At 70.1% G+C, this 112769-nt stretch carries 107 protein-coding genes, 1 tRNA gene and 2 pseudogenes (2 of these 110 cut by a window edge); 66 read left to right on the plus strand and 44 right to left on the minus strand.

The window, feature by feature from the left end; all coding sequences use genetic code 11:
* Positions 1-796: the start of a potassium transporter TrkA gene (locus ACIOJD_RS23045; RefSeq protein WP_401916669.1), read on the minus strand. Its footprint begins 1076 nt before the window's first position; only the first 796 of its 1872 coding nucleotides appear in the window; it begins with the start codon at positions 794-796; its stop codon lies off the left edge, out of view.
* Positions 797-1060: 264 nt separating this feature from the next.
* Between ACIOJD_RS23045 and ACIOJD_RS23050 the strand changes: the two are divergent.
* The 9 genes and pseudogenes from ACIOJD_RS23050 to ACIOJD_RS23090 all read left to right on the plus strand — a co-directional run.
* Positions 1061-2785, plus strand: a pseudogene (locus ACIOJD_RS23050) (YwqJ-related putative deaminase); the annotation flags it as partial.
* Between the two features lie 149 nt (positions 2786-2934).
* Positions 2935-3408 (plus strand): SUKH-3 domain-containing protein, encoded by a 474-nt coding sequence (locus ACIOJD_RS23055; RefSeq protein ID WP_401916671.1) that lies wholly within the window; start codon positions 2935-2937, stop codon positions 3406-3408.
* The gene (locus tag ACIOJD_RS23060; RefSeq protein ID WP_401916674.1) at positions 3401-3790 is read left to right on the plus strand and encodes a YwqJ-related putative deaminase; all 390 of its coding nucleotides are present in this window, start codon (positions 3401-3403) and stop codon (positions 3788-3790) included. Before ACIOJD_RS23055 ends, ACIOJD_RS23060 begins: the two co-directional genes overlap by 8 nt.
* A complete protein-coding gene (locus tag ACIOJD_RS23065) occupies positions 3787-4764 on the plus strand; it encodes an SUKH-3 domain-containing protein (RefSeq protein WP_401916677.1) in 978 nt (325 codons plus the stop codon). Before ACIOJD_RS23060 ends, ACIOJD_RS23065 begins: the two co-directional genes overlap by 4 nt.
* A 120-nt stretch (positions 4765-4884) precedes the next feature.
* A complete protein-coding gene (locus ACIOJD_RS23070) occupies positions 4885-5622 on the plus strand; it encodes a response regulator transcription factor (RefSeq protein WP_401917139.1) in 738 nt (245 codons plus the stop codon).
* Complete coding sequence (locus ACIOJD_RS23075) at positions 5609-7747, plus strand: sensor histidine kinase (RefSeq protein ID WP_401916680.1); 2139 nt, start codon at positions 5609-5611, stop codon at positions 7745-7747. Before ACIOJD_RS23070 ends, ACIOJD_RS23075 begins: the two co-directional genes overlap by 14 nt.
* Positions 7748-7862: 115 nt before the next feature.
* The gene (locus ACIOJD_RS23080; RefSeq protein WP_401916683.1) at positions 7863-8297 is read left to right on the plus strand and encodes a hypothetical protein; all 435 of its coding nucleotides are present in this window, start codon (positions 7863-7865) and stop codon (positions 8295-8297) included.
* A gap of 159 nt (positions 8298-8456) precedes the next feature.
* Positions 8457-9104, plus strand: coding sequence for a class F sortase (locus ACIOJD_RS23085; protein ID WP_401916685.1), 648 nt, complete (start codon positions 8457-8459; stop codon positions 9102-9104).
* A 1237-nt stretch (positions 9105-10341) separates the two neighbouring features.
* Entirely contained in the window at positions 10342-11412 is a 1071-nt protein-coding gene (locus tag ACIOJD_RS23090; RefSeq protein WP_401916688.1) for a helix-turn-helix domain-containing protein, read from the plus strand.
* Positions 11413-11633: 221 nt separating this feature from the next.
* Here the strand turns inward: ACIOJD_RS23090 and ACIOJD_RS23095 are convergent, their stop codons facing one another.
* The gene (locus tag ACIOJD_RS23095; RefSeq protein WP_401916691.1) at positions 11634-12278 is read right to left on the minus strand and encodes an alpha/beta hydrolase; all 645 of its coding nucleotides are present in this window, start codon (positions 12276-12278) and stop codon (positions 11634-11636) included.
* Between the two features lie 30 nt (positions 12279-12308).
* The gene (locus tag ACIOJD_RS23100) at positions 12309-13001 is read right to left on the minus strand and encodes an alpha/beta fold hydrolase (protein ID WP_401916694.1); all 693 of its coding nucleotides are present in this window, start codon (positions 12999-13001) and stop codon (positions 12309-12311) included.
* A gap of 401 nt (positions 13002-13402) precedes the next feature.
* Here ACIOJD_RS23100 and ACIOJD_RS23105 point away from each other — a divergent pair, with 401 nt between their 5' ends.
* The 7 genes from ACIOJD_RS23105 (at position 13403) to ACIOJD_RS23135 (ending at position 20258) form a co-directional block, all read left to right on the plus strand.
* Positions 13403-13861, plus strand: coding sequence for a hypothetical protein (locus ACIOJD_RS23105; RefSeq protein WP_401916697.1), 459 nt, complete (start codon positions 13403-13405; stop codon positions 13859-13861).
* A 285-nt stretch (positions 13862-14146) separates the two neighbouring features.
* Entirely contained in the window at positions 14147-14770 is a 624-nt protein-coding gene (locus ACIOJD_RS23110) for an HAD-IA family hydrolase (protein ID WP_401916699.1), read from the plus strand.
* Positions 14763-15809: a LacI family DNA-binding transcriptional regulator gene (locus tag ACIOJD_RS23115; protein WP_401916701.1), complete on the plus strand. Its 1047-nt coding sequence runs from the start codon at positions 14763-14765 to the stop codon at positions 15807-15809. The genes ACIOJD_RS23110 and ACIOJD_RS23115 overlap by 8 nt, the downstream gene beginning before the upstream one ends.
* 372 nt (positions 15810-16181) lie before the next feature.
* A complete protein-coding gene (locus ACIOJD_RS23120; RefSeq protein WP_401916703.1) occupies positions 16182-17021 on the plus strand; it encodes a carbohydrate ABC transporter permease in 840 nt (279 codons plus the stop codon).
* 44 nt (positions 17022-17065) lie between these two features.
* A complete protein-coding gene (locus tag ACIOJD_RS23125; protein WP_401916705.1) occupies positions 17066-17887 on the plus strand; it encodes a carbohydrate ABC transporter permease in 822 nt (273 codons plus the stop codon).
* Between the two features lie 197 nt (positions 17888-18084).
* Positions 18085-19482: an extracellular solute-binding protein gene (locus ACIOJD_RS23130; RefSeq protein ID WP_401916708.1), complete on the plus strand. Its 1398-nt coding sequence runs from the start codon at positions 18085-18087 to the stop codon at positions 19480-19482.
* Complete coding sequence (locus tag ACIOJD_RS23135) at positions 19479-20258, plus strand: 2'-5' RNA ligase family protein (protein WP_401916710.1); 780 nt, start codon at positions 19479-19481, stop codon at positions 20256-20258. Before ACIOJD_RS23130 ends, ACIOJD_RS23135 begins: the two co-directional genes overlap by 4 nt.
* 162 nt (positions 20259-20420) lie before the next feature.
* Here ACIOJD_RS23135 and ACIOJD_RS23140 read toward each other — a convergent pair whose 3' ends face one another.
* The gene (locus tag ACIOJD_RS23140; protein ID WP_401916713.1) at positions 20421-21959 is read right to left on the minus strand and encodes a PstS family phosphate ABC transporter substrate-binding protein; all 1539 of its coding nucleotides are present in this window, start codon (positions 21957-21959) and stop codon (positions 20421-20423) included.
* A gap of 320 nt (positions 21960-22279) precedes the next feature.
* Between ACIOJD_RS23140 and ACIOJD_RS23145 the strand changes: the two genes are divergently transcribed.
* Positions 22280-24583 (plus strand): esterase-like activity of phytase family protein, encoded by a 2304-nt coding sequence (locus ACIOJD_RS23145; RefSeq protein ID WP_401916716.1) that lies wholly within the window; start codon positions 22280-22282, stop codon positions 24581-24583.
* Between the two features lie 239 nt (positions 24584-24822).
* Here the strand turns inward: ACIOJD_RS23145 and ACIOJD_RS23150 are convergent.
* The 3 genes and pseudogenes from ACIOJD_RS23150 to ACIOJD_RS23160 form a co-directional block, all read right to left on the minus strand.
* Positions 24823-25032, minus strand: a pseudogene (locus tag ACIOJD_RS23150) (hypothetical protein); the annotation flags it as partial.
* A 337-nt stretch (positions 25033-25369) separates the two neighbouring features.
* Positions 25370-26128 carry an SDR family NAD(P)-dependent oxidoreductase gene (locus ACIOJD_RS23155; protein WP_401916719.1) on the minus strand — a complete coding sequence of 253 codons (759 nt, stop codon included), beginning with the start codon at positions 26126-26128 and terminating at the stop codon, positions 25370-25372.
* 141 nt (positions 26129-26269) lie between these two features.
* Positions 26270-26854, minus strand: a complete 585-nt coding sequence (locus ACIOJD_RS23160; protein WP_401916722.1) for a TetR/AcrR family transcriptional regulator — start codon at positions 26852-26854, stop codon at positions 26270-26272.
* A 294-nt stretch (positions 26855-27148) separates the two neighbouring features.
* On the opposite strand from ACIOJD_RS23160, the gene ACIOJD_RS23165 reads away from it, so the two are divergent.
* The 6 genes from ACIOJD_RS23165 to ACIOJD_RS23190 all read left to right on the plus strand — a co-directional run bounded on the left by ACIOJD_RS23165 (position 27149) and on the right by ACIOJD_RS23190 (position 33169).
* Entirely contained in the window at positions 27149-27748 is a 600-nt protein-coding gene (locus tag ACIOJD_RS23165) for a hypothetical protein (RefSeq protein ID WP_401916725.1), read from the plus strand.
* A gap of 358 nt (positions 27749-28106) precedes the next feature.
* Entirely contained in the window at positions 28107-28883 is a 777-nt protein-coding gene (locus ACIOJD_RS23170) for a polysaccharide deacetylase family protein (protein ID WP_401916728.1), read from the plus strand.
* A gap of 364 nt (positions 28884-29247) precedes the next feature.
* The gene (locus ACIOJD_RS23175; protein WP_401916731.1) at positions 29248-30204 is read left to right on the plus strand and encodes a MerR family transcriptional regulator; all 957 of its coding nucleotides are present in this window, start codon (positions 29248-29250) and stop codon (positions 30202-30204) included.
* Between the two features lie 176 nt (positions 30205-30380).
* Positions 30381-31274, plus strand: a complete 894-nt coding sequence (locus ACIOJD_RS23180; RefSeq protein WP_401916734.1) for a dihydrodipicolinate synthase family protein — start codon at positions 30381-30383, stop codon at positions 31272-31274.
* A gap of 124 nt (positions 31275-31398) precedes the next feature.
* The gene (locus tag ACIOJD_RS23185; RefSeq protein ID WP_401916736.1) at positions 31399-32742 is read left to right on the plus strand and encodes an MFS transporter; all 1344 of its coding nucleotides are present in this window, start codon (positions 31399-31401) and stop codon (positions 32740-32742) included.
* 25 nt (positions 32743-32767) lie between these two features.
* On the plus strand, positions 32768-33169 hold the full coding sequence (locus ACIOJD_RS23190) for a hypothetical protein (RefSeq protein WP_401916738.1): 402 nt from the start codon (positions 32768-32770) through the stop codon (positions 33167-33169).
* A 15-nt stretch (positions 33170-33184) separates the two neighbouring features.
* Here the strand turns inward: ACIOJD_RS23190 and ACIOJD_RS23195 are convergent, their stop codons facing one another.
* From ACIOJD_RS23195 to ACIOJD_RS23210, 4 genes are all read right to left on the minus strand, one after another.
* Positions 33185-33868, minus strand: a complete 684-nt coding sequence (locus ACIOJD_RS23195; protein WP_401916741.1) for a hypothetical protein — start codon at positions 33866-33868, stop codon at positions 33185-33187.
* Positions 33855-34532 carry a TetR/AcrR family transcriptional regulator gene (locus tag ACIOJD_RS23200; RefSeq protein ID WP_401916744.1) on the minus strand — a complete coding sequence of 226 codons (678 nt, stop codon included), beginning with the start codon at positions 34530-34532 and terminating at the stop codon, positions 33855-33857. Before ACIOJD_RS23200 ends, ACIOJD_RS23195 begins: the two co-directional genes overlap by 14 nt.
* 382 nt (positions 34533-34914) lie before the next feature.
* On the minus strand, positions 34915-35748 hold the full coding sequence (locus ACIOJD_RS23205; protein ID WP_401916747.1) for a PIG-L family deacetylase: 834 nt from the start codon (positions 35746-35748) through the stop codon (positions 34915-34917).
* Between the two features lie 598 nt (positions 35749-36346).
* A complete protein-coding gene (locus ACIOJD_RS23210) occupies positions 36347-36562 on the minus strand; it encodes a DUF6243 family protein (protein ID WP_401916750.1) in 216 nt (71 codons plus the stop codon).
* A gap of 377 nt (positions 36563-36939) precedes the next feature.
* Here ACIOJD_RS23210 and ACIOJD_RS23215 point away from each other — a divergent pair, with 377 nt between their 5' ends.
* Together ACIOJD_RS23215 and ACIOJD_RS23220 are read left to right on the plus strand one after the other, a co-directional pair.
* Positions 36940-38358 carry a DEAD/DEAH box helicase gene (locus ACIOJD_RS23215; protein WP_401916753.1) on the plus strand — a complete coding sequence of 473 codons (1419 nt, stop codon included), beginning with the start codon at positions 36940-36942 and terminating at the stop codon, positions 38356-38358.
* 80 nt (positions 38359-38438) lie between these two features.
* Positions 38439-38777 carry a thioredoxin family protein gene (locus ACIOJD_RS23220; protein ID WP_401916756.1) on the plus strand — a complete coding sequence of 113 codons (339 nt, stop codon included), beginning with the start codon at positions 38439-38441 and terminating at the stop codon, positions 38775-38777.
* 335 nt (positions 38778-39112) lie between these two features.
* Here the strand turns inward: ACIOJD_RS23220 and ACIOJD_RS23225 are convergent, their stop codons facing one another.
* The 3 genes from ACIOJD_RS23225 to ACIOJD_RS23235 are packed head-to-tail and all read right to left on the minus strand — an operon-like array spanning position 39113 to position 40516.
* Positions 39113-39490, minus strand: a complete 378-nt coding sequence (locus ACIOJD_RS23225) for a VOC family protein (protein WP_401890638.1) — start codon at positions 39488-39490, stop codon at positions 39113-39115.
* The gene (locus ACIOJD_RS23230) at positions 39487-39879 is read right to left on the minus strand and encodes an SgcJ/EcaC family oxidoreductase (protein ID WP_401916759.1); all 393 of its coding nucleotides are present in this window, start codon (positions 39877-39879) and stop codon (positions 39487-39489) included. Before ACIOJD_RS23230 ends, ACIOJD_RS23225 begins: the two co-directional genes overlap by 4 nt.
* Positions 39872-40516, minus strand: a complete 645-nt coding sequence (locus ACIOJD_RS23235) for a hypothetical protein (protein WP_401916762.1) — start codon at positions 40514-40516, stop codon at positions 39872-39874. The genes ACIOJD_RS23230 and ACIOJD_RS23235 overlap by 8 nt, the downstream gene beginning before the upstream one ends.
* A gap of 202 nt (positions 40517-40718) precedes the next feature.
* Between ACIOJD_RS23235 and ACIOJD_RS23240 the strand changes: the two genes are divergently transcribed.
* Both ACIOJD_RS23240 and ACIOJD_RS23245 read left to right on the plus strand, forming a co-directional pair.
* On the plus strand, positions 40719-41681 hold the full coding sequence (locus ACIOJD_RS23240; RefSeq protein ID WP_401916765.1) for a LysR family transcriptional regulator: 963 nt from the start codon (positions 40719-40721) through the stop codon (positions 41679-41681).
* A 21-nt stretch (positions 41682-41702) separates the two neighbouring features.
* On the plus strand, positions 41703-42239 hold the full coding sequence (locus tag ACIOJD_RS23245; protein ID WP_401916767.1) for a VOC family protein: 537 nt from the start codon (positions 41703-41705) through the stop codon (positions 42237-42239).
* Positions 42240-42711: 472 nt separating this feature from the next.
* Here ACIOJD_RS23245 and ACIOJD_RS23250 read toward each other — a convergent pair.
* Positions 42712-42785: transfer RNA gene (locus tag ACIOJD_RS23250), tRNA-Gly, on the minus strand.
* 230 nt (positions 42786-43015) lie between these two features.
* On the opposite strand from ACIOJD_RS23250, the gene ACIOJD_RS23255 reads away from it, so the two are divergent.
* The 3 genes from ACIOJD_RS23255 (at position 43016) to ACIOJD_RS23265 (ending at position 44396) form a co-directional block, all read left to right on the plus strand.
* The gene (locus tag ACIOJD_RS23255) at positions 43016-43207 is read left to right on the plus strand and encodes a hypothetical protein (protein ID WP_401916770.1); all 192 of its coding nucleotides are present in this window, start codon (positions 43016-43018) and stop codon (positions 43205-43207) included.
* Positions 43208-43285: 78 nt separating this feature from the next.
* Positions 43286-43861, plus strand: coding sequence for a dCTP deaminase (gene dcd, locus ACIOJD_RS23260; protein ID WP_401916773.1), 576 nt, complete (start codon positions 43286-43288; stop codon positions 43859-43861).
* A gap of 25 nt (positions 43862-43886) precedes the next feature.
* Positions 43887-44396, plus strand: coding sequence for a phosphoribosyltransferase (locus ACIOJD_RS23265; protein WP_401916776.1), 510 nt, complete (start codon positions 43887-43889; stop codon positions 44394-44396).
* Between the two features lie 288 nt (positions 44397-44684).
* On the opposite strand, the gene ACIOJD_RS23270 is transcribed toward ACIOJD_RS23265, so the two are convergent.
* The 4 genes from ACIOJD_RS23270 to ACIOJD_RS23285 all read right to left on the minus strand — a co-directional run bounded on the left by ACIOJD_RS23270 (position 44685) and on the right by ACIOJD_RS23285 (position 50329).
* A complete protein-coding gene (locus ACIOJD_RS23270; protein ID WP_401916779.1) occupies positions 44685-45632 on the minus strand; it encodes a Yip1 family protein in 948 nt (315 codons plus the stop codon).
* Between the two features lie 182 nt (positions 45633-45814).
* Entirely contained in the window at positions 45815-46957 is a 1143-nt protein-coding gene (locus tag ACIOJD_RS23275) for a VCBS repeat-containing protein (RefSeq protein WP_401916781.1), read from the minus strand.
* A 192-nt stretch (positions 46958-47149) separates the two neighbouring features.
* Positions 47150-49480: a (Fe-S)-binding protein gene (locus ACIOJD_RS23280; RefSeq protein ID WP_401916784.1), complete on the minus strand. Its 2331-nt coding sequence runs from the start codon at positions 49478-49480 to the stop codon at positions 47150-47152.
* A gap of 120 nt (positions 49481-49600) precedes the next feature.
* A complete protein-coding gene (locus ACIOJD_RS23285) occupies positions 49601-50329 on the minus strand; it encodes a sugar transferase (protein WP_401916787.1) in 729 nt (242 codons plus the stop codon).
* Positions 50330-50617: 288 nt separating this feature from the next.
* On the opposite strand from ACIOJD_RS23285, the gene dnaK reads away from it, so the two are divergent.
* The 4 genes from dnaK to ACIOJD_RS23305 are packed head-to-tail and all read left to right on the plus strand — an operon-like array spanning position 50618 to position 54832.
* A complete protein-coding gene (gene dnaK / locus ACIOJD_RS23290; protein WP_401916790.1) occupies positions 50618-52471 on the plus strand; it encodes a molecular chaperone DnaK in 1854 nt (617 codons plus the stop codon).
* A complete protein-coding gene (gene grpE, locus ACIOJD_RS23295; RefSeq protein ID WP_401916793.1) occupies positions 52468-53121 on the plus strand; it encodes a nucleotide exchange factor GrpE in 654 nt (217 codons plus the stop codon). Before dnaK ends, grpE begins: the two co-directional genes overlap by 4 nt.
* Before the next feature lie 42 nt (positions 53122-53163).
* Complete coding sequence (gene dnaJ / locus ACIOJD_RS23300; protein ID WP_401916796.1) at positions 53164-54357, plus strand: molecular chaperone DnaJ; 1194 nt, start codon at positions 53164-53166, stop codon at positions 54355-54357.
* Positions 54358-54361: 4 nt separating this feature from the next.
* Positions 54362-54832 carry a heat shock protein transcriptional repressor HspR gene (locus ACIOJD_RS23305; RefSeq protein ID WP_401916798.1) on the plus strand — a complete coding sequence of 157 codons (471 nt, stop codon included), beginning with the start codon at positions 54362-54364 and terminating at the stop codon, positions 54830-54832.
* Positions 54833-54902: 70 nt separating this feature from the next.
* On the opposite strand, the gene ACIOJD_RS23310 is transcribed toward ACIOJD_RS23305, so the two are convergent.
* Positions 54903-55886, minus strand: a complete 984-nt coding sequence (locus tag ACIOJD_RS23310; protein ID WP_401916801.1) for a helix-turn-helix transcriptional regulator — start codon at positions 55884-55886, stop codon at positions 54903-54905.
* Between the two features lie 533 nt (positions 55887-56419).
* On the opposite strand from ACIOJD_RS23310, the gene ACIOJD_RS23315 reads away from it, so the two are divergent.
* Complete coding sequence (locus ACIOJD_RS23315; protein WP_401916804.1) at positions 56420-56740, plus strand: (2Fe-2S)-binding protein; 321 nt, start codon at positions 56420-56422, stop codon at positions 56738-56740.
* A 143-nt stretch (positions 56741-56883) separates the two neighbouring features.
* Here the strand turns inward: ACIOJD_RS23315 and ACIOJD_RS23320 are convergent, their stop codons facing one another.
* The gene (locus ACIOJD_RS23320; protein ID WP_401916807.1) at positions 56884-57327 is read right to left on the minus strand and encodes a pyridoxamine 5'-phosphate oxidase family protein; all 444 of its coding nucleotides are present in this window, start codon (positions 57325-57327) and stop codon (positions 56884-56886) included.
* A gap of 160 nt (positions 57328-57487) precedes the next feature.
* Here ACIOJD_RS23320 and clpB point away from each other — a divergent pair, with 160 nt between their 5' ends.
* Together clpB and ACIOJD_RS23330 are read left to right on the plus strand one after the other, a co-directional pair.
* Positions 57488-60100, plus strand: coding sequence for an ATP-dependent chaperone ClpB (gene clpB, locus ACIOJD_RS23325; RefSeq protein ID WP_401916810.1), 2613 nt, complete (start codon positions 57488-57490; stop codon positions 60098-60100).
* Positions 60101-60298: 198 nt separating this feature from the next.
* Positions 60299-60826, plus strand: a complete 528-nt coding sequence (locus tag ACIOJD_RS23330; protein WP_401916813.1) for a YbjN domain-containing protein — start codon at positions 60299-60301, stop codon at positions 60824-60826.
* A gap of 156 nt (positions 60827-60982) precedes the next feature.
* Here the strand turns inward: ACIOJD_RS23330 and ACIOJD_RS23335 are convergent, their stop codons facing one another.
* Both ACIOJD_RS23335 and ACIOJD_RS23340 read right to left on the minus strand, forming a co-directional pair.
* The gene (locus ACIOJD_RS23335; RefSeq protein ID WP_401916816.1) at positions 60983-61420 is read right to left on the minus strand and encodes a hypothetical protein; all 438 of its coding nucleotides are present in this window, start codon (positions 61418-61420) and stop codon (positions 60983-60985) included.
* Between the two features lie 232 nt (positions 61421-61652).
* Positions 61653-62306 (minus strand): hypothetical protein, encoded by a 654-nt coding sequence (locus ACIOJD_RS23340; protein ID WP_401916819.1) that lies wholly within the window; start codon positions 62304-62306, stop codon positions 61653-61655.
* Positions 62307-62670: 364 nt separating this feature from the next.
* On the opposite strand from ACIOJD_RS23340, the gene ACIOJD_RS23345 reads away from it, so the two are divergent.
* Together ACIOJD_RS23345 and ACIOJD_RS23350 are read left to right on the plus strand one after the other, a co-directional pair.
* Complete coding sequence (locus ACIOJD_RS23345) at positions 62671-63345, plus strand: hypothetical protein (RefSeq protein WP_401916822.1); 675 nt, start codon at positions 62671-62673, stop codon at positions 63343-63345.
* Positions 63342-64625: a hypothetical protein gene (locus ACIOJD_RS23350; RefSeq protein WP_401916825.1), complete on the plus strand. Its 1284-nt coding sequence runs from the start codon at positions 63342-63344 to the stop codon at positions 64623-64625. The genes ACIOJD_RS23345 and ACIOJD_RS23350 overlap by 4 nt, the downstream gene beginning before the upstream one ends.
* 76 nt (positions 64626-64701) lie before the next feature.
* Here the strand turns inward: ACIOJD_RS23350 and ACIOJD_RS23355 are convergent, their stop codons facing one another.
* The gene (locus ACIOJD_RS23355) at positions 64702-65889 is read right to left on the minus strand and encodes a pyridoxal phosphate-dependent aminotransferase (protein WP_401916828.1); all 1188 of its coding nucleotides are present in this window, start codon (positions 65887-65889) and stop codon (positions 64702-64704) included.
* A gap of 281 nt (positions 65890-66170) precedes the next feature.
* Here ACIOJD_RS23355 and ACIOJD_RS23360 point away from each other — a divergent pair, with 281 nt between their 5' ends.
* From ACIOJD_RS23360 to ACIOJD_RS23430, 15 genes are all read left to right on the plus strand, one after another.
* Positions 66171-66494, plus strand: coding sequence for a hypothetical protein (locus tag ACIOJD_RS23360; RefSeq protein ID WP_401916831.1), 324 nt, complete (start codon positions 66171-66173; stop codon positions 66492-66494).
* Positions 66495-66831: 337 nt separating this feature from the next.
* Positions 66832-67350 (plus strand): DUF2617 family protein, encoded by a 519-nt coding sequence (locus ACIOJD_RS23365; protein WP_401916833.1) that lies wholly within the window; start codon positions 66832-66834, stop codon positions 67348-67350.
* A gap of 82 nt (positions 67351-67432) precedes the next feature.
* The gene (locus tag ACIOJD_RS23370; RefSeq protein WP_401916836.1) at positions 67433-69040 is read left to right on the plus strand and encodes a polyamine aminopropyltransferase; all 1608 of its coding nucleotides are present in this window, start codon (positions 67433-67435) and stop codon (positions 69038-69040) included.
* Between the two features lie 82 nt (positions 69041-69122).
* Entirely contained in the window at positions 69123-69995 is an 873-nt protein-coding gene (locus tag ACIOJD_RS23375) for an SRPBCC domain-containing protein (protein ID WP_401916838.1), read from the plus strand.
* 9 nt (positions 69996-70004) lie between these two features.
* Positions 70005-70805, plus strand: coding sequence for an aldose 1-epimerase (locus ACIOJD_RS23380; protein ID WP_401916841.1), 801 nt, complete (start codon positions 70005-70007; stop codon positions 70803-70805).
* Between the two features lie 23 nt (positions 70806-70828).
* Positions 70829-71368, plus strand: coding sequence for an orotate phosphoribosyltransferase (pyrE, locus tag ACIOJD_RS23385; protein ID WP_401916842.1), 540 nt, complete (start codon positions 70829-70831; stop codon positions 71366-71368).
* A gap of 221 nt (positions 71369-71589) precedes the next feature.
* The gene (fbaA, locus tag ACIOJD_RS23390) at positions 71590-72621 is read left to right on the plus strand and encodes a class II fructose-bisphosphate aldolase (RefSeq protein ID WP_401916845.1); all 1032 of its coding nucleotides are present in this window, start codon (positions 71590-71592) and stop codon (positions 72619-72621) included.
* Positions 72622-72786: 165 nt separating this feature from the next.
* Complete coding sequence (locus tag ACIOJD_RS23395; protein ID WP_401916848.1) at positions 72787-74271, plus strand: MFS transporter; 1485 nt, start codon at positions 72787-72789, stop codon at positions 74269-74271.
* 315 nt (positions 74272-74586) lie between these two features.
* Positions 74587-75000, plus strand: coding sequence for a DUF3151 domain-containing protein (locus ACIOJD_RS23400; RefSeq protein ID WP_401916851.1), 414 nt, complete (start codon positions 74587-74589; stop codon positions 74998-75000).
* Positions 75001-75299: 299 nt separating this feature from the next.
* The gene (locus ACIOJD_RS23405) at positions 75300-76250 is read left to right on the plus strand and encodes a DUF3152 domain-containing protein (protein WP_401916854.1); all 951 of its coding nucleotides are present in this window, start codon (positions 75300-75302) and stop codon (positions 76248-76250) included.
* 370 nt (positions 76251-76620) lie between these two features.
* Positions 76621-77511, plus strand: a complete 891-nt coding sequence (locus ACIOJD_RS23410) for a tryptophan 2,3-dioxygenase (protein ID WP_401916857.1) — start codon at positions 76621-76623, stop codon at positions 77509-77511.
* Positions 77504-78808 carry a kynureninase gene (kynU, locus tag ACIOJD_RS23415; protein ID WP_401916859.1) on the plus strand — a complete coding sequence of 435 codons (1305 nt, stop codon included), beginning with the start codon at positions 77504-77506 and terminating at the stop codon, positions 78806-78808. Before ACIOJD_RS23410 ends, kynU begins: the two co-directional genes overlap by 8 nt.
* Before the next feature lie 157 nt (positions 78809-78965).
* Positions 78966-79880: an alpha/beta hydrolase family protein gene (locus ACIOJD_RS23420; RefSeq protein ID WP_401916861.1), complete on the plus strand. Its 915-nt coding sequence runs from the start codon at positions 78966-78968 to the stop codon at positions 79878-79880.
* Between the two features lie 226 nt (positions 79881-80106).
* Positions 80107-81405, plus strand: coding sequence for a sensor histidine kinase (locus ACIOJD_RS23425; protein WP_401916864.1), 1299 nt, complete (start codon positions 80107-80109; stop codon positions 81403-81405).
* Positions 81402-82061, plus strand: coding sequence for a response regulator (locus ACIOJD_RS23430; RefSeq protein WP_401916867.1), 660 nt, complete (start codon positions 81402-81404; stop codon positions 82059-82061). The genes ACIOJD_RS23425 and ACIOJD_RS23430 overlap by 4 nt, the downstream gene beginning before the upstream one ends.
* Positions 82062-82167: 106 nt before the next feature.
* Here the strand turns inward: ACIOJD_RS23430 and ACIOJD_RS23435 are convergent, their stop codons facing one another.
* Both ACIOJD_RS23435 and ACIOJD_RS23440 read right to left on the minus strand, forming a co-directional pair.
* Positions 82168-83796, minus strand: coding sequence for an ABC transporter permease (locus tag ACIOJD_RS23435; RefSeq protein ID WP_401916869.1), 1629 nt, complete (start codon positions 83794-83796; stop codon positions 82168-82170).
* A complete protein-coding gene (locus ACIOJD_RS23440) occupies positions 83793-84731 on the minus strand; it encodes an ATP-binding cassette domain-containing protein (protein ID WP_401916872.1) in 939 nt (312 codons plus the stop codon). Before ACIOJD_RS23440 ends, ACIOJD_RS23435 begins: the two co-directional genes overlap by 4 nt.
* Before the next feature lie 115 nt (positions 84732-84846).
* On the opposite strand from ACIOJD_RS23440, the gene ACIOJD_RS23445 reads away from it, so the two are divergent.
* Positions 84847-85416 carry a GbsR/MarR family transcriptional regulator gene (locus tag ACIOJD_RS23445; RefSeq protein ID WP_401916873.1) on the plus strand — a complete coding sequence of 190 codons (570 nt, stop codon included), beginning with the start codon at positions 84847-84849 and terminating at the stop codon, positions 85414-85416.
* Positions 85417-85435: 19 nt separating this feature from the next.
* Here ACIOJD_RS23445 and ACIOJD_RS23450 read toward each other — a convergent pair whose 3' ends face one another.
* The gene (locus ACIOJD_RS23450; protein ID WP_401916875.1) at positions 85436-86107 is read right to left on the minus strand and encodes a TetR-like C-terminal domain-containing protein; all 672 of its coding nucleotides are present in this window, start codon (positions 86105-86107) and stop codon (positions 85436-85438) included.
* Between the two features lie 331 nt (positions 86108-86438).
* Positions 86439-87413, minus strand: a complete 975-nt coding sequence (locus ACIOJD_RS23455; protein WP_401916878.1) for a diacylglycerol kinase — start codon at positions 87411-87413, stop codon at positions 86439-86441.
* Between the two features lie 218 nt (positions 87414-87631).
* On the opposite strand from ACIOJD_RS23455, the gene ACIOJD_RS23460 reads away from it, so the two are divergent.
* Positions 87632-88915 (plus strand): adenylosuccinate synthase, encoded by a 1284-nt coding sequence (locus tag ACIOJD_RS23460; protein WP_401916881.1) that lies wholly within the window; start codon positions 87632-87634, stop codon positions 88913-88915.
* Positions 88916-88923: 8 nt separating this feature from the next.
* Positions 88924-89310 (plus strand): hypothetical protein, encoded by a 387-nt coding sequence (locus ACIOJD_RS23465; protein WP_401916884.1) that lies wholly within the window; start codon positions 88924-88926, stop codon positions 89308-89310.
* Here the strand turns inward: ACIOJD_RS23465 and ACIOJD_RS23470 are convergent.
* The 3 genes from ACIOJD_RS23470 to mshA all read right to left on the minus strand — a co-directional run bounded on the left by ACIOJD_RS23470 (position 89264) and on the right by mshA (position 93118).
* Positions 89264-91075: an MFS transporter gene (locus tag ACIOJD_RS23470; protein WP_401916886.1), complete on the minus strand. Its 1812-nt coding sequence runs from the start codon at positions 91073-91075 to the stop codon at positions 89264-89266. The two genes, ACIOJD_RS23465 and ACIOJD_RS23470, sit on opposite strands and share 47 nt — an antisense overlap.
* 84 nt (positions 91076-91159) lie before the next feature.
* The gene (locus tag ACIOJD_RS23475) at positions 91160-91690 is read right to left on the minus strand and encodes a YbjN domain-containing protein (RefSeq protein ID WP_401916889.1); all 531 of its coding nucleotides are present in this window, start codon (positions 91688-91690) and stop codon (positions 91160-91162) included.
* A 66-nt stretch (positions 91691-91756) separates the two neighbouring features.
* Positions 91757-93118: a D-inositol-3-phosphate glycosyltransferase gene (gene mshA, locus ACIOJD_RS23480; protein ID WP_401916891.1), complete on the minus strand. Its 1362-nt coding sequence runs from the start codon at positions 93116-93118 to the stop codon at positions 91757-91759.
* 308 nt (positions 93119-93426) lie between these two features.
* On the opposite strand from mshA, the gene ACIOJD_RS23485 reads away from it, so the two are divergent.
* The 3 genes from ACIOJD_RS23485 to ACIOJD_RS23495 all read left to right on the plus strand — a co-directional run bounded on the left by ACIOJD_RS23485 (position 93427) and on the right by ACIOJD_RS23495 (position 97128).
* The gene (locus ACIOJD_RS23485) at positions 93427-94263 is read left to right on the plus strand and encodes a class I SAM-dependent methyltransferase (RefSeq protein WP_401916894.1); all 837 of its coding nucleotides are present in this window, start codon (positions 93427-93429) and stop codon (positions 94261-94263) included.
* 92 nt (positions 94264-94355) lie between these two features.
* Entirely contained in the window at positions 94356-95567 is a 1212-nt protein-coding gene (locus tag ACIOJD_RS23490) for an NlpC/P60 family protein (protein WP_401916897.1), read from the plus strand.
* 292 nt (positions 95568-95859) lie between these two features.
* Positions 95860-97128: a PP2C family protein-serine/threonine phosphatase gene (locus ACIOJD_RS23495; protein ID WP_401916900.1), complete on the plus strand. Its 1269-nt coding sequence runs from the start codon at positions 95860-95862 to the stop codon at positions 97126-97128.
* Between the two features lie 185 nt (positions 97129-97313).
* Here the strand turns inward: ACIOJD_RS23495 and ACIOJD_RS23500 are convergent, their stop codons facing one another.
* From ACIOJD_RS23500 to ACIOJD_RS23525, 6 genes are all read right to left on the minus strand, one after another.
* Positions 97314-97652 (minus strand): DUF2516 family protein, encoded by a 339-nt coding sequence (locus tag ACIOJD_RS23500; protein ID WP_401916903.1) that lies wholly within the window; start codon positions 97650-97652, stop codon positions 97314-97316.
* A gap of 122 nt (positions 97653-97774) precedes the next feature.
* Positions 97775-98377, minus strand: a complete 603-nt coding sequence (locus ACIOJD_RS23505; protein ID WP_401916906.1) for a hypothetical protein — start codon at positions 98375-98377, stop codon at positions 97775-97777.
* A gap of 55 nt (positions 98378-98432) precedes the next feature.
* The gene (locus ACIOJD_RS23510; RefSeq protein WP_401916909.1) at positions 98433-98978 is read right to left on the minus strand and encodes a helix-turn-helix domain-containing protein; all 546 of its coding nucleotides are present in this window, start codon (positions 98976-98978) and stop codon (positions 98433-98435) included.
* 99 nt (positions 98979-99077) lie between these two features.
* Positions 99078-99404 carry a DUF1048 domain-containing protein gene (locus tag ACIOJD_RS23515; protein WP_401916912.1) on the minus strand — a complete coding sequence of 109 codons (327 nt, stop codon included), beginning with the start codon at positions 99402-99404 and terminating at the stop codon, positions 99078-99080.
* 1 nt (position 99405) lies between these two features.
* The gene (locus tag ACIOJD_RS23520) at positions 99406-99762 is read right to left on the minus strand and encodes a DUF1048 domain-containing protein (RefSeq protein ID WP_401916915.1); all 357 of its coding nucleotides are present in this window, start codon (positions 99760-99762) and stop codon (positions 99406-99408) included.
* On the minus strand, positions 99759-100085 hold the full coding sequence (locus ACIOJD_RS23525) for a PadR family transcriptional regulator (protein WP_401916918.1): 327 nt from the start codon (positions 100083-100085) through the stop codon (positions 99759-99761). The genes ACIOJD_RS23520 and ACIOJD_RS23525 overlap by 4 nt, the downstream gene beginning before the upstream one ends.
* A gap of 168 nt (positions 100086-100253) precedes the next feature.
* On the opposite strand from ACIOJD_RS23525, the gene ACIOJD_RS23530 reads away from it, so the two are divergent.
* The gene (locus ACIOJD_RS23530; RefSeq protein ID WP_401916921.1) at positions 100254-100775 is read left to right on the plus strand and encodes an ATP-binding protein; all 522 of its coding nucleotides are present in this window, start codon (positions 100254-100256) and stop codon (positions 100773-100775) included.
* 49 nt (positions 100776-100824) lie between these two features.
* Here ACIOJD_RS23530 and ACIOJD_RS23535 read toward each other — a convergent pair whose 3' ends face one another.
* Entirely contained in the window at positions 100825-101091 is a 267-nt protein-coding gene (locus ACIOJD_RS23535; protein WP_401916924.1) for a helix-turn-helix domain-containing protein, read from the minus strand.
* Positions 101092-101192: 101 nt separating this feature from the next.
* On the opposite strand from ACIOJD_RS23535, the gene map reads away from it, so the two are divergent.
* From map to ACIOJD_RS23550, 3 genes are all read left to right on the plus strand, one after another.
* Entirely contained in the window at positions 101193-102011 is an 819-nt protein-coding gene (gene map / locus ACIOJD_RS23540; protein WP_401916927.1) for a type I methionyl aminopeptidase, read from the plus strand.
* Between the two features lie 107 nt (positions 102012-102118).
* Positions 102119-102973: a GNAT family N-acetyltransferase gene (locus tag ACIOJD_RS23545; protein WP_401916930.1), complete on the plus strand. Its 855-nt coding sequence runs from the start codon at positions 102119-102121 to the stop codon at positions 102971-102973.
* Between the two features lie 183 nt (positions 102974-103156).
* Positions 103157-104173 carry a GNAT family N-acetyltransferase gene (locus tag ACIOJD_RS23550; protein WP_401916932.1) on the plus strand — a complete coding sequence of 339 codons (1017 nt, stop codon included), beginning with the start codon at positions 103157-103159 and terminating at the stop codon, positions 104171-104173.
* A gap of 155 nt (positions 104174-104328) precedes the next feature.
* On the opposite strand, the gene ACIOJD_RS23555 is transcribed toward ACIOJD_RS23550, so the two are convergent.
* The gene (locus tag ACIOJD_RS23555) at positions 104329-105402 is read right to left on the minus strand and encodes an alkene reductase (RefSeq protein ID WP_401916935.1); all 1074 of its coding nucleotides are present in this window, start codon (positions 105400-105402) and stop codon (positions 104329-104331) included.
* Between the two features lie 117 nt (positions 105403-105519).
* On the opposite strand from ACIOJD_RS23555, the gene ACIOJD_RS23560 reads away from it, so the two are divergent.
* Together ACIOJD_RS23560 and ACIOJD_RS23565 are read left to right on the plus strand one after the other, a co-directional pair.
* Complete coding sequence (locus ACIOJD_RS23560) at positions 105520-105897, plus strand: MerR family transcriptional regulator (protein ID WP_401916938.1); 378 nt, start codon at positions 105520-105522, stop codon at positions 105895-105897.
* Between the two features lie 254 nt (positions 105898-106151).
* Positions 106152-106640 carry a MarR family winged helix-turn-helix transcriptional regulator gene (locus ACIOJD_RS23565; protein WP_401916941.1) on the plus strand — a complete coding sequence of 163 codons (489 nt, stop codon included), beginning with the start codon at positions 106152-106154 and terminating at the stop codon, positions 106638-106640.
* Positions 106641-106845: 205 nt separating this feature from the next.
* Here the strand turns inward: ACIOJD_RS23565 and ACIOJD_RS23570 are convergent, their stop codons facing one another.
* From ACIOJD_RS23570 to ACIOJD_RS23590, 5 genes are all read right to left on the minus strand, one after another.
* Positions 106846-108435: an alpha/beta fold hydrolase gene (locus ACIOJD_RS23570; protein ID WP_401916944.1), complete on the minus strand. Its 1590-nt coding sequence runs from the start codon at positions 108433-108435 to the stop codon at positions 106846-106848.
* A gap of 308 nt (positions 108436-108743) precedes the next feature.
* Positions 108744-109742, minus strand: coding sequence for a hypothetical protein (locus tag ACIOJD_RS23575; RefSeq protein WP_401916947.1), 999 nt, complete (start codon positions 109740-109742; stop codon positions 108744-108746).
* Positions 109739-110101: a PadR family transcriptional regulator gene (locus tag ACIOJD_RS23580; protein ID WP_401916949.1), complete on the minus strand. Its 363-nt coding sequence runs from the start codon at positions 110099-110101 to the stop codon at positions 109739-109741. The genes ACIOJD_RS23575 and ACIOJD_RS23580 overlap by 4 nt, the downstream gene beginning before the upstream one ends.
* A 755-nt stretch (positions 110102-110856) precedes the next feature.
* Positions 110857-112302, minus strand: a complete 1446-nt coding sequence (locus tag ACIOJD_RS23585) for a glyceraldehyde-3-phosphate dehydrogenase (protein WP_401916952.1) — start codon at positions 112300-112302, stop codon at positions 110857-110859.
* 142 nt (positions 112303-112444) lie between these two features.
* Positions 112445-112769, minus strand: partial view of an SAM-dependent methyltransferase gene (locus ACIOJD_RS23590; protein WP_401916955.1) — the 3' portion only. Its footprint extends 413 nt past the window's final position; the window shows 325 of its 738 coding nt (coding positions 414-738); its start codon lies beyond the right edge, outside the window; it ends in the stop codon at positions 112445-112447.

The following is a 112769-nucleotide window of genomic DNA, read 5'->3' on the forward strand; positions in this document are numbered from 1 at the left end:
CGATCACCAGGGTGTTCTCGCCCGCGGCCAGCCGGGCGGCCGCCAGGTTCGCGGAGCTCTGCACGGCGGCCACCACATTGGGCCGGGTCCCCCGCCACGTACGGCTGTTCAGCAGCAACAGCACCTTGATGACATCTATGTCGCTGTCGTCCCCGACGGGCGGCAGAACCATGATCGCCTTGGCCGTGTCCGGACTCACCAGCTCCAGGTCACCGCGTTGCAGCGGACTGCCGGAGCGGCATATCACCCGCGTCTTCCCCGGGTCCGGGATCCGCCGCCGGATCTCGTCGTCCATCCTGGCCTTGTCCCGGTCGGCGAGGATCACCACGCAGGAGCGCCGTTCGCTCTGATTGGCCTCCACCAGCTCCGCGATCACGGTGAAAATCTGATCCGACCAGCCCAGCACGATGGTGTGCCCGTGCTCGATCAGCCGCGACTTGCCCTTGCGCAGCTCCTGGATACGGATCTCCAGGCCGGTCGTCAGCACACCGATCAGCGCGCTGACGATGAAGATCCCGCCGATGGTCACCGTCAGCATGAGGATCAGGAACAGCGGCTGCCCGGTGTCCCCGCCCATCGTGCCCGGGTCGAGCGTGCGCAGCAGAGCCATCCAGATGACGCCGGACCAGCCGCCGTTCGCCACCGTGTCCTTGTCGGCGAAGACGACCACCGCGCAGGAGACCAGAGTGATCAACGCCAACGAGGCCAGCCCGAGCCAGCCGATCAGCGCGGGGGTGCCACGGTCCATCGTCCCGTCGAACCAGTACCGCACTCGCTCCCGCGGCGATTTACGCATGCCCACAACCTCCGTAGCTCCTTCCCTGCCGCCGGCCTCAACGGAACTGTCCCCACTGCCGGTCTCAACAGGACTGTGTGGGCGGCGTTTTACTCCTGGAGGGTGTCGTCCGGGCGCCCTGCGGCGCCAATCGGAGCGCCGCCCGGCCCGCCGACACGGGCTACCGGAAGGTGTCAGCCCCTCGGGGGTGTAAGTGCCTTTGTGCCAGACTCTGTTCGCGCAGGCAGTCGGCGAACGTGTGTGTTTTTACGGGGGGTTGGGGCTGTGGCTGTCACGGTGCCGGATTGGGCTGACACGCTGCTGGACGTGATCGGTGTGTCGTGGCCGAACGTGGATGAGGACGCGTATCGGGACATGGCGGATGCTCTGCGGGAGTTCGCGGAGGATCTGGAGGATGACGGTCAGCTGGCGAACAATCATGTGCAGCGCTTGTTGTCGTCGGGTCATGGTGAGGCACTCGATGCGCTGAACGGGCATTGGGGGAAGGTCAAGGACAAGCACATCAAGGACATCGCGTCGGCGGCGCGGACGATCGCGGGTGCGTTGGACACGGCGGCTGTGGCGATCGAGGCCATGAAGGGTGCGGCGCTGGTCCAGCTGGGGTATCTGGCGGGCGAGGTGGGGGTCTCGCTGGCGTTGATTCCGGTGACCGGTGGTCTGTCGGCGCTGCTGGGGGCGGGGGCGATCCGGGCGACGCAGGAGGTCGTCAAGCGGCTGATCAAGGAGGGGGCGGAGGAGGCGGTCGGCTATATCGTCTCGGCGATGACCGAGCCGGCGGTGGCGGCTCTGGAGAATCTCGCCGCTGATCTCGTGGTGCAACTCGGTGCTACGGCGATGGGGTTGCAGGGTGGTGTGGACCTGGATCAGGCGAAGAAGGCGGGCGCGGAGGGGTTCAAGGAGGGTGTGCAGGGGTCGAAGGACGCCATGAACCTCGCGTCGGCGGGCGGCGGTGGCGGAAACGGCGGTGGCGGTGGCGGGACGGGCGGGCCCGGCAAGGGTTTCCATATCGAGCATGCCGAGCACGATTTCGCGGGCACGATGCTCAATGGCGTCAGTGTGGGCATGCACGGCAAGACGACGGGCAAGTTGTCGAAGGCGAAGACGGCGCATGGTCGTACGCGTGGTCGTGACTCCATAGCCGAGGTCATCGATCCGGTGGCGGACAAGGCGATGGACGCGCTGGAGAAGGCCGTCAAGACGATGGGCGACCACGTCGGCACGACCCTGCCCAAGACCGTCAAGCAGATATCCAAGGACCACAAGAACAACGACGACGACATCCGCGCCCGCCTCGCCAAGGAACGCGGCAAGGACGGCGACGGCGGTGGGCGTGGTGGCAACGGAAGCGGTGGCAACGGAAGCGGTGGCAACGGAAGCGGTGGCAACGGAGGAGGCGGCCATAACGGTGACCCCGGCCGTCGCCCCATGGAACCGCAACCCTCCTGGCACGGTCGCAGCGCGGGAAGGATGCGCCACCACCGGCGCGACGCTCTCCACGTCGATCATTTGGATGACCAGGCGCGGCGGCGTCTTCTGGAGTCGGAGGCACGAGCCCTGGCCGACGACACTCAGAAGGCCAAGGGATCGGTGGTCGAGGGCAAGGACGGGATGAAATCGGGCTGCGCGGGAGCCCTCATCCACGACGGTGTTCTCACCACGCATACGAGTACCCAAGCGCGCCACGGACAGAAGAAGCCGGAGGCCCACCCGGTCGTCCAGGACGTCTATGACGACATCGCGGCACGCGGCGAGGCCGGCGAGATCCTGGTCGGACGCGGACACGGTAAATGTGCGGAAGTAGCATTGGTGTCCGACCGGTTGCATCAGCTGGAGGCCTCGGGCGTAAAAGTGTCGACACTCGAGGACGCCAAGAAGGCTCTGTCTGGAAGTGTTATCCACACGGTCGTGGTGGGCGATCAATTCGGCAGCGAGGGGGCGAAGATGGGTCATGGCGACTACTTCCCTCCATGCGACAGTTGCACTCACGCCCTCCCGGCGCTCGGTGTATCACCGCACCGGTGAAGTCCGACTTGCGAGTGCGTCCGCAAGCCGGTCCGCAGCCCGTTTACCGTCCGTTCGAAGACAGTTCGCAATGTCAGCAGTCCGTCCGTAGTTCACTCGGGAAAGAGATGAGGAACATGAGATCGCCCGCCCCCGCGGAAGACGTGGATCGCTGGCTCCGGGCCGGTGGATGGTTCCCCGGCCGTGAGGACGCCGCCGAGGCGGACCGGCTTGTCCAGTGGAGGGTGGACAACTCCGCACTTCAGGGCTTTCCGCTGGTGCCGTGGGACGCGGCAGTCCATTTCGTCCGCTCCTACGCCTCGCTGGATTTTCCCGTACCCAAATCCAGGGACAGGGTATTTCGGGCGGATCCGTCGTTCGGATACGAGGGTGATGCGGAAGATATCTCCGAGCTCGCCGACAATCTGGGCCGTCGGCTCTTTCCTGTGGGATATGAAGCCGGGGAGAACGGAATTGTACTGATGGACGATTCGGGTCGTTTCTTCTACCTCCATCACACCGGCCCGTACTTCCTCGGAGCGAACGAGTCGCAGGCACTGTCCAGTCTTATGACGGGCGACCAGGACGATGCGGAGGATTACTTTGTCTGAGCTCGTTCCAGGTGTCGCCGCCTCCCTTCTCGTCCAGGGAAAGGTGCTCAGCCACACCAACCTCGCCGGTGACGAACGCCCTCATCTCCACCCCGCCGTCGATGGATTCCTCGTCGGCCTCCCCGTCGAGCAGCGCGAGCCGTACATCGGTTACTGCGCCGAATCCGCACTGGTCTCCGACCAGATGTGGGCGCTGGACCAGCAGCGCACCGACGGCCGGCCGACGACGCTCGACGAGGCGGTGCCGCACTTCCTGGGTGCCGCACTGGTCGCCAAGAAGATCCGGTCGCACGGGGACCCCGAGCACGGCACGCCCGCGCCTGTGTGCCGTTCGTGCTCGGCCCTCCTCGACCGGCTCGGCATCGACATCCTCGGCGCATGACGGCCGGTCTCACGGTGCTCACCGATGCCGGCTGGCACGAGGGGCGTGACGCCGGGAACGCCGCCATGCTCAGGATCCTCGAGGCGGCGGCAGTGTCCGAGCCCCTGATCGAGGGCGCGCGGTGGGAGCTCTTTCCCGCCGCGGAACGGGCGGTGCGGGAGTTCCACGGCCTCAGTGTCCGCCCGCGCGGCCCGGGGCGCGACGTCGCCGGCACCGGATGTGTCGTGGACCCGGTGGAGGCACGCCACGCTCTGCGGACGTTCGCCAGGCTGGGCGAGACGATCGGATCGCGCCTCTTCCCTCTCGGGCGCACGGACGCGGACGGCCTGCTCGCCGTGGACGAGGAGGGCAGGCTGCTCGGGGTCGACCACGGTGGCGCCTGGCTGCTGGGCGATTCCGTGGCGGCCGGACTGGTCGCGCTCGCCGAGGGACGGCAGCCCCGCAGGATCGAACGCCGCACCTGGAGCTGGTCATTCGACGGGATGGGCCACGACCGGGCGGCGGCTGTGGGAGAAGCCGTCAAGGCAGTCATGGTCGCCATTTACGTACTGCACAACAATGGGGTGTTCAGCGCGCGCAAGGTGAGACTGCGGGTCACCACACTCCGCGGTGTCGGTGCGCTCGTGTTCGACCGTACGTACCGGCTGCGCGGGGACTCCCTGGAGAGCGGCGCCGGGCTCTTGACGGAGGAGATGGAGCGGGCCATGGCCGAACAGGGAGTGACCGCCCAGGGTGCTGAACTTCTGTTTTCCCTCCCCGTGCCGCGCGAGACACGGGGTCCCCTGACGACGGTCGACTGTTCCGTCACGCTGGGCAGTTCACCCACGGCCGACACGGCCGTACTGACCCTGGCCGCCGGGGCAGGCGCGTCCGTCGGCCGGCCGGCGCACGCCCTTGCCCTGTGCGCCGCGGAACTTGGCCGGTACGCCGACCGGTGGTCCGCCGGGCACGGGACGCCCCCGGCGACGCTCTGAAGGCTCGGCTCAGGCGGAAGTGGCGGAAGGCGGGTCCCTCCCAGCCCGACATGGTGGCGTCATCGCGACACCGCCGCCGCCTCCGCGCTCGCTACGATCGTCGGCGTGGGCGCGAACATTCTGGTTGCCGAAGACGATGTGAAGCAGGCCGAGTTGGTGCGCCGCTATCTGGAGCACGAGGGGCATACGGTCACGGTCGTCGAGGACGGCCGCGCGGCTCTTGAGGCGGTTCGGCACAAGGAACCCGACCTGCTCGTCCTCGATGTGATGATGCCCCGGACCGACGGGCTCGACGTCGTGCGGATTCTGCGCGGCGAGTGCCGGGAGGTGCCGGTGCTGATGCTGACGGCCCGCAGTACCGAGGACGATCTGCTGCTCGGACTGGATCTTGGCGCGGACGACTACATGACCAAGCCGTTCAGCCCTCGTGAGCTGATGGCCCGGGTACGTACGCTGCTGCGCCGCAACCGGCGTTCGGGCAGTCCGGCGCCGGGTCCCACGCCCGCCGCCGCCGTTGCTGTCGAGGACGACGTGTTGTCGGTGGGCACACTCAGGATCGATCCGGCCCGGTACGAGGTATCGGTGGACGGGACTCAAGTCGTGTGCACGCCCGGCGAGTTCCGTATCCTCGCCGCGATGGCGGCAGAGCCCGACCGGGTCTTCACCCGGCCGCGGCTCCTGGAGGAACTGCACGGCTTCGACAAGTACATCAGCAACCGCACCGTCGACGTGCACGTCATGCATCTGCGCAAGAAGATCGAGCGCGCCCCACGGCGGCCGGTCCGGCTGCTCACCGTGTTCGGTGTCGGCTACAAGCTGACGGACCCCGCTAAGGACATACGCCATGCGTCGTCCTGAAGAGCGAGAGCGAGAGCGCGGGCGGGGGCGCGGGCGCGGGCGCGGGCGCGGGCGGGCGAGGCTGCCGCTTCGCAAGAGCCTGCTCGGCCGGCTGCTGACCGTATCGGCGCTGGTGGCCTCGTGCTCGGTCGCCGCCACCGCCTGGCTCGCCGTGCAGACGACCTCCGGCGCGATCCGCCAGGAGCAGGGGCAGAACCTCAGCTCCGATGCCAAGATCTACAACACACTGCTGGGATACGCGGCCACCCACCGCGGCTGGGAGGGCGTCGACGGCACCGTGCGGGAACTGGCCCGGCAGTCCGAGCGCCGTATCGTCCTGACCACCGAGGACCGGCGGCCGCTCTTCGACTCCTCGCGTGACCCCGACGCCGATTTTTCCACCAGCACCTCCAACTCGGGCAAATCCTCGGGCACTCGGTCCGCCGCCCAGCTGCCGGCGCAGGCCTCGGCGGTAGTCGACCCGCTGTCCGTCGACACGGTGCTGGTGCCCGATGCCACCTCCGCCGAGGCGGACCGCGTCGATCCGCGTGCCGTGGGGCCGTTCCTGCTGCCCGCGAAGGAACGTGCCGACCTGCGGCAGGCCACCACCAGGAGCGTGGAGTGCCTCAGCCGGGTGGGCATCGCCGCGGATGTTGTCGAGAGCCCGAGCGGGCGGTCCCGCGTCCAGTTCGTGAGCAACGACCCGGACCGCACGATGGGACACAAGTGCCTGACCGACGAATCGGCTCCCACCCCGACCGAGAAGAAGGCCCTCCGGACACTCAACCAACTGGCCGACGCCTGTCTGAAACGCCAGGGACGTACGGGCGTGAAACTGAACCTGGACCTGTCCTGGGGCTGGGGATACCGGCAGGGGGCCGCGGAAGTCGGCCAACCGGACGGTTACCCCGCGCCCGAGGCCGCCACCAGCGAGGCCGACGGCCGCGCGGCCCCCATCAGCGAGGAAGAGGCGGCGCGGCAGGCCGCCAGGAAGAAGGAAGCGGACGCGGCCGCCATCCGGCCCGACGGACGTACGCCCGGAGCCCGCAGCAGTGGGTACGACCGGGCCATCGCCTCCTGCGTCGGCAGCGCCCGCCGCGAACAGCTCACGGCCTATGTCGCCGCGCCGGCACTGCTGTTCATCGACGGCCCCGACGCGGTCAGCGTGCCCGGGTTCGATCTCTCACCGGCGAACACCGCACGCATCGTCGGGGTCACGGCCCTCGTCCTCGCCCTCACGGTCGGTGCCTCGGTGATCGCCGGAACCCGTCTCGTACGCCCGTTGCACGCGCTCACCGGCGCCGCTCAGCGGATGCGGGACGGCCTGGACTCGGCGCCCGTGCCGGTCGGTTCGGACAACGAGATCGGACGGCTGGCGGCGGCCTTCAACGACATGGCCGTACACCGCGCCCGGCTGGAAGAGCAGCGCAAGGTGATGGTCAGCGATGTCGCCCACGAACTGCGCACCCCGCTGAGCAACATCCGTGGCTGGCTGGAGGCGGCACAGGACGGTCTGGCCGAGCCGGATCCGGCCTTCGTCTCCTCGCTCCTGGAGGAAGCGGTACAGCTTCAGCACATCATCAACGATCTCCAGGACCTGGGCGCGGCCGACGTGGGCGCGCTGCGTATGCATCTGGAACCGGTGTGCGTCGACGAACTCCTCGGCCAGGTCGCCGCGGCACACCAGGGTCTGGCCGAGACCGGAGGCGTCACACTGGCGGTCGCAGCGGCGACGCCCGGTTCCCCTCGGCCGTCGCTGGACGCGGACCCGGTCCGGTTGCGCCAGGCCGTCAGCAACCTGGTCTCCAACGCGGTACGCCACACACCGCCCGGTGGCACTGTGACGCTGCGGTCGTACGTCACCGAATCCGGGGACGAGGTGGCCCTGGAGGTGTCCGACACCGGCAGCGGTATCCCGGCGGACGACATCCCTCACGTATTCGACCGCTTCTGGCGGGCGGAGAAGTCCCGCAACCGGAGCACCGGCGGCAGCGGCCTCGGCCTGGCGATCGTCCTCAAACTGGCCGAGGCCCACGGTGGTACGGCGAGCGTGGTGAGCACCGAGGGGCAGGGCTCGGTCTTCACCTTGCGGCTGCCGACCGCGCCGGACGGTGGTACGGAGCGGGCGGCGGCCCTGATGCGATGACCATGGCGTCCTGACAGCTTCTTCACAAGCTGTCGCCAGTCTTGAGCCCTGCCCGGAACCCGATGCGACCCAGCATTCAGGTACTTCCCATGCCGGGCTGGAACTGGAGCCACGCATGCCCCGCCATCACCGCCTGCGTTACGCCGTCCTGACCGCCGTCGCGGCCGGCGCGCTACTCGTCCCGGCCTCCGCGGCCTTTGCCTCCGACGGGAACCCGACGCCGTCCGCGAAGGCGAGCCAGGACGACAACACCACCGAGGCCATGAAGAAGGCCGCGGACGCGAAGGCCGAAGCCGCCAAGAGGGCCGGGATGTCGAAGCAGTCCTCGGCCGACGAAGTCAGGAAGGGCGAAGCCGCCAGGAGTGCCGAAGCCCGCAAGAGGGCCGGAGCCGCCGCTGCCGCTCCGAAGGGCGGCGTCGCCGCGGGCGAAGCCCCGGCCGGAAACACCGACATGACCACCGTCGTCGGCTCGGCCACCGGCGCACTGCTGCTCGCCGGCGCCGGCACCCTCGTACTGCGCCGCCGCTCCGCCGAAGGGCACAACGTCTGACCAGGTACGACGTCTGACCAGCTACACCGTCCGGGCAGGGGTGCGAACTCTGCCCCAGCACACCGCCCCGACACACCATCTGACGCGGCACAACAGTGGCGCCGCCCTTCGCCGGGCGGCGCCATCGCGTATTCACCCAGTCCTGCTCTGGAGCCAGTTGTGTTCCCTGCGCACCATCCGGTACGGCGCTTCGGCCCCCCACCGGCCCTTGTCCGCCTCGCTCTCGTCATACCCGTGGTCCTCACCGCGCTCACCGGCTGCTCGTCCGGGCCCGACACGACTGCCCGGTCCGCTCCGGCCGCCTCGATCTCATCAACTGCTGTTGGCACTCCAACACCCAGCATTCCGGGGGCTGTTGGGAAACCCGTAACTCCCACCAAGGTCATCATCCCCTCGATCGGGGTCAGCAGTTCCCTGATGGAACTCGGCCTCAACGCCGACCAAACCGTCGAGGTCCCGCCGGCCGAGAAGGGCATGACGGCAGGCTGGTACACCGGCGGTTCCGTGCCCGGTGAAACCGGCGCCGCCGTCATCATCGGCCACAACGACACCCGCTTCGGCAAGGCCGTCTTCCACGACCTGAAGAAGATCGAGAAAGGCGCGGAGATCACCGTCGGCAACAACAAGGGAGAGTCGGCGCACTTCACCGTCACGGGCACCGAGAGCGTCAGCAAGGACTCCTTCCCCACTGAAAAGGTCTACGGTCCGACCAAGGACCGCGCGCTGCGCCTGATCACCTGCGACGGCGACTTCGACGCCCAGGGCCACCCGGTGAACAACCTCATCGTCTACGCGACGCTGGCCTGACACCCCTGCGGGCACCTCGCCGTGCCGCAGGGGGGACGTACGTACGCGACCGGAGCAGCCAGGGCGGCGAGTGGCCCCGCCTGCCTGCTACGGGGGTGACAGGCAGGCAGGGCCGTTCGGGGAGAGTGGGGCACTCCCCTGCGTTTCATGATCGACCGATGACGGCGAGGCCGACGCCCAGAAAGACGAGTGCGACCAGGCAGATCAGGATAGTGACTCCCGCAGCGAACAAGGCCAGTCCGGCTTTCCGCACACTCATTCCTGACAGCTCTCCTTTCCACGGCATTTTCGACAGTGGAGCGGGGGCGGCGGATGTGGCAGATCGGCCCCCGGCGGGATGTGGACGACTCCGGAACGTACGTCCAGCGCTCCGCCGTACTCCGACCACCAGCCCTCCGGGCTGCCTTCGTACGCCATGCCCGCATACGGGTCGTCTTCCCTCGGCGTCACCACCACGCCCAATGGGCATCGAGGGGACCCGACACCGCCAAGCGTCCGTGTTGTGGATGTCTACGGAGTAGCCCCACGCAGTCGGTGACTGTCGTGCGATCTCCCAACTCCTCGGCTGCCTTCTTCTTGGCCGTCAGCTCCGCGCACCGCGCGCATTCCGGGTCGCTCACCACCAACCACCCCTGGCCCGACGGTTCTCCTCCTCCAACAAGGGGCGCAGGCGTTCTATGGTCGGGCTGTGGGACCGGTCGTCCGCGCGGGAATGCTCGGGCTCGCCGTCACCCGTTACGTGGTCCGGCTGTTCGGGGCAGTTCTCCCCCAACGGGCAGGCACACGTGGGTAATTTGGTAGTCGACACCATCGGAAGATCGCCGCCTTCCGGTAAATCACGGTTCACCACCACCGCTCGCCCTCCCTTGGCACAGACTCCGCCAAGAGCCGCAGCGCAACTCTGTTGAGAAGAAGGCGAGTTGGTGGTGCGTAGCCCCCACGCGGCACCCAGTCGGGGGCGATCCCCCAGAAGCCACCAGCGCGGACGAGCGCGTGCAGTTCGTCGGCGTCGCTCGCCCGTGGCCGGTGATAGCCAGGTGGCGAACCCCTGTTCTCGTTTGTGCGGATAGCATCCGACACGTAGACGCTCCTCATCAGCGTTGGCCGGTCCTGGGGCGGTTGGACGTCGCCGGGGCACTTACGTCATCAAGGAGAACGAAACGACTTAGCTGTGGGGCAGTTGACCAGTGTTGACTACTCTGGACAGTCAGCAGTCAACACCTTCCGAGGATCAAGCATGGATGATTTCGGTACCCGTGTACGGGAAGCATTGGCAGCACAAGGAATCAGCATGCGTGCTGCTGCGAGAGCACTTCATTACGATGTCTCGTACCTCTCCCGCGTCCTCAACGGAAAACAGCAGCCGTCTCATCAATTGGCCCAAGGGCTGGATGAGTTACTAAAAACGGGCGGGGATTTCGCTGCGCTGTTGAAGAAACCTGAGCCAGCGGCCGATGACACCACCCGTGCGCGGTCTGCAATTTCACGTCTTCTGGATCACGATAATAGGTATGGTGGCGATCAGGTCGCTTCTGCCGCAGTCCAGGTCTGGAGGGCGGAACAGTGCAAATTGGATCGCAATATTGACCCGGACAAGGGCTACCTCGCCGCAGTTTCGGAGGTGGCAGAAGCTGCGGGATGGATTCTCTTTGACGCGAATCGGAAAACCGAAGCCCGGCAGGCTTTCATAGAATCGCAAATGCTCGCGCGTCATGCGGGTGATCGACCTATGCAGTGGTTCGCAATGGATCTACTGGCGATGCAAGATGTCCAAGACGGGAGGCCCGGCGAAGCGCTGCGAATTGCGGATAGCCTCTTGGCTACGTCGAGACTTCCTCGCCGAATTGCATTGATTGCGCGAGTGAGAAGATCACGTGCGTTGGCGCAAGCAGGAGATCGAGCGCGCAGCCTCGCGGAGGTTGAAAGAGCAAAGAGCGCACTGCAAGATTCCATCACCGTTCGTGACCCCGATTGGACGTGGTGGGTTGATGAAAAGGAAGTGGTCGGGCATCACGGCGAGGTTCTGATCTCTTTGGGGGAGAGCGCTGCTGCAATTCCACATCTTCAACGAGCAAATGAGCTTGTTACTCCCGGCGGACGTGGCGCGTTCTATTATGCAGTAGCGGAATTGTCGGCATTCGCAGAGGTCGGAGCGTGGCGAGAGTGTGAAACGACACTCATGCGCCTTGTTGCGATTCTAGAGGTGGTCACCTCTGCCCGCAGTCAAGCTCGCCTTGACGCCACTCTTCGAATTATCGAACGCGACGCGCCTTCCTGGTTGGTCGGAATTGTCAGGGATATGTTTTAGCAAACACAAACACCCCCGCACCCGCCACCCTGGCCAAGGGAGACGAGCGCGGGGGGCCCTCGTGCTGTGAGTCAGTCGCAGATATCCGAGTCGCCATATCGGTTGACGATGCCGGACATCTGGAAGCCCATCTCGAACCGTTCCCGTCTACGTTCTCGCCGCTCAGCGACAACGGGCGCACCAGCACGCCGCCCGCGCCCGCCGACACGCTGGAACGGGCCTCAGGCTTCGGCGCGTTCGCGCATCCACGACGTGGCCAGAGCCGTCCAGGTCGCGGTGTCCCCCGCGCCTTCGGCCAGGCCGAGGCTGTGCGGCCCGTGCGCGAACACGTGCGTGGTGTGCGGGATGTTGTGGGCCGCGAGCGCGGCAGCGAGACGGTAGGTGTGTTCGGGAGGTACGTAGACATCCTCCGCGGTGTGCCACATGAAGAACGGTGGTGACTCGGACGTCACCAGTGCGTCCAGAGATGTCGAGCGCCGCAGCGCCGGGGCGGCGTCCTCTCCCAGCAGGATCAGCCTGGCGGGGCGGTAGGTCTCGGTCTCCATCGACGTGATCGGGTAGCCGAGGACCGCGAACTGCACGGCTTCCCGCGCCTCGGCGCCCGGTGCGAGAGCCGCCAGCCCGGCCAGGTGGCCACCCGCGGAGAAGCCCATCAGCCCGATACGGTCCGCCCCGTTCGCGCGGCGGCGCCCGATCTCGGCGCGGAGGGCGTGGAGCGGTAACGGGTGCCTGGCGTTGAGCGGGTAACGGAAGACGTCGGCCCGCATCCCGAGCCCGCCGAGCCAGTCGACGATCGGTTCGGCCTCGTGCGGCGCGTGCTCGGCGTACCCGCCGCCCGGGAGGACGATCACGTGTGTTTCTGCCACCTGCGTGTCCCTCCCCTCGGCAGATGCGTGCTACTTCGGCGTGGCGGACGCGGCCTGTTTGATGAGGTCGGCCACTGCGGCCGGGTCGGACACGTAGATGGCATGGCTGCCCGCCACCTCGACGGTGGACGCACCGGCTCGCCCGGACATGGTGTGCTGGGCAGACGGGGGGATCATCTTGTCGTCGCCGGTGACCAGGTACCAGCTCGGCTTGGTCCGCCAGGCGGCCTCGGTGATCTGCTCGCCGACGGCTTCCACCCCCCAGGGGACCTGCGAGTCGGCCATGAACCCGGCCAATTCGGCGGGCAGGTCACCGGCGAACGCTGCCGGGAATTTGCCCCGGTCGAGGAACAGGAAGCCGTCCGTGGGCGGCAGGATCGGCGGTCCGGGTACGTCGGTGGGAAAACCGGCGAGGAGCGTGTTGACCGACTCACCCGCGTCCGGCATGAACGCCGCGATGTAGACCAGGGCCGCCACGTTCGGGTCGGTGCCCGCCTCGGTGATGACCGCGCCACCATAGGAATGACCGACCAGCACGACCGGGCCGCCCTGCGCGTCGATGATCAGCCGCGCCGCGGCGGCGTCGCCTCGCAGCGACAGGGTCGGGTTCTGCACCACAGCGACGCGGTAGCCGTCGCGGGTGAGCAGGTCGTAGACCGCCCGCCAGCCGGAACCGTCCACAAAACCGCCGTGTACCAAAACGATCGCGGGCTTGTCAGCCATGAATTGGTGCCCTTTCAGTGAAGCCGTGGGCCGTGGGCCGTGGGGCCATGAAGCCGTGGGCCGTGGGCCGTGGGGCCATGAAGCCGTGGGGCCGTGGGGCCGTGGGGCCGACGGGTCTGACTCACCCAGCAGACCCCAGCCCGGCGGCCACCGCACGCCGAGCCCACCGTGCAGGTGACCAAGGGCACCCTCGTGCCGACTGTCCGCTCCGTTCCGTTCCGCTCCGCTCGGCTCCGGTCCGGTCCGCTCCGGCGGGCAGGACCGGACTCCCGTATCAGCCGTGTTCCCGGTGTCACAGGAGTGTCCTGATGCCCGGCGCTCCGCAACTGGGTCGGCGGCCCCACGCCTCCTCATGGTCAGAAAGCTTGCTCACCAGGGCAGGAACCCAATGAGGAGGAATCATGCGCGTTCGGAAGACATCGGTGCTCGCCCTTGCCACTGTGGCTCTCGGCCTGGCGCTCACGGCCTGTGGCAACGGCGGTACGGACAACACCTCATCTTCCGCTGCCGGTTCATCCGCCTCGGTGAGTTCCCCGCAGTCCGCCGATTCCACAACCAAGGATGCCGAGGGCTCAGCCAAGGGCGCGCCGTCGGGTACTCCCAAGAAGGACGGCGTGAAGTGCACGGATCAGGTGAACTACGCGGAGGACTCCAGGTCCAACGCCGAGATCAACTCGATGGGTGAGGAGTCCGGTTACTGCCCGGTGCCCGAAGAGGCCGCTGCGTCGGCGGGTACTCCCAAGAAGGACGGCGTGAGCTGCACGGATCAGGTGAACTACGCGGGAGACCCGAGGTCCAACGCCGAGATCAACTCGATCGGCGAGGAGTCCGGATCCTGCCCGCCAGTGAAGCATCAGTGAGTTCGTGCCGCGTGTGCCCCTCCGGCGGGCGGGTGGCTGTGGTTCACCGGCCGAGGCACCGGCCGCGGCAACCGAACTGCTCGGACGGGCCCGTGGTCGTCGTGCCCCGGCCATGAGCCCGGCCGCCGCCAGGCGCGCCTCCGGGCACGGTTGCCGGAGGCAGCGGCAACAGCTGTCTCACCGCCGCGAGGACCGCCGCGAGGACCGGGGCGAGGACCGGGGCGAGGACCGGGGCGAGGACCGGGGCTGGACCGTGATGGCACGAAGGCCGCTATCATCCCCGATGTGGAACGTTCCCAAAGAACATCGCCGACCGTCGTCGTGTGGGATCTCGGTGGCGTCCTGGCGCCGTCGGGCCGTGCGCTGGCCGCCCTCGCCGAGGCCCTTGACGTAACCGAGTCCGAACTCGCCGACCCGTACTGGAGCCACCGGGACGCCTACGACCTGGGCGATTCCCCGGACGCGTACTGGCAACGGATCGCCGAGGCGCTGGGGCGCCCGCTCGACGGGGGGTGGATCGAGCGGCTCGACCGGATCGAAACCGAGTGCTGGGCGTCTCTCGCGTCCGACGCGGCGGCGTTGCTCGCCCGACTGACGGAGCGGGGAACGCCGTTGGGGATCCTCTCCAACGCTCCGGGCTCGCTGGCGCGGGCGGTCCGCCGGGCGCCGTGGAGCGGTCCCTTCGAGACCCTGGTCTTCTCGTCGGACCTCGGCCTGATGAAACCGGACCCGCTCGTCTACCGGGCCGCCGACGAACGGCTGGGCCGCTCACCGTCGGAGGTGGTGTTCTTCGACGACCGGCCGGAGAACGTCGCCGCGGCCCGCGCGCACGGCTGGCGCGCGCATCTGTGGACCGGGGGCGAGGCGGCCGCGGCGGTGCTCGCCCAGGAGGGCGTGCTCGATGACTGACCGGCCGCGCAACCCGACGATCATAGATGTGGCCGGGCGGGCCGGGGTGTCCAAGTCGGTGGTGTCCCGCGTCGTCTCGGGGCGCGGCAGCGTGGGGGAGGAGACCCGGCAGCGGGTCCTCAGGGCCGCGCGGGAGCTGGGCTACGTCGTCAACGCCTCCGCGCGGGCCATGGTGGCCCACCGTACGTACACGGTCGGGGCGTTCGTGCGTGATGCGGCGACACCCTTCTACGGTCACCTGCTCACCGCGATGCAGGAGCGCGCCGCCTTCCACGGCTACCGGGTGATCACCGCGACCGGGTCGGGCCGGTTCGAGGTGAGCGGCGAGTACCGGGCCCTGGAGACTCTCGCGATGCTGCGGGTCGAGGCGCTCGTCGTGTGCAGCGGGCTGCTGCCGAGCGAGCAGATCCTGCCCTTATCCGCGCGGTTGCCGACCGTGGTGGCGGGACGGCCGGAGACCCATCCCAGCATCACCAGTGTCTACTGCGACGAGGAGGAGGGCGGTGTCGCCCTGGCGGACCACCTTGTCGAGCTGGGGCACCGCGAGGTCGCGGTGGTCACGGTGCCGGTGAGCAGTTCCGTGACGCTGGGGCCGCGGACGGCGGCCATGGCCGCTCGCCTGCGCGAGCGCGGGGCGCGCGTGCTGGAGATTCCGGGGGAGCACCGGGAGACGGCCGGCGCGTGGGTGACCGAGGTGCTACGGCATCCCGGGATCACGGCGGTGATGGCTCCCAGCGACCGCCACGCGATCGCCCTCCTGGAACAGCTCCGGCTCCGGGGCGTGCCCGTGCCGGAGCAGCTGTCCGTCACCGGCTACGACGGCGTCGGGGACCTGGTGACGTCCTTGATCGGCCTGACGCACTGGCGCCAGCCGGTCGACCTGATCGGCAGCGGGGCCGTGGACGCCGTGGTGCAACTGCTCGACGGGGAGCAGCCGCCCGACCATCACCGGGCGCTGCCCGGCACGCTGGTGACGGGCCGGACGACGGCCGAGCCGCAGCTCCACGGCCGAGACAGCCGAGACAGCCGAGACAGCTGAGACAGCTGAGACAGCTGATGGACGGCGGCGGCGCCGCGGCCCCACAGCCCCGCAGCTGGGACAACAGAGACAGCTGCCGGGCGACGACCGCGCCGCCGCTGCCGCCCCACGGCTGAGTCGGCCGAGCCGGCCAAGACATCCGAGCCGGCCAAGACATCCGAGGCGCCAGCTACCGTCGAGGCGGCAGCGACAGCCGGGACGGCTGCGACAGCTGACGGGCATTTTGCGAATTGTTCACCCATCGGGCCCTTCGGAGGTCCCACCCGAAGTGGGAACGTTCCACTCATGATTGGGAACGTTCCACTCCGCCGCCGGCGCGGCAGACCGCCTGGATCGGCCGGACCACGTCCGGCCGCCCTGGTCGGTCCGCTGATGGTCCTGCCGTGCGTCGGACTGCTGCTCGTCTTCGCGTACTGGCCAGTCGTCCGAGGCATCGTCCTGAGCCTGTACGACACCGACCTGCTCGGCGAACCCTCGCGGTTCGTCGGCGTCGCGCACTACGTCGACCTGGTCGCCGACCCGGAGCTGCGGCGGGCGCTGCTCGCCACCGGGGCGATCGCCGGGCTCAGCGTGCTGCTCTCCGTGGGCGGCGCGCTCGCCGCGGCGCTCCCGCTGCGCCGGGCCGCCCGGAAACCGCGTGCCGTGGTGTCGGTGCTGCTCTCCCTGCCGTTCGCCTTCTCGGCGGCGGCGTCGGCGGCCGTCTTCGCGGGCCTGTTCGCACCGGCGGTCGGAACGCTCAACCAGCTGCTGGTCCACCTCGGGGTCGCCGGGCCGCAGTGGTTGCAGTCACCGACGTGGGCCATCCTCAGCATCTCGATCGCCACCGCCTGGTACGAGTTCGGTTTCGCCTTCCTCGTGCTGCTGGCCGCGCTGAGCCAGCTCGATCAGGAGGTCATCGAGGCCGCGGCGCTCGACGGCGCCTCGGGACCGCGGCTCGCCTGGTCGGTGATCATCCCCATGCTCCGGCCGAGCCTGGTGTTCCTCCTGGTCACCCAGACCATCAACGGCCTCCAGGTGTTCACCCAGGTACAGGTGCTCACCCGGGGCGGCCCGGCCGGCGCCACGTCCACGGTGGTGTACGAGCTGTACCAGCGCGCGTTCGGCGAGGCACTGCCCCAGGTCGGCTCGGCCTCGACCCTGGCCGTGGTCCTGCTGGCCCTCGTCCTGGCGATCACCGCGATCCAGTTCCGGGTGCTCAGGAGGTGGGCGTGAATCGTCTTCAGACCGGTCCCGCAAATCGCCTTCAGGCGGGTCCCGTGAAACGTCTTCAGGCCGGTTCCGTACTGCGCTGGTTGTGGCTCGGCGTCGTGGTCGTCCTCGTCACCTTCCCCGTCTACGCCACAGTCGTCACCGCTCTCCTCCCGTCGGGTGACGTCGCCGCGGGCCGCCTCGTCCCGGTCCCGGGCCGGCTGACCCTGGACAATGTGCGCGAGGCGCTCGACTCCGCTCCGCTGGCCCGGCAGTACCTGGTCAGCGTGGCCGTCACCGCCCTCCAGGCGGCCGCCCAACTGGCCACCGCCGCACTGGCCGCGTACGCCCTCGTCTTTCCCCGCTGGCGCGGCCGGGGCGTCGCCTTCGCGCTGGTGCTGGCCACCCTGGCGTTCCCCGGTGAGAGCCTGGTCATCCCCAACTTCGAAACCGCCACCGCACTCGGGCTGCGCGACACACTGCTCGGGATCGTCATCCCCTACCTGGCCGCGGGGTACGCGGTCTTCCTGCTCCGCCAGGCGTTCCTCGCGCTGCCGAGGGAGACCTGGGAGGCCGCCCGACTGGACGGCTGCGGCGAACTGCGGGCCCTGCTGCACGTCGTACTGCCCATGGCACGGCCGCAGTTGATCACGGCGGCGATGTGGTGCGCCCTGTCGGCATGGAACGGCTACTTCTGGCCGCTGCTGATCACCGACTCCCCCCAGCGGCGCACCATCCAGGTGGGCCTCGCCCAACTCGCCGTCGATCAGGCCACCACCCCGGCCGTGATCTACGCGGGCACCCTGCTCGTACTGCTGCCGACCCTGCTGCTCGTCCTGTTCGGGCAGCGCTATCTGGTCCGGGGCCTGGCCTCACGGGTCACCACCTAGGCCCTGTCCGTCACCCGTACCGAGAAACACACCGGCATACGTACCGAGAAACACACCGGCACACACGCCGGCACACGTACCGAAAAACACACCGCCACACACACCGCCACACGTACTGAGACGCACACCGCCACACGTACTGAGACGCACACCGGCAAGCACCCCGTCACACGCACCGAGAAGAAAGACGATCCGCCATGTCCTCACGAACCTCGCGCCCCGGGAGACTGCCCCTCCTGGCCGTGCTCCTGACGACCATCACCGCGACGACGCTCACCGCCTGCGGCGGTTCCGGCGAGGAGGCCACCGGAGCCGCACCGGGGCCCTCGGAGCTGGCAGCCGCCAAGGGGCCGGTCACCGTGACCATGTGGCACGGGGTCGGCGGCCCGGCCGGCAAGGCGCTCCAGAAGGAGATCGACGCGTTCAACAAGGCCAACACCGGCAAGATCGTGGTGAAGGCGTCCTTCCAGGGCAGCTACGCCGACGCCACCGCCAAGTACACCTCCGCGATCCGCGACGGCGGCACGCCGAGTGTCATGGTCTCCAACGACATCACCACCGGCTATCTGCGCGACACCAAGCAGACGGTCTCCGCCCAGGCGATGGCCGCCGCCAACCCGAAGGACCTCGATCTCGACCAGCTCCGCCCGGCTGCGCGCAACTACTACACGGCCGACGGCGAGTTGCTCGCCGTACCGCTCAACACGTCCATGCCCCTGCTGTACGTCAACGACAAGATGCTGGACCGGGCGGGCGTGGACCGCTCGACCCTCGGCACGCTGGAGGGCGTGGCAGCGGCCGCCCGCAAGATCCACGCCAAGGTCCCCGGGGTCAAGGGCATCGACATGCCTCTGGACGGCTGGTGGTTCGAGCAGCTCACCGCCGCCGCCGGGGTCCCGTACTGCACGCCGGACAACGGCCGTAAGGGCGACGGGGCCACGGCGCTGAAGCTGACCAGCGCGCCGCAGCGCGCCGCGATCGGCACCATGGCCGAGCTCTACACGGACGGCGTCGCGCTCGACACCGGCGTCGAGGGCAACGCCGCCCTGTCCGCCTTCACCGCCGGCAAGACCGCCATGATGTTCAACTCCAGCGGTGCCATCGGCGGCGTCAAGGAGGCCGGCATGACCGGCTACACCGCGCTGCCCTATCCCCTCTCCGGCTCGAAGGACACCGCGGGGCCCGCGATCGGTGGTGCCGCGATGTGGGTGGACCAGGCCGGGCACAGCAAGGCCGAGCAGGTGGCGAGTTGGAAGCTGATCAGCTACCTGGCGTCCGCCGGGGCACAGCAGCGGTTCGCCGAGGCATCCGGCTATGCCCCGATCAACACCGCCGTCGACAACTCGCCCGCCTGGAAGCGGTTCCTCGCGAAGAACGAGCCCTACGCCGTGCTCGACAAGCAGTTCGCCGACACCCCGGCCACGACGGCCGCCTCCGGCTGCCTCACCGGCGCGATGTCGGGCATACGTGCCGAGGTCGTACCCGCGATGCAGCAGGCGTTCACCGGCAAGACCTCCCTCGACAGCGCCCTGAAGGCGGCCGAGAAGGCGGCGACCACCAAGATCAAGAACTACCGAGAGCAGGCAGGGCAGTGACCTCGAACGTGACCCCGATCCACAGCTCGACGCAGACCCCGATCCACAGTTCGACGCAGACCCCGGCGCCTGCTCAGCCTCACACTCCGGCCTCTGCTCAGCCCCACACCCCGGCCCCCGACCCGGCCGAGACGACCGACCGGTTCGCGCAGGCTCCCGGGGACCCGTACCGCTACGGCGTCTACCTCCGCCCCGACCCCGCGACCTGCTACGCGGTGACGGCCGTGACCGCACAACTGCGGGCGCAGTACGGGATCGTCTCGGCCGGCGCGTTCCCGCCCCACGCGACCCTGGTCGGCAGCCGGCACATCACGGCTCCCGTCGAGGAGATCGTCGCCGCGGTGACCCGGGCACTGGCCGGAGTCCGCGCCTTCACCGTCCACAACGCGGGCGCCCAACGGCAAGGAGTGGGAATGGTCTACGACGTCCACCACCTCGCCGACGGCATCACACCGAACCCCGACTTCGTGGACCTCGCCGCCCGCGTCGACAACGCCGTCGCACCCTTGCAGAGCCCGGCACCGAATCACACCATGCACGATTTCGACAGGAACACCTTCCGGGCGCACCTCTCGCTGGTCTCGCACGACATGTACGTACGCCCCGATCTGGGCGACGAGGTCGAGGAGTACGTCAACGGGCTCCCCGTGGCGTTCCCGGAGACGTTCCCCGGCGACCGGGTCACCCTCTACCGCACCCGCAGCGAAGACTGGGCGGGCCGCTGGTGGCGGACCCTCACCTGGGACCACGTCCACACCTGGCGGCTGCCGCGCTGAGTGTTTCCAGCGCTGAGTGTTCTCCGGCGCTGAGTGTTTTCCGGCGGCCTTCCCCGACCGGCTCTCTTTCGTGCGACGAGCGTTGCGAAGAGTTCGTCGTACGAAAGGGGCCGCGGGCACGCTCGGGCGGGCCGGTCATGAGCAGCGCCGTGCGCCACCGGGTCATTCCCCTCCGCAGAGCCGCAGGCCCTCCGGGGTGAGACAGGGGAAATGCCCCTGGTCCCGCACGATGTCCTGCCCGGCGCCGCGGCTCAGGTAGTTGACGAAGCTGGCGGCGAGCGAGTCGGCGGGCGGGCGGCCGAAGGTGTAGGCGTACTCGATCTCCCGGTACGGGTAGCCGCTGGTGCCGATGGTCTCGATGGACGCCGGCTGTCCGTCGATGCGCAGCGGGTGCAGGCCCTCGGTGGCGGAGGCGGCGCGGGGCTCGGTGTAGCCGATCGCGCCGGGCAGCCGGGCCACCGTGCTCAACACCTGTTCCGTGCTGTCGAGTTCGCAGCGGATGACGCTGGCACTCGGGTCGTCCTTGGTGCGGCAGTCCCGGGAGGAGTTGACAGGTTCGTTGCGCTCCAGAACCTGTCGCTGGAAGACCTCGCGAGTGCCGGAATTGGCGTCCCGGCTGACCAGGAGAATGGGCAGATCCGGGCCGTCGAGGTCACGCCAGTTACGGATCTCGCCCCGGTAGATCTTCCGCACCTCGGCCAGGGACAGATCCGCCACCGGGATCCGGTCGTTCGTCACCAGGGTGAAGACGGAGACCGCGACGGGGTTCTCGCGCAGTTCCGGGTAGCCGTTCGGCTTGGGACCGTCGGAGAGGGCGACGACGGACGGGGTACCGCCCGCCGGGAGCGATGTGGCGCCCGCCGCGTCCAGTGCCCGTATCCCCGCGGTGCTGCCGTGCGGTTCCACCGTGATGTCGGAACCGGGGCAGGCCTTCTCGTATCCCTCCGCCAGTCTCTCCGCGGCCGGGGCGAAGGCCGTGGATCCCGTGACCGTCAGGGTCCCCCTCGCGCAGCCGATGGGGGACGGTACGTCGCTGCCGCGTATGACGATGATGGACGCGAGCGTGATGACGCACACCGTGAGCAGGACCGTGATCAGACGGGCCGGGCGGCTGAAGAGGGGTGGCTTGTCGTCGGGGGTCGTACTCCGGTTGGGCGTCACCTCGCCGTCCCGGATACCGCCGGTCACCGTGACATCGCCTCCGACTCCGCCGCCGGTCAGCAGCGCCAGCACCTTGAAATGCTGGCCCCTGTTGAGCGGAACCTTCGGGAGGTACAGGGTGTCCCCGTCATGGTGCAGGCCCGCGATCGGGGTGAAATGCTCGATCAGATGAGCGGCGTTCGCGGGCTGGGTGACGGCGATGCCCCGGATGGAGCGACCGCTGAAGACGACGGTGAGGCCGTGGTGTTCACGGCTGGTGTAGTCGTCACCGGCGATGCCCTCGAAGCCGTCGTTCTCGACACGCAGCAGGACGAGGGTGGCATCGGACAGGTCGGAGAACTCGTCGAACAGACCGAGCCGTACGTTGGCCCGTCCGCCGTTACGGGCGCCGCTGCCGATCGGCGTGTCCATCTGGACTCGGAAGCCGATGCGTTTGCGGCGCGGAATCCGGCGCTCGTACCAGACGACGCCGACGGAGGCCGCGAGGCCGAGTACGGCCGTCCCCACCGCCACGATGTTCTCCGCGTTCAGCCATTCCACGAGTTTGCCCCCGCACCTCGCACGTCGCATGCGTGTCGTACACGCGTCCGCACACCGTACGGAGCCGGGGCGGGTGCGCCGGGGCCTTTCGCCGTACTGTCGGAGACTGGCCGTCAGCCCGCCGGGTGTTGTTCGCCCGCGGTTCGCGGGAGTTCGGCGCAGGGGGCTTCGGGAGTTCTGTCGCCGTGAGGGACCCTCACCGCGAACGAGCGGCGCCGTGGGTCTTCGTCGGCTGTTCATCCGGACACCGTTTCCCGCCCCCTCGCCGGGTGGGACGATCCGCTCCGTCACTGTCGTCACTGTCGTACAGCGGAGAAAAGATGCCCTCGAAGAGAACCTGCGCCGCGCTTGTAGCCGTAGCTGTCACCGCCGGCGTGCTGGCCGGCACGGGCGGGGCGAGCGCACACCAGGAGCCGCGGCGGCCGGCCGCCTTCGACCGCACCGCCACCTACCCGGTCTTCCAGAACCGGCCGGCCGGCGAGGACCCGGCCTCCACAACCGTCGCCGAGATCTCTGCGACCAGTGAGGACGGCCGTACCCTCGTCTACACCGACGCGGCGGCCCGGCGGATCGGCTTCCTCGACATCGGCGACCCCGACGACCCGCGGGGGCTCGGAACGCTGTCGCTGGCGGAACTCGGCAACGCCGAGGACGAGCCGACCTCGGTGGCGGTGGTCGGCCAGTACGTCCTGGTGGTCGTGAACACCAGCGCCGGCTACGCCGACCCGTCCGGCCGGCTCGACGTCATCTCGCTGCGCGACCGCAAGCGGGTGGCGAGCCATGACCTCGGCGGACAGCCCGACTCCATCGCGATCAGCAAGGACAAGCGGTACGCCGCCATCGCGATCGAGAACGAGCGCGACGAGGAGGCGACCCCGCCCGGAGGCGAGGAGGGCGACCTGCCCCAGGCTCCGGCCGGCTTCGTGCGGATCGTCGACCTCAAGGGCGATGCGCCGGAGCAGTGGCGTACCCGCGCCGTACCGCTGACCCAGTCGAACGGCAAGGCGCTGCCCGTCCTGGCCGCCGCCGGGATCACCGAGCCGACGGACCCGGAGCCGGAGTACGTCTCCATCAACAGCCGCAACCAACTCGTGGTGACCCTCCAGGAGAACAACGGCGTCGTCGCGCTGGACCTGCCGACGGGCAGGATCACCAAGGCCTTCAGCACCGGTACGGCGTCGGTCGACGGCATCGACACGGTCGAGGACGGCAGGATCGACCTGAGCGGCTCGATCACCGACGTGCCGCGTGAGCCCGACTCGGTGGGCTGGGTCGACGACCGCTACCTGGCGACCGCCAACGAGGGCGACTGGCGCGGCGGCACCCGGGGCTGGTCCGTCTTCGACAGCCGCACCGGCAAGGTCGTCTGGGACGCGGGCAACAGCTTCGAGTCGATCGCCGCGCGCTACGGGCTGCACAACGAGAGCCGGGCCGAGAAGAAGGGCGCCGAGCCGGAGGGCCTGGCCATCGCCGAGTTCGACGGCGTGCGTTACGCCTTCGTCGGCTCGGAGCGGAGCAACTTCGTCGCCGTGTACGACATGAGCCGGCCGACAGCGCCGGTCTTCCGGCAGGTGCTGGCCACCACCAACGGCCCCGAGGGGCTGCTGCCGATCCCGTCACGCGACCTGCTCGCGGTCTCCAGCGAGGAGGACGACGCCTCGGCCAACGTGAGGGCCTCGGTGAGCCTCTTCCGCCTGGGCAAGAACGCCCCCGCGTCGCCGAGTATCGTCTCGGCCGCGGACTCCACCGGCGCGCCGATCGGATGGGGCGCGCTCGGCGCGCTCTCCGCCGTACCCGGCCAGTCGCACAAGGTCTACAGCGTCACCGACGCGGCGTACTCCGACACCAGGATCCTGACCATCGACGCGGCGCGGCAACCGGCGGTCATCACCCGCTCGTTGACCGTCAAGGGGGCCGACGGCCGGCCGGTCGGCTACGACGCGGAGGGCATCCACGCCCGGCCGCAGGGCGGCTTCTGGCTCGCGGTGGAAGGCGAGACCGGCGCGGGCAACAAGCTGGTCCGGCTCAACAGCGCCGGGCGTACCGAGCAGGTCGTCCCGCTGCCGGCGGACATCGCGGCGGGCCTCGGTGGCCAGGGCTTCGAGGGGGTCACCGCCACCACCGACCGCAACGGTCGCGAGGTCGTCTGGGCCACGTTGCAGCGTGAGGTCAAGAGCGACCCGTCGGGGATCGTCCGGCTCGGCCGGTACGACGTCGCGGCCGGCACCTGGAGTTGGTACGGCTACCGGACCGGCGGCACCACCACCCCCGGTGACTGGATCGGCCTCTCGGAGATCACCGCGGTCGGCGGCAAGCTCGCCGTCATCGAACGGGACAAGCTGAACGGCCCGTCCGCCAGGATCAAGCGGGTGTACACGGTCGACCTGCCGAAGTCCGCCGCGCCGTCAGGCCAGTTGCCCGTGCTGCCGAAGAAGCTCGCCCACGACGTGCTGCCCGACCTGCGCGCGACGAACGGCTGGACCCAGGAGAAGCTCGAAGGGCTGGCCGTGGCCGGTGACGGTGAGGTCTACGCCGTGACCGACAACGACGGCCTGGACAACGCCACCGGGGAGACGGCCTTCCTGCACCTCGGCCCCGGCAGGAAGATCTTCGGTCGCCATTGATCCGAGCCACTGATCCGAGCCACTGACTCGCATCACTGATCCGCATCACTGATCCGCGTCACTGATTCGCGTCACTGATTCGCGTCACTGACCCGGACCGCTGATCCACCGCGGCGCTCACGGCGTCGCCTCCGACGGACGAATCCCGAACGGCCGTCGGCGGCGGCGTCGTGATCGCTCCCGGCGGGATGCTCCCTCGGTCCGGACAACGACGAACTCCGCTGACCTGGGGCCTCTTCCTACAGGTAGAACGGGACGGTCGTGTGGACGACGAAGCCGTGCGGGCTCGACGGCTCGCGGCGCAGCACCACACGCGCCGCGCGGACGTCGACGGGCCCGCGCCCGGCCAGCAGCTCGGCTTCCAGCTGGACCCGGCCCACGGGCTCCTCGCGGGATGGCCAGGCAGCCTCGATGGTGAGGCGGGCCCGGGTGTGCTGGGCGAGCCAGCGGGGGCCGGGCCTTTTGACGTTGGTGTGATAGCTGGCCCCGGCCCCGTAACGCGCGAGGATCGTGCGCGCCATCGCCCGCAGCTCCTCCTCGCTCTCCGTGAAGCGCTCAAGATTGGACAGGGTGCACCTGTCGCCCGTGAGAGCCAGGAGCAGGTTCTCGGCACTGTCCCGGTCGATCTCCTGGGGGTTTCCCGGACCGGGGAGTGCCGTCGAGTTCAGGACGCGGGCGAACTGGCTGCCGTCGCGGCCGATGTGGGCGGCCCGCGAGGATGAGGCCCGCTTTCCGGCCGTCGTGGTGAAGCTTCTCGCCGGGGAGGTCATCTCCGCTCACGAACCGTCAGGCCGACGCGCCACTGTCGACGACCAGGTCCGTGCCGACCACCGGGCCGGCCGCGGGCGAGGCGAGGTAGAGCACCGCGGCCGCCACCTCTTCGGCCTCCGCGACCCGGCCGAGCGGGATCTCCGACTTCACCCGCTCGGCACGGTCGGCCTCGCTCTCGCCGGGGCGTAGCGACATGGGGGCGGCGGAGATGCCTGGGCTGACCGCGTTGATCCGAATGCCCTGGTGGATGTGGTCGAGGGCGGCGGCGCGGGTCAGCGCGGAGACCGCTGCCTTCGAGGTGCTGTACGCGGCGAGATTCGGGACACGCAGGTGTGCGCCCAGGTTGGAGGAGATATTGACGATGACCCCACCGCCGTTCTCCTTCATGTGCGCGATCTCGTGCTTCATGGCCAGCCAGACGCCGGTGACATTGGTGCGCAGCACCGTGTCCCAGTCCTCCTCGCTCACATCTCCGGCAGGCACGGTGCCGCGGAGTATCCCGGCGTTGTTGACCGCGATGTCGAGCCCGCCGAAGCGGTTGACGCTTTCGCTTACGAGGTGACGGAGTTGACCGGAGTCGGTGACGTCGGCGGTGACGGCGGCAGCCGTGCCCCCGGCCGCTTCGATGAGGCCGACCGTCCCGTCCAGGGAGGCCGCGGTGCGCCCGGCGGCTACCACGGACGCGCCCTCGGCTGCGAAGGCGATCGCGATCGCACGGCCGAGGCCGGAGCCCGCGCCTGTGACGAGCGCGGTTTTGCCAGTGAAGCGGTTCATTTCGGCAACTCCTTTGACGAGGGATTACTTCGGTGGGGAGACGGCGTACGCGGTGACGCTCACACCGCCCCTGATAATTGATCGATCGGTCCAATATTTGGGCAGTCGTGCGGGAAGCGCGACGGCTCGGGCGCGTATGATTCAGTCCAGCAGGGCCAGCGCCTGTTCGGCCGCGTCCCGCACCCGGGCGGGATCGCTGGACGCCTTGCCGACGATCCGTACGCCCTGCAACAGGACGAGCAGCATGCGGGCCAGCGCGCGCGGATCGCGGTCCTCGGGCAACTCGCCCTGGGCCTGGGCTCGTACGAGCGCGGAGTGCAGCGGGGTCTCGACGTGCTCCCAGCTGATCTCGACCCGGCGGGCCGCCGCGGGGTCGTGCGGAGCCAGTTCGGCCGCGGTGTTGGTGATGAGGCAGCCGTTCAGCCGGCCCTCGGGGGAGGCGGCCTCCGAGGCGAAGCGGCGTATCACCGCCCGCACCGCGGGCAGCGCGGGTCCCGGCTGGGACAGTTCGGTGAGGAAGGCCGGATCGCGCTCCTCGGAGTACCGGTCCATGGCCTTCAGATACAGCTCGCGCTTGTTGCCGAAGGTGGCGTAGATGCTGGCGCGGCCGATGCCGAGGTGCTCGACGAGGTCGGCCATCGACGTCGCTTCGTAGCCGCGCCGCCAGAACAGCTCAAGGGCTGACTGCAGCGCGGCGTCCGGATCGAATTCCTTGGTCCTGGCCACGCCGGAGACCATAGACCCATCCAGAACGATCGGTCAAGAAAGGCCGTCGCGGCGGGCGCCCCAGGCTTGCGTCGTCAGCCCGGTCGCCGTGACGTGGCCCTCGGTGACGGACATGGCGCTCGGTGGCGACTGGAATGGGCATTTCCGGAAGCGGCCCGATATCGGAATGAATTACTTGACGGGTTGACCGGCGTTACCGCGACCGTGAAGAAATGCGTAACGTGAACTGGCCGGGCATTTTCGTGATAGAGTCTTGATGAATTCACAGGACGCCACGAAAAAAAGGGGAATGGCGTGAATACCGAGAAGGTTACGGCTCGACGTCTTGCGGCCGGAGAGGTTTCAGAGTTGGGTCTCCAGGACGGAATCTTTGTCTCGGCAGGGATGGACGGCCTTCCTCTCGACTGCTACGCCCCGGCTTCCCTCACGGAGCCGGGTAAGAATTTTGAGGGAGGGTCCTTCACTGCGAGGACGATTTTCGGTGAGGAAATTCATGTTCTCCCGGACAATGCCGAAGAGCCTGGGATCTGGGTCGCCGACGAGGCGGGGGAAGAAATCGAGGTTCTGCAGAGTGCCGGCGTCCTCCTGAATCTCGCCCTCTTCGTTCCCAATGGGAACAAGGAATCCCTGGAGTCGCTCTACTCCGCCGCCCGGGACGCCTTTGGCGCGGGGATCGTTCAGCGCTGGAGCGAGGAAGTCGCCGAGGTGCCGGATGTCAAGGTCGACCTGTTCGAGGAGCCGGCGCGGGCGCGGAAGAACACGAGCAGCCAGAACCGCGACCGCCGCGCCTTGGACATCTACCCGACCCGAGTGCGGTTCATGGAGCCCAGCGACGGCTGGAAGTTCATTGTCGAGCCGCACAAGGAGATCGTCGATGAGACACCGACGATCTGACCTGATGACAGGTTAGCCTCGGTCCTTCGCGGGAGCCCGTCAGCTTGCTGACGGGCTCTTCCTCGTTTGCCGGGGCGGGTGTTGGGGTGTGCGGGCGGAACCGGTGAGATCGCGCGGACCGGTGGCGCGCGCACCGCGCATACGGTCCTCGCCGGTCCTCGCCGGCCCCCACCGGTCCTCAGCGGCCCTCACCGGTCCTTCGATGCCGTCGTACCTCTCGTCTGTCCCCGACTCCCCGCGTTTGTCGCCGGCCCCCTGCGGATTCGTCCGCGATCGGTAACAGCGGGATCGTGCACGGGCGTTCGTCTGTCTCCATGGGTGCACGGCATCGGCGGAGACGGCAAAGGGGCGGGCGGACATGGCACGGCACAAGGAACGCAGTTGGTACAGCCGGGTTCTCGCGGCGGCGCTCGGCGTGACGGCGCTGGCCGCTGCCACCTCGGTGTGGACCGCGCAGGCCGACTCCGCCGCAGGCCGGCGACCGCAAGCAGGTGTCTCGGCGCCGGACGGCCAGGACGGAAAAGTGGCCAAGGTGGCCGCGGACATCGCGCACGCCTCGGAAGACGGCGCCCGGGGCGTCAACATCACCATCGACGACGGACCGGACCCGGTCTGGACGCCGCAGGTGCTGGAACTGCTGAAGGACAACGGAGCGAAGGCCACGTTCTGCATGGTGGGCACGCAGGCCCAGGCGTACCCGGACCTGGTCAAGGCGGTCGTGGCGGCCGGGCACCGGCTGTGCAACCACACGGTCTCGCACGACACCACCATGGACACCAAGTCCGAGGCCTACCAGTCCCAGCAGATCCTGGACGCCGAACGCATGATCACCAAGGCGTCCGGTGGCGTCCGGCCCCAGTACTACCGGGCCCCGGGCGGTGCTTTCACCCCGTACAGCCGTCAACTCGCCGCGTCCCGGGGGATGCGGCCGCTGGGCTGGAACGTCGATTCCAGGGACTTCGAGCGCCCCGGCGCGGACGCCATGGTCGCCACCGTCAAGCGCGAGATCCCCAATGGGCCGACCGTCCTCTTCCACGACGCGGGAGGAGAACGATCCCAGACCGTGGCCGCCCTGCGCGAGGTGATGCCCTGGCTGAGGCAGCAGGGCTACACCTTCGGCCTCCCCGTACGGTGAGCGAGGCTCGCCCACACCGACTCCGCACCCGGACCGGTACGGTGAGCAAGGCTCGCCCACACCGACATCCGGACCCCGGCACCGCTGTGGCGCCCGCGTCCTGCGGTCACCCAGCTTCGTACGCTTCCGGCCGCATCCACGTCCGGTCCGCCAAGGCCTCCAGGACACGACGCTTGATCTCGGAGCGCTGCGGGCTGGTGGCGAGCGGCCTGGGCAGAAAGCCGTCGTGCTCTTCGTGCTGCCGCAGCACGGCGCGGACGTAGGCGTAGTCGGACGGGCCCCTGCCGAGGAGGAGCCGGCCGTCCGCGAAGCGGCTTGACCTTACCCTCGGGGGCAGGGTTTAGCGTTCATCGAGGTGAGAGACATGCGGATCGGTGAGCTGGCCCGCCGGGCGGGCGTGACGACCAAAGCGGTGCGCTACTACGAATCGCTGGGGTTGCTGAGGCCCGAGCGGCTGGCCAACGGCTACCGGGACTACGGCGAGCACGACGTACGGCTCGCGCGGGAGATCCGGGCCCTCAGCGGGCTCGGGATTCCCGTGGAACGCACCCGGCCGTTCCTGGACTGCCTCGCGGTCGGTCATCAGCACGCGGACGACTGCCCGGCCTCCCTGGCCGAGTACCGCGAGGCGATCGACGGGCTCTCCCAGCGCATCGTGGGACTCACGGCGCGCCGGACGGCACTGATCACGCACCTGCGGCAGGCGGCCCATCGCAACAGCCGTGTCCCACCGCCCGACGAAGGAGAGGACCTGGTGCCCGACTACACGAGCCTGCCGGCCGGCCTGCCCGTACCCGAGGACGACGGCGCGGCCGCGCACCTGCCCGGGAAGCCGCTGCCGCCCCTGGAGCCGCACAGCACCGGCGAGGCGACGGTCCGCCTCGACGCGCTCGGCGCGGGCCGGACGGTGATCTACATCTACCCGCTCACCGGGCGGCCGGGCACCGACCTGCCGGAGGGCTGGGACACGATCCCAGGGGCGCGCGGGTGCACCCCCGAGACGTGCGGCTTCCGCGACCACTACCAGGAACTGCTGGACGCGGGCGCGGTCCGGGTGTTCGGTCTCTCCAGCCAGGACACCGACTATCAGCGCGAGGTCGTCGAGCGGCTCCACCTGCCGTTCGAGATGCTCTCCGACCCCGTGTGGAGCCTGGCCCGCGCGCTGGAGCTGCCGACATTCGAGGCCGGCGGGACGACGCTCTACAAGCGGCTGACGCTGATCATCCGCGACGGCGCGGTCGAGCACGTCTTCTATCCGATCTTCCCGCCGAACGAGCACGCCGACCAGGTTCTGACCTGGCTGCGGGAGAACCCCTTGTAGTGCCGTGACCGGAAAGGTCCACCGGCTCGCGGCGTCCGGCACGGCACCTCGCCGCTCGACGGACGCGCGCAGGGCCATGCCCTGACATCTGTGCGCCGTACCGCCTGATGCCGGTACGAGTCGCCTCTCGCCAGACACCTGTTCGTACAGCTTTGTACAGCTATCCGGGAGACACCATGTTCACTGGCCTGAGCGCCTTCCCGCTCACCCCGATCACCGAAGCCGGCATCGACGAGAAGGCGTTCGCCACTCTGGTCGCCCGACTCGCCGCCGCCGGAGCCGACTCGATCGGGGCGCTGGGCTCCACGGGGTCGTACGCCTACCTGACCCGCGAGGAACGGGCCCGCGCGGCACGCGTCGCCGTGGAACACGCCGAGCGGACCCCCGTCGTCGTGGGCATCGGCGCGCTGCGCACCCGGCACGTCCTGGAGGCGGCCGAGGACGCGCAGAACGCGGGCGCGGCCGGGGTGCTGCTGGCACCGATGTCGTATCAGCCGCTGACCGAAGACGACGTGTTCGGGCTCTACGAGGACGTCTCGGCGCACCTCTCCGTCCCGCTGGTGGTCTACGACAACCCCGGCACCACCCACTTCACCTTCACCGACGAGCTGTACGCACGGGTGGCCGAGCTGCCGCACGTGGCGTCCATCAAGATCCCGGGCGTGCCCGCCGAACCCACGGCCGCCCAGGCCCGCGTCCGGCGACTGCGTCAGATCCTGCCCGGGACGGTGACGTTGGGCGTCAGCGGGGATCCCCTCGGAGCGACGGGGCTGAACGCCGGGTGCGACGCCTGGTATTCGGTGATCGCCGGCACCTTCCCCGAACCGGCACTGACGATCACCCGGGCCGCGCGGTCCGGCGACGCCGAACAGGCCCGCGCCGAGTCGCGGCGCCTCCAGCCGCTGTGGGACCTCTTCGAGCGGCACGGTTCCCTGCGCGTGGTCGCCGAGGCCGCCGCGCGACTCGGCCTCACTCCGCCCCACAGCCTGCCGCTGCCGCTGCGCGGCCTCGAAGCCGACGACCGCGCACGGGTCGCCGACGTGCTCGAACAACTGCGGCTGCGTGCGTGATTCCGGCATCGAGCGCGATGCCGCCGTCCCCTCCCGCGGCCTGCGGGAGGGGACGGCGTACGAGACGACAGCCCGACGCCGGATACGTATCCATGCAGACGCACGGCCATGAGGCACGGCCATCATGAGTGAGGCAACGGAGATGGGTGAGGCAGCGGATTCGGGTGAGGTGCTGGACTCGGGTGAGGCAGCGGATTCGGGTGAGGTGCTGGACTCGGGTGAGGCAGCGGATTCGGGTGAGGTGCTGGACTCGGGTGAGGCAGCGGACGGCCACTCTGCGACAACGGCGCATGGCTGGGGCGGCCTGGCCCGCTATGTGATCGCGGCGACCTTGGCCCGTACCTCCGACGGCGGCGCGGTGGTGGCCGTCGTGCTGCTGGTGACCACCGGCGGGGGCCCCGGCTGGCTGGCCGGCCTGCTCGGCGCCTGCATCACCGCACCCCACCTGCTCGGTCCCTTCGTCGCCCGGACCCTGGACACCGCACGCGATGGCCGCACCGTGATCGCCGGAGCCTGCGTCGTGCACGGCACCACACTCGCGGCGGCCGTGCTGCTGTACCCGGTCACCCACCCGGCCGTCACCGCCGTACTGCTGATCGTCTCCGGACTGGTCGGCCCGCTGCTGACCGGGGGCATCAGCAGCCGCCTGCCCGCCATCGCCGGTGAGGGCCGGCAGCGTCAACGCCGCGCACAGGGCTGGGACGTGGCCACGTACGGCATCGGCGGCACCATCGGCCCCACCGTCGTCGCCGCCGTCTCCGCCTGGACCTCACCCCTGACAGCCGTACTGGTCCTCGCCGCGGGGACGTTCCTGGCCGCCGCCGTCATCCGCTTCCTCCCGTACGCCCCACCCCCGGCCGCCGCCGCGGACGTCCCCCGCCCCGGGCGCACCCTCCTCGGCATCCTTGCCTCCGGCCCGCTGCGCCGCACGCTGTACCTGACTGTCACCGTCGCCTTCGGCGTCGCCGCCCTCCCCATCACCGCCGTGGCAAGCGCCCGCACCCTCGGCGTCGACAACGCGGCCGCCGGCGTGCTCACGGCCGCCTATGGCCTGGGCAACCTCGCGGGCTCCGCGGGCGTGATGATCCGCCCGGCGCGAGGGGACGCGGACCGGCTCATGACCCGGCTCGCCCTCCCCATCGCGGCCACCCTCGCCCTCATCACCCTCACCCACACGTTCGCCATCGCCGTCGTCGCCTACGCGGCAGCCGGAATCGCCAACTCCTACTTCTTCGCCGCCACCCTCGCGGCCCGCAACGAATACGCCCCCGACGCCGCCCGCGGCCAGATCTTCGTCTGGGTCGGCGCCTTGAAGATCACAGCCGGATCGGCGGGAACAGCCGTCGCCGGCGCCCTCATCGGCACCGCCCTCGCCCTGCCGCTCATCCTCGCCGTCGTCCTCACCCTCGGCAGCGCCCTGATCTCCCTCGCGGAAAGACACCGCCTCGAACCGCAGCCTGAATCATGATGCGGCCGACGCCTGCCGACAGGAGGTGAACGAGTTTCCGGCCCGCGCCTCGCGGCCAGGTTCTGCCGCGGTCGCCGTTGTCGCCGCGGTCGCCGTTGTAGCGGCGTTCCGCGACGCGTCAGCCGGCCGCCGGGAGGCGAAGCGTGGCGACGGCCCGGCCGCCGGGCGCGTTGGCGAAGGACGGCAACGCGCCGATGGCCTGGGCCTGGCCGAGGGCGATGGCCAGGCCGGGGCGGTGGCCCCGGCCGCGTTCCGACGCCCCGGTGCGGAAGCGTCGGGGCCCGTCGGCGAGCAGCTCGCGGGGGAAGCCGGAACGATGTCCCGTACGGTCAGGCAGTTCCCGCCGCCTCGACGGGGGCGCGACCGTACCTTCGCCAGGGCGGCCGGGTCCGCCCGCACCAAGCCCCCCGTACCGTCCGCTGGTTGACCGCCGACAGGCGCCTCACGCCTTGCGGTACTGCTGGACCTTGCCCCGGTCCCGCACGCTGATGCCGAATGCCCGCAGCTCCTCGCGCGCCTCGTCGGCGGCACCGGTCCGGTCGTCGGCGAGTGCCCGCTGCCGCATCCGCAGCAACGCGTGGGCACGCTCGTCGAGGCCCGGCCCTTTGTCGACCCAGGCGGTGTAATCCGCCTCGTACGGGTCGACGGTGCCGCGCCAGGGATAGCCGTGCCGCTCGAACGCGGACCGAAGACGACCCGCGAGGCCACTGTCCACCCGGGTGCGGACGTGGTCCCGGCCGTCGGTATCGCGCAGCACCAGCTCGCGGCCGTCGGTGAACACCTGGGCGATCCGGGCTCGTTCGACGTGGCGGCCGCCGGTGGCATCGTGGACGACGACACTGTCGGCGCCCACCTCGATCACGGGATTCTCCTCGCGCCACGCGCCCGCCGCCCACGCCCCGACCACACCACCGACAAGCGTCAGCACCGGCACGGCCCACACGAGCGGCAGCGCGGCCGCCAGCCGGAGCGGGCCCGGCGCGCCGTCGAAGATGCCGATCATCCAGTCGGCGAGCGGGCCCACGGCGAACGCGGCGCCGAGGCCGAGTGCGGCCCCGCCCAGGATGACGGTCCACAGCCACGCCTCGGGCAGCCGCACGGTGACGGGGGGCTCATGCTCGACCATCGATGTCCTCACTCTCTCGCTCCGTCCCCGCCTCTCGCTCCGTCCGGGCCTCTCGATCCGTCCCCGCCTCTCGCTCCGTCCCGGCGGGCGCCAGGTAGCGCGCGACAGTACGGCGCAGCGCGGGGAGCGGGGAGTGGTCGGGGCGGGCGCCCAGGTACGCGGCGTCCACCATGTTCTCCAGCCAGGCGGCGGCCTCGGCAGGATCGAGTTCCGGGTCGATGCTGCCCGCCTCGATCCCGCGTGCGAGGAGTCCCGCCAGCCCGTCGCGCACCACCTGGGACGTGCGGCCGACGACATCGAGGAGTTCGGCGTCGTGCGCGATACGTCGCAGCAGCTCGACGACCATGCCCGAGGCGCCCGGGTCCTCGGCCTCCGCGGCCAGCTCGGTGACGACGTCGATGATGGCGGCGAGGGGGTCGTCGGTCCCCTCGTGACGGGCGATGAGCGCCTCCGCGCGCGGGAGATCCTGCTCGAAGAGCGCGCGGAAGAGGGCCTGTTTGTCGGCGAAGTAGTAGAAGACGCTGCCTGAGCTGAGCCCGGCGGCCGACGCGATCTGCGCGACCGTCGTCCACTCGAATCCCTGCAATCCGAAGAGGCGGCCCGCCGCAGCGACGATCGCCTCCCGCCGCCGCGCGTGCAGCGCAGGGTCGGCTGTTCGTGGCATCCCGCACCTCACCCCATTCATTAACTGACTGGCCAATCAAAGAATAGCGCAAGCGGGGGCCGGCGCCCCGCACCGTCTCCGCCGGAATGTCCCCGGCCTTCGGCCGCATCAACATGCGCACCCACCGCATACGACGACGTCGGCCTTCAAGACCACACCCAGGTCCTGAAGGCCGACGTCACGCACGGCCCCGGAGTTGCCCACAGCATCCGTACCGCCTCCGGGACCCTGCCGCGGCCGACCGCTTCGCCGGAGCGGCCGCGATCAGCGCTGGTCGGTCGATCCGGACGACGACATGGACTCGCTGATCCTCGGAGTGAGACGGGGCGGGCAGGTCCGTTGAGGCCGATGAGCTTTCCCAAGCCCCGGCCGGACGGGCGGATCAGCGCAGTCCGGCGAAGAGATCGTTCTCGGGTACGGCCGCGCCGGTGGCGTCCTTGACACGTACGAAGGTCTCCATGCCCATCAACTCGCCGAACTTCTCCTTGCCCATCTTGAGGAAGAAGATGTTCTCGCCCTGGCTGGCGTGCGCGGCCAGCGCATCGAACTTCTGACCGCTGAATGCGGTGGTGTCCACCCACGTGCTGATCTCATCGTCGGGGAGGCCGATCTCGGCCATCGCGGCGGCCTCGGCAGGATCCGGCTCCGGCATGTCCTCCTGAAGCTCGCGCATGGTCTCCCCGAACCGCTGCATCATCGAGCGGGGCATCGTGGTCCAGTACACCTTCGGTGTCAGCGCGGTCATCTCCAGCGCGGCCATCGTGATGCGGTGGGCCTGGATGTGGTCGGGGTGGCCGTAGAAGCCGTTCTCGTCGTAGGTGACGACCACGTCGGGCCGATAGTGCCGCATGAGTTCCGCGAGTCGGGCCGCGCCTTCCTCCACGGGGGTCCGCCAGAAGGACCCGGGGGCGTCGTTGCTCGGCCAGCCCGTCATCCCGGAGTCGGCATAGTCCAGCATCTCCAGATCGCTGATCTTCAGGACGTCACAGCTCGCCTCGAGTTCTTGACGGCGCATCGAGGCGACGGCCGCCGGATCGTGGCCGGGATCGCTCGGTTTGACACCCCCCGGCCCGTCACCACAACCGCCGTCGGTACACGTCACGAGAACCGTGCGGATGCCTTCCGCCGCGTACCGCGCGAGGACCCCGCCCGTACCGGTGGCTTCGTCGTCGGGGTGGGCGTGTACTGCCATGAGTGTCAAAGGCCGGTCAGTCATGAAAAACAGTCCTCCTGCGGAACTACGTCTTGGTCCGAGTGTGCGGTGGGCGTACCGCGATCCTGGGGCCCGGATCCTGGTGGGGCCGAGGACCTGCTGGTCTCCGTGTTCCCCGCACCTGCGGCGCCGGTTCGACGGTTGCAACCGTGCCGGCCGGACCGGTTGTTCCCGGCGCGGCCGCTTGACCTTCCAGGCATCGGCGTTTCAACGCCAACGAGGTGCAGGCCCGGCCTGTAGATGGCACGCGATACGACGCGCGGGTTTTGAGAGGTCTGCGCAAGCATGTAGCCCCAGGTCTCTGACCTGGGGCTTTCCATGGAGCGGGTGACGAGGATCGAACTCGCGCTCTGAGCTTGGGAATCACCCGGTATTGCGTAGGCTCGCCCGCCTCTGAACTGGGGGAACGCGCCCTTGGGGCGGGCCACAGAGGCTTCGTCCGGGTCTTTGCTGACCGCCGTTCGCCGTCCTGACCGGCACGTGGTGTCACGCCCACGCCGGGTGGTCGGCTGAGACGAGGGCGGTCGGCCGAGAGCTGAGCTGAGCAGGACCGGCCGGGCCCTGCCCCGTGCGATGCCTGCCGCCCTGCGGCGGCGGTGCGTCAGCTCTGTGCGGTGTTGTCGCCCGTCTGCTCGGCGCCCTCGGCTGCGCCTGCCTTCTCGCGCATCTTGCGTACCAGCTCTGCCTTCTGGTCGGCGGCACCCTTGCGGTCGAGGTTGCGGTGCGGGCCGTTGTTCTGCCGTTCGGCGCGGGACAGCCTCTTGCGCTGGCCGCCACCCATGCCCACAGGGTTGTTGATGTTCTTGCTCACGGTCATGGGTTCTCCTGGAATGATGTGAAGTGATCTACGGATTCATCGGTGGGGGCGGGCGTGGCGATGTCGAGGGACGTCAGAAGGGTCCCATCACGCTCTCACTCGTAAATCGGCCTCCTGGCCTTCCGCCGAGTATGCGCCGTGCACGGACATGCTGGTCATGTATCAGTGCAAGCGCGGCAAGAGCATCCCGGATGTCGAGGGGCTTACGGGCCTTCAGCGCGTGACGATCCCCGGGGGCGGGTATCCGGCCGGGCCGCGGGACGGCCGGCGCGAGGCCCGCGCTGGTAAGGTTGGGTCACGCTTGCAGAGAGCCTGGGCCCGTGCCGGACAAGGTACGGGCCCAGGTCCGTTCAGGGCGCCGAAACGAGGAACCCCCAATGAAGGCGAAGCAGTCGGCCTCCGGTCGCTCCGGACCCGGCAGGTCCGGCCAGGGGAGGGCCCCGCGGGGCGAGCTCTCGGTGCCGGGGACACTGGCGCCCGGCCTCCCGCCGGCCGGCTCCTTCGCGGAGCTGGAACTGCCGGTCGAGCTGATGGGGGTGCTGGCAGGGCTCGGGATACGGGAGCCATTCCCGATCCAGGCGGCCACCCTGCCGAGCGCGCTGGCCGGCCGGGATGTCCTCGGCCGCGCGCGGACCGGCTCGGGAAAGACCCTCGCCTTCGGGCTTGCGCTCCTCGCACGTACGGCGGGCCGGCGCGCCGAACCGAAGTGCCCTCTCGCGCTGGTCCTGGTGCCGACAAGGGAACTCGCGCAGCAGGTGAGCGAGGCGCTGGCTCCCTACGCGGAGGCGCTCGGGCTACGCTCGGTGACTGTGGTCGGCGGGCTGGCGATCGGCCGGCAGGTGGGGGCGCTCCGGGCAGGTGCCGAGGTCGTGGTGGCGACGCCGGGACGGCTGGCCGATCTCGTCGCCCGGCGGGACTGTCACCTGGACCGGGTGCGGATCGCGGTGCTGGACGAGGCGGACCAGATGTGCGACATGGGTTTCCTGCCGCAGGTCTCGGAGACCCTGGACCGGACGCCCCCCGGCGGGCAGCGGATGCTGTTCTCCGCGACGCTCGACCGCAACGTCGATCAACTGGTCAGGCAATATCTGAGGGAGCCGGTGTTCGCCGCGGTCGACCGGGCGGAGGGCTCGGTCGCGACGATGGAGCACCACGTACTGAACGTCCATCCCGCCGACAAGTACGTGACAGCCACCGAGATCGCGGCTCGGGACGGGCGGGTGCTGATGTTCCTGGACACCAAGCACGGTGTGGACCAGTTCACCCGCCACCTGCGGAGCAGCGGCATACAGGCGGGTGCTCTGCACAGCGGGAAGTCGCAGCCGCAGCGCACGCACACGCTGGCCCAGTTCAAGGACGGGGAGATCACGGTGCTGGTGGCCACCAACGTCGCTGCCCGTGGCATCAACGTCGAGCACCTGGACCTCGTCGTCAACGTGGATCCGCCCTCCGACCCCAAGGACTACCTCCACCGCGGCGGGCGCACCGCGCGTGCCGGGGAGTCCGGCAGCGTGGTCACGCTGGTCACGCCCGGCCAGCGCCGGGACGTGAACCGGATGATGTCGGATGCCGGGATCCGGCCCACGGTCGCTCAGGTTCGCTCCGGCGAGGAGAAGCTGACCAGCATCACAGGCGCGAAGCGCCCGCCGGTGCTGGACGGGGCGAAGACCGGCAATGCGGCGTTCCGGGGTCTGGGCACCCGCGCGGGCCGCCCGCCGAAGGAATCCCGCAAGGCCGCGGAGGCGCGCACGATGGCGGAGGCCCGTAAGGCCGCCCGAGCGCGCAAGGCCCACTGACGAGCGGTACGGCCGTCACGGTCGGGAGACACAAAGAGGCACCCACTGCCTCGCATCGAGTGGAGCGTCAAGGAGTGCCGATGGCGAACAGGGTCCAACGACCCCATGAGGAAGCCGAGTTCGAGTTCATCCTGGCGAGGGCGGACGTGCCGGTGCTCGCGTACTTCCACGGGGTGTGGCCCAAGGCCACGGCAGCATGCAAGGAAATGGATGCCCTGGTGCGGGAGGTGGCCGACGTCTACCAGGGCCGACTGATCGTCGTGCGGGCCGACATCGCAAGGTGCCCCGGCCCCGTACGGCGGTACGGCGTCACCGGCGCGCCCTCCTTCGTGCTGATCGATCGGGGCGAGGCGATGGCGGCCGGGAGCGGTCCGATGTCCAGGACAGCGCTCGGGGATTTCCTGGACGCCCACCTGTGAGCAGGCCGCATACCGGCCGGCGAGGGTGTGCCCGCAGCGGCCGTCCCGGGCACCACCGTGGCCGCAGATGTACAACTCTTCACCGAAACCGGCGACTGCCCTGGTGAGGTCCTGGTGCTCGCGCAAGGCGGCTGCCTGTAGTGGCTGGAAGTCGACCACGCCCACCAGGCCCTGCCTGCCGCGACTGCACCACCGGATCGGCGCGGTGCCTCGGAGCCGGTCGTCGTACCCGACGACGGCCGCCCTCTGGAACGGAGGAGCTCGGCGGGCGCTTCGCAGCGTGCCGAGTGACACTCCTCCCTGTACCGCACAGACCTCCGCGCATGGCCTTGGGGCTACTTGGTCGCGTCCGGAGGCAGGAAGCCGTGCTCGGACAGGTCGAACCAGTTTCCCTCCGGGTCGATCGCCCGGTACTCGGCAAACGGCCGGTTGCCGCCGCGCAGCATGGGCCGGGCGACGCCATGCCCCGTCATCCGGTCCGCGACGCGGGCGACATTCGGCACCTCGAACCCGAAGTGGTTGAACCCGGCCGGTACATCCCCGTCCAGACGCTGCTGGATGAGCGCCAGGTTGATGTAGCCGTCGGTCATGAACCGACTGCCGTCGGGGTCCTGGTGAAACTCCTCCATCTGGAGTGTCCCGTGATAGAAGGCGGCGGCAGCGGCGGCGTCCTGGACGACGAGGGCTACATGCCTGAGGCGGGGCCGGTTCACTTCTGTTCCTCCCGGGGAGCTGTGACGGTCATGTTGTGGAAGGCGATGATGCGGTGGCCTGACCCGTCACCGGCCACCACCGCCTGCGCGTGCGTGGTGGGTCCGTCCGGCTCGATCGTGGTCACCGCATGGACCAGCGTCAGTTCACCACCGACCGGACGCACCAGCCGGATGTCGGGAATCAGCCGGGTGTTCCTGAGGGGACCGGCGAAGAGACGGGCGTGCCCGGCCACCACCGCAACGCGCCCCCGCAGTTCCTCTCCGCGCACAGTCACGAATTCGACGTCCTCGTCGAAGACCGTGCCGAACGCCTCGGCGTCACCGCGTCGCCACCCGTCGGCCATCGCCCGCCACAGGGCGCGTACACCGTCCATGTCGTCGTCAGCCATTGTCGCCTCCGCCTTCCGGCAGGGCGCTCTCCACCAGCCGGTGCACACGCAGCGCCAGTTGCCGGCACTCCGCGTCCCACGCCGACAGGGCGTAACCGTGCGCCCCATGTCGACGCTCCACATAACAGACGGCGTTGACCGGCCAGCCGCTACTGCGAAACACGTATCGGTCCATCTCGGTGGGGCACTCGTCCAGCGTTTGAGTACGGGCCTGTGCGGGGCCGAGCCGGTGCCAGTCGGGGTGCATGTGGACCGAACCCAAGACATCCAGGCCCCGGCGGTCCGCATCGCGCGTGATGCGGAGCAGGTCCGCCGGGTCCAGCCACCACGCGCGGACCGCGTTCTCGTAGGCCGCTCCGAAGCGCGGCACGATCGTTGTGGCGAATTCCTGGCGCGCGCTCGGGTCGGTGGTGCGGACGTTGCGCCCGAAAGCCACGTCGTGTACCAGCCAGTCACCATCCGCCGCCGTTCCCAGCAACACGGCGAAACACGGCACCGGATCGTTCTCGGTGATGTTCGCGTATTCGCGTACGGCCGCCTTGAGAAAGCGGTGCAGCGCGGGCTCGGAGAATAGTACGGAGGAATTCTCCGGTAAGCGTGTGATTTTGTCACTCGTGGTCCTGGTATGCGTCAGCATGGCACTCGCCTTAAACGGAAAACGGCTCTTCGAAGGGTGGTCTCCGACCGTGCCACCCGACGCGGAGGCGCGGCAACAGACAGATGGCCGGGTAGGCGCCCGAAGGGCCGCAATTATCGACCACTGTCCCGTTTCGGAGCCCTATCGCATTCGGCGATAACACTTCTGTCCCCGCAGTCCGCGACCGCCGTACGATCCAGCCATGCGTCTGGAGATACGACATCTGGATCTGGTTCTCGCCATCGCCGAGGCGGGCAGCCTGCGACGTGCTGCCGCCCGCCTGCACCTCTCCCAGCCCGCGGTGACCGCGCAACTCAAACGCATCGAACAGCACGTGGGAGGCGAACTCTTTGTTCGCCTCCCGGACGGTGTGGTGCCTACCCTCGCGGGCACCCTCTTCGTCCGCGACGGCACCCGCATCCGGACGGACCTGGAGGAGCTGACCCGCACGGTCCGCCGCGCCCTCCACGCCGACGCGGCAACGCCGGTGCGTGTCGGCGGAGTGCCTGCGCAGCAGTTCAGCCTGCTGATCAGGGCGCTCTCTGTCCTGCTGCCCGAACGCGGCACGACCAGCCGTACGGTGCGGCGCACCGACACCGTCACCGGGCTGCTCGCCTCCGGTGAGCTCGACGTGGCGGTGCTGCGCAGGTTTCCCGGCACATCCGTGACGCTGCCGCCCGGAATCGCGCACCGGGTCCTGCTCACGGAGCCCATCTTCGTCGGGGTGTCCCTGGACCACCGCCTGTCCGGCGCCCGGCGGATCGCCCTGAACGACCTGGCGGACGACGTCTGGGTGATGCCGCACCCGGACGACAGCGGCATGAACGGCTACGTGGCCGATACCTGCCGGCGTACGGGGTTCGAGCAGCGCGTCGGGCACATCACCGACGAGGCGCACATCGCCTTCGCGCTGACCGCGGCCGGTGACGCGGTATGCGTGCTCTACCCGCTGGGCAAGGCGCGCGAGTCGCTGGCCACTCTCACCCTGGCCGGTGACCCGCTGGTCCGCGACCTCGTGCTGGCCTGGCGCACCGACTCCCCGGTCGCCCCCGCCGTGGACGCGCTGTGCGCGCACATCTCGGAGGGTTACCTCGCCCTTGTTGAGGCCGACGACGTGTATGCAGAATGGTGGCAACAAGGCGGGGCCGAACTGGCTGTGCCGTAGGAGGATTTCGGAGGAATTTCGGTGCCGGTCCGAGGGCTCAATCACGCGGTGCTGTGGGTGCGCGACGCGGACGCCAGCACCCGTTTCTACACAGAAACCCTCGGACTCCGAGTGGTCGCCGAATCCGGAGACGCCCCTCGGAAGGCAATTTTTCTCCGGGCACCGGAATCCGACAATGACCACGATCTCGGCCTGTTCGGCATCGGCGCACAGGCCGAAGAGACGAAGGCCGGGCGGGGCGAGACCGGCCTTTACCATATTGCCTGGGAGGTCCCGACACTTGGCGACCTGCGCATCGTCACCGAGCGGTTGTCCAAACGCGGAGCCCTGGTCGGCGCCACCGACCACGGCACCACCAAGGGCGTCTACGCCAAAGACCCGGACGGCCTGGAGTTCGAGGTCTGCTGGGTGGTACCCCCGCACCTCGTCGACGACGAGGCCCGCGCTCGGCGTGGCGAACTCGACATCGATGCCGAGATCGCCCGCTACGGCGCCACCACACAAGGCGCCTGTGCCCGTGCTGCCCCCCGCACGCCCATCCGACCGGGGTTCGCCTGACGGGCTGCCCCGGAGTCCTGCTCCACCGGAGCCGGGACGGAGGAGAAGGGAGTGGGCGCCCCGGACACCACGACGCTGACGGGTCGATGCCAGGTGAAGGTGGCCGGGCTGCAGGCGAACTGCTGCGGCCTGACGCCGCGGGCTGTCGCACGTTGATCAGGTGGGAGAACGACCGCCGGCGGTTCGGTCTGACGTTCGGCGAACTCGCCACTGCCAGCGCCTACGAGCCCCTGGCTCGGGTTCAGGTGTTGCCCTGATCTGGCACCGCCGGCTCGGGTTGGATCTGGTGGTGCCGCTGGTGGACAGCTCATGGGTGCGCAGCCCAGGGAACGATGACATGCGGTCGGCAGCCGTGTGCTGGATCTGTCGCCCGGGGCCGAGATGGTACGGGACGGCGCGGAGTGGACCGTCGAATTGGACTGGTACATCAAACAAAGCCCAAGTCGCTAGTCGCTGACTTGGGCCTTCGTCGTGGAGCGGGTGACGAGAATCGAACTCGCGCTCTGAGCTTGGGAAGCTCATGTTCTACCATTAAACTACACCCGCGAGGCGGCCGAAGAACGGCTTCGCATCGTCGGACACTCTACCTCATCGCAGGCCCCGGGCGTATCTCGCCGCGGGGCCGTCGTCATGTCGGGCGGCCCGGGGTGGGCGTGGATGTGGCTGTAGGGGGCGGGAGTTGGGGCGTAGGGTCCGGGGTGGAGTGCCGCTCGCGGGGGCGTTCCGTTCATCCCCTAGTGTGGGCTTTCGTCCGCGTTTGTTGGGGAAAGGACCTGATGGACTTGATGGAGCGCACCGTCGTCCGCTGTGCCGAGGGGCATGTTTTCAGTACCGCGTCGTTCCCGATGCAGCAGCTCGACGCCGGGCGGATCGGGCCCGGTCGGCTCATCCGTTGTCCGCGGTGTACGCGGTTGCGGCACGCCGTGCCGGTGGAGTCCGCGGAGCTGCTGGAGTTGAAGCGGCACTGACCGTGGCCGGGTAGTCGGCCGAGGCGCGCGGGGCCGCCCGATTGGGGTGGGCTCGCGCGCTCTGCGTATCCTCGGGGCGTGCTTCTCTCAGACAAGGACATCCGGGCCGAGCTCGATTCCGGACGCGTACGCCTCGAACCGTACGACGAATCGATGGTGCAGCCCTCCAGCATCGATGTGCGGCTCGACCGGTTCTTCCGGGTGTTCGAGAACCACCGCTATCCGCATATCGATCCCGCCGTCGAGCAGGTCGATCTGACGCGGACGGTCGAGCCGGAGGGGGACGATCCGTTCATCCTCCATCCCGGGGAGTTCGTGCTCGCCTCGACGTACGAGGTCATCTCCCTGCCCGAAGACATCGCCTCCCGTCTGGAAGGCAAGTCCAGTCTCGGGCGGCTCGGGCTGGTGACGCATTCGACCGCCGGGTTCATCGATCCCGGGTTCTCCGGGCATGTCACGCTCGAACTGTCGAACATGGCGACGCTGCCCATCAAGCTCTGGCCGGGGATGAAGATCGGGCAGCTGTGTCTGTTCCGGCTCAGTTCGGCGGCGGAGTTTCCGTACGGTTCCGAGCGGTACGGGTCGCGTTATCAGGGGCAGCGGGGGCCCACGGCCTCTCGTTCGTATCTCAACTTCCATCGGACGCAGGTGTGATGGCCTGCATGACTGACAGGCTGACATGAGCGGGATACGAGAGAACCTGACGTACGAGACGTTCGGCCGTGCCGTCCGTGAGCTCGCGCAGAGCATCGCCGACGACGGGTACGTACCGGATGTCGTCCTGAGCATCGCGCGCGGTGGTGTGTTCGTGGCCGGCGGTCTGGCCTATGCCCTCGACTGCAAGAACATCCACCTGGTCAACGTGGAGTTCTACACCGGCGTGGGCACCACCCTGGAGATGCCGGTCATGCTGGCGCCCGTGCCCAACGCGATCGACTTCTCCAACAAGAAGGTTCTCATCGCCGACGATGTCGCCGACACCGGCAAGACGTTGAAGCTGGTGCGCGACTTCTGTGTCGACCATGTCGCCGAGGTGCGCAGCGCGGTCATATACGAGAAGACGCAGTCGCTGGTGAAGTGCGAGTACGTCTGGCAGCGCACGGACGACTGGATCAACTTCCCCTGGAGCGTCCAGCCTCCCGTACGCAGGGCGGGCGAGCCCATCACGCCCTCCAAGGATGCGCTGTAGCACCGGACGGATGGTTTTCGGGCGGCCGGTCCCGCGGTCGGGGCCGGTGATGGCAGGGGCTCTGCGGGGTCGGTGAACGACCGGGCGCGGGCGTGGGCCGGAACGGCGCCTCCCTGTCCTGGACCGCCGATCGCCGGACGTCCCCGATGACCGCCGGACGTCCCCGATCGCCGGACGTCCCCGGCGGCCGGACGTCCCCGATCGCCGTAGTGACACCGGTGGCACACACGCGAAGGCCCCCTTGATCCAGGAGTGATCCGGATCAAGGGGGCCCTCCGCATGTGTGTGTCAGAGCGTGCCCAGCTTCAGCATCGACAGCAGCGCGACCAGCTGGATCGCCGACGCGCCCAGTGCCTTCGGCCACGGCAGGTCGTGCGACTTGCTCACCATCACCGTGAACAGTGCGCCCGCCACGAGCCAGGTGATCCAGCCGAGGATCACCACCAGGGAGTTCTCGCCGCCCAGGAAGACCGCGAAGATCAGGCGCGGGGCGTCCGTGAACGACATGATCAGCATGGAGAGGCCGACGGTCGGCTGCCAGGCGCCCTCGCCGCCCAGCTGGCGGGCCAGGGTGTGGGTCACCGCGCCGAGGATCAGGCCGCCGATGACGAAGGCCACGGCCGTCGTCAGCGCGTACGGGATGGCGGTGGAGAGCGTCGCGTTGATCGCTTCTTCACGGGCCGTGTCGAAACCGAAGAGCGCCAGCAGGCCGTAGAGGAACGTCACGACCAGGGCGGGGCCCCAGACCGGGTAGTCGCGCATCTGGAGGAACGTCGGCGCGGGGCGCAGCACGATGCCGCTCAGCAGTTCCTTCCAGGGCAGCCGGGGGCCCACGGGGGGCGCCGGGGCGCGGTAGGCGTCGCCGTCGCCGTACGGGTCCTCGCCGATGCTGAACGCCTGCGTGCTGCCAGGGTTGTTGGCGTACGAGTCGCCGTGCGGGCCGCCCTGTGCGGCGCCGTGCGAGCCCGGGTGCGACGGCTGGCCGTACGGGTCGCCGAAGTACTCCGGCTCGCCATGGCCGCCGCCTTGCGCGCCCTGCCCGCCGTACTGTCCGCCGCCCGCCGGAGGCCATTGCTGCTGCCCGTACGGGGGCGAGGCCTGGGGCCCGCCTCCGTATCCCGGCGGAGCTGCCGTCCGTCCGTACGTCTGCTGCTGCGGCGGTTGCTGCCGCTGCCGCTGCGGTTGTTGTTGCGGGGTGCGGTTGTCCCGGCCGCGTCCGATCCTGAATCCAGCCACGCGATCGAACGTACCCGGTCCTGACGGGTCGAATGACTGAGGGAGGGGAACGGGGGTGCCTTTGCGGCCGAGCTGTGACATCCCTTAGGGGATCCCTGGGGGGTTCGCCGCACCTCCGGGGCGGCTCCGGTGCACCTCCCGCCCCGGTTCGACGGCTTCGGCGGTCTGGGCAGTCTCGACGGTCATCCGAGGAAGATCTTCGTACTGAACGTGATCACCGGCCGGTCCGCCGCGGCCCCGGTGGCTCCGTCCGGGCCACCGGACCCGTACAGCGCGATCAGGTCCGTCTTCTCCCCCCGGTGCGTACGTGTCACCAGGTCCGGGCGCTTGTCGCCGTCGAGGTCCGTGTACTGGAGGACCTCGGTCGACACCCTGCCCCTGCCCGCGGGCAGCTCGGGGGCGGGCGGGAGGCGTACGGCCTTGAAGCGGTACGCGCCTCCCGCGCGCCCCGGGCCGTCCGGGCCGCCCAGCAGCAGCGTGCCCCGGGCCGCCTCGCCGGGGGTGTGCGCGCGGGTGGAGTGGACGAGGTCGTCGTAGCCGTCGCCGTTCGTATCGGCCTTGGGCGCGGGTGCTTCGAGGACCGGGCCGCCGTCCTGGATCGGCGCGGACGCGGCGCGCGGGGCGCCGGCCCGGGTGAAGGGGCCGCGGAGATAGCTGATCTGGCCGGCGCTCGCGGTGACCGCGAGGTCGTTCCCGCCGTCGCCGTCGAAGTCGCCGCAGACCGGGTGGTCGGGCCATTCGTTGCCGGCCCTGGCCTTGGCGGGGATCTTCAGGACGACCGCCTTGCCGGCCAGGCCGGTGGGGCCGCCGAAGAGGATCTGGAGAGGGACGGGTGGCATGCCGGTGCCGTTGTACGGCGGGTCCGTGGCGATGATCAGATCACCGAAGCCGTCCTGGTCGAGATCGCACGCCTCCTCGGCGTCGAACGCGGCGGGGAGCGTGCCGTCGACCCGGGCGCCCCGGGTGCGCGGGCCGAGGGTCTGGCGTACGGCGGGATCGGGGCCGGGGCCGCGCCCTCGGGAGGCGGCGGTGCCGTACACGATGCCGATGCCCGCGTCGTCGCCGTAGGAGTCGCCCGGGGCCTTGACCAGGTCGTTCAGTACGAGGTCGGGGTGGCCGTCGCCGTTGAAGTCGGCCGGGAGACGGCTCCCCTTGCCGCGGGGGACGGGGCGGCGGATACCGGAGGCCGGGGCGGTGTCGCCGTTCTTCGCCTCTGCCTCCGCCCTGGTCTCCCGGTCCGGAGAGGCCGTACAGCCCGTGCTGACGGCGCCCACCGCGCCGACCGTCAGCAGTAGCAAGAACGCCGTACAGACGCGTATGCGCACGACCCCACCCATCCCATCCGTCCGGGCCGACCCCGGTGACCACCGTCAGGTCATTGTGGCCACCGTCGCCTCCACGCTCCAGGCCCTGCCCGGCGGAGATCGACCGGGCAGGGCCTGGAGCTTCGGCGGCCATACGCGAGCGGCCGGACCCGCCCCTGGCAGATCCGGCCGCTCACACACGTCCCAGGACGGCTACTTCACCGGCTCGGGCTTCGGCTCCGGATCCGGGTCCGGGGCGTTCTCCTCCTCCTCGGAGTCCGCCGGGTCCGCCGGCGTCCGTACCGATTCGAGCAGCAGCTGCGCCACGTCCACGACCTGGAGGGACTCCTTCGCCTGACCGTCGTTCTTCTTGCCGTTGACCGAGTCGGTCAGCATGACCAGGCAGAACGGGCAGGCCGTCGAGACGATGTCCGGGTTCAGCGAAAGCGCCTCGTCCACGCGCTCGTTGTTGATGCGTTTGCCGATCCGCTCCTCCATCCACATCCGCGCGCCGCCCGCGCCACAGCAGAAGCCGCGCTCCTTGTGGCGGTGCATCTCCTCGTTCCGCAGGCCGGGCACGCTCGCGATGATCTCGCGCGGCGGTGTGTAGACCTTGTTGTGGCGGCCCAGGTAGCAGGGGTCGTGGTACGTGATCAGACCCTCGACCGGGGTGACGGGGACCAGCTTGCCCTCGTCCACGAGGGTCTGGAGCAGCTGCGTGTGGTGGATGACCTCGTACTCGCCGCCGAGCTGCGGGTACTCGTTCGCGATCGTGTTGAAGCAGTGCGGGCAGGTCGCGACGATCTTTTTCGAGGGCTTCGGCTTCTTCGTGGCGCCGTCCGCGTCGCCGTCCGCGTCGCCCTCCTCGTCGGGGGACTCCCCGTACGCCATGTTCAGCATTGCCACGTTCTCCTGGCCGAGCTGCTGGAACAGGGGCTCGTTGCCCAGGCGGCGGGCCGAGTCACCGGTGCACTTCTCGTCGCCGCCCATGATCGCGAACTTGACGCCCGCGATGTGCAGCAGCTCCGCGAAGGCCTTGGTGGTCTTCTTGGCCCGGTCCTCCAACGCGCCCGCGCAGCCCACCCAGTAGAGGTAGTCGACCTCCGTCAGGTCCTCGACGTCCTTGCCGACGACCGGCACCTCGAAGTCGACCTCCTTCGTCCACTGAAGGCGCTGCTTCTTGGCCAGGCCCCAGGGATTGCCCTTCTTCTCCAGGTTCTTGAGCATCGTCCCGGCCTCGCTCGGGAAGGAGCTCTCGATCATCACCTGGTAGCGGCGCATGTCCACGATGTGGTCGACGTGCTCGATGTCGACCGGGCACTGCTCCACGCACGCGCCGCACGTCGTGCAGGACCACAGCACGTCCGGGTCGATGACGCCGTTCTCCTCCAGCGTCCCGATCAGCGGGCGTTCGGCCTCGGCGAGGGCCGCGGCCGGCACTCCGGCCAGCTGCTCCTCGGTCGCCTTCTCCTCGCCCTCCATGGTCTTGCCGCCGCCGGCCAGCAGGTACGGCGCCTTGGCGTGCGCGTGGTCGCGCAGCGACATGATCAGCAGCTTCGGGGAGAGCGGCTTGCCCGTGTTCCAGGCCGGGCACTGCGACTGGCAGCGGCCGCACTCCGTGCACGTGGAGAAGTCGAGGATGCCCTTCCAGGAGAAGTGCTCGATCTGCGAGGCGCCGAAGACGGCTTCCTCGCCGCCCTCCTCGTCGTCGAAGACCGTCTCGAAGTCGATCTCCTTGCCGCCGGAGACCATCGGCAGAAGCGCGCCGAGGGCCGTCCCGCCGTCCGCCTCGCGCTTGAACCAGATGTTCGGGAAGGCCAGGAAGCGGTGCCAGGCGACGCCCATGTCGGTCTTCAGCGCGACCGTGATCATCCAGACGAAGGACGTCCCGATCTTGATCATCGCGACCAGGTAGACCAGGTTCTGGAGGGTGCCGAGGCTGAGCCCGTTGAACGCCGCGACCAGCGGATACGAGACCAGATACGCGGCCTGGTACGAGTCGGCGTGGTGCAGGGCGCCTTCGAGGCCGCGCAGGACGAGGATCGCGATGCCGATGACGAGGATGACGGCCTCGACGAAGTACGCCTGGCCGAAGTTGGAGCCCGCGAAGCGGGACTTGCGGCCCGCGCGGGAGGGCAGCGAAAGCTGGCGGATCACGATCAGCGTCAGGATGCCGAGCGTGGTCAGCAGGCCGATGAGCTCGACGAAGACCTCGTACGGTGTCCAGTCGCCGATGACCGGCAGCAGCCAGTCGGCCTGGAAGAGCTGCCCGAAGGCGTTCACCAGGGTCAGTACGAGCGAGAAGAAGCCGACCGCGACGAACCAGTGCGCCACACCGACGACGCCCCACGTGTTCATGCGGGTGTGACCGAGGAACTCCTTGGCCACGGTCAGGGTCCGCTGGGTGGGCTCGTCCGTGCGCGTGCCCGCGGGGACCGGCTGGCCGAGCCTCACGAAGCGGTAGATCTGCGCGATGGCTCGGCCGAACAGCGCCACACCGACGACGGCGAGTACCAACGACACGGTGATCGCGGCGAGTTGCATTTGGGGGCTCCTCGGGCCTGCGAGGGTGGGGAAATCCGCACTCTTACCGAGCACTCCTGCTGAGCACTCTTACAAACGTACTAAGCGGTAACTTAATCAGGTCGTGCTGAGGTTACCCACTTATCCGGTCGCAATGTAACGGCGTACCCGGTGATCTGTGTCGCTCGGGGTGCCCTGAACGGGCGGCCGGGCCGTGTGCCCGCGCCTGTGGCCGTGCGCGAGGAGCGGCCGGGGCCGGTGTCCGCGCCCGAGGCGCCGGGGCGCGCGTGCGGGCGCCTGTCCGGGGGTGAGGCACAGCGACGGGATGCTTCGGGCGAGGATCGCCAGGTCGAGGCCGATCCAGTGGTGCTCCACATAATGCTGGTCGAGCAGCGCCGTCTCGTCCCATGGCAGCGCCGAGTGCCGCCGCGTCTGAGCGAGGCCGGTCAGGCCCGGCCGTACGAGCTGGCGCCAGGGCGCGGCCGCCGCCGGGGAGCCGGGCTTCAGGGGCGCGGGCCCGACCAGCGAGAGGTCGCCGCGTACGACATGGGGCAGCCGGGAGAGCAGGTCGAGCCGGAATCGGCGGGTGCGCAGGGAACTCAGGATGAAGGGCCGGCCGTTCAACCCGATGCGGTACTCGCGCAGGAAAAGGCCGTCCGACGGCCTTTTCCTGGAGAGCGCCATGGCGAGGGCGGCGGTCGCGAGGACGGGCGCGGACAGGAGTAGCAGCGCTGTGCCCAGCGTCAGATCCAGCAGGCGTTTGGGTTCCAGGAAGCGCTCGGGTTCCAGGCGGGGGCGCGGGTTCCAGGTGGGGCGCCAGGTGAGGTGTGGTCTCGGGCGCCACCGCAGGGGCCGTTTCGTGCGTCTCACGCGTTGCTTCATGGTGGTACCCGACCGTTCTGTGAGTTCCGTTAGGTTCTATTCCGTTTGCTATGGATTCGTATCTTTTGTTACGGAACGATCGCACGGTGAACCGGCGCGGATCGGGTAGGCGGCCCCGCCGGGCGCGCTCAAACCCCCGGAGGAAGCCCTTGCGAAGCCCTCAGGCGCAAGGTGCCCGCACAATAGTTGAGTCTCCTTGGCTCAGGTCCTTTGACTCCTTGGGATCCGTGATGCATCCTTGAGTCTGTTCCACTCAAGTCAGCTGGAGGAATTGAAATGGCACGTGCGGTCGGCATCGACCTGGGCACGACTAACTCCGTCGTCAGCGTTCTCGAAGGCGGCGAGCCCACCGTCATCACCAACGCCGAGGGCGCCAGGACCACGCCGTCCGTCGTCGCCTTCGCCAAGAACGGCGAGGTGCTCGTCGGCGAGGTCGCGAAGCGCCAGGCGGTTACGAACGTCGACAGGACCATCCGGTCGGTCAAGCGCCACATGGGCACCGACTGGAAGATCAACCTGGACGGCAAGGACTTCAACCCGCAGCAGATCTCGGCCTTCGTGCTGCAGAAGCTGAAGCGGGACGCGGAGTCGTACCTGGGCGAGAAGGTCACCGACGCGGTGATCACCGTCCCGGCGTACTTCAACGACTCCGAGCGCCAGGCCACGAAGGAGGCCGGCGAGATCGCGGGCCTCAACGTGCTGCGTATCGTCAACGAGCCGACGGCGGCCGCCCTGGCCTACGGGCTCGACAAGGACGACCAGACCATCCTCGTCTTCGACCTCGGTGGCGGCACCTTCGACGTCTCGCTGCTGGAGATCGGTGACGGCGTCGTCGAGGTGAAGGCCACCAACGGTGACAACCACCTCGGTGGTGACGACTGGGACCAGCGTCTCGTCGACTTCCTGGTGAAGCAGTTCGCCAACGGCCACGGCGTGGACCTGTCCAAGGACAAGATGGCTCTCCAGCGTCTGCGCGAGGCCGCGGAGAAGGCGAAGATCGAGCTGTCGTCCTCGTCCGAGACGACGATCAACCTGCCCTACATCACGGCGTCCGCCGAGGGCCCGCTGCACCTGGACGAGAAGGTCACCCGTTCTCAGTTCCAGCAGCTGACCTCGGACCTGCTGGACCGATGCAAGACCCCGTTCCACAACGTCATCAAGGACGCCGGCATCCAGCTGTCCGAGATCGACCACGTGGTGCTCGTCGGTGGTTCGACCCGCATGCCCGCCGTCGCGGAGCTGGTCAAGGAGCTGACCGGTGGCCGGGACGCCAACAAGGGCGTCAACCCGGACGAGGTCGTCGCCATCGGCGCCGCGCTCCAGGCCGGTGTCCTGAAGGGTGAGGTCAAGGACGTCCTGCTCCTCGACGTCACCCCGCTGTCCCTCGGTATCGAGACCAAGGGCGGCATCATGACCAAGCTCATCGAGCGCAACACGACGATCCCGACGAAGCGTTCGGAGATCTTCACGACGGCCGAGGACAACCAGCCGTCCGTGCAGATCCAGGTCTACCAGGGCGAGCGCGAGATCGCCGCGTACAACAAGAAGCTCGGAATGTTCGAGCTGACCGGTCTGCCGCCCGCGCCGCGCGGTGTGCCGCAGATCGAGGTCGCCTTCGACATCGACGCCAACGGCATCATGCACGTGGCCGCGAAGGACCTCGGCACCGGCAAGGAGCAGAAGATGACCGTCACCGGTGGCTCCTCGCTGCCGAAGGACGAGGTCAACCGGATGCGCGAAGAGGCCGAGCAGTACGCGGACGAGGACCACCGCCGCCGCGAGGCCGCCGAGACGCGCAACCAGGCCGAACAGCTCGTCTACCAGACGGAGAAGTTCCTCAAGGACAACGAGGACAAGGTCCCCGGCGATGTCAAGACCGAGGTCGAGACGTCCATCGGCGAGCTGAAGGAGAAGCTCAAGGGCGAGGACACCGCCGAGATCCGGACGGCCACCGAGAAGGTCGCGGCCGTCTCGCAGAAGCTCGGCCAGGCGATGTACGCCGACGCCCAGGCCGCCGGCGGTGCCGAGGGCGCGGGCGAGGCCCCGGGTGCCGGCAAGGCCGCCGAGGACGATGTCGTCGACGCCGAGATCGTCGACGACGAGAAGCCGAAGAAGGACGGTGCCGCGTGACCGAGGAGACCCCGGGCTTCGAGGAGAAGCCCGACGTCCCCTCCGGCGCGACCCCCGAAGAGACCGCGCCGAAGGCCGCCGAGCCGGACTCCGTACCGGAGCCGGGCCCGGCGGCCCCGGGCGGGGACGTCCAGGATGTAGCCCTGCAGGCCCAGTTGGACCAGGTCCGTACGGCGCTCGGTGAGCGCACGGCAGACCTCCAGCGGCTCCAGGCCGAGTACCAGAACTACCGCCGTCGGGTGGAGCGGGACCGGGTCACGGTCAAGGAGATCGCTGTCGCGAACCTGCTGACCGAGCTTCTGCCCGTGCTCGACGACATCGGCCGGGCGCGGGACCACGAGGAGTTGGTGGGCGGCTTCAAGTCGGTCGCCGAGTCCCTGGAGGCGGTCACCGCGAAGCTGGGGCTCCAGCAGTTCGGTACGGAGGGCGAGCCCTTCGACCCGACGGTCCACGAGGCCCTGATGCACTCGTACGCGCCGGACGTCACGGAGACGACGTGCGTCGCGATCCTCCAGCCTGGGTACCGGTTCGGCGAGCGGACGATCAGGCCCGCCCGGGTCGCGGTGGCCGAGCCCCAGCCAGGGGCCCAGCCCAAATCCGCCGATGAGCAGGCGGGCGACGAGGAGAGCGGTGGCCCGGACGGGGGCTGACGCGGTGCCAGGCAATGAAGGCGGAGAGGAGGGACGTCGGGAATGAGCACCAAGGACTTCGTGGAGAAGGACTACTACAAGGTTCTCGGCGTCCCCAAGGACGCCACCGAGGCCGAGATCAAGAAGGCGTACCGCAAGCTCGCCCGCGAGTTCCACCCGGACGCCAACACGGGTGACGCCAAGGCCGAGGAGCGCTTCAAGGAGGTCTCCGAGGCGAATGACATCCTCGGTGACCCCAAGCGGCGCAAGGAGTACGACGACGCCCGCGCGCTCTTCGGCAACGGCGGGTTCCGTCCGGGACCCGGCGCCGGCGGCGGCAACGGCTCGTTCAACTTCGACCTGGGCGACCTCTTCGGCGGCGGCCAGGGCGGTCCGCAGACGGGCCCCGCGGGCGCCGGTGGCTTCGGTGGCGGACTCGGGGACGTCTTCGGCGGGCTGTTCAACCGGGGTGGCCCGGGGACCCGCACACAGCCGCGCCGTGGTCAGGACATCGAGTCCGAGGTGACGCTCAGCTTCACCGAGGCCGTCGACGGGGCCACGGTCCCGCTGCGGATGTCCAGCCAGGCGCCCTGCAAGGCCTGTTCCGGTACGGGCGACAAGAACGGCACCCCGCGGGTCTGCCCGACCTGCGTGGGCACCGGTCAGGTGTCGCGCGGCACCGGCGGTGGCTTCTCGCTCACCGACCCGTGTGTCGACTGCAAGGGGCGTGGGCTGATCGCCCAGGACCCCTGCGAGGTGTGCAAGGGCAGCGGGCGTGCCAGGTCCTCACGGACCATGCAGGTCCGTATCCCGGCGGGCGTCAGCGACGGCCAGCGGATCCGGCTGCGCGGCAAGGGCGCTCCGGGCGAGCGAGGCGGCCCCGGCGGGGACCTGTACGTGGTCGTCCACGTCGACGCCCATCCGGTCTTCGGCCGCAGGGACGACAACCTCACGGTCACCGTGCCCGTCACCTTCTCGGAGGCGGCGCTCGGCGGCGAGGTGAAGGTGCCGACCCTCGGCGGACCGCCGGTCACGCTGAAACTGCCCCCGGGGACTCCCAACGGCCGTACGATGCGCGCCCGGGGCAAGGGCGCCGTGCGTAAGGACGGCACTCGCGGCGACCTGCTGGTCACCGTCGAGGTCGTCGTTCCCAAGGACCTCGGCGCGGAGGCACGTGACGCGCTGGAGGCCTACCGGAAGGCGACCGCGGACCAGGACCCGCGGGCAGAGCTGTTCCAGGCGGCGAAGGGAGCATGACGCGATGGACAGGGACGGGCGTCGTCGGCAGTCCGCATCGTTCAGCAGGGCGTATCAGCTGACCGAGGAAACGCCGGTGTACGTCATCTCGGTGGCGGCCCAGCTCTCCGGGCTGCACCCGCAGACCCTCAGGCAGTACGACCGTCTCGGCCTGGTCTCCCCGGACCGTACGGCGGGCCGGGGCCGCCGCTACTCGGCCCGTGACATCGAACTGCTCCGTCAGGTACAGCAGTTGTCGCAGGACGAGGGCATCAACCTGGCCGGCATCAAGCGCATCATCGAGCTGGAGAACCAGGTCGCGGCGCTCCAGTCCCGGATCGCCGAGCTGTCGTCGGCGGTCGACGGCGCGGCGGCGGCGATGCGGCAGCGCGAGGCGCAGGTGCATGCCTCGTACCGCCGGGACCTGGTGCCGTATCAGGATGTGCAGCAGACGAGCGCGTTGGTGGTGTGGCGGCCGAAGCGGCCGGCGGACTGACCGGCGCCGTGAAGTGTGCCCAGGACCTGGCGAGGGCCTGATGAGGTCCGGGCGTCGCCGGGGAGTGTGTTCAGCGGCCCGGCACCGTCTGTGAAGGACCCCCACCCGGCGGACCCGCCGGGTGGGGGTCCTTTTCGTACTCCCCCGCCGCCCCCACTGTTCCCGCCGCCCCCGCCGTCCCCATGGTCATGGTCCCTTCGGTGCCGCCCTGGCCCTGTTCCAGGACTCCCGACCGGGCGATGAGATAGCCGAGCTGGGCGCGGCTGCCGCTGCCGAGGGTGGCGGCCAGTTTGGCGATGTGCGCGCGGCAGGTCCGTACGTTCATCCCCAGGCGCCGGGCGATGGCCTCGTCCACGTACCCCTCGACGAGAAGCCGCGCGATGGAGCGCTGGACGCCCGTGATGCCGTCGGGGGTGGGCGCGTACCGGACCTGCTGGGTGAGGGGGGTGGCGCGGCGCCAGAGCTGCTCGAAGACCTGGGCCAGGTAGTCGACCAGACCCGGGTGGCGCAGTTCCAGGGCGACCTGGCGGTCGGAACGGGCGGGTATGTACGCGACGGTGCGGTCGAAGATGATCAGCCGCTCGATGAGTTCTTCCAACGTCCGGATCTCGACCTTGCCCTCGGCGAGCCGTTCCGCGTAGGCGAGTGTGCCCTGGCTGTGCCGGACGGTGTGCTGATACAGCGTGCGGAGGCTGACACCGCGGTCCACCACGGACCGGCCGCGCTCCAGCGCCTGGGCGAGCACATGCGCGCTGCGACCGCCGCCCGGCTGCACGGTGAGCACTTCGGTGCGGCACTCGGCGGTGGAGAGGTCGAGCGCCGCGTTGATCCGGCTGACGCCCTCCAGCACGGTGATGGCGTGGGTGGTGGGCGGGTCCTGAGCGCTGATGGTCATGAACGGCTCGAAAGAGTCGGTCAGTTCGACGGCGAAGTGCCGCCGCTGCTGGATCTCGCGTTCGATGGGGTGGAGCCGCTGGGCGAGGGCCGCGGAGGGTGGAACAGGGCGAAGCCAGTCCGGATCGTCGGGATCGGGGTGCAGGAGGGGGAATTCCATCAGGCACGGTGCCGCCGCGGCTTCGCTTCGGGCGAGGCGTCCGGAGCGCAACGCGCTGGCGTAAAGCCGTCTGCCGTCATCACACAGATCAGTGACGGCATGGGGATGTGTCGGTTTTGAGTTGTTTGCGGGCAAAGCTCCACCCCCCAGGGTCCTGAACATGCAGGAACATGATGCCTCGTCCCGGTGGTGTTGACGTGTCCGGGTGAGACATCGTCTAGATGGCGGGGGAGAGGAATCCATCAAGTGAGGACGAAGCCGACTATGTACAAGAGAATGCTTCGCGCGGTGGTTGCCACTGCTTTCTCTGCGGCTCTGGCCTATGGTGCGCTGGTTGTCGGGGGGGACATCGGCTGGAGCACCAAGCCTGTCGCATCTGCCGCTGAGGGTACGGGCGGTGACATCGGCTGGAGCGATTCGGCCCGTGGATCCGCTGCTCAGGGTGGGACGCCGGGTGACATTGGCTGGATCGTGTCCCCGAAGAACGCCCCAAAGGACATCGGCTGGCACACCTCGCCGGCCGGCGCCGGCGCATGACCGTGCCGCCGGACGATCGGGTCTTCCGGCGCGAGATGGCCACGGCCTACCGGTCCGGGTGGCATTTCATCGACATCGTCACGGCTATTCCTCACCGTGGTGATTCGTTGATGGTCACTCTGTTCGGAGAGCCCGTCGTCGTTGTGCGCGAGGAGGACGACGACGTCCGCGCCTACCGCTGCCTCCGCAGGCCGCGGGGGGCCCCGCAGCCGGTACGGTGCACGATCCGATACGACATGATCTTCGTCAACCTCGACCAGCGCGACCACCAGCTGGTCGGCTCGAATACCACCATCGCCACCCCCCGCAGTGCCTGAGCGATTCCCCCGTCGTTGTAAATCGCTCGGGCACTTCCCCCACACAACGGCGCCATCGTGGACCTGAAACACGATGGCGCCGTTGTGCTGTCCGCGTACGGTTCGCGTGCGCGGGTCCGTGAGCCCGTCGCGTCCGTGGGCCGTCAGCCGCGGCCCAGCGTCCGGTTCACCTCGATCTCGATGACGACGCGGTCCGGGTTGGGCGTGGGAGTGCGCTCGTACCTCTCCGCGTAACGGCTCTCCGCGTCCGCCACCGCCTCCGGCTCCGTACGGACCGTGGCGCGTCCCTCCAGCGTCGACCAGCGGCGGCCCTGGACCTGGCACACCGCGACACGCGCGCCGCCGCCTCCGCCCGCCCGCGCGCCCTCCTCCGCGCCGGTCCCCGCGCTCGCCGCCAGGATGTTGGCCACCTTCCGGCTGTTCTTGTTGGCGATGACGCGCGCCACCCCGGCCACCGGGTCGTACGTCACGCCCACCGGGGTCACGTGCGGGCTGCCGTCCGGGCGTGTGGTGGTCAGCGTGCACACATGCCTTTCGCGCCAGAACGCGAGAAAATCGGGGCTGGGGCTACGTACTCCATGGGTCATGCCGAAAGCGTAGAACGCGCCGGATCCGCGGACCCCGGACTCCCGCTTTCAGGTTGAGTGGAATAGGCTCAACTTTACGTATGTTGTATGTGGCAGATGTGGGACGGGCGCGGGCGTGTGCGCGCACGGTACGAGGCGTGGTACGAGGAGGAGAGGGCACGTGGACGCAGAGCTGACCAACAAGAGCCGGGACGCGATCAACGCCGCCACCAGCAGGGCGGTGGCGGCCGGACATCCCGATCTGACCCCCGCGCACCTGCTGCTCGCGTTGCTCGAAGGCCAGGACAACGAGAACGTCACCGACCTGCTGGCGGCCGTCGAGGCGGACCAGGCCGCGGTACGGTCGGGCGCGGAGCGGCTGCTGGCCGCCGAGCCCAGCGTGACCGGGTCCACCGTCGCGCCCCCGCAGGCCGACCGTGAGCTGCTCGCCGTCATCGCCGACGCGGCCCGGCGGGCCAAGGAGCTGGGGGACGACTACCTCTCCACCGAGCATCTGCTCATCGGCATCGCGGCCGAGGGCGGCCAGGCGGGCGAGGTGCTGGATCAGCGGGGGGCCGGCGCCAAGAGGCTGCTGGACGCGTTCGAGAAGTCAAGGGGAGGGCGCCGGGTGACCACACCCGACCCGGAGGGCCAGTACAAGGCCCTGGAGAAGTTCGGCACCGATTTCACCGCCGCGGCCCGTGAGGGCAAGCTCGACCCGGTCATCGGCCGGGACCAGGAGATCCGGCGCGTGGTGCAGGTGCTGTCGCGCCGTACGAAGAACAACCCGGTGCTGATCGGCGAGCCCGGTGTCGGCAAGACCGCCGTGGTCGAGGGCCTCGCGCAGCGCATCGTCAAGGGCGACGTGCCGGAGTCGCTCAAGAACAAGCGGCTGGTTTCGCTGGACCTGGGCGCGATGGTCGCGGGCGCCAAGTACCGTGGCGAGTTCGAGGAACGCCTCAAGACCGTCCTCTCCGAGATCAAGGAGAGCGACGGACAGATCATCACCTTCATCGACGAGCTGCACACCGTCGTGGGCGCGGGCGCCGGCGGCGACTCCGCCATGGACGCCGGCAACATGCTCAAGCCGATGCTGGCCCGCGGCGAGCTGCGGATGGTCGGCGCGACCACGCTGGACGAGTACCGCGAGCGGATCGAGAAGGACGCGGCGCTGGAGCGGCGTTTCCAGCAGGTGCTGGTCGCCGAGCCGACCGTCGAGGACACGATCGCGATCCTGCGCGGGCTCAAGGGCCGCTACGAGGCCCACCACAAGGTGCAGATCGCGGACGCGGCCCTGGTCGCCGCCGCCGCGCTCTCCGACCGCTACATCACCTCACGCTTCCTCCCCGACAAGGCCATCGACCTGGTCGACGAGGCCGCGTCCCGCCTCCGTATGGAGATCGACTCCTCGCCGGTCGAGATCGACGAACTCCAGCGCTCGGTCGACCGCCTCCGTATGGAGGAACTCGCGCTGAAGAACGAGTCCGACCCCGCCTCCAAGCAGCGGCTGGAGAAACTGCGCCGCGACCTCGCCGACCGCGAGGAGGAGCTGCGCGGGCTCAACGCCCGCTGGGAGAAGGAGAAGCAGGGCCTCAACCGCGTCGGTGAGCTGAAGGAACGCCTGGACAACCTGCGCGGCCAGGCCGAGCGTGCCCAGCGCGACGGCGACTTCGACACCGCCTCCAAGCTGCTGTACGGGGAGATCCCCGGCCTGGAGCGGGAGCTGGAGGAGGCCGCGGCGGCCGAGGAGGAGGCCGCCAAGGACACGATGGTCAAGGAGGAGGTCGGCCCGGACGACATCGCCGACGTGGTCGGCTCCTGGACCGGCATCCCGGCCGGGCGGCTGCTGGAGGGCGAGACCCAGAAGCTGCTGCGGATGGAGCAGGAGCTGGGCAAGCGGCTGATCGGCCAGGGCGAGGCGGTACGGGCCGTGTCCGACGCGGTACGCCGCAGCCGCGCGGGCATCGCCGACCCCGACCGCCCCACCGGCTCCTTCCTCTTCCTCGGCCCGACGGGCGTCGGCAAGACGGAACTGGCCAAGGCCCTCGCGGACTTCCTGTTCGACGACGAGCGGGCCATGATCCGCATCGACATGAGCGAGTACGGCGAGAAGCACTCGGTCGCGAGGCTCGTCGGCGCCCCGCCCGGCTATGTCGGCTACGAGGAGGGCGGCCAGCTCACCGAGGCGGTCCGCAGGCGGCCGTACTCCGTCGTCCTCCTGGACGAGGTCGAGAAGGCCCACCCCGAGGTCTTCGACATCCTGCTCCAGGTCCTGGACGACGGCCGGCTCACCGACGGCCAGGGGCGGACGGTGGACTTCCGCAACACCATCCTGGTCCTGACGTCCAACCTGGGCAGCCAGTACCTGGCCGAGCCGCTGACCAGCGACGAACAGAAGAAGCAGCAGGTCCTGGAGGTCGTACGGGCGTCCTTCAAGCCGGAGTTCCTCAACCGCCTGGACGACCTGGTGGTCTTCACCGCCCTGACCAGGGACGAACTGGCCCACATCGCGGAACTCCAGATCGCCCGCCTGGCCACCCGCCTCGCCGAACGCCGGCTGACCCTGGAGGTCACCCCGGCGGCCCTGGAATGGCTGGCCGACGAGGGCAACGACCCGGCCTACGGCGCCCGGCCGCTGCGCCGCCTGGTACAGACCGCGATCGGCGACCAGCTGGCGAAGGAGATCCTCGCGGGCGAGGTCACGGACGGCGACACGGTCCGGGTGGACCGGGTCGGGGACGGGCTCATCGTGGGCGCGGCGGGGGCGGCGCCTTCGCTGGACAAGACGCTGTAAGAAGTCTCCGGATCTCTCTGGAAGTCTCCGGAAGTCTCCGGAAGTCTCCGGAAGTCTCCGGATCGACGACAGGCCCGTCACCCGCCCGGGTGGCGGGCCTGATCGTGTCAGCTCGTGGCGGATCGGGGCGGGCCGGGCTTGCCAGGGCCCTCCTGCTATGGGAGAGGATGGCAGGAACCGTACGAAGGGAAATACACGGTGAGCATCGACCCGTCCTCGATTCCGAATTTCGGGGGCCAGCCCCAACCGCAGGGTGCAGAACCGGCGGGCCCCGTCGTCCCTGACCAGGATCTGGTGAAGCAGCTCCTCGAACAGATGGAGCTGAAGTACGTCGTCGACGACGAGGGTGACCTCGCGGCGCCGTGGGAGGAATTCCGTACGTACTTCATGTTCCGTGGGGAGGAGGACCAGCAGGTCTTCTCGGTACGGACCTTCTACGACCGGCCGCACCCTGTCACCGACAAGTCCAAGATCCTGGACGCGATCGACGACTGGAACCGCCGCACGCTCTGGCCCAAGGTCTACAGCCACATCCACGAGGAGGGCGATGGTCCTCCCACCGTCCGGCTCATCGGCGAGGCCCAGATGCTGATCGGCATGGGTGTCAGCCTGGAGCACTTCGTGTCGTCGACGGTCAGCTGGGTGCGGGCGTCGATCGAGTTCGACAAGTGGCTCGTGGAGCAGCTCGAACTGGAGCCGGGGGACGAGAAGCCCGAGGAGGCCTGAGCCGTTCCTCCGGTGCGCGCCCGCGTCTCGTAACGGCGTGAGAGCCCGGCCGGCGCCGCGATCGATCATGATCGCGGCCCCTGGCCGGGCTTTTCGTACGGAAGAAAGAGGCGGGGTGCCGTCCCCTGCGCGGCACCCCGCCGGATCTGGGGAGTGTCAGCCCTTGGGGAAGGTCCAGACGTAGGGCTCGCCGTCCTCTTGCGACCAGTGGACCTGTATGTCCTTGGCCGCGGCGGGAACCTGGTACGTGGTGCACACGGTGTGGCTCTCGCCCGCCTTCCAGCTCTCGATGTCGTACAGGTCCTCGCACCCGGGCGCGTTCTCGGCGGTGATCTCGTACGTGACCTCGCCCTCCTCCTCCGCGACCTTCCCCGTGACGCTCTCGCCGGTGGCCACGTCGCCGCCTGAGGCTGCCTCGGCCTGTGACGTGGTGGCCGTCGGCGAGGCGTTCTTCGACGAGGGGGTGGGTTGCCCGGTGCTCCCGGTGCTCCCGGTGCTGTCGTCTCCGCCTCCGCACGCGCTGAGCGTGAGAGCCAGGAGGGCGGCGGGCACGGCCAGGGCGAGACGCGCGGGCTTGTGGTGCGGCAAGGACATGCTCCTGCTGTAGACGGGCCACCAGGGACGTTCACGTAGCTGTGTACGGTCGGCACGAAGCGGGCCGGCCGTACGCGGCGGGCCTGGCCGTGGGGGGTGCCGACGGTGAATCTCTGACGTGCCCAGATACTCATGCACCATCCGCCACGCTGTCAACAAATGGATACAGTGGAGGGTGCGGGTCGGGCCCCAGATGGGGTGATACCCCTACAGGCGGGGATCGGTGGCGCCGTCAGGAGCCTTCGGACTCGTCCGGCTTCCCGCGGTCGAGAATGCGCTTGCGGGCCACCAGGGCGTCGACGACCTCCACCAGGCCCTCCATTGACGGGGTGCCGTCGTCGGTGCGACGCAGTGAGACCTGCTCGCCGCCGAGCACCCGCAGGCCTTCGAGGACCGCGCCCGCGTGCAGCCCCTCCTTGACCTTCAGCAGGTGATCGGCGAGGGCGTCGCCCTCCGGCCTGGACAGGAAGCCGTGGGGCACGCCGTAACGCGTCTCCAGGGGGGAGCTGTACTCCGGGCGTGAGCTGCGCTTGCCGTTGACGAGGTGCCCGATGAGCGAGTGCGAGAGGTCGACCTCGTCACCGATCTCGCGGTAGCTCTCGCCGTCCGGCGAGTCCGGGTTCCGGCGCCGGAGCGCGTCCAGGCGCTGACCGACGAGCCGGCGGTAGAAGCCTTCGCGTGCCTTGTTCTCGCGGGGTGGCGGCTCGGGCTCGGCGCCGTCGAGGAGTTCCCGTACGCGAGCGGGTCCGATGCCGGTCTTCCGCGCGATGTCGCAGACGTCCAGGACGGGATCGCGGCCCTCGTAGCCCAGTCGCCAGGCGGCGGCGTCGACATCGCGCAGGAGCTGGGCGATGTCGGCTGCGGTTACCTCGCGAGGAACGTTCACCTGACGGTCTCCAGGGGCCATGACAGACGGGGTGCGGCGGCAGCGTATCCGGGCGGCACCAGCCGCGGCCAGAACTGTCGTCATTTGGTGACAGCTTACTGCTGATGATCGACGGGCCTGGCCTCCTCAGCAGGACCCTGGCACCGCGCTCCGACCCGGCGCCGCTCCCGGCGGCCTTGATACTGTCGCCCCGCAGTTCAGTCGGCGCGGCCTGTCACAACAGGGGAAACGGGGAGCGTGAAGGGGAGCGTGAAAGCGTGAAGCCGATGCACAGCCGCCTCCGGGCGCCCGGCCGGGCTCCGGCGAACCGCGCGGCCGTCCAGGCTCCGGCGAACCGCGCGGCCGTCCGAGGACTGACCGGCCCGTGACCACCACCGGCGCACCATCCCCACGCCGCGCCGGCCTCATCCGTCTCGCCGAGGCCACGGCCCGGGGCGGCGCGACCACCCGGCTCGGTACGGCCACCACCCGGCTCGGTACGGCCGTACGGGACCACCGCTCCCGTACCCGCGAACTGCGCGAGGCGCGCCGCTTCTTCCACGACGAGCTCCGTCTCGCCGCGGGGGCGAGCGTGCCCGAAGTGCTGGAGGCCATCTCCACCCTGCGTGGCCGTCGCGTCGAAAGTCTCCTGCTGCCCGGCCTGCCGCCCGACGTGAGCGGCATAGCCGTACCGGGTGAGAACGTCGACTACATCGGGCTCAGTGACCGCCTCAGCCGCCGCCACCACGCCCATGTCCTCCTGCACGAGGTGCGCCACCTGCGCCCCTCCTCCGGAGGCGACGCCGAAGCCGTCGCCGCGCACCAGCACTTCGACGGCGTGAGCCTCCAGGCCCTGCGCGACCAGATGTCCGCCCTGCCCGCCCGGGTCAGGGAGGAGATCCTCACCCGGCCCGCGAAGCTGCGCTCCACCTATGACGACCCCGAGGAGCGCGCCTGTGAGTGGTTCGCGCGGGTCGCGCTGCCGCTGCTCGACCTGAACCGGGACGGGCGCAGTGTCGGCTCCCTCACCACCGCGTTCAGCAACCGACGCTCGATATGACGAGCCTGCTCCTCACCCTGACCAACCTGGTCATCGCCGGGGTGACTCTCGGCCTCGGCACGGTCAAGGCCTTCGCCGCACGCCACGAACGCGAGTGGACCCTGACGCTGACGGCCTCGGTGCTCCTCTGCGCCGGGCTGATCTTCCTGCTCGCGACCCCGGTCGTGTACCGGACCGTCGGCACGGCGGTGCGCTCTCCCAACATCAGCTCGCTCCTGGTCCCCGTCCTCACCCTGGTCTGCGTCGCGCACGCCCACGCGCTGAGCCAGCTCTGGCAGCCGCACCGCAGCACGCCGGCCGCCCTGCGTTCGACGGCTCTGCGCTGGGGGCCCGTCTACGGCGGCGCCATCGTCGCCATGGCCGCGCTCTACGCGCACGCGGATCTGGGACCGGCGACTCCCCTCCGGTTCGCCGCCGTCTACGCCCGCGTGCCCGATGTCGTCGCGCTCCACCTGGTCTACTGGACCGCGCTGATCATCACCATCGTGGTCACCGTCCGGGAGTGCAGGTCCCTGTCGATCCCCGGGCGCCCGGCCCTCGCCGACGACCTCAGGTCGGCTCTGGGGTGGTTCGCCGTGGCCATCGGGCTCAACCTGGTGAACGTACCCCTCGCCGCCACCGCCATGATCGGCTCGGCCACCGGACAGCGCCGCCTCGACACCGTCGCCGCGAGCGCCTGGCTCGCCACCATCGCCAGTTGTGTCGCCGCGAACGTGGCCCTGGCCTCGGTCATGCTGCGCTCGCGGCGGGCCGAACGCCAGGACCAGCGGACGCTGAAGCCCTTGCTCGACCTGGTGTCCGGGGAATCCGACGCTTCCCAGGCCTCCAGGGCCTCCGCTCTCTGGCCGGGCCTGAACACGGCCCTCGACCTCGTCGCCGTCATGGCCGCGATCCACGACGGGGCCGGACGCCTCAGCCCCTGGTGGAGCCCCCTGCCCGCCCTGTTCGTCGACCGCCTCGCGGCCGATCAGCGGGACTGCGACGGCGCGGGACCGGGTGCCGGCTGGGACGTGACGGCCGCGCACGCCGCGGCCACCCTGTTGCACGCCGCGCAGGCCCGTGACGCCCTCCCGCCCGCGCTTCCCTCCCCTCACCGGCTCGCGCGGCTTCCGGGTAGCGATGTCGAGCCCCATGCCGAGCGACAGCATCTCGTGGCCGTCGCCCACCACCTGCACCATCCGCTCGTGATCGAGGCCGCCACGCTCGCGGGCGAGGCCCGCGCCGCCGCCGCGTCCGACCGGACCGGCGCCGTTTCCGAGGCTGCGGAGGGGGACGGCTGAAGGGATGACTGACGACCGTCAGCCGCTCGGACCCGGTCGGCGGCGGGCCGGGTCCGAGCGGCTGACGGGCCGGGGCTCATTCCCGCAGTTCGGACAGCCTGTTGATCGCTTCTTCCAGCACATCGGTCCGCTTGCAGAACGCGAAGCGTACGAAGGGCGCCCCCTGGTCGCGGTGGTCGTAGAAGACCGCGTTGGGTACGGCCACGACCCCGCACCTTTCCGGCAGGGCGCGGCAGAAGGCGAAGCCGTCGCTCTCGCCCAGGGGGCGGATGTCGGTGGTCACGAAGTAGGTGCCGGCCGGGCGGTAGACATCGAAGCCGGCCGCCGTCAGGCCCGTGGAGAGCAGGTCGCGTTTGGCGCGCAGGTCGGCGCGGAGGTTCTCGAAGTAGCTGTCGGGCAGGCGCAGTGCCTCGGCGATCGCGTACTGGAAGGGGCCCGAGGAAACGTACGTCAGGAACTGTTTGGCGGAGCGCACCGCCGCCACCAGTTCCGGGGTCCCGGTCGCCCAGCCCACCTTCCAGCCCGTGAACGAGAAGGTCTTCCCCGCCGAGCCGATCGTCAGGGTCCGTTCGCGCATCCCCGGGAACGACGCGATCGGCAGGTGCTCGCCGTCGAAGACCAGGTGTTCGTACACCTCGTCCGTGACGACCAGCAGATCGCGTTCGACGGCCAGGTCCGCGACGGCGGCCAGTTCCTCGCGGGTGAGGACCGTGCCGGTCGGGTTGTGCGGGGTGTTGAGCAGGATCAGCCGGGTGCGGTCGGTGACGGCGTCGCGCAGTTCGTCCAGGTCCAGGTGGTACGCGCCGTCCCGGGGCCGGAGGGTGACCGGGACGCGGGTGGCGCCCGCCAGGCCGATGCAGGCGGCGTACGAGTCGTAATACGGCTCGAGCGCGATCACCTCGTCGCCGGGCTCGACCAGGGCGAGCAGCGCGGCGGCGATCGCCTCGGTGGCGCCCGCCGTGACCAGGACCTCGGTGTCGGGGTCGTACGTCAGGTCGTACCGCTTCAGCTGGTGCTCGGCGATCGCGGTGCGCAGTTCGGGGATGCCGGGGCCCGGTGGGTACTGGTTGCCGCGTCCGTCGCGCAGCGCCCGTACCGCCGCTTCTCTGACCTCCTCGGGGCCGTCGGTGTCGGGGAATCCCTGGCCGAGGTTGATCGCCCCGGTTTTGAGGGCGAGCGCCGACATCTCCGCGAAGATCGTCGTACCGAACTCCCCGAGGCGGCGGTTGAGCAGCGGGCGTGAGCCTGGTTCGCGTGCGGTCATGTCGGCCATCCTGCGCCGAACCTCTGGACTTGCTCAAGTCGCCTTTGGGGTCGTGGCCGGGAGGGGACATTCACGTCACGCGAGAGGCGACGACGCGGTACGGCGACGGAGTACGGCAAAGCGGTACGGCAAAAGCGGTACGGCGGGGCGCAACCTCTCGGCCGGTGCGCGACGTCCAAGGCGGTACGCGGAAGACGGCGCGGCAGGCAGGTCCACGCGGAGCCGGACGCGCGAGAACGCGAGGGTTCCGCCTCGGGGGAGACAGAAGGACGGTGAGGACAGTGGCAGGACTCGTAGTGGTCGTACTGGTCGTGGTCGCGTTCGTCGGGCTCGTGGTGAGCATGGTGAACGGGCGCAACGGCGCGGGCGTCAAGGCCCGCAAGGCGGCCGGGCGCCGTGGTGCGTCGAGCCCCTCGCTGAAGAAGAAGGGTGCCAAGGGCAAGTCGTCCAAAGGCAGTTGGTGGGCCGGTGGCGGCGCGGCCGGTGGTGTCGGCGGTTCGTCCTGCGGCGGCAGCTCCTCTTCCTGCGGCGGCGGTTCGTCGTGCGGTGGAGGCAGCTCGTCGTGCGGTGGCGGCGGCGGGGGCTGTGGTGGTGGCGGAGGCTGACACGGGGCAGCTGGTCCGCGGCGGCCGACAGTGCGCCGACGATGCCCGGTGGGGAGCGAAATCCCACCGGGCATCTTCATGTTGACTATGTTCCTGACCGTGTCCGACGGCATTTGTTGAACATTTGAACTGTTTGGCCCCCGAGGGGATGGAAACCCCTCCAAGTTGGGTAAAAACGCTGTGAGCGTCGCGTAGTTCATGATTCCCTCGCTGTTGAGAGCTTCCAGCCCTCGGGCCTCCTTCGGCACCGAGCAGGCGATCTCCCCCCACAAGTTCCCTCGCTCATCGTCCGGGACGTCCCCGGTCCACCCGTCAAGCGTGTTTGCGGAGCCGACCCATGCTCACCACTCTCCATACCGCCTACACCGACTCCCGTGCAGCCGATCTGGCCTGGGCCCTGGGCAGGGAGCCGCTCCCCGCTCTGGCCGTCCTCGATCTCGATCTCGACGGTGCCGCGGTCCAGTTACGACTGCTCGGCGCCTCCCATCAAGTACTTCTGGAGGACGAGCGGGGCGCCTGCTCCGAGACCGTCGCCTGTATCCCGGGCAGCAGTACGCCGCTGCCGCTCGGTGTCTCCACGCGCCTGGGGGAGCGTGAGTACGAATTCGCCGCGCGCGTCGAAACGCTCTCGCACGGCTCGTTCGCGGGGCGCGCGCAGGAGTTGCTCGCGCTGGTCGCCGACCATCCGAACGGGCTGGCCGGCATCTTCCCCGGCATCCCGAACGCCTTCACCGCGATGCTCGCGCAGCGTGACGAGGATCAGGTGCGGTGGCGCACCTGGCACGCGTATCCACAGGAGGGTCAGCTCGTCGTCACGCGGACGAGGATCGGGGCCCGCACTCCCGCCGTGCTGTAGCGCACCCGCGTTTCCGCCGGGGCGGTAGTTACACCCGTGTGGGTGACAAACCGCAATCAGTTCGTGACGTAGCGTTACACGGGTGATCGAACAGTCCGTGCCCTCGCTGTCCCCGGGTGAGACGCGGCTGCCCGTGCGCCCCGGCGCGGGGCGTTTTCTGATCCTCGCCGTGGTCTTCATCTGCGCCGCCTGCGGACTGGTGTACGAGCTGGAGCTGGTCGCGCTCGCCTCGTATCTGATCGGGGACTCCGTCACCCAGGCGTCCGTCGTCCTGTCGGTGATGGTCTTCGCGATGGGCGTCGGCTCGCTGCTCGCCAAGCGGCTGCGCTGCCGGGCGGCGTTCGGCTTCGGGCTGCTGGAGGCGGCGCTGGCGCTGCTGGGCGGCAGTTCGGCGCTCGTGCTGTACGCGAGCTTCGTGTGGATGGGCGAGTCGCGCTATGTGCTCGTCGGCTTCTCGCTGGGCATCGGCATCCTCATCGGTGCCGAGATCCCCTTGCTGATGACGCTCATCCAGCGGGTCTCCCGGCAGGATGCGGAGGGGACGGTCGCGGATCTGTTCGCCGCCGACTACGTGGGCGCGCTCGTCGGCGGGCTCGCCTTCCCGTTCCTGCTGCTGCCCTGGCTCGGGCAGCTCACGGGCGCGCTGCTGACGGGCGCGGTCAACGCGGTGGCGGGCGGGGCACTGGTCCTGTGGGTCTTCGGGCGCGATCTGACGCGCCGCTCGCGCTGGGTGCTGCTGACGGTCAACGTTCTGGTGCTGACGGTGCTGGCCACCGCGGCGGTCCTGGTCGACGACTTCGAGCGGGTGGCGCGGCGGGCGGTGTACGGGGACCAGGTGCGGGTCGCCCTCAGCACGGCCGAGCAGGAAGTCGTGGTCACGGGAGACCGGGACGGGCCGCTGGAGCTGTATCTGGACGGGCGGCTGCGGGTCAGCGCGCGGGACGAGTACCGCTACCACGAGGCGCTGGTGCATCCCGCGATGCGAGGGCCGCACGCGCGCGTGCTGATCCTGGGCGGGGGAGACGGGCTGGCCGCGCGCGAGGTCCTGCGGTACGGGGACGTCCGCTCGGTCACCGTCGTCGACCTGGACCCGGAGTTCGTGCGGCTCGCCCGTACGGACCCGGCGCTGGCCGCGCTGAACGGGCATGTGTACGACGATCCGCGGATGCGCACGGTGGCCGCGGACGCGTTCACCTGGCTGCGCGGCGCGCAGGGCGTGCACGAGGGGGCGTACGACGTGGTCGTGTCGGATCTGCCGAACCCCGGCATCACACCCAGCACGAAGCTGTACTCCGAGGAGTTCTACGGCCTGGCCACGCGGGTCCTCGCGGACGGCGGACGGCTGGCCGTGCACGCCGGGTCGCCGATGGCCGAGCCGCATCTGTACTGGACGGTCGACGCGACGCTGCGCGCGGCCGGGTTCAGCACCAGCCCGTACCGCGCGACGGGGCGGCCCTCCGGCTTCGCCGCGGGCCCCGACCGCGTGACGGGCGGCAAACCGGCCGTCCGCGACTGGGGGTTCGAGCTGGCGGGCCTGGGCACGCGTCCCCGGCTCGGCCTGGCGGCCGACGCACCGAGACTGCGGTCGTTGGCGATGCCGACGCTGTTGGCGGGGGTGCGGGGGGTGGAGGGGACACGGATGAAGGGCTTGCCGGCGTCGACGTTGATGCACCCGCGGTACGGGGGGTAGCGGCGGCACCGTACGGCCGGCCGCGGACAACGGAGGCCCGAGGACGGGTCGTACACGGGGAGAACTGAGTAGGCTCGGGTCCATGGAGCATGAGGTGTTCGTTCCGGTTACGGCAGAGGCGCTCCGGCGGACGTTGCGGGATCCCGTCCGGGTGGCCCGTTGTGTCCCGGGGCTTCAACAGGACGCGGACGGGGCGGCGGGGCCGTCGGCCGGGCGGCTCAGGATCCGCGTCGGGGGGCACACGATCACCTACCGCGGCTCGCTGACCCTGACAGAGCGGGACGGTGTGTTCACCGCGGAGGGAGAGGGCGCGGAGGTCCGCGGCACCGGTTCCGTCAAGGTGACGCTCGCCGTACGGCTGGCCCAGGCACCGGGCGGCACGATGCTCACCTTCACCGGGGGATCGCACGCGGAGGGCCGCCTGGCGGAGTTCCCGGCCGAGACGACCGTGGCCGCCGCGCACCGTCTGCTGGACCGTCTGGTCGTGCGCCTGGGTGAGGAGTCGGCCGGGCCGGGCCCCGCGCCTTCGGAGCGGCCGGATCCCCCGGCGGACGTGGACGCGCAGGCGCACGGGTCCGGGGACGCGGACGCGCCGGGAGACGTGAGTGTCGGTGACGACTCCGCGGACGACACCGGCATGGACTTCGATTCCGATGTCGATTCCGATGTCGAGCCCGGTGCCGAGGCCGCCTCCGCCGATGCGGGGACCGTCTCCGGCGAGGGGGACTTCCTCGTACCCGACGAGCCGCCCGCCGAGGCCGCGCACGCCCGGCGGACCATGATCGGGCGCAGCGCCGAGGAGGTCGATCACGCGCCCCCGCGCGGGCGTTACGCGCCCGTACCCGCGCCCGACGCGGCCGGCACCCGGGCCACGCTCCGCTGGGTCGCGCCCGCCGCCGCGCTCGCGCTCGCCTCCGCCGTGGTGGTCGGGCGCGCACTGCGGCGCCGCAAGTAGTGTCGGGGTGTGAGTAGCAGCGAGAAGAGCATCCAGCTGGCGGCGGGCGACGCCGAGTTGACCATCACTCCGGCGAACGGCTGCCGGATCAGCAGTCTGCGCATCGGCGGGACCGAACTGCTGCGCCAGGGCGAGCGGTACGGCTGTTTCCCGATGGTGCCGTGGTGCGGCCGGATCGAACACGGTCAATTCCGCAACGGCGGAGCGGTCCAGCAGATGCCGCTCAACTCTCCGCCGCACGCGATCCACGGCACCGGCCGGGACACGGCCTGGCGTATCGCGCGGGCCGGCGAGAGCGAGGCGGCGTTCACGTACGACCTGGTCGAGCCCTGGCCGTACAGCGGGCGGGTCACCCAGACCTTCCAGCTGACCGAGGACTCGCTGACGCTGGCGCTCGGGGTGGAGACGTACGACTCGTCGTTCCCGGCACAGGCCGGCTGGCACCCCTGGTTCCTGCGGAGTCTGGGGGAGGGGAAGAGCGAGGTGAGCATCGACTTCGCCGCCGCCTGGCAGGAGGAGCGCGGGGACGATCATCTGCCCACCGGGCGCCGTATCCCGCCGCTCCCCGGTCCCTGGGACGACTGCTTCGGCATGCCCGACGGCGTCGATGTCACCCTGACCTGGCCGGGGCAGCTGGAGCTGAAGGTCGCCAGCCGGGCCGGGTGGGCGGTGATCTACGACGAGCAGGCCGAGGCGGTCTGTGTGGAGCCGCAGTCCGGCCCGCCCAACGGGCTCAACACCCTGCCGCACCTGGTCACCCCCGTGGAGCCGCTGGAGATCGCGACGACCTGGACCTGGCAGCGGCTGTGAGGACACCGCATAAGCTCGGGGGCATGACTGACGTACGGGCTGAGCTGCTCCAGCTGATCAAGGACAAGGCCGTGGTGCACGGCAAGGTGACTCTTTCCTCGGGGCTCGAGGCCGACTGGTACATCGACCTGCGCCGGATCACGCTGGACGGTCATGCCGCGCCGCTGGTCGGGCAGGTCATGCTCGACACCACCGCCGAGCTGGACTTCGACTGTGTGGGCGGGCTGACGCTGGGCGCCGACCCGGTGGCGACCTCGATGCTGCACGCCTCGGCGGCGCGCGGGAAGCGGCTCGACGCGTTCGTCGTCCGCAAGGCGCAGAAGGCGCACGGGATGCAGCGCCGGATCGAGGGCACGGATGTGAAGGGCCGCCGCTGTCTGGTGGTGGAGGACACCTCGACCACGGGCGGTTCGCCGCTGACGGCCGTCGAGGCGGTACGCGAGGCCGGAGGCGAGGTCGTCGCCGTCGCGGTGATCGTCGAGCGGGGCGCGGCTCCGGCCGTCGAGGCGGCCGGGCTCCCGTACGTGAAGGTCTACGCACTGGACGAGCTGGGCCTGGCCTGACCGGGTCCGACCAGGTCTGATCACCTGGCCTGACCAGGTCTGACCAGGGATTTCGCCGGGGGCTGGGCTGTTTCACGTGAAACGGCCCAGCCCCCGCTGCCGGGCAGGCCGGTGCTCCAGGTGGAGCCCGTGAAGGAGTCTGGAAGGATGGGTGCGACGACGCCGTCGCACCCAGGTCAGGGACAAGCACCTCACACCCGTACATCACAAGGAGCGGCCTGATGCCCATCGCAACCCCCGAGGTCTACGCCGAGATGCTCGACCGGGCGAAGGCAGGGAAGTTCGCCTACCCGGCCATCAACGTGACCTCGTCCCAGACTCTGCACGCCGCACTGCGCGGTTTCGCGGAGGCCGAGAGCGACGGCATCATCCAGATGTCCACCGGTGGTGCCGAGTTCCTGGGCGGTCAGTACAACAAGGACATGGTGAGCGGCGCGGTGGCGCTCGCCGAGTTCGCGCACATCGTCGCGGCCAAGTACGACATCAATGTCGCGCTGCACACCGACCACTGCCCCAAGGACAAGCTCGACGGCTATGTCCGTCCGCTGCTCGACATCTCCGCCGAGCGCGTCCGGGACGGCCGTAACCCGCTCTTCCAGTCGCACATGTGGGACGGTTCCGCCGAGACCCTGGCCGACAACCTGGCCATCGGCGAGGAGCTGCTCGCGCAGGCCGCCGCCGCCAAGATCATTCTTGAGGTCGAGATCACCCCGACCGGCGGCGAGGAGGACGGCGTCACCCACGAGATCAACGACGAGCTGTACACCACGGTGGACGACGCGCTGCGTACCGCCGAGGCGCTCGGCCTGGGCGAGAAGGGCCGCTACCTGCTGGCCGCCTCGTTCGGCAATGTGCACGGCGTGTACAAGCCGGGCAACGTGGTGCTCCGCCCCGAGCTGCTCAAGGACCTCCAGGCGGGTGTCAGCGCCAAGTACGGCAAGCCCGCCGGCAGCCAGCCCTTCGACTTCGTCTTCCACGGCGGCTCCGGCTCCACGGCCGAGGAGATCGCCACCGCGCTGGAGAACGGCGTCGTGAAGATGAACCTCGACACCGACACCCAGTACGCCTTCACGCGCCCTGTCGCGGACCACATGCTCCGTAACTACGACGGTGTGCTGAAGGTCGACGGCGAGGTCGGCTCCAAGAAGACCTACGACCCGCGCACCTGGGGCAAGGCGGCCGAGGCGGGCATGGCCAAGCGGGTGACCGAGGCGTGCGGCGCGCTGCGCTCCACGGGCACCAAGCTCAAGTAGGCGAGCCCGCTTGTAGGCCTGTAGGCCTGTAGGCCCGCGGGCCGGTACGCCGGGCCCGGTATCCGTCGACGGTTTTCCGTACGACGGTGCCGGGCCCGTGCCATGCCCGGCTGTTGTCGCGTTCGCCGGGTCGCCCTCCCGCTCCGGGGCGAGGATGATCCCCGTATGGACATCAGGCTGTCCTCGGCCAAGGGACGCTGGATCATCTTCACGACGGTGCTCGGTTCCAGCATGGCCCTGCTGGACTCGACCGTCGTCAATGTCGCGCTGCCCCATATCGGGGACTCGCTCAACGCCGACCTCGCGGCTCTTCAATGGATCGTCAACGCCTACACGCTCACGCTGGCCGCACTGATCCTGCTCGGCGGTTCGCTCGGTGACCGGTACGGACGGCGGAAGATCTTCGTCCTCGGGGTGATCTGGTTCGCGTGCGGTTCGCTGATGTGCGGGTTCGCGCCGAACGCCGTGGTGCTGATCCTCGCGCGGGCGTTGCAGGGCGTGGGCGGGGCGCTGCTGGTGCCGGGCTCGCTCGCGATCATCCAGGCGAGCTTCCGTCCGGAAGACCGGGCTCGGGCCGTCGGGCTGTGGTCGGGGCTCGGCGGGGTCGGCGCGGCGGTGGGTCCGTTCCTGGGCGGCTGGCTGGTCGACGGTCCCGGCTGGCGCTGGGTGTTCCTGCTGAATGTGCCGCTGGCCGCCATCTGCGCGCCGGTGGCGCTGCGGCACGCACCGGAGACCAGGGACCCGGCGGCGCACGGCCGGTTCGACGTCCTGGGCGCGGTGCTCGGTGCGGCGGGGCTGGCCCTGGTCACGTACGCGCTGATCGGCAAGGCCCTGTGGGCGGGGATCGCGGGTGTGCTGATCGCCGTGGTCTTCGTCCAGGTCGAGCGGCGGCGTTCCGATCCGATGGTGCCGCCGTCCATCTTCACGTCCCGGCAGTTCACCTCGGTGAACGCGGTGACGCTGTGCGTGTACGCGGCGTTCGGCGGCTTCTTCTTCCTCGCCGCGCTCCAGCTCCAGGTCGTCGTCGGGTACTCGGCGCTGGGCGCGGGGGCGGCCCTGTTGCCGACGACCGTGCTGATGCTGCTGCTCTCCGCCCGGTCCGGCGCGCTGGCGCAGCGGATCGGGCCGCGTATCCCGCTCACCGTGGGCCCCCTGCTGTGCGCCGCGGGCATGATGCTGATGCTGCGGGTGGGCGAGCACGCCTCGTACCTCGTGGATGTGCTGCCCGCGCTGGTGGTGATGGGGATGGGCATGGTGACCCTGGTGGCGCCGCTGACGGCGACGGTCCTCGCCTCGGTGGCGACCGCGAAGGCGGGTCTGGCCAGCGGCATCAACAACGCGGTGGCCCGCGCTGCCGGCCTGCTCGCGGTGGCCGCGCTGCCCCTGCTGGCCGGCACGGGCCCGGAGGCGTACCACTCGGCGACGCAATTCGGCGATACCTTCCGGCGCGCGATGCCGCTGTGCGCGGGGGTGCTGGTGGTGGGCGCGGTGATCGCGTTCGCGACGGTGCGTACGCCCTTGCTGAAGGCGGCGTCGAGCGCGCCCGAGTGCCGGGTGAACTGCGGGCTGTCGGCACCGCCCCTGGAGCCGAGGAGAGTGGTGAAACCCACGGACCGTCCGGTGGCGGAAGGGGATTCGGGGACGTTGTGAGTGGCCGGACCGGGCGACCGGTTGATTCGTTCACGCTGGGTGCGGTACGAGGCCGATGGCCGGGGCTGTACGGGATCGACAACCGGTCGGACGTGGCCGGTGGCCGGGGCTGTACGGGACCGACAACCGGTCGGACGTGGCCGGTGGTCGGGGCTGTACGGGATCGACAACCGGTCCGGGACGTGGCCGGAGGCCGGTGCGGGACGGGCTCCGCGGGGTTCGCGCCCGGGTCCGCGCGGGCCCGGTGACCGAGCGGCCTCCGGGCGGGTGACGGAGCGGCGCCCGGGTGGGGCGGGGGCAGGGCAGACTGTACGTATGGCCATCCACGAAAACCTCCTCGGGGGACCGCCCCCCACCCAGTTGCCCGACGACCCCGAGCCGCGTGAGCTGCTCGCGAACGGGACGGCGCCCGCCGACGTCGCCGCGAAGTACCCGACCTCCTCGCTGGCCTGGGCACAGCTCGCCGATGGCGCGTACGAGAACGGGCGGGTCGTCGAGTCGTACGCGTACGCCAGGACCGGTTACCACCGCGGGCTCGACGCCCTGCGGCGCAGCGGCTGGAAGGGCCACGGCCCGGTGCCGTGGGAGCACGAGCCCAACCGTGGCTTCCTGCGCGCCCTGCACGCGCTCGCCCGCGCCGCGCAGTCGATCGGTGAGCAGGAGGAGTACGAGCGCTGCGCGGCGTTCCTGCGCGACTCCTCCCCGCAGGCGGCGGACACGCTCGGCTGAGCCGGCACCTGCCGCGGGGAGCGTGCCGCGCTCCCCGCTGTCCGATCCCGGCCGGTCCAACTGGCCGGAGCCGCCCGACTGGTTGAGTCGGCTGCTTGCTTGAAAGAGGAACCATTCGAAGGCCCCGCCCGTCTGCCAGGGCGCGGGCCTTCGTTCGTTCATGCGTGCGATCGCGCGGGCTGCGGAACGGCTGCCCGTTTCCGTACAGCAGTCGTATCTGTCCGTCACTCCGGCACAGAGGCTTCCCACTCGCCTCTCCCCAGCAAGGAACGCCGGTCCCACCAGGGGAGAAGTCCGTTTTGGGTAAGCGCGCCGCCGTACGCCGCCGAGTCACCGGAACGTGCCGGGCCACCGGCACCAGCGGAAACAGCCGGTACGGCGGAGCGGGCAGAAGCACCGGCGGAGGCCGCCGTCGCAGAGCCACGCCCCTCGTCCTGGCCGGGCTCGCCCTCGTCGTGGGGATCGTCTGCGGTGGGGTCGCCGTCGCCGCCTGGCAGGGCGGCAGGGCGGACACCGGTACCTCCACGAAGGACGAGGCCGCCGCCGAGCCCGTCGTCCCCACCGGGACGGCTGCCGCGGAGCGCCTGTCCTCCCCGACCACGAGCCCTTCCGCCTCCCCCGAGCCGAGCCCCTCCGACTCCGCTTCCGCCCCCGGCTCCGCCCCCTCCGCCTCCTCGTCGGCCGATGTCCCCGCCTCGGGCCCCGGCACCTTCACCACCGCCCAGGCGCAGGGCGCCAAGGCCGGCTCGGGGCCGCTGCGCCGCTACCGGGTACAGGTCGAGGACGGGATCGACGTCTCCGCGTCGGGGGCGGCCACCGAGATCCAGCGGATCCTCGCCCACCCGCGCGGCTGGGCCGCGCACGGCCGTGGCTCCTTCCAACTGGTCTCCTCGAACGCAGACTTCGTCATCCGCATAGCCACCCCGGCCACCGCCGACAAGCTCTGCCTCGCTCAGGGGCTCGACACGGGCGGCGAGCTGAACTGCGAGACCACCGACGGCGTGGTGGTCAATCTGCGGCGCTGGCTGCTGGGGTCGCCGACGTTCGACGGGCCGCCCGCCGACTACCGGCATCTGATCATCAACCACGAGGTCGGCCATGAGATCGGCATCCGGCAGCACCTGGGCTGTGCCGGTCCCGGCAGGCTCGCGCCGGTGATGATGCAGCAGATCAAGGGCCTCGACGGCTGCCGGGCCAACGCCTGGCCGTACGACGAGGACGGGGAATACGTCACGGGTCCCCCGGCGTGACCCAGGGCCTCTCGTTTGGATCTTGCCGGGCTCGCGTGCCCTGGCACCGCGCCTCGCCGCGTTGTCGTCACTGCACGACGCTCCACGACGCTCCACGACGCTCCACGACGCTCCACGACGCTCCACGACGCTCCACGACGCTCCACGACGCTCCGCGTCGCCTCGCTCCTCCGCCTTGCGATCCACGGCACCAGACCCCGCTCCCTGATCCGGCCTGATCCAAACGAAAGACTTCAGCGCCTGTCCGGAGGCAGGGACCGATCCGCCCCCGGGCACCGGCCCCGGATTATGATGCCGGGAGGGGACCGGAGCTCCGTAACCACACGGAAGGGGCGGACCGCTACCCGGAGCACATATCGAGGAGACAGAGATGTCGCACGCCCCCGATGTTCCCGGAGCCGGTTCTGCCGGTTCGGCCGGTTCGGTCAATTCACCTGGTTCTGCCGGTTCGGACACCCCGAATCTCGACTTCGCCGGGACCACTCCGTACGAGGACTACGTCCAGGCGGACGTCCTCACCCATTTGCAGCACCCGCTCTCGGACGACCCCGGGGAGATGGTCTTTCTCGTCACCACCCAGGTCATGGAGCTGTGGTTCACCGTCATCGTCCATGAGTGGGAGACCGCGTCCCGCGCGCTGCGCGAGGACCGCACACAGGTGGCCGTGGACGCGCTCAAGCGGTCCGTACGCGAGCTGGACGCGCTCAACGCGTCGTGGAAGCCGCTCGGTCAGCTGACACCCGCGCAGTTCAACTCGTACCGCGGCGCGCTCGGCGAGGGCTCCGGCTTCCAGTCGGCGATGTACCGGCGGATGGAGTTCCTGCTCGGTGACAAGTCGGCGTCGATGCTCGTGCCGCACCGGGGCGCCCCGCGCGTCCACGCCGAGCTGGAGAAGGCGCTCCAGGAGCCGAGCCTGTACGACGAGGTGCTGCGGCTGCTCGCCCGGCGCGGGCTGCCGGTGCCGAAGGCGGTGCTCCAACGGGATCTGTCGCTGCGGTACGAGCCGTCCCCCGAGGTCGAGGCGATCTGGGCGGCCCTTTACGCGGACCCCGACCAGCAGGGCGAACTCGTCCGGCTGGGCGAGGCGTTGACGGATGTCGGTGAGCTGGTCTGGCGATGGCGCAACGACCATCTGGTGGCGACCCGGCGGGCGATGGGTTCCAAGACCGGTACGGGCGGTTCCGCGGGCGTCGCCTGGCTGGAGAAGCGCGCCACGAAGAACGTCTTCCCCGAACTGTGGACGGCGCGCAGCCATGTCTGAGCCCTCCTCCGTACCTGCCGGGACCGGGTCCTCCGCGCACCCCGGGTCTTCTGACGGGTCCTCCGCGCACCCCCAGTCCCCGGTCGGACCCCTGGTCCGGAAGGCCGCCGCGCTCGACGCCGCCGATGAACTGCGCGCACTGCGCGACCTGTTCACACTCGACGACGCCACCGTCTATCTCGACGGGAACTCGCTCGGCGCCCTGCCCCGCCATGTCCCCGCGCGTCTCCAGGACGTCGTCGGCCGCCAGTGGGGCGAGCTGGGTATCCGCTCCTGGAGCGAGAGCGGCTGGTGGACCGCGCCGGAGCGGATCGGTGACCGGATAGCGCCGCTCGTCGGCGCCGGGCCGGGCCGGATCGTGGTCGGCGACTCCACCAGCGTCAATGTCTTCAAGGCCGTGATCGCGGCCGGGCGCCTGCTGGATCCGGCGGAACCGGCCAGGGACGAGATCCTTCTCGACGCCACGACCTTTCCCACGGACGGGTACATCGCGCGGTCCGCGGCCCGGATGACGGGCAGTCCGATCGTCCCCGTCGACCCGGCCGACCTGTCCGGCGCGCTCGGTCCGCGTACCGCCGTCGTGCTCCTCAACCATGTCGACTTCCGTACGGGACGCCTCCACGACCTCCCCGGGATCACCGCGGCCGTGCACGAGGCCGGGGGCATCGTCGTCTGGGACCTGTGCCACAGCGCGGGCGCCCTGCCGGTGGGGCTGGACGCGCACGGTGTGGATCTCGCGGTGGGCTGCACGTACAAGTACCTGAACGGCGGGCCCGGTTCACCGGCCTTCCTCTACGTCGCCGAGCGCCACCAGGAACGGTTCGACTCCCCGCTGCCCGGCTGGAACTCGCACACCGATCCGTTCTCGATGGCCCCCGACTACGCGGCCGGGGACGGCGCCGTACGCGGCCGGGTCGGCACCCCGGACATCCTCTCGATGCTGGCGATGGACGCGGCCCTCGACGTCTGGGAGGGGGTGCGCATCGAGGCGGTACGGGAGAAGAGCCTGGCGCTCACGGACTTCTTCCTGGAGTGTGTGGAGGCGTACGCCCCGCGCGGGAGGGTCCGTTCGCTGACGCCCGCCGCGCATGCCGAACGCGGCAGCCAGATCGCCCTGCGGTGTGCCGAGGCGCCCGCCGTGATGGAGGCGCTCATCGGGCGCGGGGTGGTCGGCGATCTGCGCCGGCCGGACGTACTGCGCTTCGGGTTCACCCCTCTGTACACGGGTTTCGCGGACACGGAACGGGCGGCGAGAGTGCTGGGGGAGGTCCTGGGGGAAGTGCCGGACACGCTTTAGCGCAGGGACGGCCCTTGGGGTCGGTCCGCGTGACTACGGGGACGTGAGGGGCGAACTGGGGCCTGTGGGGCTGGTAGCGTCCCGCTGATCAGACCCATGCCGATCAGCCCCCTGCGATCTGGTCAATTCGGCCCCCGTACCGAAAGGTTGGAGCAAGATGCCGGACCCCGCCGCGCACGATGCTGTCGCTCGTGACGCCGCCGAGGCCGAATCGGCCTTCGCCCACCCGGCCGTCCGGCCCGACGCCACCGCCGCCTACGGCGAGCACCCTGATCAGGTGATCGACTTCTACGCTCCCCGGGCCAACCAGGAGAGCGTGCCGCTCGTCGTCGTCCTGCACGGCGGGGCTTGGCGGGCACCGTACGACCGGGCCCACCTCAGCCCGTTCGCGGACTTCCTGGCCCGGCGCGGGTTCGCGGTCGCCAATGTGGAGTACCGGCGCGGTGCGGTGCTTCCACAGCAGGGCGGCGAGGCGGCGGATGGCGGTTCGGCGGAGAGCGGGGCGGCGGTGGCGGGGCGCTGGCCGGAGACGTTCGACGATGTGGCAGCCGCGATGGACGCGATGCCCGCGCTCGTCGCGGACGCGCTGCCGCAGGCCGACGCGCGGCGGACCGTGGTGACCGGGCACTCCGCCGGCGGCCATCTCGCACTCTGGGCGTCGGCCCGGCATGTACTGCCCGAGGGCTCGCCCTGGCGCCTGCCGCAGCCGCCGCCGCTGCGCGGTGTCGTCGCGCTGGCTCCGATCGCGGATCTCGTACGGGCCGTGGAGCTGGATGTGTGCGGCGGGGCGATCCTCCAACTGCTCGGCGGCGAAGAGGAGTTCAAGCACCGCAGGGAGAGCGCCGACCCGGCGGTGCTGGTGCCGACGGGGATCGCGACGGCCGTGGTGCAGGGCCGTACGGATCTGACCGTGCCGTACGCCGTCCCCGAGGCCTATGTCGACGCGGCGGGCCGGGCGGGCGAGATGGTCGGGCTGACCTTGCTGGAGGGCGTCGGGCACTTCCCGCTCATCGACCCGGCGGCGGACGCGTGCGCGGTGGTGGCGGAGGAGATCGCCCAGCTCGCGTGGTGAGCGCGGGAGCGGGAGTGATGTGTGCCGGGGTGGTGCGTGCCGGGGTGATGTGTGCCGGGGTGGTGCGTGCCGGGGTGGTGCGTGCCGGAGTGGTGCGTGTGTGGTTGTACTCCGTGAAGCGGACGTCTTCCCTGCCTGGTCGGACCGTGTAGTACCTGGGACGGACGGGCGAGGATCCCCATCCCTGGTGACGCCCCCGCCCACCTGCGCCGCCTACCGTGGCACCGTGACCGAGACAGACACCGGGAAGCCCCGGAGCCCCGAGTTCCGCCTGGCCGTGGGGGCGCTCGCCGGCCTGCGCCAGGATCTCTTCCAGGACGCCTTCGCCTACCGTCCGCTGAAGCCCATGCGGACGGACGGCCCGATCGTCCGCCGGCTGCCGGGCCGGCTGCGTGAGCGCGCGGCCTGGACCCCGCACATCGCCATCGGGCTGGGCGCGCTGGCGGTCCTGCTCCTGGCCCTCGCCGACCGCGCGTACCCGCCCGACTGCGTCGCGGTGCTGGTGGTGCTGCTGACGCTGGTCAGGCCGGTCGGTGCCTGGTGGCTGGCGCTGGGTGTCAGCATGGTGATAACCGCCTTCGACGATTTCGACTGGCCCTGGACACCGGGTGCCTTTCTCGCCTACCTCATCGTGATGGCGGTGGTGGCGGTCCGTACCCGCCCCCGCGTCGCCGCCTGGATGTGGATGATCACGGTGGCCTACGCGACGTTCGTCGAAACCTTCCTCAACCGCGGTCACGGGTACGGAAGTTCGACGTCCTTGCTGATGATCTTCCTCTCCGCGATCATGCTGCTGGGCATCGCCATGCTGCATGTCCGGCGCGACGCGGACCGGGAGGTCGCGGCCCAGCAGAGCGTCACCGCCGTCGAACGCGACCGGCGCACGCTGCTGGAGGAGCGCACCACCATCGCCCGCGAGCTGCACGATGTGGTCGCGCACCACATGTCGGTCGTCGCGATCCAGGCCGAGGCCGCCCCGTACCGGGTGGAGAATCCGCCGCCCGAGCTGGAACAGGCCTTCGTCACGATCCGCGAGAACGCCGTCGCCGCGCTGACCGAACTGCGCCGCGTCCTCGGTGTCGTACGGTCGGCGGACTACCAGGCCCCGGACGCCCCGCAGCCCACGCTCGCCGATCTCGACGTGCTCCTCGGCAATGTCCGGGACGCGGGTCTGACCGTGGAGAAGAGCGTCACCGGCTCGGTCCGTACGCTTCCGCAGGGCGTCGAGCTGTCGGCGTACCGCATCGTCCAGGAGGCGCTCAGCAACGCGCTGCGGCACGCGCCGGGGTCGAGCGCGAGTGTCGAGATCAGTTACGTACTGGGCGGGATCGGCCTGCGGATCGTCAACACACCGCCCCGGGGCCTGGTCAAACCGTCTCCCGGCTCGGGACACGGCATCACGGGTATGCGGGAGCGTGTGGCCATGCTGAACGGTGAGATGACCGCGGATCTCCTGGAGGACGGTGGCTACGAGGTGGCGGCGTTCATCCCGGTGGCCGCCGTGCGGGACGGGGACGCGTCATGACGATCCGGGTACTGATCGTCGACGATCAGGTGATGGTCCGCGAAGGCTTCTCGGTGCTGCTGAACGCGATGCCGGACATCGAGGTCGTGGGGGAGGCGGTGAACGGCCGCGAGGCCGTCCGCCAGGTCACCGTGCTGCGCCCCGACGTGGTGCTGATGGACATCCGGATGCCGGAGCTGAACGGCATCGAGGCGACCCGCGAGATCGTCGCGGGCGACGCCGACGCGAAGGTGCTGGTGCTGACCACCTTCGACCTCGACGAGTACGTGTACGAGGCGCTGCGCGCCGGTGCCTCGGGCTTTCTGCTCAAGGACGCCTCGGCGCGTCAACTGGCCGACGGGGTACGGGTGGTGGCGGCCGGCGAGTCGCTGCTGGCGCCGACCGTCACCAGGCGGCTGATCACGGAGTTCTCCAAGATCTCGGAGACCCCGCGGGCCCCGACGATGGCCCGGATAGGTGATCTCACGGAACGCGAGACGGAGGTCCTGGTACTGATCGCGCAGGGTCTGTCGAACGCGGAGATCGCCGAGCATCTGGTGGTCGCGGAGTCCACGATCAAGACACATGTGAGCCGGATCCTGGTGAAGCTGGGGCTGCGGGACCGTACGCAGGCGGCGGTGTTCGCCTACGAGGCGCGGCTGGTCACGCCCGGGTGAGGCGGCGGGCGGTAAACAGTCGGTAGCGCGCGCGGCGGCCCGCTTCGTCCACAACCTGTGGACGAAGCGGGCCGCCGTGCGCCGTGCGCCGTGCGCCCGGTCCGGTTCAGTTCAGCATGTCCCTGCGCCGCAGCCCCGCCAGACCCGCCGCCGTCAGCGCCGCCGCGAGCGCGGTCAGTACGGCCACCGGCGTCCACGCCATCTCCGCGCCCGGCAGCTTGGGCAGATGCCCGAACGGCGACAGGTTCATCACCGCCTGCGGGAGGTCGATCGCCGGGCCGATCCAGCCGAGGGCCAGGGCGAGACCGGCGACCGCCCACGCGGCCACGGCCGCCTTCGGCAGAGCGCCGTACAGCAGGACCGCCAGCGCGCCCAGCAGCCAGATCGCGGGCAGTTGTACGAGGGCGGCGCCCAGGATTCCCGGCAGGTCATGGCCGTATCCGAGGGACAGGCCCACACCGCCGAGCAGCATGATCAAGGCGGCGCCGCCGAAGGCGATCAGCAGATGGCCCGCCGCCCAGCGCAGTCGGCCGACCGAACCCGCCAGGACCGGTTCGGCGCGCCCGCCGGTCTCCTCGCCGTACAGCCGCAGCACGGAGGCGACCACGTACAGCGCCGCGACCATGCCGAGCATGCCGGTCATCGCGGCGAGGAAGGCGTCGGTGAGGCCCTGGTGGCCGCCCATCCGCTGGAAGATCTCCCTGGTCCGCTCGTTGTCGCCGACCAGTTCCGCCGCTCCCTCGGTGATGCCGCCGAAGAGGATCCCGGCCAGCAGGAAGCCGGTTCCCCAGCCGATGAGGCCGCCGCGCTGGAGCCGCAGGGCGAGCGCGCCCGCCGTGCCGAGGCTTCCGGCGGCGGGCCCCGGCCGGGCGGGCAGGAAGCTCATGCCGATGTCGCGCCGGCTCGTGAGGGCGTACGCGAGGACGGCCTGGACGGCGACGGCGGCCGCCAGGATCAGCAGCGCCCACCACCGTTCGTCCGCGTAGGCGCGTACGTTCTCCGCCCAGCCGATCGGGGAGAGCCAGGTCAGGACGGAGGAGCCGTCGTCGGTCGCGGCGTCGCCGGCCGCCTTGAGCACGAACGCGGCGCCGACGACCGCGCCCGTGAGGCCCTTCGCGAGCCGGGCGTTCTCGGTGATCTGCGCGGCGATCGCGGCGGTGCAGGCGAAGAGCATGCCGACGCCCGCCGTCGCGAGGCCGAGCGCCAGTGAACCGGTCGGGTCCCCGATGGCACCCGCCAGGCCGACGGTGATCACCAGCGCCAGCGCGGTGTTGGCGATCAGGGCCGTGAGCAGGGCGGCGGTCAGCGGCGCCCGGCGTCCGACCATCGCGGAGGACAGCATCTCCTGACGGCCCGTCTCCTCCTCCTCGCGGGTGTGCCGTACGACGATGAGCAGGCTCATCACGGCGGCGAGCGCGGACCCGAAGGCGATCATGCGCGCGGTGGTGAGCCCGCCGACGGAGTCGGTGAAGAAGGGCCCGTACAGCGCGCGCAGCGAGCTGTTGGACGACATCGACCGTACGACGTCCGCCCGCGCGGCGGCCGTGCCGTACAGCGAGGTGTAGGAGTCCGCGACCGACAGGTACGAAGCGCCGAGGGCGAGCACCCACACCGGGATCATGATCCGGTCGCGGCGCAGGGCGAGCCTCAGCAGCGGTCGCGTACCGGCGAGATGCCGGGTGCCGCCGGTGCGCGCGGCCGGTACGACCCCGGTGGTGGCGGTGGTGGCGGTCATCGGGACACCGCCCCGCCGACGGCCGGCCGCTGCTCGTCGGCCGCGTAATGGCGCATGAACAGCTCTTCCAGGGTGGGCGGGGTGCTGGTCAGCGAGCGGATGCCGGACGCGGAGAGGGAGCGCAGTACGGCGTCGAGCTTGTCGGTGTCCACCTGGAGCCGGATCCGGTGGCCCCGGCCCCCGTCGAGGGTCTGTTCGGCGAGGCCGTGCACGCCGGGGAGTCCGGCGAGTGCGCCGGGCGGGCCGGACAGCTCCGCGCTGACGCTCGTACGGGTCAGATGGCGCAGCTCGGTGAGCGAACCCGATTCGACGGTCGTCCCCTTGCGGATGATGCTCACCCGGTCGCAGAGCGCCTCGACCTCGCTCAGTACATGGCTGGAGAGGAGGACGGTCCTGCCCCGGTCGCGCTCCTCGACGACGCAGCTCTGGAAGACCTCCTCCATCAGCGGGTCGAGCCCGGAGGTCGGCTCGTCGAGGATCAGCAGGTCCACGTCCGAGGCGAACGCGGCGACCAGGGCGACCTTCTGGCGGTTGCCCTTCGAGTACGTACGCCCCTTCTTGGTGGGGTCGAGTTCGAAGCGGTCGACGAGCCGCGCCCGGCGGGCGGTGTCCAGGCCGCCGCGCAGCCGTCCGTACAGGTCGATGACCTCGCCGCCGGAGAGGTTGCGCCACAGTGTCACGTCCCCCGGTACGTAGGCCACGCGCCGGTGCAGGTCGACGGCGTCCTTCCACGGGTCCCGGCCGAGGAGCTGGGCCGCGCCGGAGTCGGCGCGCAGCAGGCCCAGGAGGACCCGGATGGTGGTGGATTTGCCCGCTCCGTTGGGGCCGAGGAAGCCATGGACCTCACCGGTCTCGACGGCGAGGTCGAGACCGTCCAGCGCCTGCGTCCGGCCGAACGACTTGTGCAGTCCGGCGACGGTGATTGCCTTCGTCATGATGTGGAACGTACGCTACTTTCACAAAGTTATGAAGTTAAGGAAGCGTAAAAAGGGTCGGGTTAGGATCGGGGGAGCAGGCCGAGACGGGGGCGTTGAGGGAGACGATGGGGCGATGAGCAGCCAGAACAGCGCGAGCGGTCCGGGCGGCCCGGGGGGCCCGGACCAGGGCGACCGGCGGCCGAGGGCGGACACGGAGGCGGTGGCGCGCTTCGTGGAGCGTTTCGCGTCCGAGATGACCGGGGCCGGGATGCAGCGGGCGGCGGCCCGGGTCTTCGCCGCCCTGCTGGCCTCGGACGACGCGAGCCTGACCTCCGCCGAGCTGAGCGAACAGCTCAGCATCAGCCCCGCCGCCGTGTCGGGCGCGATCCGCTACCTCACCACGGTCGGCATGGTCAGCAGGGAGCGCGACCCCGGCTCCCGCCGGGACCGCTACCGGCTGCGCAACGAACTCTGGTATGCCACCCTCGCCCAGCGGGACTCGCTGCTGACCCGCTGGGAGGACGCCCTGCGCGAAGGCGTCGACTCGCTCGGGAGGGACAGTCCGGCGGGGGCGCGGGTCGCCGAGACGCTGGCCTTCTTCGAATTCATGCAGGAGGAGTTGGGTGACCTGCTGGAGCGCTGGAAGGAGCACCGGGCGGGCCTGCTCCTCGAAGGGGGCCGGGCCGAGGGCGGCCGGAGCTGAGCGGCGAGGGGGCCGTGCCTCAGCCGGTGGCCGGGGCCGTCCCTCGGGCGGTGGCCGGGTCCGGTCCCCGGCCGGTGTCCGCCCTTGGGGTGAACACTCCGGCGTGCGCCGCGTGGTACGCCGCTTCCGCGCTGACCTGGACCAGACGCTCGTCGACCGGGCCGCGCAGGACCAGGAGCCGGTAGTAGAAGGGGGCGCTGAGGGCTTCGATCACTTCCTTCGCGTCCACGTCCGGGGGGAGTTCGCCGCGCGCGACCGCGTGGTCCACGATCCGGGTCACATGCTCGATCCGGGCGGTGAAGGTGCCGCGCACGATGTCCGCGATATGGGGGTCGTGCGCGGCCGCGGCGATGATTCCCTCGATGACATTGCGGTTGCGCAGCGTGCCGTGGAACTCGGCGATGGCCTGGGCGAGTTCACGCAGATCCCGCCGGAAGTCGCCCGAGTCGGGGGTGGGGATGGTCGTGCTGTGCTGCGACAGCAGGTCGATGACCACGCCTTCGATGGTGCGCCAGCGCCGTCGGATGGTCGAGACATGGACTCCGGAACGCACGGCGAGTGTGTCCATCGTCAGGGCCGCGAACTCACGTGTGCCCAGCTCTTCGAGGGCCGCCGCAAGGACGGCCGCGCGGGTGCGGGCCGTCCGCCCGCCGGGCCGGGCCGAGCCGTGAGGTGGTCGCTCTGTCGTCATGGTCCTCGTCGTCGCCGTGGTCGTCCCGTACTCGCGCAATCTAATGCGTCCGGTGCGCACCGGATCTTCACTCCCGCCTCCCCTGCCTCGGCTGAATCGCGTTGCGTGACGTGCTCACGTCGCGATAACGTAGCCGCCTTAATGCGTGGCATCACGCATTAAGGTTCGGGGGATTGGGGGGCCGCGGGGCGTGATCGCGCCCGCGGCCCCCCCAACAGAATGCGCGGGAAGCGGGAAGCGGGAAGCGGGAAGCGGGAAGCGGGCCTGGGTGAGGCCATGCCCCTACGCCGCGACCCACGCCAGCCCCACGCCGCGCCCTACAGCCGACGCCCTACGCTCCGGCCGCCGTCCCGGCTCCCGCCGCCGCGCCCGTTCCCGCCCCGGCGGGCAGTGTCAGCTCCCACGCCGCCGGCCGGAGCGTCCAGGTCCGGGTCCGTACCGGGCCCGTGAGCCGGGCGTCCGCGCGGTAGCGGAAGTCCGCGCCCGAGACCGTCACGGACAGCGCGCTGGCCCGGACCGGTTCGGCCGCCGCGTGGGTACGGATCACGACCTCGGCGCGACCGCCGCAGGAGCGCACCGTCACCCCCTCGACCAGTTCGTCCAGGTCGCTGAGCAGCACGCCGTCCGCCTCCACCCGCAGTCGGTGCGTACGCGTGGCGAGGGCTCCCGGGACCGGCCCGACCAGCGTGCGGACCAGGGACCGGCAGGTGTGCCAGACGGCCGCCGCCCCGGCCGCCGGGCCCGCACCGCCCGTGCTGCCCGCCCCGGACGGGGCGCGGGCGCCCAGGGCCCCGAACATCCCGTCGGCCCGGTCGGCCCGGTCCATCCTTTCCGCGCGGCCCGCCCCGTCCGTCACCGGGAGGGCCGGGATCCGCAGGTCCCCCAGCACCACCCCGTCGCTGTCGTCGACCAGCAGATCCAGTCGGCGTACCACCCCGTCCAGCACGGCACGCGCCGCCGCCACCGCGCCCGTCGGCACGCCCAGCGAACGCGCCAGGTCCACCGAGGCGCCGACCGGTACCAGCGAGAGCGCCCCGGACGCCAGCTCCCGTTCCCGGTGGAGCAGGCCGACCATCCGCAGCAGCGCGCGGTCGTCACCGATCAGCACGGGCCGTCTGCTGCCCCGTCTGGCCAGCGCCCGCGCGAACTCCTCGGGGCCGTCGGGGAGCGCGATTTTCATCGTCGCACCCGCGCCCAGCACGTCTTTCGCGATCCGTACGGATTCGCCGTCGGTCCGGCGGGCGACCGGGTCGATGACCACCAGAAGATCTTGCGCGCCGTTCTCGGCGGGCTCCGGAGCCGACACCTCGGTCCTTCCTCGGGTAGCATCTTTGTGCAAGAGCCCCTTGCGCTATTGCGCCAGGGGCTTCGTCTATTCCGGGGCAACCGGTTCGACGGTTCGGGCTGTGTCGTACAACGTTGTGCGATGGCATTGCAATGACATACGGCACACGTGCGCCGTACGGAAAGCGTGTGCGCGCTCCCTGACCTTGGACATGCCCCGCCCGGAAGGGGTGTACGCCTGTGCCCGCACTTGTGCTGCTCGGTGCTCAGTGGGGTGACGAAGGCAAGGGAAAGGCCACCGACCTGCTCGGTGGATCCGTGGACTATGTCGTGCGCTATCAGGGCGGCAACAACGCCGGCCACACGGTCGTCGTGGGCGACCAGAAGTACGCACTGCATCTCCTCCCTTCCGGAATCCTCTCCCCGGGGTGTACCCCGGTGATCGGCAACGGAGTGGTCGTCGACCCGGCTGTCCTGTTCTCCGAGCTGAGCGGGCTCAACGAGCGCGGTGTCGACACGTCCAAGCTGCTGATCAGCGGCAACGCGCACTTGATCACTCCGTACCACACCACGATGGACAAGGTGACGGAACGGTTCCTCGGATCGAGGAAGATCGGCACGACGGGCCGGGGCATCGGCCCGACCTACGCCGACAAGATCAACCGCGTGGGTATCCGTGTCCAGGACCTGTACGACGAGTCGATCCTGATCCAGAAGGTCGACGCGGCGCTGGACTTCAAGAACCAGATCCTCGCCAAGCTCTACAACCGGCGCGCCATAGAGTCCGGCAGGATCGTCGAAGAGCTGCTGACGTTCGCGGACCAGCTCAAGCCGTATGTGTCGGACACGACGCTGGTGCTCAACAACGCGATCGACGAGGGCAAGGTCGTCCTCTTCGAGGGCGGCCAGGGCACGCTGCTCGACGTGGACCACGGCACGTACCCCTTCGTCACCTCCTCCAACCCGACCGCGGGCGGCGCCTGCACCGGCGCGGGTGTGGGGCCGACGAAGATCAGCCGGGTCATCGGCATCCTCAAGGCGTACACGACACGTGTCGGCGCCGGGCCGTTCCCGACGGAGCTGTTCGACGACGACGGCGAGGCGCTGCGCCGTATCGGCGGCGAGCGGGGAGTCACGACGGGCCGCGACCGCCGCTGCGGCTGGTTCGACGCGGTGATCGCGCGTTACGCGACGCGGGTCAACGGCCTGACGGACTTCTTCCTCACCAAGCTGGACGTGCTGACCGGCTGGGAGCGGATCCCGGTGTGTGTGGCGTACGAGATCGACGGCAAGCGCGTCGAGGAACTCCCGTACAGCCAGACGGACTTCCACCACGCGAAGCCGGTGTACGAGTACCTGCCGGGCTGGTCGGAGGACATCACGAAGGCGACGACCTTCGCCGAGCTGCCGAAGAACGCGCAGGCGTACGTGAAGGCGCTGGAGGAGATGTCCGGTGCGCCGATCTCGGCGATCGGCGTGGGTCCGGGACGTACGGAGACGATCCAGATCAACTCGTTCCTGTAGTCCGGTGGTTGATCGCGCGGCGCCCCGGTGCGTGGAGCGCGCGGCGCCCCGGCGGCCGTGATGGACGGCCGCCGGGGCGCTGTCGTGCGCGCGTCGTTGTCCGGGACGACAGCGTCGGCCCGGACACGGCCCGGATCTCCGGTGCGACCTGTCCGTACGCCGTCTACGACGCGGCCTCCGGGCGCTGCACGAGGGCGCTGCGCCGTGCGGCGACGACGGACGAGGGCGGCCGCGGGCTCTGCCTCGTCTCCCGGTGCGCCGAGCGCCGGGGTAGGCGATACCTGGCCAGCGGCAAGATCGTCTGGACCGGACAGTCGCCGGCGGGCGGATCCCCGCCCCCGAACGCCCTCACGGACGGGGCCCTGCTGGACCAGTGGGACGACTCGGACCGGTGACAGCCGGACCCGTGCTCGGTACGTTCCCGACCCTCCCGCCCGGGTGGAACAGCGCGCACACGAAGGCGATGGCGAGCGCGATGGCCATGCCGTAGAAGACCGCCCGGTTGGCCTCGGCGAAGTCCAGGCGGATGTCGCCGATGAGTTCGCGGGTGATCTGGGCGATGGGGCCCGAGCCGGTGGGTACGCGGGTGTCGCCGTTGCCCGTCACGGCCTCCGCGATGGTGTGACCCACGTTGTGGGCCGGGTCGCCGGGGACTCCCAGCGACTGGAGCGTCCCGGCGACGCGGTTCGTGGTGGTGTGCATGAGCACCGTGCCGAACAGCGCGACGCCCACGCAGGCCGCGAAGGTGCGGACGGTCTGCGTGAGGGCGGTCACCTCTTCGTACGGCGCGCCGATCACGCGGTGGACCGCGTCCGTCGAGGCCGGGGCCAGCAGGAAGCCGATGCCCGCGCCCGACAGGGCCACGTACGGCCATTGGTCGTGCATGGACAGCTGGGTCGTCTTGCTCGCCCACAGCGCGAATCCGAGGGTGCCCAGCGCGGTGCCGAGCAGGAGGGCGGGGCGGGCGCCGTACCTGTCCTGGACGCGGTCGCCCCAGTAGGAGGCGAAGGCGAAGCCGACGAAGAAGTAGAGGAGGTACAGCCCGGCCTGCTGCGGCGAGGCGCTGAGCGAGACCTGGCTGTACACCGAGGCGAAGAAGAACACCGGGACGAACGCCGTCATCGCGAAGAACAGCACCGCCGCGTCGACCGCGAAACCCCGGTCCCGGAAGGCGCGGAGGCCGAGGAGCGGATGATCCCTCCGGCTCCGGCTCAGTTCGTAGCGGCAGAACGCCACCAGCAGGAGCACCCCGATCACGAGGCAGGCCCAGGTCGCGGCCGAACCCCAGCCCCAGACGGCCGATTGCTGGAGACCCAGCACGCTCAGTCCCATGCCGGCCGCCACGAGTACGGCGCCGGGCAGGTCGAGGGGTTCGCGGCGCGGGGTGTCCGGGATCCGGGCCTTCGCCGTCAGGACGAGGGCGATCGCGGCGACCGGCACGTTGATCCAGAAGATCGCCCGCCAGCTCCAGGCGGTGAGCCAGCCGCCGAGCAGCGGGCCCAGTACGGTGAGCGCGCCCGCCAGCCAGAAGAACAGGCCCAGGGCCCGGCCGCGCCGGTCCACCGGGAACACCGCGATCACCACGGCGAGCGCCGCCGGGAACATCAGCGCCGCGCCCACGCCCTGCGTTGCCCGGAAGGCGATCAGCCAGCCCGGCGCGGCATCGCCCGCGGGGACGAGCGCGCAGAAGACCGAGGAGATCACGAAGACGAGGGTGCCGATCAGCATCACCCGGCGGTGCCCGAAGATGCCCGACAGCCGTCCGCCGAGGGCGAAGAACGCGGCCAGGGCCAGCAGGTAGACGTTGAACACCCACTGCATCGCGGTGGCCGAGAACCCCAGATCATGGACGATGTCCGGCGCGGCGACGGCCACGATGGTCTGGTCGATGAACGTCATCGACACGGCGAAGAGCATGGCGGCCAGAGCCATGGTCCGGTCCGGCGCGCCGCTCCCGGAGCCCGGTTCCGTATCCGGTCCCGTACGCGGTCCGGAGTCCGGTTCCGTACCCGGTCCGGAGCCCGGTTCTGCACCCGGTCGCGTACGCGGTCCGGTGCCGCGTCCCGTGGCCTTCCGCGCGTTCTTCCAGAGGTCCCGGCCCTTCGAGAGGCCCCGCCAGGGACCCTTTCCGGGGGCCGCTATATCCCCTTTGTCGCTCATGCGGGAATCTTCCCCTGAGGTGGGGGATCACGCACCCCGGACGGGACCGACCGGACCGGGGCGTTCCGGGGACCGACCGCCGCGTCAGTCCCCGGACGGCCGGGTCAGATGTGCGAACGCGTCCAGGTTCCGCGTCGACTCGCCCCGCGACACCCGCCACGCGTACTCCTTGCGGATCGCGCTTGCGAACCCCAGCTCCAGCAGGGTGTTGAAGGAACCGTCCGCCGCTTCGAGAACCGACCCCAGCAGCCGGTCGATCTCGTCCTCCGTGACCGCCGCCAGCGGGAGCTTGCCGGTGAGGTAGACGTCGCCGAGGCGGTCGACCGCGTAACTCACCCCGTACAGCTTGAGGTTGCGCTCCAGCAGCCAGCGCTGGACGCGTTCGGCGTTCTCGTCGGGGTGGCGGATGACGAAGGCGTTGAGGGACAGCGCGTGCCGGCCGACCCGCAGGGAGCAGGTCGTGGACAGCTTGCGGGTGCCGGGAAGGGTGACGACGTACGAGCCGGGCTCCGGGCTCTCCCACTCCAACTCGGCGGATTCCAGGGTGCGTTCGATGGTCTCGGAGGCGGCCCGGGTGGCCGGGACTTGGTGCGTGGTCCGCTGTACGTCAGCCATGGTGCGAGCGTACGTGTTCCGCCGTGATCAGAGGCGCGCGCTCAGCCGTGGTGCGGGTGTGCGCGCTCAGCCGTGGTGCGAGCGGACCCGGCGGCGGTGATCGTGCATCGCCTCCATGTACACGTCCGCCGTGGCCGAGGCCGCCCTGTCCCAGCCGAAGGACTGGGCGTGGCGCGCCGCCGCCCCGCCCATCCGGTCCACCAGCTCGGGGTGGTCGATGAACTCGCGCAGCGCCCGCGCGTACGCCGCCGGTTCGTGCCCCTCGACCAGCACGCCGGTCGAGCCGTCCCGTACCGCCACCGGCAGACCGCCCACGGACGCGGCCACCACCGGGGTGCCCGTCGCCTGGGCCTCGATGGCGACCAGGCCGAAGGATTCGCTGTACGAGGGCATGACCAGGACGGACGCGGCCCGGAACCAGTCCGCGAGCCGGCCCTGTTCGACCGGCGGCCGGAAGCGGACGACATCGGCGATCCCCAGCCGCGCGGCGAGCTTCTGGAGCCCCTCCGGCTTGGCCAGGCCCGTACCGCTCGGACCGCCGACGATCGGCACGACCAGCTTCGTACGCAGCGAGGGGTCCTCGTCGAGGAGTACGGCCACGGCGCGCAGCAGCACGTCAGGGGCCTTCAGCGGCTGTATGCGGCCCGCGAAGAGCGGTATGAACGCGCCTTGCGGCAGCCCGAGGCGGGCGCGCGCGGCGGCGCGGCCGTCCGCCGGACGGAACCGGTCGAGATTGACCCCGGGGTGCACGACGGCGGCCTTCGCCTGGTCGGCGTCGTAGAAGCGGACGAGGTCCTCGGCCTCCTCCGCCGTATTGGCGATCAGCCGGTCGGCGGCGCGCACGATCTGGGTCTCGCCGATGACACGGGCCGCGGGCTCGGGGGTGTCGCCCTCCGCCAGCGCGGCGTTCTTGACCTTCGCCATGGTGTGCATGGCGTGGACGAGCGGGACGCCCCACCGCTCGGAGGCGAGCCAGCCGACATGCCCGGACAGCCAGTAGTGGGAGTGGACGAGGTCGTAGTGGCCGGGGCGGTTGCCGGCCCAGGCCTGCATCACGCCATGGGTGAAGGCGCAGAGCTGCGCCGGCAGCTCCTCCTTCGCCAGGCCCTCGTAGGGACCTGCGTCGACATGCCGTACGAGCACACCGGGCGCCAGTTCCACGGCGGAGTCCAGTCCGCCGGTGGTGGCGCGGGTGAAGATCTCCACCTCGATGTCAATGGCGGCCAGCCGCTTCGCCAGCTCGACGATGTAGACGTTCATGCCGCCCGCGTCGCCCGTGCCCGGCTGGTGCAGCGGGGAGGTGTGGACGCTGAGCATGGCGATCCGCCGGGGGCGGCGGTGCTGGCCGGGGAGCCGGAGACGGGACGGCCGCGGCTGCCGCGGGGGCCCCACCAGCGTGCCGGCGATACGGGACACGTACTGGCTCACGACTGCGGTCCTCTCATCGGAGCTCGGAAACGAAACGCGGAGCTCGGAGCTCGGATCACGGCAAGGAAGAGGGGATGTGATCCCCTCCGAAGGCCGTCAACAGCTGAACGCACTCCTTCATTTCCGTTTTGCCAAATCATTACCCGAGGGGGCTCAACCTTCGGCGGCGAGGGCGCGGCCTCGGCACCCAAGGTTGACGAGGGCGCGCCCTCGGCGGAAGAGGGGCGGCCTTCGGCGGTGAAGGCTCGCGTCCCGGGCGGCTGCCCTGTCTCGTCGGGCGGCTGCCCCGTCTCGCTAGGGTCACTCGTATGGCGCATCCGTCCCCTTCCTCTTCCTCCCGGCCTGTGTCCCGCCCGGTGGGCACGGTGACCCGTGGCACCACCCACCAGAACCGGCTGCGCCGCATGGACCGCTGGATCACCGCCGTGCACGGCGGTGCGCTGCGCCGCTCCGGGGATCCCGTCGTGGTGGACCTGGGGTACGGGGCGGCGCCCTGGACCGCCGTCGAGCTGCTGCTGCGGCTGCGTACGGCCGCCCCGCGCGCCGAGGTCGTCGGCGTCGAGATCGATCCGGCCCGGGTCGACGGCGCGCGCCCGTACGAGCGCGACGGACTCCGGTTCCGGCACGGCGGCTTCGAGGTCCCGCTGGCGGGTGGCCGACGGCCGATGCTGATCCGGGCGGCCAATGTGCTGCGGCAGTACGACGAGGGCGACGTCGCCGCGGTCTGGGCACGGTTGTGCGCGCGTCTGGCGCCGGGCGGGCTGCTGGTCGAGGGGACATGCGACGAGATCGGCCGACGGCATGTCTGGGTCGCGCTCGGCCCGGAGGGTCCGCGTACGGTCACCTTCGCGACCCGGCTGGGCTCGCTGGAGCGGCCGTCCGACCTGGCGGAACGGCTGCCGAAGGCGCTGATCCACCGCAATGTGCCGGGCGAGCCGGTGCACGCCTTCCTGCGGGACTTCGACCGGGCGTGGGCGGCGGCGGCGCCGTACGCCTCCCTGAGCGTGCGGCAGCGGTGGATCAGGGCCGTACGGGATCTCGCGGCCGACTGGCCGCTCGCGGACGATCCGCACCGGCTGCGGCAGGGCGAGGTGACGGTGAACTGGGCGGCGCTCGCGCCTGGTTCGGGTACGAACGCGCGCTGACGCTTCCTGTGAGGTTCTGGCTCTCTCTGTCGTTTTCAGGGGGGTCATGGCACGATCACGCGAGGTGTGGGGTTGGCTCGGAGGGGGAGCTTGTGAACCGACGTCGCTGTGCCGCTGCCGCGATCACGCTGGTCTGCGCGCTCGCCGTGTCGGCGTCGCCGGACATGATGAACCAGGCGTACGCGGCGCCTCCCGCTCCGTCGCCCGTGTCGTCTCCGCCGGCCGTCGCCCCGCCTCCGGTCGAACTCCCGCCGGGCGCGGGGGCGTCGACCGCCTCCGGTGCCCCCTCCGATGCCGCCTCCGGCGCTCCCGGCGGGAAGTCCCTCGAAGACGTACGGATCGAGATGGACGGCCTCTACCGCAAGGCCGCCTCCGCCACCGACGCGTACAACCTCGCCGAGGAGCGGGCCGAGAAGCAGTCGGCCGAGGTCGCGAAGCTGGCCGGGAACATCGCCGAGGGGCAGCGGCGGATGAACGACCTCAAGCAGCGCGCGGGGGCCGCCGCCCGTGCCCAGTACCAAAGGGGCGGGCTGCCGCCCGGGTCGGAGCTGGTGCTCACCGACGATCCGCGGCTCTTCCTGGACGGCGCGGGGCGCATACAGCAGGGCATGAAGGCCACCAGGAACCTTCTCGACGAACTGTCCAGGGCCCAGGAGGACTTGACGGCCTACGCCGCCGACGCGGGCGCGCAGTCGCGCAAGCTCGAAGCCAACCGGGTCGCGAAGGAGAAGGCGAAGAAGGAGATCACGAAGCGGATCGCCGCCGCGAAGAAGCTCGAAGCGGGCCTGGAGAAGAAGGAGCGCGCGCGGCTGGTGCGGCTGGAGAACGACACGGCGTCCACGGCGCAGTCGGCCTGGCTCTCCTCCGGCGCGCTCAAGGACATCGACCGGGCGCCGAGCGCGCAGGGCGAGAAGGCGGTCGGGTTCGCGACGGGGCAGATCGGCAAGCCGTACGTCTGGGGCGCGGAGGGGCCGTCCTCGTACGACTGCTCCGGGCTGACCTCGCAGGCGTGGGCGGCGGCCGGACGGACCGTACCGCGCACCTCGCAGGAGCAGTGGCGGCTGCTGCCGCGCGTCGACATCGAGGACATGCGGCCCGGTGACCTGATCATCTACCACCGGGACGCGAGCCATGTGGGGATGTACGTCGGCGACGGCGCGATCGTGCACGCGCCGAGGCCGGGGCGGGACGTGACGCTGACGGGCGCGGGCTCGATGCGGATTCTCGGGGTCGTACGCCCGGACAAAGCCGTACGCCCGGACAAAGCCGTACGCCCGGACGTAGTCGTACGCCCGGACACATAGGTCACCGCGGTGCCGTGCCGTGGGCGGGGGAGGCGGAGGGGATCCGGGCGGGGTGTGCACGTGTGACCCAGTGCATCCTCGGAGCCGTGAGACCTGTCCCCGTACGTGATGTTTGTCATGGGCCCCGGCGCCCCGATCACGCCGGATGCGTGGCGTGAAGCGGCATATGACGCTGTCCCGTCGCGTCCGTGGCATTCCGTTGGGGCGGCCGCTACCGCTATGGTCCCGGTCTGGTGAGGCGTCGATCGTCGTTTCACCGTGCCCTCGGGGGGAGGGAAGGAAACCCAGACCGATGGCCGTACCCGTACCGCGGCAGCGCACAGGCTCCACAGTCGAGAAACAACCCGCCGCGGCGACCGCCACGGGCGGCGACCTCATGCTCCTGGTGATCGACGACGACCCGGCGGGCACCTTCACCGTTGCGGAACTCCCGGAGGGGGCGGGCACGCGTGTCCGGATCCGTACCGCCCGGAACCTCACCGAGGCCGCGCGGCTGCTCACCGACGACATCCACTGCATCCTCGTGGATCTCGCCCTTCCGAGGACGCCGGGGACGAACCCCGCGCCGGGGGCGGACGACGGCGACGAGCTGGCCCCGCTGAAGCATGTGCTGCGGCTCGCGCCGCGCCATGCCGTACTGGCGCTGGCGGCGGAGGGCGACAGCGAGCGTGGGGCGGCGGCCGTCCGGGTCGGCGCCCAGGACTACCTCTTCCGTGACGAACTGGACGGGCGGCTGCTGAGCCGTGCCATCCGGTACGCCGTCGAGCGCAAGCGCGCGGACATGGCCCAGCGCCAGCTGACCGAGTCCCGGCTGCGTGCCCAGGAGAACGCCCGGCTGGAGCGCGGTCTGCTGCCCACGCCGCTGCTCCAGGGCTCGGACCTGCGCTTCGCCGCCCGCTATCGGCCCGGCCGCTCGCGGGCGCTGCTGGGCGGGGACTTCTACGACACGGTCCGTACGCCGGACGGCACGGTCCACGCGATGATCGGCGATGTCTGCGGCCACGGCCCCGACGAGGCCGCGCTCGGGGTGGAGCTGCGCATCGCCTGGCGCGCGCTGACGCTGGCGGGGCTCTGCGGCGATCAGCTGCTCTCCACGCTCCAGCAGGTGCTGGAGCACGAGCGGGAGAGCGAGGAGATCTTCGCGACGCTCTGCACGGTGGACATCGCACCGGACGGGCGGCGGGCCGGGCTCTGCCTGGCGGGCCACCCCTCGCCGCTGGTCACCCACCAGGGGCGGGCCACGCAGCTGCTGCCGAACGAGGAGGGCGGCCCGGCCCTGGGGCTGCTGCCGCGCGCCCGCTGGCCGCGCCGCCAGGTCGAGCTGGGCGGGGCGTGGAACCTGCTGATGTACACCGACGGACTGATCGAGGGCCGGGTCGGACCGGGCGCCAAGCAGCGGCTGGGCCAGGAGGGCATGGTCGAGATGATCAACAGCCAGCTGGCCCGCGGGCTGGGGGGCGACGATCTGCTGGAGGCGGCGGTCGCCCAGGCGCGGGAGCTGAACGGCGGAGAGCTGACCGACGACGTGGCGGTGCTGCTGCTGGGGCGCGGCGCGGGGTGACGCGCGAGGCGGGGCCCGGCGCGGGCTGAGGCCGCGGGGGTCGGCGGGCGCGGGGCGGCATGAGGCGGGTCCCGGGCGGCGTGAGGCGGGCCTCGGGCGGCGTGAGGCGGCGGGCATGAGGCGGGCCCCGGGCGGTGCCCGGCCCTTGACCCCTGGCTCCCGGGCCCTCTGAGGTGTCCCCCGGCTCAGCGTCCGCCGTTGTACGGCCCGTAGGGACCGTCACTGCTGGAACCGCCGCGGCTGCCGCCGCCACCGCCGGAGACGTGCTTGACGGCGGGCCGTACGTCGACCATGAAGACGATCGTGGCGACGAGCCCGGCGATCTGCAGGAACAGCATCGGCACGAGGAGGTTCACGGCGACCGTGATCCCCAGAACGATCAGCCAGAACTTCTTGGTCTGCTTGTCGGCCGCCGGATAGGCGTCCCCGCGGGTCGTCGCGGAGATGAACAGCGCGACGACGGCGAGGACGAGCATGGCCATGTTGAGCAGCCAGAGGAACGAGCTGAATCCCGAGAGCAACATGCGGAGCACCGCCTAAAAAGTGGATGAAACGCCTCGCGGACTGACCGCCAAGGTACCTGGACAACGGGCCGGGCACCTCAGAGGTGCCCGGCCCGTTGCCTTTTACGCCGTCGCGGTCGCCGTTACTTGGCGGGCGGGGTGGCCTTCTTCGCCGGCGTCTTGCGGGGCGCGGCCTTCTTGGCGGTGGCGGTCTTGGCCTCCGGCTTGGCTTCCGGCTTCGGTGTCGCCTTCGCCTCGCCCGGCTTGGTCTCCGGCTTGGCCTTCGTCTCGGTCTCGGGCTCGACGGCGACCGCGATCTCGGTGATCTCGTCCGCGGCCTCGCCGCGCCACGACCGTACGGTCTGCTCGCCGCGCTCGGCGACCTTCTCGTACGTCTCCCGGGCCTTGACCGCGTACTCCGCGGCCACGCCCACGCCCCGCAGCGCCAGGTCCTGGGCGCTCTCGCCGAGCTTCCTGAGGTCGGTGTCGAGCGTCCCGATCACCTCGGTGACCTTGGCCTGCACGGTCGCCTGGGCCTCCTTGGCCTGGACGGTGACCTTGTCCTGGACGGCCTTGGGGTCGGAGTTCCGTACGGCCTCGATACGACCCGGGGCCTCGGCCCGCAGCTGGTCGATCAGGCCGGGCACCTTCCGGGCCTGCTCGACCGCGAGCTCGGCGGTGCCGGCCGCGAAGTAGAGGGGCGTCGGGTCGGTGAGGGTCTTGCGCAGGTCATCAGTGATGGCCATGACTGTGGTCCTCCCGGATCAGAGTGAGGTCGTTGTGAGGGTGGGTGGCAGCACTTCAGTCGCCCTTGCCGTCGGCCGTGCGGGGGCCGCCGGCGGAGGTGTCCCCGGAATCCCCGGCCGCGCCGGCGTCCGCACCGGCCGCCCGGTCCGCGGTCTCCGTGGCTTCCTTGCTCTCCGTACCGTCGGAGCGTCCGTCTTCGGCGCGTCTGCCCGCGGAGCGCTCCGTGCCGTCCGCGGCCTTCGTACTCTCCGGGTCGAGCGCGTTCTCCTTGCGGAACGACTCGTAGATCTGGAGCAGTACTTGCTTCTGCCGCTCGTTGATCGAGGGGTCGGCGAGGATGACGGCACGCGTCTCCAGCTCCTCCCGCTCCCGCTCGTCGAGCATCCCGGCCTGCACGTACAGCGTCTCCGCGGAGATCCGCAGCGCCTTGGCCAGCTGCTGAAGGATGTCGGCACTGGGCTTGCGCAGACCGCGTTCGATCTGGCTCAGGTACGGATTGGACACCCCGGCGGCATCGGCGAGCTGCCGCAACGACAGCTGCGCGTTGCGCCGCTGCTCGCGGAGGTACTCACCGAGATTGCCGACGTTGAGTGATGCCATGACGCCCATGCTGCGTCACCTTGCTAACTTTTGCAAGCGCTCGCTTGCAAAAGTGTTCCGCGTCATGGCGGTACGGCTCCGTGGCGTCCAGCGGGAGCGCTACTTCCCGCCCGCGCCGGGCTCCGCGCCGATGGACTCCTGATAGATGTCCGCGTGGGTGCGCGAGTCCTTGATCAGGCCGTCGCAGAAGGCGGCGACGTCGTCGCCGATGAGTGCCAGGACTCCCTTGCCGGACGCCGCGCCCTCCTCGAAGAAGTCGACCATCCCTGAGAGCGGGTTCCCGTCAGGCAGATCGACCGGTCCGACCTTGAAGAGGTACCTCTGGATCTCCTTGTAGACGATCTGGTAATCCGTCGGCAGTGCCTGGACCCGCGCCATGTGGGTCCGCCACTGCTTCTTGCCCCGGATGATGTCGTGGATGCTCATGTCAGCCTCCTGGCCGGCCCAGTTTCTTCGCGACGTTCCTGTTCAACTGCTCGCACCACCGGTCGCGTTGGCTCCGAGCCCCTTCTCCGCCGGTCAGCGCCGCACAGAAGCCGCCGATGTCGTCGCCGAGCACCTCGTGAACGCTCTGCCCGTCCGCCGCTGTTTCTTCGAGCAGCCCCAGGGCGCCGTCAAGAATCGGCATCAGGTTGCGGCCCGTGAAGTCCGAGCAGGGGGAGATATGAATCCTGATCTGTTCCCACGCCGCCCGGTGGTCGGCCGGCAATGCCTCGGCGCGGGCTTCGAACGCCTTCCATTCCCTCGTGAGGTCGCTGCCCGTGACGGTCTCCCAGAAGTTCATCGCCCGCCCTCCTTGAGCTTGTCGATGCGTGACGAGAGGTACTCCCATTTCGCCCAGAACGTCGCGAGTTCTTCGCGCCCCGCGTCGTTGAGCGCGAAGAACTTGCGCGGTGGGCCCAGTTCGGATGGTCGTTTCGTCACCTGGACGAGCCCGTTCCGCTCCAGTCGCAGCAGGATGGTGTAGGTCGTCCCCTCGGCGACGTCGGTGAAGCCGAGTTCGTTCAGCCGACGCGTGATGGCGTACCCGTAGGTCTCCTCGCTGCCGATGATTTGAAGCACGCAGCCCTCGAGCGTGCCCTTCAGCATCTCCGTCAGATGGTCCATCGCGGTCCTCTTCGGTTCTCCTGGTACTGCGTAGCACCAAGTACCACTACACGGTATCGCGGAGTAGTGGGTGATGGCCAGTGGGCGGAGCGCTCCGGGAGGCGCCGAAGCCGTACCGGATGTCAGTGGTGCCCGTTTCCGCGGCCCGCGCGGCGGTAGCGTCGGCCCATGATCGTATGGCTCAACGGCACGCACGGCGCGGGCAAGACGACGACCAGTGCGCTCGTGCGGCAACTGATCCCGGATTCACGGGTGTTCGACGCCGAGAAGGTCGGCGAGACGCTCATGGACATCACGCCTGGGCTGCCCTGGACGGGCAACTTCCAGGACTGGCCGCCGTGGCGGCCGCTCGTGGTCGAGACCGCCCGCCGCGTACTCGACTACACCGGCGGCACCCTGGTGATGCCCATGACTGTCCTGGTCGAGCGGTACTGGCGCGAGATCAGCGCGGGCCTTGCCCACCATGCCGTTCCGGTACGGCACTTCGTCCTCCACGCCGACCAGGACACCCTTCGCGGGCGCATCGAGGGGGACACCGGTCTCGGCCCCTCCTCGTTCCGTCTCGCATACCTCGAGCCCTACGCCGAGGCGGCGCGCACGTGGCTGCACAGCGAGGCCGAGGTCGTCGACACCACGCACCTCACGCCCGCCGAGGTTGCCCTGCGGATCGCGGAGGCCGTCAGGAGCTGAGGTCCGCCCGGCACGGCGGCGCCGCACCGCGACGCGGTGACGGCAGGATCTAGGACGCTTCGCTCAGGGCGGGGTCGGTGCGCCAGACGAAGGCGAGTTCGGACAGTGGTACACCAAGGACCTCGCTGAGCCGGACGATGGTGCCGAACGCGGGCGTCGGCAGCCGGCCGGTCTCGATCTTGCGGAGGGTTTCCGGCGAGATCTCCGCGGCCAGGGCGACTTCGGTGGGGTTGCGTCCGGCCCGAGCGGAGCGCAACGCCGCCCCGAGGCGTCGGCCCGCCTCGATCTGTTCGGGGGCGAGCGGATAGCGAACCATGCGCACATGCTAGGGCCGCCCGTATCCGGCGGCAACCAGTTCCCTGGTATAAATAACTGGTATAAATATACCTCTCAGTGTCCCGGGGATCGAGGAACGCAGTGATCGAGCACAAAACTCCCAACGAAATCGAGCGCATGCATGTCACTGGACAGTTCGTCGGCCAGGTGCTGGCCGAACTCGGTGACCTCGCCGCGGTAGGGGTCAACCTGCTGGACCTGGAGCACCACGCCCGCCGCCGGATCAAGGAGCGCGGCGCGGAGTCCTGCTACTGGGACTACGAGCCCTCGTTCGGCAAGGGCCCGTTCCGTAACGTGGTGTGCCTCTCGGTCAACGATGCCGTGCTGCACGGATTGCCGCACAGCTACAAGCTGCGCGACGGGGACCTGCTGACCATGGACATGGCGGTGGTCATCGATGGCTGGGCCGCGGACTCGGCCCACTCCGTCATCGTCGGCACCCCGGCCGCGGAGGACCTGCGGCTGATCGAGGCCACCGAGGTCGCCCTGGAGGCCGCGATCAAGGTCGCCCGGCCGGGCAACAAACTCGGGGACATCTCGGCGGCCATCGGCGCGGTCGCCGCCGAGTACGGCTACCCGGTCAACCTGGAGTTCGGCGGTCACGGTATCGGCCGCACGATGCACGAGGACCTGCACATCCCCAACGACGGTCGTCCTGGCCGTGGTTGGAAGCTGCGTCCCGGCCTGACGATCGCGATCGAGCCCTGGTTCGCCGCCGGTACGAACAAGATCGTGTACGACCCGGACGGCTGGACGATCCGCTCGGCCGACGGCTCGCGCACGGCTCATTCCGAGCACACCGTTGCCATCACCGAGACCGGCCCGCTCGTGCTCACCCGGCGCCCCCAGAGCGGCAAGGGACGGCAAGGCCGGCGGGAATCACCGGCGACCGAACGCTGACGAGAGCTTCGCCGGCCCGTGTGAGCCGAGACAGCCGACCCGTCTCCGTCCGTATCGCCCTGGCGGAAAACCACGGCGCGCACGTAGGGCATGGGAAAACATGAAGCATGCGCCCGGATGACTGGTACCTCACCGAAGACGTCGACGACTTTCTCGCCCGCGCCGGAGACTTCCTGCGCTCGCGCCCCGCTCTGCACACCACGCCGCTGACGGCGATCGAGGGACTGCGAAAGCACGCGGCGGACGCGGGCGGCGCCGAAGCCCCCGTATTCGGCCTGTTGGAGAGAGGGGGAGAGGTCCGCGCCGTCTTCTACCGCCGCACCGCGTCCGGGCCCCTGAGCCTCACCCCCGCCGTCACCCGCGACGAGGCCGACACGCTCGCCGCTCGCCTGACCGACCTCGGTCACCCGCTCCCCGGCGTCAGCGCGGAACACGACACCGCCACCGCTTTCGCCGAGGCATGGCAGCGGCTCACCGGCGCGACTCCGGTACTCCGCCAGCCGCTGTACCTCTATCGTCTGGGCACGCTCACCCCGCCGGATCCGAGCCCGGAGGGCCGCGTTCGCGTCGCGGGCGAGGCGGACATCGAGCAAGTGATGCTCTGGTGCCGCGAGTTCGCCGCCGCCGTCGGCGAGGTCGTCCCCGAGGTCTGGACCGACACCCGTTTCGCGGACCGGCACTTCTCGTTCTGGGAGACCCCGGACGGCACTCCGGTCTCCATCGCGGCCGTGACGTCGGTGATCGGCGACCAGGTCCGGGTGGACCCCGTCTACACCCGGGCCCACCTCCGGGGCCGCGGCTACGCGGCGGCCCTGACGGCCGAAGTGAGCCGGGCCGCGCTGGCCGCGGGCGCGAAGGAGGTCGTGCTGTACACGGACCCGGCCAACCCCACCAGCAACGCCCTCTACCAGCGCGTCGGATACGTCCGGCTTGCCGACTGGGCCGTGTACGACTTCTCGTAAGCCGCACCTTCTCGTAAGCCGCGCCGGAAGCCGGTTGACGGCGTACAACTCTCCTGACCGGCGGGCTTCCTGACCGGGGGTAAACCGATTGCCGGACGTCCTCCGGCGTTGCTAGGCATGCGCGTGCGCGGTGCGTTGCCGCGTCGAGCGGTAGCGATGGGGACAGGGGACATGGGGGCTTTGATGCGAGCTGAGTACGAGGTACGCGCTCCGCGGGAGTCGGACCTTTCCGCGGTGACCGGCATGGTGAGCGCCGCCGAGCGGTCGCACGATCCCGAGGCGGGCGCCCGGACCGAGGACGAGTTCCGGCGTGAGTGGGCGCGGATGGACCTTGCCCGGGACGCGTGGGTGGTGACCGGGCCGCAGGGCGGGGTCCATGGGTACGCGCAGGTGATCGCCGCGCCGCACGAGGGCCGCGTCTTCGCCGACGCGTACACGCACCCGGAGCATGTCGGGGCGGGCATCGGGACGACGCTCCTCGACCGTATGGAAGCGCGCGCCACCGTGATGGCGGCCGGTATCCCCTCTGACGCCGGACTCGCGCGCGTCGTCCTGGTGAACTATGTCCTGCTCGGCGGAGTGGCCGACCGGATGCTCCGCGCCCGGGGATACGGCCTGACGCGTGTCCACAAGCGCATGCGGATTGCTCTCGACGGACCGCCGGCAGCGCCGGTGTGGCCCAGCGGGGTCGACGTGCGTACGTGCGACGGGACTCGGGAGGATCTGCGGCGGGTGCACGCGTGTGTCGAAGAGGCCTTCGCCGACCGCTGGGGCCGCGCGAGCCGCTCGTACGATCAGTGGGCCGGGGACATGATGTACGAGGGGTTCGACCCGACACTCTGGCTCGTGGCCGAACGCGCCGGGCGGATCGTGGGCGCGTCCCTGTGCCGCGCCCGCCAGGTCAAGGGCCTGGCCTCCGGCGAGATCGGTCAGCTGGGCGTTCGCCGCGAGGCCCGTCGGCTCGGGCTCGGCCGGGCGCTGCTGCTGGCGAGCTTCGCGCTCTTCGCCGAACGGGGCGCCGCCTCTGTCGGACTTGATGTCGACAGTGAGAGCCCGACCGGCGCGAATCACCTCTACGAGCAGGCCGGTATGGCCACGACGGTGGCCATCGCGCAGTTGGAACGTGAGCTGCGCGCGGGCGTCGATCCCCTCGATCCCCTCGATCGCGTCATGGCGGCCCCGCAGGCGCACGGCGGGTAGCCGGGGGCGCGGCTGGGTGTGGATTCGCGGGCCTGGTTACGGGCCTGATTTAGGGGCCTGGGGCGGCTCCGGGCCGGGGCGGTGCGCGGTGGTGCTCGTGAGCGAGGCCGAGTACCACCGCCCGCGCCGGTTCCGCCCGTTCGCCATGCGCGGAGTCAGGCCGAGTACTGGTGGGCCGGGTAGGTCAGGTAGCCCGCGTCACCGCCCTGGTAGTACGCGGCCTCGTCGACGGGGGCGATCGGGAGGCCGCCGCGCAGCCGCTCGACCAGGTCGGGGTTGGCGATGTAAGCGCGGCCGAAGCTGACCAGCTCGGCGCCCAGCGCGAGCCAGTGGTCGGCGTCGTCCCGGCCGGTCTGCTTGGGCCCCATCGGAACCGAGGGGTTGATGACGAGGGTGCCAGGCCATGCCCGGCGCAGCGTGAGGAGGGCCTCCTCGTCGACGGTGGCTTCGAGGTGTACGTAGGCCACCTCGAGGCGGGCCAGCTCGGTCAGCAGCGCGGTGTAGAGCTCGACGGTGTCGGTCTCCTCGATTCCCCAGAAGGTTCCGCCCGGTGAGAGGCGGATGCCGGTCCTGGCGGCGCCGACGGTCTCGACGGTGGCTGCGACGGCCTCGACGGCGAAGCGGATCCGGTTGGCGACCGGGCCTCCGTAGCGGTCCGTGCGCAGGTTGGCGTTGGACGAGAGGAACTGCGAGATCAAGTAGCCGTTGGCGCCGTGCAGTTCCACGCCGTCGAAGCCCGCGTCGACGGCGCGGCCGGCGGCATCGGCGTAGGACTGCGCGTGCTCGGCCACTTCGGCGGTGTCCAACGCGCGCGGCGTCGGGAGGGGCTGCGGACCGGTCGGGGTGAACGCGTCGCCGACCGCGGGGACCGCCGAGGGCCCGACCGGGCGCATGCCGGTGGTGTCGGGATGCGAGACCCGGCCGCCGTGCATGATCTGGGCGAAGATCCGTCCACCGTTGGCGTGGACGGCGGCGGTCACCGGACGCCACGACTCGACCTGCTCGTCGGTGTGCAGTCCCGGCGTGCCCGCGTTGGACTGCCCGATCACGCTCGGCTGCACGCCCTCGCTGACGATCAGTCCGGCCGTGGCCCGCTGGGCGTAGTAGGTCGCCATCGACGGAGTCGCCAGACCGCCGGCGGCGGCCCGGACCCGGGTCATCGGGGCCATGACCACCCGGTTGGGCAGGGTCAGGCCGCCGAGCTGGTAGCTGGTGAAGAGGGTCGTCATGTCAGGGTTCCTTCGCGGTCCGCGGCGCCCGCGCCTCGGGCACCTCGGCTACGCTAAAACCTCACACTGACGTCAGAGGCAAGCTTTTGTGACGCGGGACACGGCCGGGAGGGCATCGTGCGGATCGGGGAACTCGCGTCACGAGCCGGAGTCAGCGTCCGGTCCGTGCGCTACTACGAGGAGCAGGGCCTCCTCACCAGCACCCGCAGCGTCAGCGGGCAGCGGCACTACACGGAGGTCGAGGTCGAGCGGGTCGCGTTCATCCAGCGGCTGTACGCCGCGGGCCTGTCCAGCCGCACCATCATCGAGCTGTTGCCCTGCGTCGACGAGCCCAGCGAGGAGAACTCCGACGCCGCGCTGGAGCGGATGGCGCTGGAGCGCGAGCGGCTCTCCGCGCATATCGACGGCCTCGTGCGGACCAGGGACACACTCGATGAGCTGATGGCCGTGGCCCGCACGTACCGCGAACAGCTGGGGACGGCCGAAGCCGGCTGACTGGCGAGCCCTGGGTCCCGAGGCAAGAGATCCGGGGCGGGAGATCCGAGGCGGGAGCCGCGAGCCGCGAGCCGCGAGTTCCGTGATCCGAGCCCCGAGTTCCGTGATCCGCGAGCCCGGGTTCCGTGATCCGAGCCGGGGCCCTTCGGCGGCGACCGGTACGGGCGCGGTGGCCGGGTCGGGACCTCATCGCCCGGCGCCCGGCCACCGCGTGAGGGTCTTCTCGATTATCGCTGCGCTGTTATATTAGCGCTGTGACATCTTCCGATCCCACGGCACTGCCCGATCCCTGGCAGTCGCTGCACCAGCTGCTGGCCGTCATGGACGCCGAGATCGAGCAGGTCTACGTCGAGCGTGGCATCAAGGGGGTACGGCCGCGGTTCGCCTATCCGCTGATCCGGCTCGCGCACACCGGGCCGCTGACCATCCGTGAACTCGCGGAGTCCCTGGACCGCTCGCACTCCGCGATCAGCCAGACCATCGCCGCCATGCGCAAGGAGGACCTGGTCACCTCCGAGCCGGGGCCCGACGCCCGCACCCGGCGGATCGACCTGACCGAGCGCGGCCGGGCGCTGGTGCCGTTCCTGGAGGCCGAGTGGCGCGCCACGCACACGACGGTCGCCGAGCTGGACGGTGAAGTCCCGCACGCGCTGACCACCGTTGTCGAGGAGCTGCGGAGGGCGCTGGAACAGCGGTCGATGCGGCAGCGGATCCTCCACCACCTCGTCGAGCCACCGCGATGAGCCGGCGTGTCCGGCTCCTCGACACCCGCCCGCGCCCCACACGCACCTGCGCGCCTACCGCACCCCTCCCGCCGCCGCGGAGCCGACCGCCCCCCCGTTGTCGCCGACGCTGCGATCGCCACTGGTTAGGTCTGCCGGTCACAGCCGCTTCGTGAGCAATCGGGGCTCGGCCGCCGCAATCAGAAGCCGGCCGGGCCGGAACAACTCACCCCGGCCCGGGTCCTGCGGGGGCGCAACTGCTGCCGGCGCTCGGGACTTTCAGGTCCGTGAGGTAATCGTCCACGGCGTCGCGTGTGCAGTCACTGCGACCGTAGACGCTGTGTCCCGCGCCCTCGTACGGCAGCAGGACGGTCGTCCCGCGCGTCTGACGGTGCACATTGGTCGCCCACGAGTAGTGGTTCGCCGGGTCGTGCATCGAATGCAGCATGAGGATCGTGGGCGCCTCGGTGATACGCAGACGGTGCTGCGGGTTGTTCACCTCGTCCGGCCAGCCGACGCAGCCGGCCACCGCGCGGTGCACACGCGGTGAGCCGCGCATGTGCGGTGCGGCCCGTAGCTCGGCTTCGGTCAGACGCGCGTAATCCCGGTAGTCCTTGGGCCGGAATCGCCAGTCCTGGCAGAAAACAGCCTGGAACGGTTCCGCTGTCGTCTGCTCCTCCGTTCCCAGCGATGTCCGGGGTTGAGGCTGTGAGGGTTGTTGAGGCTGCCGAGGTTGCTCGAGCCGCTTCCGTTCCTTCCGTTCCTTCCGTTCCTGTGCGTCGAGTCCCGCTATATATGTGGCCAACTCCTCCCAGCGCGGGCCGTAGAAGAACCGCTGGAAGGCGGCAAGTGCGATCGCGTTCGCGGTGAGCACCTGGTCCGGGGCCTCGGGATCGCGTATCTCCCCCCGGTCCGCCCTGGCGAGCAGGCCGTCCCATACGGCGGTGACGTCCCGGCCGTGCAGTGCGCAGGAGCTGGTGGCCTCACACCACTTCACGAACTGGTGGAACGAGTCCTCCGCGGTGGCCGCGGAGGAGACCATGAAGTCCCGGATGCCGAGGCTGTGGTCGATGTTCGCGGTGAGGGACATGGCCCGGATCCGGTCGCCGTACCGCTCCGCGTACTGCTCGCCGATCAACGTGCCGTAGGAGTGACCGAAGTAGTTGATCTTCTCCTCGCCCAGCGCCCCGCGGAGCGCGTCCATGTCCCGGACGACACTCAAGGTGTCGGCGTGGTCGAAGACCGGCCCGCTGTGCCGTCGGCAGTCCTCGCGTAACGCCCGGTTGAACGTGGCGAGTTGATCGAACTCCGCCTGATTGCGGGGGTATACGGACGGCTGTCGGGCCAGCAGCTCCGTCGAGCACTTGACCGGCAGGCTGCGTGCGACGCCTCGCGGGTCGAATCCGACGATGTCGAACCTCTCCCGGACCTCCGCGCTGAACAGGGTCGGGGCTTGGTCCACGGCGTAGTCCACCCCCGAGGCGCCCGGTCCACCCGGGTTGACCAGCAGCACGCCGATCCGGCGACCCGGATCGGTCGCTCTGCGACGGGCCACCGCGAGATCGAACGTCTCACCCGACGGGCGTGCCCAGTCGACGGGCAGGCGCAGGCTCCCGCATTCCGCCGCGGCGCCCTTGGGGCATGGTTTCCAGTCGATGGCATCCTGCGTCGTCGGGCTTCTGCCGCCGGGAAGGCGGGGATCCGACGCCGCCGTGCCCGGCGGCGTCGCCCCGACGAGTAATCCAGCGGTGAGCACTCCGGTGAGCGCCTTGAAGAGCAGTCGCATGAAGTCCCTCCCGAGGTTTTGCGCGATCACGAGGTCTGTCTCCCCGGTCGAGCGTGGCAGCGATCCACGCGGGGTCACAACCGAACAAGACGGAAGTCAGGGAAAGCACAGGGACGTGGTCAGGGGTGTCCTCGGGTCCCGTTCGAGGCGGGGACGCGGGGTGGACCGGGTGCGGTTCTCCGGACGGAGCCGTACCCCGCCGGAACCCGCGCTCCACCGGCCAACCGCGGTGCTCGGTCATACCGCCCATCCGCTCCCGGCGGGTACGTTCCCCTCAGCGGACCGGCGGACCGGCGGACCGGCGGACCGGCGGACCAGCGAGTCAGCGGACCAGCGGGTCAGCGGGTCAGGCGCCGGATCTTCAGGGCCACGCGGGCGATCCGGGCCAGGGTGAAGGGCAGGGCCAGCAGGTAGGCCGCCCATACGTGGCCGTCGTTCAGCCAGTACTGGAACGCCACGAGGCCGAGTACGGCGCCGAACGCCGCGATCACGATGTCCGCCACCTTGCCGCGCCACCACGGCGGCTGCCGCACGGGCTCGTATTCGGCGAGGTTCTCGGCGTACTGGTCGAGCGGGCCGAACTCCTCGGTGGGCGTGGTGGCCGCGATGGCGAGATGGTCGCCCGCCTCTCCGGCCAGTGCGCGGGCCCGCTCGGGCGGCAGGTCGTAACGGCCGATCAGGACGCCGGTGAGGCGGTCCAGCCACTCGTCGGCGTCGGCGGGGTCGTTCGCGGGCCCGGACGGGCGCGGGGGCTTGCTCTTCCTGAGCTGGAAGGCGAGCACGCACACGGCCACCGCGACGATCGCGAACACCGGGACGGTGGTGAGGTGGGTGCGGGGCAGTTCGGTGAACGCGACGGCGGCGAGCAGCACGAGGACCGCGACGAGGCCGAAGGCCCACGGGGCCAGCCGCGGTCGCCCGGAGGCCCGTAGGGCGTCGGGCAGGCCGTAGAGCGTTATGAGGCATATCCCGACCAGTACCGATCCGGTGAGCGAGGCCGGTGTCACGGTGATACTGAGAGTCCAGGTCAACAGGCAGTACAGGAGCACGCCGACGAGCGCCACCAAGGTCACGGCGAACGGTGCCCCGGAGAGGTAGGCGCCGGGTGTCATGCCCTGGGTGTCCTGTTTCCGTACCGCGTCGGCGGGTTGCTCCGCGACGGTCGCGTCCGCGAACTCGGCTGGGGAGCCGAACAGTTCCTCGGCGCTGTGTCCGGATTCCGCGCAGCGCGCCTTGACGTCGGCGAGGAGGGGATCCGCGGTGTGGTGGTCAACCCCCTGTTTGGCCAGGGCGAGTCGGGCGCTGAGTGCCCACCTCTCGGTCTGCTGGTCTGTCATGGCTGTTCCTCTCCGGATGCGCTCAGAAGCCGGTCGAGTTTCGCTGTGAAGTCCTGCCATCGGGCGCGGTCGGTGCTCAGTTTTGTCCGGCCTGTTTCGGTCAGTGCGTAGACCTTTCGTCCGGGCCCGCCCTCGCCGGCCTGCCAGAAGGAGCGGACGGCGTCCTCGGCCTCCAGCCGGCCGAGCACGGGGTAGAGGGACCCGCCGCGGATCGGGCCGAACTCGTAGTCGCCCAGGCGCTGGGCCAGCGCGTAGCCGTGACGGTCGCCTTCGGTGAGCACGGCCAGGATGGCGATTTCGAGGGTCGCGCGGACCCAGCCGCCGGTGGCGTCCGCCTTGGGGGTCGCCTTCGGACTCATACGGCTCCCCTTCTTGTAGTGATGACGATGTAGTGGCGATAGCGATCTAGTATCAGGGTGGACTAGTTCTATCTCAGACTAGTCGCGCTCGCAAGCTTCTTCCGTGCCGCGCGGGTGGTGCGGGGCACGTGTGAGGGGGGCGCGTGTGAACGGGCACGTGTGACGGGGCGCGTGTGAGGGGGTACGGGGCGCGGGCCGGGCGGCCGAGGGGAGGGGCGCCGGAGTGGAGGTCACCGAACGGGACCGGCGCGGGGTGGCCGAGTGAAGGCGTACGGAGCTGTGGTGCCCAGACGCCTTCGCCGCCTTCTGTGGTTCAGGCGGGCGCGCGTGCGGGGGCAGACGCGTGTGCTCCAGGCGCGCGCGTGTTGGAGCAGATGCAGGTGCTTCACGCGGACACGTGTGGTTGAGCCAGACACGTGTGGTTCAGGCGGAGAGGGCCGGCCTTCCCCGGCTGACCGTGTCGAGCAGTCGCGGTCGCGGTCGCGGTCGCAGCCGCAGCCGCTTCGCGGTCGCCGTCGCTCCGTCGGTACGGATCATTCCGGCCGTGGGCCTCGCTCGTACGCGGGCCTCGGCGGCCAGGGCCGTCCTGAGCGCGGCCGACAGCCGCGGCCTCGGCCGGCGATTCCGCGGTACGCCACGGGGCTTGTCACAAGCCCCCGGTGCGCGACCCGTGGGGAGTGAGACGGGGGGCGCCGTTCACCGGAGCGGACGCCGCCGCCCCGGTGAACGGCGTCCCCCGTACGGACGCGAACGAGTCAGGCCACCGGAACCGGGTAGGTCGGGTACTCCACTCCGGATACGTGCTGTACGACGCGGATGACCTGGCAGGAGTAGCCGAACTCGTTGTCGTACCAGAGGTAGAGGATCGCGTCGTCACCCTCGACCTTGGTGGCTCCGGCGTCGACGATCGAGGCGTGACGCGAGCCGATGAAGTCGCTGGAGACCGCGTCGGGGGCGCTGGTGAAGTCGATCTGGCGCCTGAGCGGCGAGGTCAGCGATACGTTGCGGAGGTGTTCGAGGACCTCCTCGCGCGTGGTCTCGCGCCCGAGCCGCAGGCTGAGGATCGCGATCGAGACATCCGGCACCGGGACGCGGATCGAGCTGCCGGTGATCCTCGCGTTGAGGTCGGGCAGCGCCTTGGCGACGGCTGAGGCGGCGCCGGTCTCGGTGATGACCATGTTGAGCGCCGCCGAGCGGCCGCGGCGGTCGGACCCGTGGTAGTTGTCCAGCAGGTTCTGGTCGTTGGTGAACGAGTGGACGGTCTCCACGTGGCCGCGCAGAACGCCGTACTCGTCCGCCATCGCCTTCAGCGGCGGCACGATCGCGTTGGTGGTGCAGGACGCGCAGGACAGGATCCGCTCGTCCGGCTCGATCGTGTCGTGGTTGACGCCGTGCACGATGTTGGGGACATCGCCCTTGCCCGGCGCGGTCAGGACGACCTTGGCGATCCCGGGGCGGAGGTGCTTCGACAGACCCGCGCGGTCGCGCCACTTGCCGGTGTTGTCGATGAGGATGGCGTCCTTGATGCCGTACGCCGTGTAGTCCACCGACGTCGGGTCGTCGGAGTAGATCACCCTGATCTCGTTGCCGTTGGCGATGATCGTGCTGTTCGCCTCGTCGACGGTGATCGTGCCCTGGAACTGGCCGTGGATGGAGTCCCGGCGCAGCAGCGAGGCGCGCTTGACGATGTCCTGGCCGGCGCCCTTGCGGACCACGATGGCGCGCAGCCGCAGGCCGTTGCCGGAGCCGGCCTTCTCGATGAGCAGGCGCGCGAGCAGGCGGCCGATGCGGCCGAACCCGTAGAGGACGACGTCGCGCGACTCGCGGCGCTCGGTCTTGTTGGCACCCGTGGCGCCGACGACGGCCTCGGCGGTGAACTCTTCCACCGAGAGACCGCGGTCGTCGGACCGGTACGTCGCGGCGAGCATGCCGATGTCGATCTGGGAAGGGCCGAGATCGAGCACGGTGAGGGCGCGCAGGAACGGCAGCGTCTCGGTGACCGAGAGTTCCTCACCGGCGATCTGCCGGGCGAATCGGTGGGTCTTGAGAATGCTGACCACCGACTTGTTCACCAAGGAGCGGCTGTGCAGCAAGATCGTGACGTCCTTCTCCCGGTGCAGCCTCCCGATTATGGGGATCATCGACTCCGCGATCTCTTCGCGGTTTTTCCAGTTGGTGAACGAATCCTCGTTGACAGTCACAGGCATTTCTCTTTCGAGCTAGGCGGCGCTCATATGCTAACCCTCCGCCATTTCGATCATTCGGACGGTGCCACCTGGGCGGGAAGCCATGATCGGGCCCGGCCCTGAGGGCCCGGTGCGGGCGGCTCTCCCGTCCGGGTCGTCACTCGGGGGTCCGGCCCAGCACAAGGGTGAGGAAGCCGAAGCTGTCGCGGTAGCCGTGCAGCCATTGCGAGCGGTGGGTGGCAGCGGCGGCGAGGACTTCGGCGCTGTCCGGGTCCTCGGGGTGGTCCAGCGCCCACGTCGCCAGGGATCCCGTATAGCACCACTCGAAGTCGTCGAGTTCCTGACGTGTGCTGATGTGCCCGAATACGGGGGTCCAGCCGTGGGCGACGACGCGGTCCATGGTGGTCGCGAGGTCCTCGTACTCGCCCAGCATCTCGCGGGCGGCGGCGCTGGGCTCGCACTCCCAATAGGCGTCGCCGACC

Source organism: Streptomyces sp. NPDC088116 (assembly GCF_044741745.1).
Classification (GTDB): Bacteria; Actinomycetota; Actinomycetes; order Streptomycetales; family Streptomycetaceae; genus Streptomyces.

Bases quoted from the DNA above. Each gene is read 5' to 3' on its own strand.
- ACIOJD_RS23065 (WP_401916677.1), top strand. From the start codon at position 3,787: ATGACGGCCGGTCTCACGGTGCTCACCGATGCCGGCTGGCACGAGGGG.
- ACIOJD_RS23215 (WP_401916753.1), top strand. From the start codon at position 36,940: ATGAAGGCGAAGCAGTCGGCCTCCGGTCGCTCCGGACCCGGCAGGTCC.
- fbaA (WP_401916845.1), top strand. From the start codon at position 71,590: ATGCCCATCGCAACCCCCGAGGTCTACGCCGAGATGCTCGACCGGGCG.
- ACIOJD_RS23105 (WP_401916697.1), top strand. From the start codon at position 13,403: ATGCGCGTTCGGAAGACATCGGTGCTCGCCCTTGCCACTGTGGCTCTC.
- ACIOJD_RS23475 (WP_401916889.1), bottom strand. From the start codon at position 91,690: ATGGCTGACGTACAGCGGACCACGCACCAAGTCCCGGCCACCCGGGCC.
- ACIOJD_RS23535 (WP_401916924.1), bottom strand. From the start codon at position 101,091: ATGGTTCGCTATCCGCTCGCCCCCGAACAGATCGAGGCGGGCCGACGC.
- ACIOJD_RS23435 (WP_401916869.1), bottom strand. From the start codon at position 83,796: ATGACCGCCACCACCGCCACCACCGGGGTCGTACCGGCCGCGCGCACC.
- dnaJ (WP_401916796.1), top strand. From the start codon at position 53,164: ATGAGCACCAAGGACTTCGTGGAGAAGGACTACTACAAGGTTCTCGGC.
- ACIOJD_RS23365 (WP_401916833.1), top strand. From the start codon at position 66,832: ATGCTCACCACTCTCCATACCGCCTACACCGACTCCCGTGCAGCCGAT.
- ACIOJD_RS23055 (WP_401916671.1), top strand. From the start codon at position 2,935: ATGAGATCGCCCGCCCCCGCGGAAGACGTGGATCGCTGGCTCCGGGCC.
- ACIOJD_RS23235 (WP_401916762.1), bottom strand. From the start codon at position 40,516: ATGCTGACGCATACCAGGACCACGAGTGACAAAATCACACGCTTACCG.
- ACIOJD_RS23310 (WP_401916801.1), bottom strand. From the start codon at position 55,886: ATGGAATTCCCCCTCCTGCACCCCGATCCCGACGATCCGGACTGGCTT.
- ACIOJD_RS23550 (WP_401916932.1), top strand. From the start codon at position 103,157: ATGCGAGCTGAGTACGAGGTACGCGCTCCGCGGGAGTCGGACCTTTCC.
- ACIOJD_RS23075 (WP_401916680.1), top strand. From the start codon at position 5,609: ATGCGTCGTCCTGAAGAGCGAGAGCGAGAGCGCGGGCGGGGGCGCGGG.
- ACIOJD_RS23470 (WP_401916886.1), bottom strand. From the start codon at position 91,075: ATGAGCGACAAAGGGGATATAGCGGCCCCCGGAAAGGGTCCCTGGCGG.
- ACIOJD_RS23495 (WP_401916900.1), top strand. From the start codon at position 95,860: ATGGCCGTACCCGTACCGCGGCAGCGCACAGGCTCCACAGTCGAGAAA.
- ACIOJD_RS23500 (WP_401916903.1), bottom strand. From the start codon at position 97,652: ATGTTGCTCTCGGGATTCAGCTCGTTCCTCTGGCTGCTCAACATGGCC.
- ACIOJD_RS23145 (WP_401916716.1), top strand. From the start codon at position 22,280: ATGCCCTCGAAGAGAACCTGCGCCGCGCTTGTAGCCGTAGCTGTCACC.
- ACIOJD_RS23510 (WP_401916909.1), bottom strand. From the start codon at position 98,978: ATGGCATCACTCAACGTCGGCAATCTCGGTGAGTACCTCCGCGAGCAG.
- ACIOJD_RS23515 (WP_401916912.1), bottom strand. From the start codon at position 99,404: ATGAGCATCCACGACATCATCCGGGGCAAGAAGCAGTGGCGGACCCAC.
- ACIOJD_RS23155 (WP_401916719.1), bottom strand. From the start codon at position 26,128: ATGAACCGCTTCACTGGCAAAACCGCGCTCGTCACAGGCGCGGGCTCC.
- ACIOJD_RS23115 (WP_401916701.1), top strand. From the start codon at position 14,763: ATGACTGACCGGCCGCGCAACCCGACGATCATAGATGTGGCCGGGCGG.
- ACIOJD_RS23400 (WP_401916851.1), top strand. From the start codon at position 74,587: ATGGCCATCCACGAAAACCTCCTCGGGGGACCGCCCCCCACCCAGTTG.
- ACIOJD_RS23375 (WP_401916838.1), top strand. From the start codon at position 69,123: ATGGAGCATGAGGTGTTCGTTCCGGTTACGGCAGAGGCGCTCCGGCGG.
- ACIOJD_RS23305 (WP_401916798.1), top strand. From the start codon at position 54,362: ATGGACAGGGACGGGCGTCGTCGGCAGTCCGCATCGTTCAGCAGGGCG.
- ACIOJD_RS23170 (WP_401916728.1), top strand. From the start codon at position 28,107: ATGGCACGGCACAAGGAACGCAGTTGGTACAGCCGGGTTCTCGCGGCG.
- ACIOJD_RS23505 (WP_401916906.1), bottom strand. From the start codon at position 98,377: ATGGCCATCACTGATGACCTGCGCAAGACCCTCACCGACCCGACGCCC.
- ACIOJD_RS23445 (WP_401916873.1), top strand. From the start codon at position 84,847: ATGAGCAGCCAGAACAGCGCGAGCGGTCCGGGCGGCCCGGGGGGCCCG.
- ACIOJD_RS23200 (WP_401916744.1), bottom strand. From the start codon at position 34,532: ATGCCACGAACAGCCGACCCTGCGCTGCACGCGCGGCGGCGGGAGGCG.
- ACIOJD_RS23315 (WP_401916804.1), top strand. From the start codon at position 56,420: ATGACCGTGCCGCCGGACGATCGGGTCTTCCGGCGCGAGATGGCCACG.
- ACIOJD_RS23525 (WP_401916918.1), bottom strand. From the start codon at position 100,085: ATGGACCATCTGACGGAGATGCTGAAGGGCACGCTCGAGGGCTGCGTG.
- ACIOJD_RS23355 (WP_401916828.1), bottom strand. From the start codon at position 65,889: ATGACCGCACGCGAACCAGGCTCACGCCCGCTGCTCAACCGCCGCCTC.
- ACIOJD_RS23280 (WP_401916784.1), bottom strand. From the start codon at position 49,480: ATGCAACTCGCCGCGATCACCGTGTCGTTGGTACTCGCCGTCGTCGGT.
- ACIOJD_RS23555 (WP_401916935.1), bottom strand. From the start codon at position 105,402: ATGACGACCCTCTTCACCAGCTACCAGCTCGGCGGCCTGACCCTGCCC.
- ACIOJD_RS23195 (WP_401916741.1), bottom strand. From the start codon at position 33,868: ATGGTCGAGCATGAGCCCCCCGTCACCGTGCGGCTGCCCGAGGCGTGG.
- ACIOJD_RS23545 (WP_401916930.1), top strand. From the start codon at position 102,119: ATGCGCCCGGATGACTGGTACCTCACCGAAGACGTCGACGACTTTCTC.
- ACIOJD_RS23130 (WP_401916708.1), top strand. From the start codon at position 18,085: ATGTCCTCACGAACCTCGCGCCCCGGGAGACTGCCCCTCCTGGCCGTG.
- dnaK (WP_401916790.1), top strand. From the start codon at position 50,618: ATGGCACGTGCGGTCGGCATCGACCTGGGCACGACTAACTCCGTCGTC.
- ACIOJD_RS23120 (WP_401916703.1), top strand. From the start codon at position 16,182: ATGGTCCTGCCGTGCGTCGGACTGCTGCTCGTCTTCGCGTACTGGCCA.
- ACIOJD_RS23180 (WP_401916734.1), top strand. From the start codon at position 30,381: ATGTTCACTGGCCTGAGCGCCTTCCCGCTCACCCCGATCACCGAAGCC.
- ACIOJD_RS23485 (WP_401916894.1), top strand. From the start codon at position 93,427: ATGGCGCATCCGTCCCCTTCCTCTTCCTCCCGGCCTGTGTCCCGCCCG.
- ACIOJD_RS23410 (WP_401916857.1), top strand. From the start codon at position 76,621: ATGTCGCACGCCCCCGATGTTCCCGGAGCCGGTTCTGCCGGTTCGGCC.
- ACIOJD_RS23430 (WP_401916867.1), top strand. From the start codon at position 81,402: ATGACGATCCGGGTACTGATCGTCGACGATCAGGTGATGGTCCGCGAA.
- ACIOJD_RS23205 (WP_401916747.1), bottom strand. From the start codon at position 35,748: ATGACTGACCGGCCTTTGACACTCATGGCAGTACACGCCCACCCCGAC.
- ACIOJD_RS23175 (WP_401916731.1), top strand. From the start codon at position 29,248: ATGCGGATCGGTGAGCTGGCCCGCCGGGCGGGCGTGACGACCAAAGCG.
- ACIOJD_RS23220 (WP_401916756.1), top strand. From the start codon at position 38,439: ATGGCGAACAGGGTCCAACGACCCCATGAGGAAGCCGAGTTCGAGTTC.
- ACIOJD_RS23335 (WP_401916816.1), bottom strand. From the start codon at position 61,420: ATGTCCTTGCCGCACCACAAGCCCGCGCGTCTCGCCCTGGCCGTGCCC.
- ACIOJD_RS23440 (WP_401916872.1), bottom strand. From the start codon at position 84,731: ATGACGAAGGCAATCACCGTCGCCGGACTGCACAAGTCGTTCGGCCGG.
- ACIOJD_RS23210 (WP_401916750.1), bottom strand. From the start codon at position 36,562: ATGACCGTGAGCAAGAACATCAACAACCCTGTGGGCATGGGTGGCGGC.
- ACIOJD_RS23090 (WP_401916688.1), top strand. From the start codon at position 10,342: ATGGATGATTTCGGTACCCGTGTACGGGAAGCATTGGCAGCACAAGGA.
- ACIOJD_RS23395 (WP_401916848.1), top strand. From the start codon at position 72,787: ATGGACATCAGGCTGTCCTCGGCCAAGGGACGCTGGATCATCTTCACG.
- kynU (WP_401916859.1), top strand. From the start codon at position 77,504: ATGTCTGAGCCCTCCTCCGTACCTGCCGGGACCGGGTCCTCCGCGCAC.
- ACIOJD_RS23450 (WP_401916875.1), bottom strand. From the start codon at position 86,107: ATGACGACAGAGCGACCACCTCACGGCTCGGCCCGGCCCGGCGGGCGG.
- ACIOJD_RS23185 (WP_401916736.1), top strand. From the start codon at position 31,399: ATGAGTGAGGCAACGGAGATGGGTGAGGCAGCGGATTCGGGTGAGGTG.
- pyrE (WP_401916842.1), top strand. From the start codon at position 70,829: ATGACTGACGTACGGGCTGAGCTGCTCCAGCTGATCAAGGACAAGGCC.
- ACIOJD_RS23575 (WP_401916947.1), bottom strand. From the start codon at position 109,742: ATGACAGACCAGCAGACCGAGAGGTGGGCACTCAGCGCCCGACTCGCC.
- ACIOJD_RS23320 (WP_401916807.1), bottom strand. From the start codon at position 57,327: ATGACCCATGGAGTACGTAGCCCCAGCCCCGATTTTCTCGCGTTCTGG.
- ACIOJD_RS23265 (WP_401916776.1), top strand. From the start codon at position 43,887: ATGAGCGGGATACGAGAGAACCTGACGTACGAGACGTTCGGCCGTGCC.
- ACIOJD_RS23420 (WP_401916861.1), top strand. From the start codon at position 78,966: ATGCCGGACCCCGCCGCGCACGATGCTGTCGCTCGTGACGCCGCCGAG.
- ACIOJD_RS23240 (WP_401916765.1), top strand. From the start codon at position 40,719: ATGCGTCTGGAGATACGACATCTGGATCTGGTTCTCGCCATCGCCGAG.
- ACIOJD_RS23520 (WP_401916915.1), bottom strand. From the start codon at position 99,762: ATGAACTTCTGGGAGACCGTCACGGGCAGCGACCTCACGAGGGAATGG.
- ACIOJD_RS23350 (WP_401916825.1), top strand. From the start codon at position 63,342: ATGACGAGCCTGCTCCTCACCCTGACCAACCTGGTCATCGCCGGGGTG.
- ACIOJD_RS23530 (WP_401916921.1), top strand. From the start codon at position 100,254: ATGATCGTATGGCTCAACGGCACGCACGGCGCGGGCAAGACGACGACC.
- ACIOJD_RS23080 (WP_401916683.1), top strand. From the start codon at position 7,863: ATGCCCCGCCATCACCGCCTGCGTTACGCCGTCCTGACCGCCGTCGCG.
- ACIOJD_RS23100 (WP_401916694.1), bottom strand. From the start codon at position 13,001: ATGGCTGACAAGCCCGCGATCGTTTTGGTACACGGCGGTTTTGTGGAC.
- ACIOJD_RS23230 (WP_401916759.1), bottom strand. From the start codon at position 39,879: ATGGCTGACGACGACATGGACGGTGTACGCGCCCTGTGGCGGGCGATG.
- ACIOJD_RS23580 (WP_401916949.1), bottom strand. From the start codon at position 110,101: ATGAGTCCGAAGGCGACCCCCAAGGCGGACGCCACCGGCGGCTGGGTC.
- ACIOJD_RS23255 (WP_401916770.1), top strand. From the start codon at position 43,016: ATGGACTTGATGGAGCGCACCGTCGTCCGCTGTGCCGAGGGGCATGTT.